Origin of the sequence: Mesorhizobium sp. M0227 (assembly GCF_040321855.1) — a bacterium.
GTDB lineage: Bacteria > Pseudomonadota > Alphaproteobacteria > Rhizobiales > Rhizobiaceae > Mesorhizobium.
On sequence record NZ_JAMYSJ010000007.1, the window covers coordinates 1 to 115,343 of the forward strand.

Below are 115,343 nucleotides of genomic sequence, written 5' to 3' on the forward strand. Positions count from 1 at the left end.
ATCCTTCTGCGAGGCCGTCGAAGCTTTCGACTACCCACAAGACGCCATCGTTCGCAAGGTCCAGAAAGAGGGCCGCGTCGCCTTGTGCGGCTACATCCTGCGCCTCTCCAAGGCATTTGGAGGGAAAGCCGTGGCCTTCACCCCCACCGGCAAGGACGGCGTCTTCCAAGCCTTCTTCAGACATCAGAAAATAGAAACAGTCGACCTCAACCTCTGCAGACGATAAGTGACAAAACTGTTCGCGATGTCCTCGCACACCTGTTCGCGATGTCTCCGGTCCAAACACCCCCTTGCGGGGGAGATGTCCGGCAGGACAGAGGGGGGTGTGACGGAACGGGCCTTCGCTATCTGCGCGCCTAAATCATCTCCAGCCCGCGTTTGCGCGTCGGTGGCGGAAAGCCACGGTCGAGATCGGCGATGTCCTGAGGCGTAAGCTTGATGTCGAGCGCGGCGACATTCTGGCGGACGTGCTCCTGGCTGCTGGCCTTCGGAATGGCGATGACGCCGGCCTGATGCATCACCCAGGCCAAGGCGATCTGGGCGGCCGTGGCGTTGTGGCGGGCGGCGACGGCGTCGAGCCTGGCATTGCGCGCCAGCGCGCCCTGCTCGACCGGCGAATAGGCCATCAAGGGAATGTTGCGCTGCCGGCTCCAACGCGCCAGGTCGAATTCGAGGCCACGCCGGACCAGATTGTAGAGCACCTGGTTGGCCTGGACACTGCCGCCATCGGGCAAGGAGGTCAGCTCTTCCATCTCGTCGGTGTCGAAATTGCTGACGCCCCAGTGGCGGATCTTGCCGGCCTTTTTCAGGGCCTCGAAGGCCGCGACGGTTTCCGTCAATGGCACGCTGCCGGGCCAATGCAGCAGATAGAGATCGATGCGGTCGGTGCGCAGGCGTTTCAGGCTGTTTTCGCAGGCGCGCTGCACGCCCGCGCGCGAAGCATTTGATGGCAGAACTTTCGAAACCAGGAAGGTCTCGTCGCGGCGCCCGGCAATGGCTTCGGCCACCACCTCCTCGGCGCCGCCGCTGGCATACATTTCGGCGGTGTCGATCAGTGTGATGCCGAGGTCGAGGCCGAGCTTGAGGGCGTTGACCTCAGAGGTGCGGCGATTGTTATTCTCGCCCATCTTCCATGTGCCCTGGCCAAGCACCTGAACTGCTTCGCCAGAGGGCAGTTTGGTGGTTCTGATGGTCGATGGCATGGCGGGCTCCAGTTGGGGCTGGATCGCATCATAGGCTGGACGAGAAATCCAGAGGCGTTCTCGCCGCGCTGGCTATGGCTGAAGACTTACTTCACCGGATGGGCGGCGAGCCAGGCCTGCATCTGCTTGATCTCGGCTTCCTGCGCGGCGATGACGCCTTCGGCGAGCTTGCGGATTTCCGGGTCCTTGCCATTGGCAAGTTCGACCTTGGCCATGTCGATCGCACCCTGATGGTGCGGGATCATGCCTCTGACGAAATCGACGTCGGCATTGCCGGTATAGTCGGACGCCATCATGTCGGCATGCATCTTGTCCATCGCCGCCTTGTAGCCTTCGGTCGAAGGGCTGGTCGCATCCGCCGCCATAGCGCCCATGTCGTGTTTCATTTCCTCACTCTGCGCCGGAACGCTTTCGAGGAAGACGGCAACCAGCATTCCGGCCGCCATCAGCAGCAGCACGAGTTTTTTGGCCAAGGTCATTCATGGTCTCCTGTTGAGTGGTTTCGTATTTGGGGGCTTGGATCAGAGTTTCAATGTTCTCAGCCGCAATGCGTTTGCGATCACCGACACCGAAGACAGACTCATCGCCGCGGCCGCCAGCATCGGCGACAGAAGCGTGCCGGTGAGCGGATAGAGCACGCCGGCGGCGACCGGCACGCCCAGCACATTGTAGAGGAAGGCGAAGAACAGATTCTGACGGATGTTGCGGATCGTCGCCTGCGCCAGCGTGCGGGCGCGCACGATACCGTTGAGGTCGCCCTTGACCAGAGTGATACCGGCGCTTTCGACGGCGACATCGGCGCCGGTGCCCATGGCGATGCCGACATCGGCGGCGGCAAGGGCCGGTGCGTCGTTGACGCCGTCCCCGGCCATGGCAACGCCGGCGCCTTTTGCGCGCAGTTCCTCGACAAGGGCTGCCTTCTGTTCCGGCAGCAGGCCGGCGCGGACCTCGTCGATGCCGAGGCTTCTGGCGATCGCGTTGGCCGTGCGTTCATTGTCGCCGGTTGCCATGATGATCCGCAAGCCGCTTTCATGCAGCGCCTTGATCGCCTCGGCCGTCGTTGCCTTGATAGGGTCGGCGACGGCGACGATGCCGGCCAGTTTTTTGTCGACAGCGACGAACATCGCCGTCTTGCCTTCGAGTTGCAACGCCTCGGCCTTGGCCGAGATGGATGCGATGTCGACGCCAAGGTCGGCCATCATCGCGGCATTGCCGAGCGCGACCGTCTTTCCCGAGACCGAACCGGACACGCCCTTGCCGGTGACCGCCTCGAAGGCGCTGGCCTCGGCAACTGTCACGCCGCGCGTAGCGGCGCCGTCGACGATGGCTTCAGCCAGCGGATGCTCCGACCCCTTCTCCAGACCGGCGGCAAGCGCCAGCAATTCCTCCTCGGAAAAACCGTTTGCCGCAACGACATCGGTCAGCTTCGGCCGGCCTTCGGTCAGCGTCCCCGTCTTGTCGACGATCAGCGTGTCGACGGAAGCGAAGCGTTCGAGTGCTGCGGCCTCCTTGATCAGCACACCGGCATGCGCTCCGCGCCCGGTGGCGGTCATGATCGACATCGGCGTGGCAAGGCCGAGCGCACAGGGGCAAGCGATAATCAGCACCGACACCGCCGAGACGATGGCAAAGATCAGGCTGGGCTCGGGTCCAAACACGGCCCAGGCGGTGAAAGCGACAATCGCGACAAGGACGACGGCCGGGACAAAGTAGAAAGAAACGCGATCGGCCAACCCTTGAATCGGGGCGCGCGAGCGCTGCGCCTTGGCGACTAGCTCGACGATGCGCGCCAGCGTCGTCTCGGCGCCAACCTTCTCAGCGCGCATGATCAGCGCACCATTCTTGTTGAGCGTGCCGCCGGTCAGCGCATCGCCCTCGACCTTCTCGACCGGCAACGGCTCGCCCGTGATCATCGATTCGTCGATCGAGGACCGCCCTTCCAGCACCGTGCCATCGACCGGCACGGCGTCACCGGGGCGTATGCGCAGGCGATCGCCGGCCTTGACGGCGTCGAGGGGCACGTCGTTTTCGGAACCATCGGCGGCAATCAGCCGCGCGGTCTTCGGCGCCAGATCGAGCAAGGCGCGGATCGCCGAACCGGTCTTTTCACGGGCGCGCAGCTCCAGCACCTGACCAAGGAAGACCAGCGCAACGATGACGGCGGCAGCCTCGAAATAGACGGGCACCGCACCGCCATGGCCGCGGAACTGATGCGGGAAAATGTCCGGAAACAGCGTGGCGACGACGCTGTAGAGATAGGCAGCGCCAACGCCGAGCGAGATCAGCGTCCACATGTTGGGGCTGCGGTTGACCAGCGAGTCCCAGCCGCGGTGGAAGAAGGGAAAGGCGGCCCAAAGCACCACCGGACTTGCCAGGACCAGTTCGATCCAGACCTTTGTCCGGTCCTCGACCAGGCCTTCAAACATCAAGCCGATCATGGGCGCCATTGCGATGATCAGAAGGGGGACCGAAAGGACAGCGCTCACCCAAAACCGCCTGGTGAAATCGACCAGCTCGGGATTTGGCCCTTCATCGCCCGTCGGCACGCCCATCGGCTCCAGCGCCATGCCACAGATCGGGCAGGATCCTGGCTTGTCGCGGATGATTTCGGGATGCATCGGGCAGGTGTATTGCGTGCCTTTGGGCATCGGCTGCGGTGCCGGCCTGTCGCCGAGATATTTTTGCGGCTCCGCCTCGAATTTCGCCTGGCAGGCGGCCGAGCAGAAGTAAAAGCCCTGGCCTTCGTGGCGGGCAAAGTGCCTGGCTGTCGCGCGATCGACGCTCATACCGCAGACCGGATCGGTGGCCGTCAGGAATTTTTCCGGCTCGGCGACGAATTTCGTGCGGCAGCCCTGGCTGCAGAAATGATAGGGATGGCCATCATGCTCGGTCGTCGGCTTGCCGGCGACCGGATCGACAGTCATGCCGCAGACCGGATCGCGGACGACGCTCTTCGTGGTGGGCACGGCGCCTTTTGTCGAGCAGCAGCTACTATGCGCGTGATGATCGTGATCGGAATGCGTCATTCGAAAATGCCTTGATTTATCGGCGTGTGACGTGGAGATAGGGCTTCCAGTAACTGGAAGGTCAAGGGCTGTTTCGACTTTTCTTCTCCGGTCCACGGCGCGTCCATCCTCCCCCAGAAAAAGTCTCACGCGGCAACACCACGCCTGCTAGAGAGCGAGCGTCCCGGGGGTGAGATTTTCTTTGGCAATGAAGCGTCTGGTCATCAATCTCGATCGGTCTCCCGATCGCCTTGCCCGTGTGACGGCGGAGTTTGCCCGCATCGGCGTCCCGTTCGAACGCGTTCAGGCCATCGACGCACGGGATCGGCCGGACCTGGACCAGCTGCCGCAAAATGTCGGATATCGGAACAGGCTGCCATTGACTGACGGCGAGATCGCCTGCCTGCTCAGTCACCGGGCCTGCTGGGCCGCCATAGCGCAAGGCGACGCTCGCTACGGGGCAATCTTCGAGGACGACATCGTCTTTGCCGCGAAAGCCGGCGCATTGCTTCGCGACAGCAACTGGATTCCAGCCGATGCCGAAGTCGTCAAGCTCGAAAGCTATTTTTGCAAGACCGTGATCCGACGCAAGCGCATTGACATCGGTCACGGCTTTTCCACATCCAAACTCGACGCTGGACATATAGGAACCGCCGGCTACATCATCTCCAGGCAAACCGCGCTCGACCTGATCAAGGCCACCGAGGAGATCGGCATCGCTGTCGACGACCTTGTCTTCAACCCCGAGTTTTCGGTTTTGCGAGGCGAGACAATCTATCAGCTTGTTCCTGCGCTCTGCGCGCAAGATCAGTTCCTTGGCGACAGGGCGCTCCAATTGCCAAGCCTGCTCAGGGAAAAGCGGGATATCCAGTGCGCCGCCGGGACCGGGAAACGCAGAAAGACAGCCATAGCGAAGGTCAAAGCCGAGGCTCGGCGGATAGGCAAGCGCATTGTCGATTTCTGTCGACTGAAGCGGAGAATGGTTATTCCATTTACTTATCCGAGCCAAAGCTCAACCGGGTCTTGAACCGGCTTTCAACGCCCCATACCCAGCGCCACGAAAACGCGCTATAGACGCCGCCGAACGGCAAGGCCGACTGGATATATGGCAAGAATCTCCCTGAAGCTCGACGAATTGATCGACGGCGAAGCCTTGCGCCGCGAGATGACCGCGCTGACCGCGGCCACGGCGGATGATGGCTCAGGGCAGGCCGCGCGCAATGGCGTGCTCCAACTGCTCAAGGGACGACTGGCGGAAGGGCGCGCCATTGCCGAACGAATGCTGATGGACGATGGCGGCGGCAGCGCCTGCGCGGCGCGGCTGTCGCATCTCATGGACGAGATCATCCGGGCGCTTTACGATTTCGCCGTCACCCATGTCTACCGGGTCAAGAACCCGTCCTCGGCGGAGCGCATGGCCGTCGTCGCTGTCGGCGGCTACGGCCGTGGAACGCTGGCGCCCGGATCCGACATCGACCTTCTGTTCCTGCTGCCCTACAAGCAGACGCCGTGGGGCGAACAGACAGTCGAATACATGCTCTACATGCTGTGGGACCTGGGGCTGAAGGTCGGCCACGCCACCCGTAACATCGACGAATGCCTGCGCCTGTCGCGCACCGATGTCACCATTCGCACCTCGATCCTCGAAGCACGTTTCCTGTGGGGCGAGGAAAAGCTCTATGATGAACTGATGCTGCGGTTCGATCATGAGGTGGTGCGCACGACCGGCCCCGAATATGTCCAGGCCAAGCTTGCCGAACGCGATGACCGCCATGCCAAGGCCGGCGAAAGCCGCTATCTGGTCGAGCCCAACGTCAAGGACGGCAAGGGCGGCCTGCGCGACCTGCAGACGCTGTTCTGGATCGGCAAATATTTCTATCGGGTGCGTACCGGCGAGGAACTGGTCGACAAGGGCGTCTTCACCGAGGGCGAATACCGCGAGTTCCAGAAGGCGGAGGATTTCCTGTGGGCGGTACGCTGCCACATGCATTTCCTCACCGGCAAGGCCGAAGAGCGGTTGCATTTCGACATCCAGCGCGAGATCGCCGAACGGCTCGGCTACACCACACACCCCGGCCTGTCGGCGGTCGAGCGCTTCATGAAGCACTACTTCCTCGTTGCCAAGGACGTCGGCGACCTGACCCGCATCTTCTGCGCGGCGCTCGAGGAGGAGCAGGCCAAGCACGTTCCTGGCTTCAACCGCATCTTCCTGACTTTCTCCAGGCGCAAACGCAAGCTGGCCGGCACCTCCGATTTCATTGTCGACAACCACCGCATCAACATCGCCGACGACCAGGTGTTCGAGCGCGATCCGGTCAATCTGCTCAGGCTGTTCTGGTTCGCCGACAAGCACGGTCTGGAATTCCACCCTGACGCGCTCAAGCTGCTGACCCGTTCGCTCGGCCTGGTCAACAAGTCGCTGCGGCGCGACGAGGAGGCCAACCGGCTGTTCCTCGACATATTGACCTCGGATCGCAATGCCGAACTCAATCTGCGTCGCATGAACGAAGCCGGACTGCTCGGCAAGCTGATCCCGGATTTCGGCAAGATCGTCGCCATGATGCAGTTCTCGATGTACCACCACTACACGGTGGACGAGCATCTGATCCGCTGCATCGGCGTGCTGGCCGAGATCGAGCGCGGCGACGGCGAAAAGGTCCACCCCCTCTCGCACACGCTGATGCCGAGCCTGAAGAAGAGCCGCGAAGCGCTCTATGTCGCCGTACTGCTGCACGACATCGCCAAGGGCAGGCCGGAGGACCATTCCGAGGCGGGGGCCAGGATCGCCCGTCGGATCTGCCCGCATATGGGGCTGTCGCCTGCCGATACCGAAACCGTGGCCTGGCTGGTCGAGAACCACCTCGTGATGTCGATGACGGCGCAGACCCGCGACCTCAACGACCGCAAGACCATCGAGGATTTTGCCGCGATCGTGCAGTCGGTCGAGCGGCTGAAGCTGCTTTTGATCCTCACCGTCTGCGACATCAGGGGCGTCGGACCCGGTGTCTGGAACGGCTGGAAGGGCCAGCTGCTGCGCACGCTCTACTACGAGACCGAATTGCTGCTGACCGGCGGGTTTTCGGAAGTGTCGCGCGCGCAGCGCACGGCGGCGGCGCGCGAGCGCCTGGCCGAGGCGCTTGCCGACTGGCCGGACAAGGCCCGCAAGCGCTATGTCGGCCAACACTACGAGAATTACCTTTTGACCGTCGATCTCGCAGACCAGTTGCGCCATGCCGAGTTCATCCGCGAAGCGGACGTGTCAGGCAACAAGCTTGCCACCATGGTCAAGACCCACCAGTTCGAGGCGGTGACCGAAATCACCGTGCTGGCGCAGGACCACCCCCGCCTGCTCTCTGTCATCGCCGGGGCTTGCGCCGGAGCCGGCGGCAACATTGTCGACGCGCAGATCTTCACGACGTCGGATGGCCGCGCGCTCGACACGATCCTGATCAGCAGAGAATTCGATCGCGACGAGGACGAGCGCCGGCGCGCCGAACGTGTCGGCCGGCTGATCGAGGACGTGCTGTCGGGCAAGAGCTGGCTGCCGGAAATGATCGAGAAGCGCACCAAGCCGCGGCGCGGCTCCAAGGTGTTCAAGATCCCACCGCGTGCCGAAATCCGCAACACGCTGTCGAACCGTTTTTCGGTCATCGAGGTCGAGGGCCTCGACCGGCCGGGACTGCTGTCGGAGATCACCGGAACGCTTTCCGACCTGTCGCTCGACATCGCATCGGCCCACATCACCACCTTCGGCGAAAAGGTCATCGACACTTTCTATGTCACCGATCTCACTGGCCAGAAGATAGATAGCCCGGCCCGCATCGCCACCATCCGCAATCGGCTGATGGCAACGCTCGAAGGCATCGTGCCCGAACGCGGCGGCAAGCCCAGGGCGGCGGCCGAGTGACAACGACCATCACTTTGTCCCAATTGCGCAGGCAGTTCCCAAAAGCATGAGCCTCGTCAAGAAATTCGCAACGGTCGCTTCCGGCACGCTGATGAGCCGCGCGCTCGGTTTCGGCCGCGAGATGCTGATGGCTGCTGCACTCGGTACCGGACCGGTTGCCGATGCCTTCAACGCCGCTTTCCAGTTTCCCAACACCTTTCGCCGGCTGTTTGCCGAGGGGGCCTTCAACGCCGCCTTCGTGCCGCTGTTCGCCAAGGAGATCGAGACCCACGGTACCGAAGGCGCCAAGCGCTTTTCCGAGGAAGTGTTCGGCGTGCTGTTCACGGCGCTGCTGGCGCTGACGATCATCATGGAACTGTCGATGCCGCTGATCGTGCGCTATCTGGTGGCGCCGGGTTTTGCCGGCACGCCGGGGAAGTTCGACACCACGGTGACGCTGGCAACGATCATGTTTCCCTATCTGATCTGCATGTCGCTGGGCGCGATGATGGCGGGCATGCTGAATTCGCTGCGCCGCTATTTCGCCGCCGCGGTGGCCCCGGTGTTCCTCAACATCATCCTGATCGGCGTGCTCGCCTATGCCTGGTACAAGGGCTCGGATGCCCTCACCGTCGGCTACGGGCTGTCCTGGGGCGTGCTTGCCGCCGGACTGGTGCAACTGGCGATCGTCTGGGTGGCGGTGCGCCACGCCGGCATCTCGATCGGCTTCCGCCGGCCGAAAATGACGCCCGCGGTCAAGCGGCTGCTGATCCTGGCGCTGCCGGCGGCCATCACCGGCGGCATCACCCAGATCAACCAGCTGATCGGCACGGCGATCGCCTCGGCACAGAACAGCGCGGTGTCCTCGCTCGCCTATGCCGACCGCATCTACCAGTTGCCGCTCGGCGTGGTCGGTGTTGCGGTGGCGATCGTGCTGTTGCCCGAACTGTCGCGGGCGCTGAAGTCGGGCAATCTGATCGAGGCGGCCAATCTGCAGAACCGCTCGGTCGAGTTCACGCTGTTCCTGACCTTGCCGGCAGCCGCGGCACTCTGGGTGATGTCTGAGCCGATCGTGCGGCTGGTCTATGAGCGCGGCGCGTTCGCCGCCAACGGATCGACGCCGACGGTGGCGGCGATCCTGGCGATCTTCGGCCTCGGCCTGCCGGCCTTCGTGCTGATCAAGGCGTTCACCCCAGGCTATTTCGCCCGCGAGGACACGCGCACGCCGATGATCTTTGCCGCCATCTCGGTGGCGGTGAACGTCACCACGGCGCTGACGCTGTTTCCACGGATGGGGGCGCCCGGCATTGCGGTGGCCTCGGCCGTCGCCGGCTGGGTCAACGCGGTGATGCTGCTCGGCGTCTTGATCCGGCGCGGCCATTGGGGCCGCGACGTACCGCTGATGAAGCGCATTCCACGTCTGGTGCTGTCCGCCGTGGTGATGGGCGCTGCGCTCTATTTTGCCGAACACTGGTTCGCCATCAGGCTTGGGCCGGGCTCGCCGCTGGTGGTCAAGGCGGCGACGCTGCTGTCGCTGGTTGCCGGTGGGGCGCTGCTTTATTTCATCACCGCGTTTGCCACCGGCGGCGCCGATTTCGGGATGATCCGGCGCAATGTCGGACGGAAAGGATCGCCGCCGACTAGGGAACAGTCTCCAGATCCGTGAGCCGGAATTTATTGCAATGTCCCACCCCTCATTGCGACGATAGCGGCTGCTTCGACAAACATTAGTCTTCTCCAGACAATTCGTCGTAGACGGAGGGTGGCAAGGTGTTGCGCGCCTGCCCCCTCAGTTCAATTCCGAGTTCGGCCCGAAGCCGTGCCGCGGTCTCCAGCGGCGTCTCGCGGCTGCGCCTGCGCTGCAGTGCCTCTTGCATACCGACCACGCCGGCGGGGCGCTTCTGACCTTCAGATCCGGTGGGCATTCAAGGCGTCTCCTCCAAGGTCGCTATGTAATGCACCCGGCTGCCGCTCGCGTACATGATGAAGTGCTTGTTGCCAAAGCGGTCGTTTTTGACAGTGAGCGACGTAGTGAAGCGCGGAGCGTTTCGTGGCAATGGGGTCGTGGCGACGGGTGGCAGATGGCTCGCGGCTAGCCGCGATAGAAGCACGACTAATTGCCCTTCGGCCAGCGACTTCTCTGGGATGGAATCCTCCCATTGATCGGGCGCCCCGTGGCGTACAATCTTCCAAACTCGCGCCAAGTCTCCGGCCCCTGCTTTCCGCGAAGCATATAGGTGCTTTTGCATATTTCAAATTTCAAACTGAGACACTCCCGGTTTCTTGTCTCTGTTCCTTGTAGTCTGCTCCAAGGCCCAATGGCCTCTTGATCCTCTCACCGCTCTCGTCCATAAGCGCGCCGTCGCAAGACTTTCGCCGCGCGCGGTTTCCAGCCGCGTGATTGGCTCCGAAAAGTCTGCAACTTTTCGGAATCACACTTATACGGCCCTCCACAAGCCATGAGGACAATCATGACCGCCTTCAAGCCACTCGTCTTTTCCGGTGTCCAGCCGACCGGCAATCTGCACCTCGGCAACTATCTCGGCGCCATCAAGAAATTCGTCGCCCTGCAGGACACCTCCGATTGCATCTATTGCGTCGTCGACCTGCATTCGCTGACAGCTCAACTCGTTCATGAAGACCTAGCCGACCAGACGCGGTCGATCACCGCTGCGTTCCTGGCCTCGGGCATCGACCCGAAGAAGCACATCGTCTTCAATCAGTCGCGGGTCATGCAGCATGCGGAGCTCGCCTGGATCTTCAATTGCGTGGCGCGCATCGGCTGGATGAACCGCATGACGCAGTTCAAGGACAAGGCCGGCAAGGACCGCGAGAACGCGTCGCTCGGCCTGCTAGCCTATCCTTCGCTGATGGCTGCCGACATCCTGCTCTACCGTGCCACCCACGTGCCGGTGGGCGAGGACCAAAAGCAGCATCTGGAACTCACACGCGACATCGCGCAGAAATTCAACAACGACTTCTCCGACCGCATCGCGGCCCTTGGCATCGGCGTCGAGATGCAGGTCGGCGAAGAGACCGTGAACGGCTATTTCCCGCTGACCGAGCCGGTCATCGGTGGGCCGGCGGCGCGCATCATGTCGCTGCGCGACGGCTCCAAGAAAATGTCCAAATCGGACCCGTCGGATTTGTCGCGCATCAACCTGACCGACGATGCCGATGACATCTCGAAGAAGATTCGCAAGGCCAAAACCGACCCGGAAGCGTTGCCGAGCGAGCTGGACGGCCTGGCCGGCCGGCCCGAGGCGGAGAACCTGGTCGGCATCTATGCGGGTCTCGCCGAGATGTCGAAGGCGGATGTACTCAAGGAATTCGCCGGCCAGCAGTTTTCCGTGTTCAAGCCGGCCTTGGCCGATCTTGCAGTGGAAAAACTGGCGCCGATCGCCAGCGAGATGCGCCGCATTTCGGATGACCGCGCCTATGTCGACGCGGTGCTCAAGGATGGCGGCGAGCGCGCCGGCGTGCTGGCCGAAGCGACGATGAAGACGGTGCGCGACATTATCGGCCTGCTGCAGGGCTGATCGCGACATCGGGTGCACTGGCACAAGGCCGGCGGCTTGCCGCCGGTCCCCCGCAGTGGCAGATTGCGGCCGCACGACACCGAGTAGATAGACATGGTCTCCAAACGCCTCAGCCGCGAAGCCGGCCATCGCAGGAAATTCCTGACGATCATCGACGACACGCCGGAATGCGAGCGCGCCGTCGCCTATGCCTCGAAACGGGCGCAGAGCACCAGCGGCACGCTGGTGCTGCTCTATGTCATCGTGCCGGACGATTTCCAGCATTGGCTGGGTGTCGAGAAGATCATGCGCGAGGAAGCCAACGCCACGGCGCGCGCCGCACTCGACAGCTATGCCAACAAGGTGCGCCAGAAGCTCGGCATCGAGCCCGAGATGGTGGTGCGCGAAGGCAAGCCGACGGAAGAGATCCACAAATTGATCGAGGAAGACCAGGACATCGCCATCCTGGTGCTGGCCGCCGGTGCGGGCAAGGAAGGCCCGGGGCCGCTGGTCGGCGCCGTGGCCGGCAAGGGTGCCGCCTTCCCGATCCCGGTGACTGTCGTGCCGCAGAACCTGTCGGACGAGGAAATAGACAGCCTGGCCTGAGATTTTGCTCTTCAGGTGATGCCGCTCCGATTTTGGGCGCGAAAAAACATTCCGCCAGCCAGCCGTTCCGGCGATGCGTTTCGCTTGAATGTCCATCCAATTGAGCCTATTTAGAATTGTTCCAAACTAGATGCCCAAACGGGCACGGAGACGGCCATGTTCATCCAGACCGAATCGACGCCAAACCCGGCGACGCTGAAATTCCTGCCCGGCAAGGAAGTGCTTCTGGAAGGCACCGCCGATTTCCGCGATGCCGACAGCGCCGCCGTCGCCTCGCCGCTGGCCGGCCGGCTGTTCGAAATTCCTGGCGTCACCGGCGTTTTCTTCGGCTATGACTTCATCACCGTGACCAAGGATGGCCCCGACTGGCAGCATCTGAAGCCGGCGATCCTCGGCGCCATCATGGAGCATTTCATGTCCGGCGCGCCTGTCATGGCCAAGGCTGGCCCGGCCGCAGAGACCAGCCAGACCGGTGAGTTCTACGACAAGGCCGACGAGGAGCTGGTCATCACCATCAAGGAACTGCTCGATACACGGGTGCGCCCGGCGGTCGCCCAGGATGGAGGCGACATCACCTTCCGCGGCTTCGAGAACGGCACGGTGTTCCTGCACATGAAGGGCGCCTGCGCCGGCTGCCCGTCCTCGACGGCGACGCTGAAGCACGGCATCCAGAACCTTCTGCGCCATTTCGTGCCGGAAGTGCAGCAGGTCGAGCAGGTCTCGTAGAGACCTCCTTCTCGAGGCATTAGAGGCAAACAACAAAAAACCGGGCCGAATTGCCCGGTTTTCTGCTTGGGACGTCCGTTGTTGCCTAGACGGTCCGCGTACGAAAACTGCCTCTAGAGAACGATGACCTTGGCGCCGACCGAGGCGCGGTCATAGAGGTCGATAATGTCCTGATTCATTAGGCGGATGCAGCCAGACGACATAGCCTTGCCGATCGAATTCCATTCCGGGCTGCCATGCAGGCGATAGCCCGAATCGCCGCCCTTGTTGAACAGGTACATGGCGCGCGCGCCGAGCGGGTTCTTCAGGCCCGGCTCCATGCCGCCGGCAAACTTTTCCAATTCCGGCTGGCGCTGGATCATCTGCCTCGGCGGTGTCCAGGTCGGCCATTCGCGCTTGAGCGCAATGTGGGCGGTGCCATGCCACTCGAAGCCCTCGCGGCCGACGCCGATGCCGTAGCGAATGGCCCTGCCGTCGCCCTCGATGAAGTAGAGGAACTTGTTCTGCGTATCGACTATGATCGTGCCCGGCTTTTCCGGGCTGTCGTAGTTCACTTCCTGCCGATGGTACTTCATCGGCACTTTCTCGATCGGGATCCGCGGCAGCTGATAACCGGCGTCGGTGACCGCGCCGTAGTCGTTGGAGAAGATCTGCGAGCCGATGGTGCTGCAACCGGCGATAGCAGTGGAGAGCGCCAGTGCGGCGATGATTGCAAACGACTTCATGCGCATCAGGTGATCCGGTGCCCCGCCCAACTTCGGCGGCACGAGTCGGCCGCTCTCTCATCGTCATTCATGCTGGCATTTGCTTTGCTTGCCAAGCGCGCGATGCCTATATGCCTGCCTTGACGTACCGGTAAGCGTATCACTATGGCATTTTGGCAACAGGACTCACAGGATTGTGAAGCAAATTCAAGGGGCCTGCTCCATGGGCTCCTGGAAATCGAGGAGAACCGTCATGAATGTCGGTGACGCCGCCCACCGCTCCGGCCTGCCGGCCAAGACTATCCGCTACTATGAAGAGATCGGCCTGATCGCCCCGGCGCGGGCCGCCAACGGCTACCGCGATTATTCCGGAGACGACATCCATCGGCTGGCCTTCCTGCGCCGCGCGCGCAATCTGGGCTTTTCCATCGACGATTGCCGCCAGTTGATGGCGCTTTACCAGGATCGCAGCCGCGCCAGCCACAACGTGCGCGAAATCGCCGCCGCCCATGTCACGGCGATCGAGGAGAAAGTGCGCGAGTTGCAGTCGATGCGCTCGACGCTGCAGAAACTGATCCATGCCTGCCACGGCGACGAAAGGCCGGATTGTCCGATCCTTGATGACATGGCGGGAGCGGCGTTGCTCAGCGACAGGGGCACCTCTGCGGCTGCATAATGACCCTACGTCGACGAGGCCCGACGCCTGGTCGACTCCTGCCGGGAGGACGTCCACAAATGGTCTCGATGAGCGTCGAACTGCGCAATATGGGGGGCACGCAGGCGGCCATGGGCTGGGCCGGCGGCCACACGATCATCGTCGACCGGCCCGAAGGCAAGGCCGGCGGCATGGGCCTGGGCTTCAATGGCGGCCAGCTGCTCGCCCTGGCGATCGGCGGCTGCTTCTGCAACGACCTTCGCTACGTTGCCGAGGAAATGGGCATAACGCTCAACAAGATCGCCGTGACCGTGACGCTGAACCTCGAAGGCAAGCCTTTGCTCGCGACTTCGTCAACCATGACGGTTTCCTGCACGACGCTGGACGGCTCCGACCCGGCGGAGATCATCACAAGGGCCGCGGCGATTTCCACGGTCAGCAACTCCCTGCGCCAGGGCGTGCCGGTGAGCATCGAAACGGACGCAACGGCGACCGGCTTGTCGGAGGAATGATCCCCGGGAACAGGCGCATTTGGCCGCGTGGATTGTCAGAGATCGCTAAATAGGCCCACCGCCGGCACAGCAGAGCGATTGATCCAATTTTCTTCGGCATCTGGGCGCGTCAATCTGACGCGCTATGTCTTCCCTTGTTGCAATGATCAACGATGGAGATTGGCATGGATCGGCGATTGTTTCTGACTAGAATGCTTGGGCTGGCAGGGGCTGCGACCGTCGTCGCAATCGCGCGTCCTGCCACCGCCTTGGCCGGCATCCCCAATACGGGGCCGGGCATTCTCGATGAGCTCGACAAACCGTCCGACGACATTCTCGACCCGGATGGTCCCGATGTCCAGGACGGCGTCGAGTTCGTGCGGCACCGCAGGTGGCACCGCCGCCGTCGTCGACGCGGGTGGAGGCGGGTTTGCCGTCGCTATTGGCGCCACGGTTCCTGGCGCCGCAGGTGTTTCCGCAGATCCTTCTGGATCCACTTCTGACGAGACCTGCAACGCGAAGGTCCCGGAGTCCGGCGCCTTCGCTATCGCTGCAGGCTTGAACCCAATCGGTAAAAAAGGCCCGCCGCCCCTCGGCAGCGGGCAGGTCCTGGAGTGCCGGGGGATCAACCCGGCATGGGTCAACGAACGGGTCACCGGTTGGTTGCAGGGATCGGCCCGGTAGCCTTCCTTTGGGTGGACCGCCACCGGGCCTGACCGGAGCGGGGTGTATTGGGGGAGCCCCGGCTGCTTCGAAAATATCACCTTTCACTTATATTCGCTCTAGCTAATTAACAGGAGCGACGCAGCCCGGAGTGTAGCTGGGTGGGCCTCATCGGACAGGCGCGCGCCCTTGCAATCGACGAGACTCTGCGCCGCTCGCGGCGAGGCACGATCACGGGAAAGTGAACGTGACGCCATCGTAGCGTTCTGATCATTAGATGCCTCCCGCCACTGGAGGTTCATCGAATGCCAGCTTATGCCATTCTTGCCCTGGCTATTGTCGGTGAGGTCATCGCGACCAGCGCGATAAGGCCTCGGAAGGCTTCACCAGGCTTGGCCCGTCGATGTTGGTGCTGCTCGGTTACGCCACGGCGTTTTTCTTTCTGTCCCAGGTGCTGGACCGCATACCGGTCGGCGTTGCCTATGCAGTATGGGCGGGCGGCGGCATTGTTCTGGTCGCGCTGGTCGCTTGGATTGTCTACGGGCAACGGCCCGACGTGGCAGGTTTTGTCGGCATGGGCCTGATCTTGGCTGGAGTGCTGGTTTTAAACCTGCTGTCCAAAACGGGCGTTCGTTGAGGTCCGACAACTACACGATCGCCTACATAAAGGCGGTTATATATTTGACAGGCCTAACGCCAAAATGGCCGGCGCAGGTTGCCGGATGAATGATGATCCGCGCCGGCCACTGCGGCTTCTTTGAGGGGTTGCCGCCTGCCGGGAGCTAGAGCGCGCGAATTGGCCGGCAATTGAGGCCCAGCCGCTTGGTTAAAAATGTACAGTGAATCCTTATTGAAGCCACCTCACAGCGTATTAAAATCCCAAGGTCACCGGCTACGGGTTAACGGCGCACCGGTGATTGAGAGTAACGCTAAGCTCCCGCCCTTATGGATGGGAGGTTGGCCATGTCTCAGTTCGATAGCTCGGTATCGGCTTTTGACTGCGATATTTTGCGCAGCGCGTTCATAAAAATCGTCATCCAGAAGAACATTCCAGAGGACAAATGGCGGGCCGAGGCCGAGCTTTTGATCCGGGAGTATACGGATAGCGACGACATTGAGCCCGGTTTAGCGGAATGGATCGCGCGGAAGTAGCCCGCGATGAAAGAGTGGAAGCCCGACGATTACCTGAAAGCGCCCACATAAAACAGGTTCAAACCGTGAACAGAATCTGGCATGGTGCCTGGCATGCCGATCATCTCCCCCATCCCCATCAATCCTCTCATCGACGGCCGCCAGTCCGAACGCGCCATGCTGGTGCGGCGCGGCGTACAGCGGCTGCTCATGGATATGGGCGCACATGTGTTGCCCGAGCTGTCGCTGGCCACGGGCCGCCGCGCCGACCTCGTCGCGCTGACCCGGCAGGGCGATATCTGGATAATCGAGATCAAATCCTCGATCGAGGATTTCAGGGTCGACCGCAAATGGCCCGACTACCGGCTGCATTCCGACCGCTTCTTCTTCGCCACCCATCCCGGCGTGCCCTCGGAAATCTTTCCGCAGGAATGCGGCTTCATCCTTTCCGACGGCTATGGCGCCGAGATCCTGCGCGATGCGCCCGAGCACCGCATGGCAGCGGCAACGCGCAAGGCGCTGATGCTGCGGGTCGCGCGGGCCGGCGCTTCGCGGCTGCTGGCGGCAGAGCTTGCCGGCGTGTCGGTGCCGGCGCTGGAGGGTGAGAGCGAGTAACGGCCCGTCCTTCAGTCTATGACCGGCTCTGCTCTTCATCGTCCTCCACGCCACCCTTGGCGGGCGCCATGAGCAGCACGGCAGCACCCAGAATGGCGGCGATGAAGGAGCCGGCGAGGATGCCGACCTTGACCGCGTCCTGCAGCGCCACGTCGCCGGCGAAGGCGAGCAGGCCGATGAACAGGCTCATGGTGAAGCCGATGCCGCACAGCAGCGATATGCCGATCATGTGCATCCAGCCGGCATTGGCGGGCAGGTCGGCAAGACCGAGCCGGATCGCAAGTGCCGAGGAGCCGAACACGCCGACCAGCTTGCCAACCACCAGGCCGGCGGCGACACCCAGCGTCAACGGCTCGATCAGCGCACTGACGCTGAGGCCGGCCAGCGAAACGCCGGCATTGGCAAAGCCGAAGATCGGGATGACGACGAAGGCCACAATCTTGTGCAGGCCGTGCTCGAGCCGGTGCAGCGGCGAATGGTCGAGATCGTGGCCGATGCCGGCGGAGCGCTCAAGCGGGATGGTCAGCGCCAGCGCCACGCCGGCGAGCGTGGCATGGACGCCGGATTTCAGCACCAGCATCCACAAGATGACGCCGAGCACGAGATAGGGAACCAGCGTCATCACCCGCATGCGGTTGAGCACGACAAGCGCGGCAATGACGGCGAAGGCAGCACCCAGATAAGCCAGCGACAGGCCGCTGGTGTAGAAGATGGCGATGATGATGACGGCACCGAGGTCGTCGATGATCGCCAGTGCTGTGAGGAACACCTTCAGCGAAGCCGGCACGCGGCTGCCGAGCAGCGACAGCACGCCGAGCGCGAAAGCGATGTCGGTGGCGGTCGGGATCGCCCAACCGGACAGGGCGGCCGCATTGTTGCGGTTGACGGCCACATAGACGAGTGCGGGAACCACCATGCCGCCGGCGGCTGCAATGCCGGGCAGCACGCGCCGGGGCCAGGTGGAGAGCTGGCCGTCCAGCATCTCGCGCTTGATCTCCAGTCCGACGAGCAGGAAGAACACCGCCATCAGCCCGTCATTGACCCAATGCGAGACGCTGAGCGGGCCGAGATAGGCGTGGAGCGCGGAGAAATAGGTTTCGGCGAGCGGCGAATTGGCGACGATCAGGGCCAGTGCCGCCGCCACCATCAGGATGATGCCGCCAGCCGCTTCACTATCGAGGAATTCGCGGAAGACGGAAACCGGCCGATGCTTCAAGTCCTGCATGTCGCCTCCGTCATGCCGTCTGTTTTGGCGGGCTTCGATCCCGCAAGATGGCAAACGGCGGCCTTAACGCGGCGCCCGCTTGGCCAGTATGCGCTGCAAGGTGCGTCGGTGCATGTTGAGCCGGCGCGCTGTCTCGGAGACGTTGCGCTCGCACATCTCATAGACGCGCTGGATATGCTCCCATCGAACGCGGTCGGCTGACATCGGGTTTTCCGGCGGCGCCGCGCGCTCGCCGGCGGTGCGGGTGAGTGCCGCGAAGATATCATCGGCGTCGGCGGGCTTGGAGAGATAATCGACCGCACCGAGCTTCACCGCGGTCACCGCGGTGGCGATGTTGCCGTAGCCGGTCAGGATGATGGTGCGGGAATCCTCGCGCTTTTCGCGGATGGCCGCGACCACGTCGAGGCCGTTGCCGTCGCCGAGCCGCATGTCGACCACGGCGTAGGCGGGTGGATTGGCGCGCGCCTTGGCAACCGCCTCCTCGACGCTCTCGGCCGTCTCGACCACGAAGCCTCTAGCTTCCATGGCGCGGGCCAGACGCGTGAGGAACGGCTTGTCGTCATCGACGACAAGCAGCGAGGTGTCCTCGCCTTCAACCATTGCGCCAATATTCTCGTCGCCTGTCATAGTCTCAAAATTCCTGCTGCCTTAATTTTACGCAAATATAGTTCCTGAGCCTCCTTGTCCAATTTTTAGAGGTCCTTCAAGGCTCTCAGGCGGTGTCGAACATGCTGGCCGAAGTGATTTCCGGATTGAGGAACACACCACGCGGCCACGATATCTGGACCATGGCGCCCTCGCCCAGGCCGCTCGAATTGCGGAAATCGAGCACGGCACCAGAGCGTTCGAGCAGGGTCTTGGCGATGAACAGGCCGAGGCCCAGACCGCCGCCGGTTTCATTGCCCTGGCGCGTCGACATATAGGGCTCGCCGATGCGGTCGATGATCTCGGCCGGAAAGCCGGGGCCGTCATCGATGATCGAGAAGGTGACGGTGGCCTCGTCCCAGCTCCAGCGCACGGTGACGCTTTTGCGGGCAAAATCGACGGCGTTCTCGACCAAGTTGCCGAGGCCGTAGATGACGCCCGGATTGCGTCGCCCGACCGGCTCGGGGCCGATGCGTTCGCCGGGCCGAAGCTTGATCGAGATGCCGAAGTCCCGGTGCGGCGCGGTGACCTCCTCGACCAGCGAAGTCAATGGCAACCGCGAAAGATGCGCCTCGCCCTCGGAGGACAGGCTGGTCAGCCGCTTGAGAATCTCGCGGCAACGCTCGCTCTGCGAACGCAACAGCGTCACGTCTTCCCCGTATTTCGGATCCTTGCCGAGCGCCTTTTCCATCTCCTTGGCGACAAGCGCGATGGTGGCGAGCGGCGTGCCGAGCTCGTGCGCGGCCGCGGCGGCCAGCCCGTCGAGTGCCGAAAGGTGCTGCTCGCGCTGCAGCACGAGCTCGGTTGCGGCGAGCGCATTGGCAAGAAGCCGGGCTTCGGCGGCCACCCGGAAGGCGTATATGGCGGTGAAGGCGATCGAGGACAGCACCGCCATCCACATGCCGGCGACATAGAGAAAAGGCATCGCCAGCGGCGCGTCCTCATGCCAGGGCAGCGGCAGATGGACAAAGACCAGAAAGGTCGCCGCCGACATGACCAGCCCACCGAGGATGGCGGTCAGGCGCAGGGGCAGCGATGTCGCCGAAATGACGACAGGCACGGTCATCAGCAGCGAGAACGGGTTGGTGAGGCCGCCGGTCATGTAGAGCAGGCCGGCAAGCTGCAGGCTGTCGAAGATGAGGATGCCGAAGGCCGCAAGCGGCGTGAGCCGGTGCGCCGCCGGAAAGCGAAAGGCGAGAAACAGGTTCATCCAGGCCGAACAGGCGATTAGGGCAAAGCAGAGGCTGACCGGCAGTGGAAACTTCAGCCCATAGGCGACGACGAGCACCGTCAGGCTCTGACCGACAATGGCAAGCCAGCGCAACCGGATCAGCGTGTTGAGGCGCAGTCTCTGGCTCTGCTGGAAATCGGGCGAACGCAAAACGTTGATCATGGCCATGAATTACAGCCGTAGGACCAGGAACGCTAGGTCCCGCGCGGTTTGGCGCGGGCGGTGGCGGCGGCGAGCAGCGGGTTTTCCGGCCAGACATGCTTGGGATAGCGGCCGCGCATGTCGGCGCGCACATCGGCCCAGGAGCCGCGCCAGAAGCCGGGCAGGTCGCGCGTCGTCTGGATTGGCCGGTGCGCCGGCGACAGGAGTTCGAGCGTCAGCGGCACGGCGCCATTGGCGATCGAAGGATGGCGGTCGAGGCCGAACAGCTCCTGCACGCGAACCGCCAGCACCGGCCATTCGCCGTCATAGCGGATCGGCACATGGCTGCCCGACGGGGCATCGAAATGGGTCGGCGCCAGCGTATCGATCCTGCGCTGCAGATCATGCGGCACGAGGCTGGTCAGTCCGGCCGAGACAACGCCCGCATCGATGGCGGCAAACGATGCCGCGCCGGCGAGGTAAGGCAGCAGCCAGTCGTCGAGGCGCTCGATGAGGGCGGCATCCGCCATGTCGGGCCAGGGCGCGCCAAGGCCGCGATGCAGCCAGCCAAGCCGCTGGCGCAGCGTTTGCGCCTCCTTGCTCCAATTCAGCAGCGACAGCCCGTGCTGGCGCACCGCATCGAGGACGGCGCGATCAGCGTCAGCACCGATTGGCGGCGGCAGCATGCGCTCGGCAAGCGTGATGGCGCCAAGGCGCACTGTTTCGCGGACGCGCACGGCGCGCTTGTCGCGGTCGAAGCTCGTTTCACGGCGGACCTCGATCCTGTCCGCCAGCGCAGCGCGGACATCGTCCTCGCCGATCGCCGCCGCCGCCGTGATGCGCGCATTCTGTGCCTTGCCCTGCAAGTCGGCGACGACCAGAAACGGCTCGCCCGCCAGCGGATCGCCGGCGTCGAGCATGGCGCCGGAGCCGTTGGCCAGCACGAAACGGCCACGCTCGCCACGCGCCTTCGCCACCCGATCCGGCCAGGCGTGGACGAGCAGGGGACCGGCTGACTTACCCTCCCCCTTGTGGGGAGGGTCGGCGAGCGCGCCTTGCGCAGCAAGGCGAGGGAGACGGGGTGGGAGTGCAGCGCTCGGCCTACCCCCACCCCGCTCCGCTTCGCGGATCGACCCTCCCCACAAGGGGGAGGGTGAAGAGGTGCCGGCCTGCCGCGCCAGCCGTTCGGCGAGCTGCTTGGCGGCGGTAGCGCGCGGAGATCTTTCCCCACGAAAGCGCATCAGCCGTCGCTCCAGATCGGCGCCGTCGCCACCAAGACCGCGTTCGGTGAGCAGCACCGCAAGCATCGCCGCTTCGAAGGCATGGCCGCTGCCGGCTGCCTCGGCAACCATGTGCGCCAACCGCACCGGCAGAGCGAGCTTGCGCATCGCTGCACCCGCCTCCGTCAGGCGGCCCGTCTCGTCGACGGCATCCAGCGCGCGCAGCAGTGCCCTTGCCTCACTAAGGGCCGGAACAGGCGGCGGATCGAGAAAGGCGAGCCCTGCCGGATCGGCAACGCCAAAGGCAGCGCAATCGAGCAGCAGTCCGGACAGATCGGCCTCGAGGATTTCCGGCGGCGTGAAAGCGGGAAGTGCAGCCGTCTGCTCGGCCCGCCACAGCCGGATGGCGACGCCAGCCTGCGTGCGCCCGGCACGGCCGGCGCGCTGGTCGGCGGAAGCCTTGCTGACACGCACGGTTTCCAGCCGGGTGAGGCCGCTGGCCGGCTCATAGCGCGGCAGGCGCGACAGGCCGGAATCGATGACGACGCGCACACCGTCGATGGTGATCGAGGTTTCGGCGATCGAGGTGGCCAGCACCACCTTGCGGCGGCCTGAAGGCGCCGGCTTGATCGCGGCGTCCTGCGCCTTGCCGTCGAGCATGCCGTAGAGCGGCACGATGTCGGTTTCAGTGCCGACCTTGCCGGCCAGCCGCTCGGCGGTTCGCTCGATCTCGCGTTGGCCGGGCAGGAAGGCAAGCACGCTGCCGATCTCGTCGGCAAGGGCTGTGCGGATCGCCTTGGCCATCGCGTCCTCGATGGCAATGCCGGTAGGGCGCTCGTCGTAGCGGATGTCGACAGGAAAGGCGCGCCCCTCGCTCTCGATCACCGGCGCACCCGACAGCAGTTTCGCGACCCGCGCGCCGTCGAGCGTTGCCGACATCACAGCCAAGCGCAGGTCCGGCCGCAGCGCACCCTGCACGTCGAGCGCCAGTGCGAGCCCAAAATCGCCATCGAGCGAACGCTCGTGGAATTCGTCGAAAATGACAGCCGAAACGCCGGGCAATTCGGGATCGTCGAGGATCATGCGCGCCAGCACGCCTTCGGTGACGACTACGATCCTGGTCTTTGCCGAAATGCGGTTTTCCATGCGCATGGCATAGCCGACGGTGGCGCCAGGTTCCTCACCAAGCAATTCAGCCATCCGGCGGGCGGCGGCGCGGGCGGCGAGGCGGCGCGGTTCAAGCAGGATGATCTTGCCGGCGCCGAGCCAAGGCGCGTCAAGCAGCGCCAGCGGCACCAGCGTCGTCTTGCCGGCGCCCGGCGGCGCCACCAGCACGGCGCTGTTGCCATGGCCGAGCGCTTCCCTCAGCGCCGGCAGCACGGCAGATACAGGAAGCTCCGGCAGGGGTTTTGTGGTCATGGCGCCCGCATATCAGCGGTTGTGGCCACGGCGCAACCAGAGACGGTTCAAAGCCGGGTGCGCGAAAACGGGTTCCAGCGCACGGTGCCCAGCCGCGCTTCCTCCCGCACCATGGTCAACAGGCCGGCGCCGCCAACGACCGCCAGACCAACCAGCGACAGCCCGTCCGGATATTCCTGGAAGAACAACGCGCCGAGGACCACCGCCCAGGCGATCTGCGAATAATGCGTCGGCGCAACGCGGTTGGCGGGCGCGTATTTCATGGCCAGCAGTTGAAGGAATTGTCCACCTGCGGTGAAGGCTCCGGCCATTGCCAGCCACAGCAACTGCTTTCCGCTGGGAACAGTGAAGGCGGTGGCGGCGGCACCGATGCCGTTGAACAGCAGGCCGCAACCGACCAGCACGCCGAGCATGGTGGTGCGCTTTTCCTGCTGCGCCAGCGAGCGCATCAGGATGACGCTGATGGCGGCGAGGAAGGCAACGCCGAAGGCGGCAAGATGGCCGAGATTGAGCTCGCGAAAGCCAGGCCGCACCACCAGCATGACACCGGCAAAACCGGCGACCACCGCCAGCCAGCGCCAGGGGCCGACCTTCTCCTTGAGGATCACCGTGGAGAGGATGGTGACGCAGAGCGGCGCCAGGAAGATCAGCGCATAGGACTCGGCCAGCGGAATGGTGGTGAAGGCGTAGACGCTGAGCACGCCGGAAGCGATACCCGCCCAGGCGCGCGCCTGCACCGCCCATGGCCTTTTGGTGCGCCAGAAATCGCGCCAGCGTTCGCCCGCAGGTCGCGTGAAGAATAGGAAGAAGCCCGCGAACAAGGTTATGAAAAAGCCGATCTCGAAGATCGTGAGCTGACCGCCCAGGCTTTTGACAACGGCATCGCTGCCCGAATAGCTTGCGTAGGCGATCAGGGCGAGCAGGATTCCGTTCGTCACGTTGTTCCAGTTCCGGGGAGAGAGTGATTTGAAAATCCTAGCGCTCGGTGCGCATCCGGACGACATCGAGATCTTCATGTTCGGTACGATGGCCGCCTATGCCGCGCAAGGCGCAGAGCTCACTTTTGCCATGGCCACGGATGGTGCCAGGGGCGGCACGAGTGATCCCGCTGTTCTCGCTCGTGTCCGTCGCGATGAAGCAACGGCCGCGGCTGCGCTGGTAGGCGCAATGCCACGCTTCCTCGACTTCCCGGACGGCGAGTTGGTGGCCGATGCAGCGCTGATCGGAGCTCTGAAAGCACTGATTGGTCAAACCGGCCCGGATCTGGTGATCACGCATGCGCCCAACGACTATCACGCCGACCATCGCGCGCTGTCGGACGGCGTGCGCATCGCGGCGTCTTTCGCCGTCCCGGTGCTGCATGCCGACACGATGGGCGGCACCGGTTTTTCGCCGACGCACTACGTCGACATTTCCGGGTATGCCGACGTCAAAGCTGAGGCGATCCGAATGCATCAGTCGCAGGATCCCGACCGCTTCGTCGACATCGCGCGGACACAGAACGCCTTTCGCGCCGGCCAGTGCAACAGCGCGCAAGGCTCATCGGCCGAAGCGTTCCGTTTCGAACCGTCGTTCCCGTTCGCCGATATCCGCGCGCTGCTGCCGCCGGCGCCGCCAATCCGCAAGGTGATGGTGAGCACCAGAAGGGTGGATTGAAAACCGAGGCTGCCCCACGTCCTGGTCAGAATCGGCCTGAAGAGCTTCGGTAGGCCGACCAGCGACCCGCGCTTTTCCCAAGGTTTTCAGACATCGCCATAAGCATGCTGCGGCGCAGCAACGAATTCGCTTGCCTTGTTTAGTAAAAATTGCATCACTAAACAAATTACTAAACATCCGCAGCGTGACCGCGCCGCCATGTTTGGGCCCCTGAGGAGAGGGGTTGAGGGCTTTTTGAAACCGTCATCCGGGCGCGTTTCGCAAATGGGAGGAAGTCATGAAATCGAGCTTGAAACTGGCGTTGGGACTGACCTCGGCGATCACAGCGTCGACAGCCGTCTCGAATGTCGCGCACGCTGAAGACCTGACGCTGTGCTGGGCCGCTTGGGACCCGGCCAACGCGCTTGTCGAACTGTCCAAGGATTTTACCAAGGAAACCGGCATCGGCATGAAATTCGAGTTCGTGCCGTGGACCAATTATGCAGACCGTTTCCTCAACGAGCTGAATTCGCACGGCAAATTGTGCGACCTGATCATCGGCGACAGCCAGTGGATCGGCGGTTCGGCCGAGAACGGCCACTACGTCAAGCTGAACGACTTCTTCGACAAGGAGAAGATCAGCATGGACGACTTCGTGCCGGCAACCGTCGTCGGCTATTCGGAATGGCCGAAGAACACGCCGAACTACTGGGCGCTGCCAGCCATGGGCGACGTCGTCGGCTGGACCTATCGCAAGGACTGGTTCTCCAAGCCGGAGCTGCAGAAGGAATTCAAGGAGAAGTACGGCTGGGATCTCGGTCCGCCGACCACCTTCGACCAGTTGAAGCAGGTCGCCGAGTTCTTCCAGAAGCGCGAGATTGACGGCAAGACCGTCTACGGCGCCTCGATCTATACCGAGCGCGGCTCGGAAGGCATCACCATGGGCGCCATGGACGTGCTCTACAGCTACGGCTTCCAGTACGAAAACCCGAAGAAGCCCTACGAGATGGAAGGCTTCGTCAACTCCGACAAGTCGGTGAAGGGCCTGGAATTCTACAAGGCGCTTTATGATTGCTGTACCCCTCCGGGCGCGTCGAACAGCTACATGGGCGAAGGCGTCGATGCCTTCAAATCCGGCCAGGTGGCGATGCACATGAACTTCGCCTTCACATGGCCGGGCCTGCAGAAGGACGAGAATGTCGGCGGCGACAAGATCGGCTACTTCGTCAACCCGAAGGGTCCCGACGGTGAGCAGTTCGCCCAGCTCGGCGGCCAGGGCATCTCGGTAGTGTCCTATTCCGACAAGCAGGAGGCGGCGCTGAAATACATCAAGTGGTTCGCCAACAAGGACGTGCAGGCCAAATGGTGGTCCCTCGGCGGCTATTCCTGCCTCAACGCGGTGGTCAAGGATCCGAAGTTCCCGGCCAGCCAGCCCTACGCGCAGACCTTCCTCGACTCGATGGCCATCGTGAAGGACTTCTGGGCCGAGCCGAGCTACGCACCGCTGCTGCAGGCTTCGCAGAAACGCTTCCATGACTATGTCGTGGCCGGCCAGGGCTCGGCCAAGGATGCGCTCGACGGCCTGGTCAAGGACTGGACGCAGGTCTTCCAGGACGACGGCAAGATGTAACCCCGGCTCCTCCCGAGCTAGGGCCCTAGCGTCCCGTGCCGCCCTTGGCACGGGACGCAGTTCAGATAAATTCCATGACAGAGACGACCAAGTGACCGAAGCAGGACTCACCATGCTCAATCGGACTGCGGAGAACGTTGCCCGGGCGACCCCGGAACCGTTGGCCGGCAAGGTCCGGGGCATCAGCGACAAGGGCCTCGCCTGGCTGTTCATCTCGCCGACGATCCTGTTGCTGCTGGCCATCAACATCTTTCCGCTGTTCTGGGCGATCTATCTGTCGTTCACCAACTACCGGGCCAACCGGCCGAACGAGGTGGTGAAGAATCTCGGCTTCGCCAACTACCAGCGCATCCTCGGCGACAAGGATATCTGGATCGCCATGCAGACGACGGCGCATTTCGTGTTCTGGACCATCCTGTTGCAGACGCTGATCGGCTTCACGCTGGCCTGGCTGATCGACAGGAAGTTTCGCGGCCATGCCTTCTGGACGACGCTGATCCTGGTGCCGATGATGCTGTCGCCGGCGGTGGTCGGCAATTTCTGGCGCTTCCTCTACGAGCCACAGATCGGCCTGTTCGCCTACGCCATCTCCTTCGTCACGAGGATCCCGCCAACCGATATCCAGATGCTCTCCAACGTGTCGCTGGCGCCGTGGTCTATCATCATCGTCGACACGTGGATGTGGACGCCCTACGTGATGCTGATCTGCCTCGCCGGCTTACGCTCGATCCCCGAATACATCTACGAGGCGGCCGAGGTCGACCGCGCCTCCAACTGGCGGCAGTTCTGGTCGATCACGCTGCCGATGGCGCTGCCCTTCATCATGCTGGCGGTGCTGTTTCGCGGCATCGAGAACTTCAAGATGTTCGACATGGTCAACCTCTTGACCGGCGGTGGGCCGGGCTCGACCACCGAGGTCGCCTCGATCACGCTGAAGCGGCAGGCTTTTGAGAGCTGGCGCACCGGCTACTCCTCGGCCTTCGCCATCATCCTGTTCGTCGCGGTGTTCGGGCTGGCCAACATCTACGTCAAGGCGCTCAACAAGGTGAAGCAGAGATGAGCCTGACCACTGCCCACTCGGTCGTCGCACCGTCCACGAATTCGAAGCGCATCGCCGGCACGATCATCGTGCTCTACGCGCTGATCTCGATCGTGCCGCTGCTGTGGATCTTCGCCACCAGCTTCAAGACGCCGCCGGATTCGATCGCCTATCCGCCCAAGATCCTGTTCCAGCCCAGCCTCGAAGGCTACTGCAATCTGTTCACGACGCGGACGCGGCAGACGCCGGAATACATCAACTCGCTGGGTCCCGCGACGGGCTTCTGCGACGAGACCACGCGCAAGCGCAACATGGTGATCGCCGGCCCGTCCAACTTCCTGCCGCGCTTCGTCAATTCGCTGATCATCGCCTTCGGTTCGACCTTCTGCGCCGTGTTCCTCGGCACGCTGTCTGCCTATGGCTTCTCGCGCTTCAAGGTGCCGCTCGCCGACGACCTTTTGTTCTTCATCCTGTCGACGCGCTTCATGCCGCCGATCGCTGTCGCCATTCCGATCTACCTGATGTACCGCGAGCTTGGCTTGTCGGACACGGCGCTCGGCATGATCCTGCTCTACACGGCAGTCAATGTGTCGCTGGCTGTATGGCTGCTGAAAGGCTTCATCGATGAGATCCCGCGCGAATATGAGGAGGCGGCGATGATCGACGGCTATACGCGGCTGCAGGCCTTCTGGCGCACAGTGCTGCCGCAGGCGACGACCGGCATTGCCGCGACCGCCATCTTCTGCCTGATCTTCGCCTGGAACGAGTATGCGTTCGCGGCACTCCTGACTTCCGGCACCGCGCAGACTGCGCCGCCCTTCATCCCGACCATCATCGGCGAAGGCGGCCAGGACTGGCCGGCGGTGGCGGCAGGCACGACGATCTTCCTGGTGCCGATCCTGGTCTTCACCATTCTGCTTCGCAAGCAATTGCTGCGCGGCATCACCTTCGGTGCGGTGCGCAAATGAGCATGACCAAGCCACAGAAAAGCAAATCGCGCTGGCCGGTCTGGGCGAGGCGCGGGCTGATGGAAAACATCGCGACGGCACTAATCGCCATCGGCTTCCTGATGCTGTTCCAGCCCTTCGCGCTGTCGCTCTACACCTATTCCTTCATCACCATGCTCGCCGGCACCGTGATGTTCATCATCGTCTCGAAATTCCCGGAATAATCATGGCCGAAATTCGCGTCCAGCACCTGAGAAAGGCCTTCGGCGATTTCGTCGCCGTGCAGGATTCCAACTTCGTCGTCGAGGATGGCGAGTTCTTCGTCATGCTCGGCCCGTCGGGCTGCGGCAAAACGACGACCTTGCGCATGATCGCGGGGCTCGAATTGCCGACCGGCGGCCAGATCCTGCTCGGCGGCGACGACGTCACCATGCTGCGGGCCCGCGAGCGCGACATCGCCTTCGTCTTCCAGCTCTTCGCGCTCTATCCGCACATGAATGTGCGCAAGAACATCGGCTTCCCGCTCCTGGCGCAAGGCATGCCTTCGGCCGAAATCCGCACCCGTGTCGAGGAGACGGCGAAGCTGCTGCGCATCGACCATCTGCTCAACAAATCCGTCTCCGGCCTGGCCGGCGGCGACCGCCAGCGCGTCGCGCTCGGCCGCGCCATCGTGCGGCGGCCAAAATGCTTCCTGATGGATGAGCCGCTCGGCACGCTCGACACCGAATTCCGCGATCTGATGGTCCGCGAGCTGCGCGAGCTGCACAACCGCATCCACGCCACGACGGTCTATGTCACGCACGACCAGATGGAAGCGATGTCGATGGCCGACAAGATCGCGGTGATGAACCATGGTGTCATCGAACAATTCGGAAGCCCACGCGAAATCTACGACCGCCCGGCGACCATGTTCGTCGCCGACTTCATCGGCTCGCCGCCGATGAATTTTCTGGGTTTTGGCGGCGGGCTGGCCAAAGGCGCCAGGGAGATCATCGTGCAAGGTGCGAAGGTCGCGGTGCCGGAGGTGCGAGAGGACATCGCACCCAGCGACATGGCCCTTGGCATCCGCCCGGAGCACATACGCTTCGACGACGCCTCCAAGCTGCGCGGCGCCATCTATGGCACCGAATATCTCGGCACCACGCAGATCGTCGCAGTCGAAACGGCGGACGGTATCATCAAGGCACGCGTGCCGGCCGAAATCCGGCTCTCCACCGGCGACCATGTCGGCCTGACGCTGAGCAGCGCGCGGCTATCGCTGTTCGAGAAGGGATCGGGCCGCGCGGTGAGAACCGCAATCCATGATGTCGCCTCGGAGCGGAGGACCCAGCATGGCTGAGGTGCACATCAAGAACGTGACCAAGAGTTTCGGCGATCATGCCGCCGTCAACGGCCTCGATCTGCATATATCAGATGGCGAGTTCGTCGTGCTGCTCGGGCCGACGGGGGCAGGCAAGACGACGACGCTGCGGCTCATCGCCGGTTTGGAACGGCCGGATTCCGGCATGATCGAGATTGGGGGCCACAATGCCACGACACTGTCGCCGGCCGAGCGCGACACGGCCTTCGTTTTCCAGCAATATTCGCTCTATCCCCACCTCTCGGTGTTCGACAATCTCGCCTTCCCGCTGCGCTCGCCGGCGCGGAAAATGCCGGAAGACCAGATCCGCCGCCGGGTCGAGGAGGTGGCCAGGATGGTGCGCATCCATCACAAGCTCGCCAATCGCTCGACCAAGCTTTCGGGCGGCGAAATGCAGCGCGTTGCCATCGGCCGGGCGCTGGTGCGCAAGCCTTCGATCTACCTGATGGACGAGCCGCTGTCGTCGCTCGATGCCAAGCTGCGCGGCGATCTCAGGCTCGAGCTGAAGCGCATCCAGACCGAACTCGGCGCCACCATGCTTTATGTCACGCATGATCAGATCGAGGCGATGACCATGGCCGACCGTATCGGCATCCTTGCCGATGGCGTGCTGGTGCAGATCGGTTCGCCGCGCACCATCTATTCCGAGCCGGCAAACCTGCATGTCGCGGCAAGGCTCGGCCAGCCGGCGATCAATCTTCTGCCAACCGGACTGCTGCCTGACGGCGGCGCACCGGCCGGGACCAAGACGATCGGCGCGCGCACCGAACATCTTTCGATCGCGAAGGCCGCGAATGGTCACGCCGACGGCGTTGTCGACTGGGTGGAGCATCTCGGTGATCAGAACCATTTGCATGTGACGGTAGGGACCAAGAAACTGGTGACGCTGACCGATCCCGACACGGATCTGGCGCAGGGCGACAGAGTGGTGATCCGCTACCGGGCGCCGCTGTATTTCGACGCCGATGGACAGCGATTGATGTGAGCGGTTTTCGGTGATTCAGCACCGGTTTTGACTTTGCCAGTACGGGACGAATTCGATGAAGCACTTTTTCAATCGCAGGGAAACGATCGTCACCGAGGCGCTCGACGGCCTGTTACGGACCATTGGCTCCGGCGATCTCGCGCGCCTCGACGGCTATCCCGAGATCAAGGTCATCCTGCGCACCGACTGGGACAGGACGAAAGTCAGCGTCGTCTCCGGCGGCGGGGCCGGGCACGAACCGTCCCATGCCGGCTTCGTCGGCAAGGGCATGCTGACGGCGGCGGTTTCGGGCGAGATCTTTGCCTCGCCAAGCGTCGAGGCGGTGCTGGCAGCGATTCGCGCGGTCACCGGTTCGGCCGGCTGCCTGCTGATCGTCAAGAACTACACCGGCGACCGTCTCAATTTCGGCCTCGCGGCAGAGAAGGCGCGCGCCGAGGGTTTTGCCGTCGAGATGGTGATCGTCGCCGACGACATCGCGCTGCCCGACATTGCCCAGCCGCGCGGCGTTGCCGGCACCTTGTTCGTCCACAAGATATCAGGCCACCTGTCGGAGACCGGGCACGATCTTGCCGATATAGCGGCTGTCGCGCGAGCGGCAGCGAAGGACGTTGTTTCGCTCGGCATGTCGCTGTCGTCCTGCTCGATTCCGGGCCAGCCGCACGAAGACAGGTTCGGCGAGAACGATGGCGAGCTCGGCCTCGGCATCCATGGCGAGCCGGGCGTCGAGCGGATTGCGGTGCAGAGCGCCGACAGGCTGGTGGCGATCATGGCGGCGCGCCTAGCGGCACGGCTTGATCCCAAGGCCGGCCACGCCTTGCTGATCAATAATCTCGGTTCGGTGCCGCCGCTCGAAATGTCCGTTATCGCCAACGCAGTGCTTGCCTCGCCGCTGGCCAAAACCATCAAGCTGGCGATCGGCCCGGGCCCGCTGATGACGGCGCTCAACATGAACGGCTTCTCGCTGTCGCTGATCCGGCTCGACCCCGCGCGCGAGACGGCCTTGCAGGCGCCGGTCGGTCCGCACGCCTGGATGCCGGCAAAGCCGGTTGTGCCGCCTGCCGTGGTGCCGATGGCGAAAGCGGCCGGACAGAGCGCGGCACGCAAGCCCAGCCAGGATGCACGGACCCGCTCTCTTCTCGTCACCATCTGCGAACGACTGATCGCGCTGGAAACCACGTTGAACGGGCTCGACGCCAAGGCGGGCGACGGCGACACGGGCTCGACGGTGGCGACCGGCGCGCGCAGCATCCTCAAGCGGCTTGATGCGCTGCCGCTTGCCGAGCCGGCGGCGACCCTTGGAGCGATGGGCGACATTCTGAGCGCCTCGATGGGCGGCTCCAGCGGCGTGCTGCTGTCGATCTTCTTCACGGCGGCGGCGCAGGCTCTGGATAGCGGCGCGAGCTTGGCCAAGGCGCTGCTTGCCGGCCTTGAGCGGATGACCTTTTATGGCGGCGCAAGGATGGGGGATCGTACAATGGTCGATGCCCTGGAGCCTGCCCTCAGAGCGCTCGATGCCAAGAGCCTGGACGAAGCGGCTATCGCGGCTCGCCATGGTGCCGAGGCCACCGCTGCCATGGACAGGGCAAAATCCGGGCGGTCCGCCTATGTCGGCAGCAAGCTGCAAGGCGTGGCCGACCCCGGCGCCTATGCAGTGGCCGAGGTTTTCGCGGCGGCGGCCGCGCTCCATGAAGCGGCTTGATTCATGCTCCAGTTGTCGAATGAGCGTTCTTTCGATACTGCGGGCGGCATGGAAACCGGGAATGCGGGTGACATGGCGGCATTGAACCTTGCCCGGCTGATCGCGGCCGCTGCGGATACCATTGCCGCTCACGCCGAGGAGTTGACGGCGCTCGACCAGGCGATCGGCGACGGCGACCACGGGCTGAACATGAAGCGCGGCTTCGAGGCCGTGCGCGCCGAAGCCGAAGCATTTTCGGCCAAACCGCTGCCCGATGCCCTGAAGGCGATCGGCACCAAGCTGGTGATGACGGTCGGCGGCGCCTCCGGCCCGCTATTCGGCACCCTGTTCCTGGCGCTCGGCAAGGAGATTTCAGCGGCGCCTAATCGCGCCAATCTGACGGCAGCGTTCGGCAAGGCGATCGAAGCGGTGGCCGCGCGGGGCAAATCGCAGATCGGACAAAAAACCCTGCTCGACGTGCTGCAGCCGGTGCATGACGCGCTGCTGCAGGGAAAGACAGCTCTTGAAATCGCCGATATCGCCGACGCGGCGGCCGAGGCGACCGTGCCTATGAAAGCCTTGCGTGGCCGCGCCTCGTTCCTTGGCGACCGCTCGATCGGCCACATGGATGCCGGTGCACGTTCGACCGCGCTTCTGGTGCGCACGATCGTCGAAACGTTGGAAGGTCAGCCATGAGCAATGTCGGCATCGTCATCGTTTCGCATTCGCCGCTGGTTGCCGAGGGCACGGCCGACATGGTGCGCCAGATGGTGGGCGACGAAGTGCCGCTTGCATGGTGCGGCGGAAACGGCCATGGCGGGCTCGGCACCAATGTCGAGGCGATCATGGGCGCCATCGACAAGGCCTGGTCGGAAGCCGGTGTCGCCATTCTGGTCGATCTCGGCGGTGCCGAGACCAACTCGGAAATGGCGGTGGAGATGATCGGCGAGCCACGCTCGCACAAGATCATCGTCTGCAACGCCCCGATCGTCGAAGGCGCGGTGATGGCGGCGACCGAGGCCTCAGGCGGCGCCTCGCTCAGGGAAGTGGTGGCGACGGCGCACGAATTGTCGCCGTCGTGAGTGAACGGGAAGCTTGAAGACATGTCCGCATCCGCCGAAGCGACCGTTGTCGTCACCCACGAGGTGGGCCTGCACGCGCGTCCTTCGGTGAAGTTCACCAAGCTGGCCAAGACTTTCGCCGCCGAGGTGGAAATAGCGCTGGCCGCCAACGGGCCATGGTTCGACGCCAAGAGCATCGTCAAGGTGATGGCGGCCAAGGCGCCGAAAGGCACGCTGCTGCATATCAGGGCCAGCGGCGACGGCGCCGATGATGCCGTCGATGCGCTGGTCGAGCTGGTGCGCCGCGATTTCGACGAAGGCACGGACCATGTCCGAACCGCTTAGGCTGCAAGGCATTTCGGCCTCGGCCGGCTATGCCGAAGGGCCGCTGTTCGATCTCGACCAGACTGTCGGCTCCTATGTCGGCAAAGAAACGGCCGACGACGAGAAGGCGGCGCTCGAAACCGCAATCGCCATCGCGGCGGGCCGCCTCACCGCATTGATAGACGCGGCTGAAGGCGACGCCGCCGACATCCTCGAGTTCCAGATCGCCATGCTGGAAGATGATGCGCTGAGCAGCCCGGCCTTTGCCGCTATCCACGCCGGCCAGCCGGCCGATCAGGCATGGCGGCAGGCGCTCGACGCCGAAATCGCCGGCTACGATGCTTCCGACCAGGATTACTTTCGCGCACGTGCCGCCGACATACGCGACATCAGGGATCAGGTGCTGCGGGCACTGACCGAGGCTGGTGACGTCCAGGTTCCAGCCGGCGCCATTCTCTACGGCGAGGACATCGCGCCGACGCGCTTTCTCGAATCCGACTGGAGCAGCGGCGGCGGCATCGCGCTGAAGGCGGGCAGCACAGCCAGCCACGTCGCCATGCTGGCGCGCTCGCGCGGCGTGCCCATGATAGTCGGGCTTGGTGCTTTGCCGGCTCACTTTGCCGGCATTGCACTGCTCGATGCCGAACATGGCGGCATCGTGCTGTTGCCGTCCAAGGCTGAAATCGACGCCTTCCGCCAATTGTCTTCGTCGTTCACGGTGCGCCGCGACCAAGCCGGGACTTTCCTGGCGCGGCCGGCGGCGACCAGGACCGGCACGCCGGTACGCGTGCAGGTCAACATCGCCGACCCGTCCGAAGTCGACGGCATCGACATCGCCACCTGCGACGGTGTCGGCCTGATGCGCACCGAATTCCTGTTCGGCAAGTCGCTGCCGGATGAGGAGACGCAGTATCGCGCCTATCGCAAGGTGCTGGAATGGGCCTGTGAAAAACCGGTGACGATCCGCACCGTCGATGCCGGCGGCGACAAGCCGGTGCCCGGCTTCACCGTCGAGGAGAGCAATCCGTTCCTCGGCCTGCGCGGAATCAGGCTGTCGCTGGCAAGGCCGGAGGTATTTCGTGTACAGATCCGGGCACTGCTGCGCGCCGCGGTGCACGGCAATCTGAAAGTGATGTTTCCGATGGTCGCCATTTTGGAGGAATACCGACAGGCAGCGGCGATGTTCGCCGAGGAGCAGGCCGCACTTGCCGCGCGCGGCATCGCGCACAAGATGCCGCCGCTTGGCATCATGGTCGAGGTGCCTTCGGTGGCGATCGTGCCGGAAGCCTTTACTGATGCCGCCTTCTTCTCGATCGGCTCCAATGACCTCACCCAGTATGTCATGGCGGCCGCCCGCGACAACGCTGCCGTGGCGCATCTCAATTCGGTCCGTCATCCAGCCGTGCTGCGGCTGATCGCTGCCGTGACCGCGTTTGGCGAACGAGAAAAAATACCGGTCAGCCTGTGCGGCGATGCCGGCGGCGATCCCGCCTCGATACCGTCACTGCTCGAGGCCGGCCTGCGCGATCTTTCCGTCGCTCCGGCGCAACTCGCCATGGCCAAGGCAGCCATCGCGGACGTTTCTGTCTAGGCGCGGCTGGCATGGTCGACATCAAACCCGAACCTGGCTCCGAGGAGGCGATCCGCGCCTACAAGACGATCCTGTCGCACGTCATCGACCAGCGCCCATCCGGCATGCGCCAGCGCCTGGCCGATGCGCTTGGCAAGCACCGCAGCTTCGTCACGCAGATCTCCAGTCCAGCCTATTCGATCCCGATTCCGTCAAAACATTTGCCAGCTATCTTTTCCGTCTGCCATTTCAGCCCGGCCGAGCGCGACCAGTTTCTCGCCGCCTATCACCAGGCGCATCCAGGCAAGATGTCGATCGCATCAGGCATGCGCAAGACCCGGCATGTTTCGCTGATCGTGCCGGATTTCGGAGACGACAAGCAGAATGCCGCGCTCGACAGGGCGGTGAACGATTTTATCCAGAAGATCACCAGCATCACCGGCAAAGGTAGCTGATCGAACTCTTTGTTTACGCAATTCCGGACAGAAAACCGCGACGCACTTTTCCTGGAATTGCTTTGTTTTACGCAATTCCGAACGGAAAACCGCGACACACTTTTCCTGGAATTGCTTTGGAAGGCCTATTTCGGGAGGAGACGATCGTGAAGAAGTTCATGAACTCGGTGGACACGGTGCTGACCGAGAGCCTCGACGGATTCGTGGCCGCCCATGCCGACATCCTGGTGCTTGGCGACGCGCACAGATTCATCCGGCGCAAGACCTTGCGGCCGGGCAAGGTGGCGCTGATCTCGGGCGGCGGCTCCGGCCACGAGCCGCTGCATGGCGGCTTTGTCGGTCACGGCATGCTGGACGCCGCCTGCCCCGGCCAGGTGTTCACCTCGCCGACACCGGACCAGATGCTGGCGGCGGCGCAAGCCGTCGACACCGGCGCCGGCTGCCTGTTCATCGTCAAGAACTATGAGGGCGACGTGATGAACTTCGACATGGCGGCCGAGATGTCGGAAGGCGTCCAGCAGATCGTGACCAATGACGATGTCGCTGTCGAGAATTCTTCTTATACGACCGGCCGGCGTGGCGTCGCCGGCACGCTGGTGGTGGAAAAGATCGTCGGCGCGGCGGCCGAACATGGCTTGGCGCTGGCGCCGTTGAAGGCGCTGGGCGACCGCGTCAACACGGCCACCCGCTCGATGGGCGTGGCGCTGACAAGTTGCACCGTGCCGGCGGCGGGCAAGCCGACTTTCGATATCGGCGATGGCGAGATGGAGTTCGGCGTCGGCATCCATGGCGAGCCCGGCCGCCGGCGCGACACGTTGAAAAGCGCCGATGCGATCGCGCAGGAGATCTGTGCCGCGATCCTGGGCGATCTCGGGGACAGGGCGAAGGGTCCGGCGCTGCTGTTCGTCAACGGCTTCGGCGGCACGCCGCTGATGGAACTCTATCTGATGTACAACAGCGCACGGCTGATCTTCGAGACGCATGGCGTGACGGTGGCCCGTTCGCTGGTCGGCTCCTACGTCACTTCGCTCGACATGGCCGGCTGCTCGATCACGCTGACCATGCTCGACGACGAAACGACCGGATTTTGGGATGCGCCGGTACACACGGCAGCGCTGCGCTGGGGTATGTAAAGCTGGCTTCCACCCTGCTTTTCTGCAACATCTTTCCCTTCAATCGCAACATTGTCCGGGTTGATGCTGCCACCGCTTACCCCTGCCGAAGAAAAGCTGCTGCTGCGCTACGCAGATCCGGAAGCGCCGACTGTCGACGTCGATAATTTGTCGGCAACGACGCTGATGTCGCTGCTCGACAACGCCGAATTCCATGGCGTCCTGCCGATCATGCTGCGCAAGCTCAGCGGCGACGCGCAACTGCCATCGGATCAGGAGCTGGGAGACAAACTGGAGGACCTGCGCCAGAAAGCGACGATCGCCACCGGCCAGTCGATGCTGTTGAAGTATCATGGCGACCGCATCATGAAGGGACTGGCGGCGGACAATGTTCCGGCGCGGATCGTCAAGGGGCCGGTCTTCGCGCGAAAGCTCTACCGCAACGTCGCCGACAGGCCGTTCACCGATATCGACATCCTCGTCGAACCCGCCAATCTGGCCAGGGCAAACCGGGTGATCGCGGCATGCGGCTTCGAGCTTGGCAGCAACGAGGCCGAATCCTACGAATTGCAGGAATTCAAATGGCTCGAAAAGGAGAATTCCAGCCTGCTGGTCGAACTGCATGGCGACCTCGTGCATGACACCGGCATGCGGCGGCGCCTGTCGCTGGGTTTGCCTGAATTGCGCGCCATCGACGGCGAGGCGACCGACACGCCGGCGGCTCTTCTGACGATCGCCATCGTTCACGCCGCCGGCGGCCACAAATTCCACCGGCTGCAGCTTTGCGTCGACGTGCTGCAAGGCGTGCGGGCGCTGCAATCACCCGAAGCGGAAGCACGCCTCTTCGACGCTGCCCGTATCACCGGCATCGAGCTCGAGTTGGCAATCGTGCTCGATGTGACCGGCCAGTTGTTCGACGAGAGCCGCGCGCTCGAACTCGCCGGCCGCATCAAACCCGATCTCTCCATACGGCTGGCCAGGCGGTTGATCACCACGAATACGCTGCTCGGCGTCAATTCCAGGGACAAGCTTGGTTCGCGCCTACGCCGCGACGCCTTCCGCTGGATCCAACGGCTGGCCAGGGCCAGACCGCACGCTGCTTGATCGGCTGTTCAGTCCCGCGTCGTCAGAGCAGCGCTGATCAGCGCCGCAGCGTCAGCCGGGCGCGCGCCCACCTCCAGCCGGAAGGTCGGCACCGCATTGACCAGCCCGCCGATGGTTGCCAGCCGGCGCTTCTGCATGGGCAGCAGCCCGGTCATGCCCGTGCGGACATTGTCCACTGCCAGCGCCACCATTGCGTCGGTCCCGGCCATAGCGACGAGCCGGGTCTGGCTGTCGGCGGAACGCGCCAGGTGCAGGAGGGCCGCCACCGGCCGGGCGGTCGCGTTTTCGACCCGAACGATCCCACTCAGCCTTTCAAGCGGGACGGGCTGTTCGCTGTTGCGATCCCACGTCTGGCCAAGGCATCGCGCCACCTGCGGGATCATTTCGGCAGTCTTCTGGTGGATTTTTACGGCGCGCGGCAAGCCCCAGGCGACGACCTTGCCAGAAGCGACATTCAGGATCATGGCGTCGTCGGAGCAGAGGCCAAAGCCCTGTGTTGCCAGCGCGAGCGACGTCGTGGTCTTGCCGGTGCCGCTCGGAGCATGGATCAGCACCACCGCATCGCTGTCCGGCAACGTCAAGCCGGCAGTGTGCAGCATATGCTGGCCGCCGGCGTCGAGCGCGGCGTCGAGCACCAGCATTGCCGGTGTCCACGCGGCTTTCGCGCCAGGGCGGATCCGGAGTTCGGCCCAGCCCGCCACGCCATTGATGGCAACGGTCTGACGCTCGGGAAAGACCAGATGGATGATACCACCATCCTCGATCATCCGGCAGTGACCATCCTCCGGCACCTCGCCATCGAAGACGAGGGATCCGTTGGGTGCCTCGTCCAAGGTGACTGTCTCGGCGATCTCGAGACGAAAGTCCGGCTCGACGGGTTCCGCGATACGCAGGCTGCCCAGCATCCGGTCGAAATCCTGCCACAGCTCGGGGCGCTCGGCCGATATGCCAAGGATCAGGCCGTTGAGGCCATAGCAGGCTGAAGGTCTGGTCAAGCGGGGCGCGCCTTTACGGCATCGGCATGATGACGATAGATTTCGACCATGCCGGGAAGCTTGTCGCTGACCACCGGCCTGCCATCGAGGCAGACCCAGCAATGCGCTGCCAGGCGCTGCGCTTGCATCGACTGCGGATCGACGCCGAAGCGCAGGTCCGGATCGAAACCGGCTAGGCGCAGGAAACGATGACCTAGCAGACCCTCCCTCAGGCACCTGCGGTCACGCATCAGCCAGGGATGGCGGACGGCGCGGTTGACACTCGCGACGATGTAGGCGGACGGCAGACCGCGATAGGGCGTCGACGAGGCGAGCGGCGCCCATTTGAGCACCTCCTCGAAGCTCCGGTTGGTGACAAGGACCGGCATCAGCCGCGCGCTTGCCCAGAGATGGCAGCGAAACAGAGCGCGCAGGAGCGGGCCGTCAGCCATCAAGCACCTGGCGCGGCGAGGATACCTTCAGAGATCAGATCCGTGGCAAGTGCCGCCATGTCCTGATCGAGCGTCCCCTTGTCAACCTCGAACTCCTCGCAAAGCAGGTCGACGATCTGGTCGAGGTTGCGCGCGCCGTCCACCTTGTCGAGAAAGGCTTCGGTCGTGCCGTTGCATGTATAAAGCTGGCCGCTGCGCGCCAAAAGCACGACTGCGCCATCGCCCACATGCTGCACGGAGGCATCCTCGGCTAGCCGCAGAACGGTTCCAGAGACTATTTCCACCACGCCCCTCCAAGCCATGTTCATCCCGGAAATCAGATAGCGCGGAGGTGGAGCGCTGTCTATCAGCCGATCATGGGAGCCCAGTGGACGGGACCAACGGCTTTGCTGACAGATTCTCCGCCCCAGTCGCGTTAGAACCTGCTCGGTTGCGCCTTCCCGGCCGCATTCGTCCCAGAAATAGTCATCGATGAAACGTGACAAGCAGCGGGCCTGCCGGCAGCGGACGTTGCATTTCTTCCCCTAAGTAAGGTAAAACCTGTCCGGGTATTGGGGAGATAGCGTATGCGTTACAATTGGGAGCGAGCTCCGACGAGCTTCGAACGTCACAGAAAAGCGCTGGCTACAGCCATTTTGATCGCTGGCGGCATTGGCTTCATGCTTGTGGCCCTGCCGATCTAGAAACAACCTTCAGACACAGCGGCTGCCGGCGCCTGGGCGCAACCTCTCAGCGTGGCTGCCCGGTCACCGCGAGGAAGCGACGATCGCGCCCCTCGAAACCCTGGCTGAAACGCTGGACCAGCACGACGATCACCGCCGGCTTGCCGGCCGGGGTGAATTGGTAGGATTCCGACAGGCTGTAGGAGGTCGGGCAGTTTCTTGAGCCCGGCACGGTCCTGTCCTCGTGCAGGATCTTGATCGGCTTGCCATCCTGGCCTTGCAGCGTCAGCCGGAAGCCGAGCGCCTTGCCTGCCTTCTCACCTTGAAGTGGCTTTTCACCTTGAAGTGCCTGGTCGCCTTGCTGCTTCGCATCGAAACTCGCCGAACAATCGGTCGCGCTGGCCGCCAGAATTTCGTCGAGCTGGATGGTCGAAATGCCTGTTTCGCCGTGGAGCGGCGACAGCCATTTCCGCGACGCCTGTTCGAGGCGGGAGATGTCGTTGTAGGCAACCATTTCGCCCGGGAAGGTGAACTTGTCGGAAGCGGCCTGCTCGGCCACAGATGTGATCGCATATTGGGCGAGAACGGGCGCTGCCTGAGCGGCGGCCTGCGCCCTCGCCTGCTCCAGGGTCAGTGTCGCTTCCTCCGTCTCGTCGACGACGAGGATCGGCTTGCCGCCAACCACCTGATCCGTACGGGTATCGATGATATCGATCTGCGACCAGCCGGAGTCCGAGGCGCCGGGGTCGAGCGTTCCGTATTGCTCGAAGGCGAAATAAGCGCCATCCGGCGAAAAGCCGATGATGTGCCGTGCCGCGGCATCGCCGGCTTCAGCGGTTCCGGTGGACATAGCAAGTAGGGCGCCCGTGACCGATGATTGCGCAAAGCGCCCGATGAACCGCACAGCAGCAAACATCACCAACCCCAATCCTGTCTCGCAATTCATAGCTGCTTGCCCCCAAGCGCCAGGTCGATGCCGTCGCCACAATGGCGTGGATTTGCGGCCAAGGTTAGAGCGCGCTATCTGGAAGGAAGAAAACATTTCCCGGGGAGGTACGGATGGCTTCACGCTATCACGAGGTCTATGAAGGCTGGAAGCGCGACCCGGAGCGCTTCTGGGCGGACGCGGCTAGCGGCATCGACTGGTATTCGCCCTGGGACAAGGTGTTCGACGCCGCGGCCGGCGTCTATGGCCGCTGGTTCACCGGCGCCACCTGCAACACCTGCTACAACGCCATCGACCGCCATGTCGCGGGCGGGCGCGCCGATCAGATCGCGCTGATCCATGACAGCGCCATCACAGGAATGGTCAGGAAGTTCACCTATGCCGAGCTGAAGCGCGAGGTAGTTGCACTCACCTCTGTGCTGAAGAATCGCGGCATCGGCAAGGGCGACCGCGTCATCATCTACATGCCGATGGTGGCCGAGGCGGCCATCGCCATGCTCGCCTGCGCCCGCATCGGCGCGGTGCATTCGGTGGTCTTCGGCGGCTTTGCCTCGCATGAGCTTGCCACCCGCATCGACGATGCCAGGCCGAAGCTGATCATTTCGGCATCCTGCGGCCTGGAGCCGGGCCGCGTCGTTGCCTACAAGCCGTTGCTCGACAAGGCGATAGAGATCTCCCGCCATAAGCCGGACGCCTGCCTGATCCTGCAGCGCGACCAGTTGCGCTGCGAGATGAAGGAGCATTTCGACATCGACTATGCCGATGCGGTCGCCCGCGAACGGGCAGCGGGCGCCAATGTCGATTGCGTGCCGGTGCTGGCCACCGATCCGCTCTACATCATCTACACATCGGGCACGACCGGCCAGCCCAAGGGCATCGTGCGCGACAATGGCGGCCACATGGTCGCGCTGAAATGGACGATGGAAAACGAGTTCGGCGTCAAGCCGGGCGAGGTGTTCTGGGCGGCGTCCGATGTCGGCTGGGTGGTCGGCCATTCCTACATCGTCTACGGACCGCTGCTGCATGGCTGCACCAGCATCCTGTTCGAGGGCAAGCCTGTCGGCACGCCCGATGCCGGCACCTACTGGCGGGTGATAGCGGAGCATGGCGTGGTCGCGCTGTTCACCGCGCCGACCGCATTCCGCGCCATCAAGGGGCAGGACCCGAAGGGCGAGTTCATTGCCAAACACGACCTCTCGAAATTCCGCACGCTGTTTCTTGCCGGCGAGCGCGCCGACCCGGAAACCATCAAATGGGCGGAGCAGAAGCTAGGTGTGCCTGTGGTCGACCATTGGTGGCAAACCGAGACCGGCTCGCCGATGACGATCAATCCCGCCGGCCTTGGCCTGTTGCCGGTGAAATACGGCTCGCCCGGCGTGCCGATGCCCGGCTACGACATCCGCGTGCTCGACGATGCTGGCCATCAGGTGCCTCGCGGCACACTGGGCAATGTGGTGGTCAAACTGCCGCTGCCGGCCGGCTGCCTGCCGACGCTGTGGCATGCCGACGCACGGTTCCGCCAAGCCTATCTCGACGAGTTCCCCGGCTTCTACAAGACGGCGGATGCCGGTATGGTCGACGACGACGGCTATCTCTACGTCATGGCCCGCACCGACGACATCATCAATGTCGCCGGCCACCGGCTCTCCACCGGCGCCATGGAAGAGGTGCTTTCGGCCCATCCCGATGTCGCCGAATGCGCGGTCATCGGCATTGCCGACGCCATGAAGGGCCAGGTTCCGCTGGGCTTCGTGGTGTTGAACGCAGGTGTAACCCGCGATGTCGGCTCCATCGAGAACGAGGTGGTCGGCCTGGTGCGCGAACGCATCGGCCCGGTAGCCGCCTTCAAGACGGTGGTGACGATCAAGCGCCTGCCCAAGACGCGTTCGGGCAAGATCCTGCGCGGCACCATGCAGAAGATCGCCGACAAGGAAGAATGGACCATGCCGGCGACGATCGACGATCCGATCATCCTCGAGGAGATCACCAAGGCCCTGAAGGACCGTGGGATCGGCCTTTGAGCGGCTGAAGGCTTTGGCTTGTCGAGGCCGCTTTTCGGATCGACGAGCAATCTTTTATTGTGCAACGCAGCAATGCGCCCTACAGTGCTTGCGGGGGGCCATCGACACAGGTCGCATGGCTCAAAAGAAGATTACATTTGGCGGCGTCGACATCCTGCGCTTTCTCGCCGCCCTCATGGTCATGGTTTACCACTATGGCTTCTGGGTGTGGGCGTATCCGGACGGTGTTTCGGCGCGCGCGACGGGCGGCGTTCCCCCGCAGCCGGCAATAGGCGCCTGGGTCGAATCCGGCTGGGTCGGCGTCCAGATCTTCTTCGTCATCAGCGGTTTCGTCATCGCCTTCAGCGCCGAAAGGTCGACACCCCTACAGTTTTTCGAAGCAAGGGTGAAACGGCTGGCGCCGGCGGTTTGGATCTGCGCACCGGTCACGGCGGTGGTGCTGCTGCTTGTCGGCCTCAGTTGGCCGACCGATGCCGTTATCAGGCTCCTACGCACCGGCCTGTTCGTTCCGTACGCGCCTTGGGTGGACAGCGTCTACTGGACGCTGGGCATCGAGATCGCCTTCTATGCTATCGTCTGGATCTTACTCAGCCTTGGCCGCTTCCATCTGATGGAGATTGTGGCCGTCGCCATCGGCTTGGTCAGCACGCTGTTTTGGTGCCTGTATTACCCGCTCGGCTGGGCCGATCTTGCCGAAACACGCACGCTCGCCCTGCTTCTGGTGCATCACGGCGTTTTCTTCGCCACCGGCGTCATGCTGTGGCTGATGCGCTTCAAGGCGGTGACAGGCGCCCGACTTGCCTTCTGCGCCCTGTTCCTGGCCGGTGGTGTGCTGCAGATCGCCAGTTCGGTCGACGTTCATATCCTGAAGGTCGGGCGGGATATGCCGTTCGCGCCGCCGATCCTCATCTTCCTCATCGGCATCGCGCTGATGGCATGGTCGCTGCGGCTCGACCTTTCCTGGAGCGGCTGGCGCCGGATCGGCCTGATGACCTATCCGCTCTACCTGCTGCACGATGTCGTCGGCGCGGCCCTGCTCGGCATCCTGGTCCGCGCCGGTCTGCCACATCTGTTCTCGATGGCGGTCGTCGGCGCGACGATGATCGCGGCAAGCTGGCTGGTGGCGATCGAGGCCGAACCACGCATCCGGCTGCTGCTCGACCACACCGTTTTCCGTTATCGGCTCAAGGCAGCCTGACGACGATCCGGCATTACCGGCCCAACGGCCGACGTAAAGCATGTCGCGCCTGAGCGGATTCAGGCTTTGTTTCCACACAGGCCGTTCTTCCAAAACCGAGCTCATTTTTGGGCGACATGCATTGGCGGTCCCAACCCGGCGTGGTTGCATTTTCCACGATTGCGGAATTCTCCGTTTCGGGCAAGATATCAGGCGCTTATGCCTTCCGCATGAGAGTTCGCCTCGAGACGCCGCACGTGACCCTGTTCCAGCGAAAACCCCGCATCGCGGCGCGTCCGCGCCTGGATATCGACATGCAGGATGCCGTTGTCTACGCGATCGGCGACGTGCATGGCTGCTACAAGGAACTCCGCGCCCTGGAGCAGAACATCCTGCTCGATTCGCTGCGCTTCCAGAGCCGCAAGATCATCGTCATGCTTGGCGACTACATCGACCGGGGGCTCCAGTCGGCGCGGGTGCTCGATCACCTTCTGGCGCCGGCGCCGAAAGGGTTTCAGCGCATTTGTCTTGCGGGCAACCACGAAGTGGCCATGCTGAACTATCTCGACGGACATTTGTCGCGCGAGCCCTGGCTGGCGACGGGCGGCCTGCAAACCCTGTTTTCCTACGGCATCGATCCGGCGCGCCTCACCAGCCTCTACGGGAGCAGCGCGCAGATCGACAGGCGCATAAGGGAGATCATTCCAGAGGATCACGTCAGCTTCCTACGCGGGCTGCCGATCATGGTCCGTTCGCGGAAGTTCGTGTTTGTCCACGCCGGCATCAGGCCCGGCGTCGACCTTGCGGCGCAAACCGACCACGACCTAATTACCATCCGTTCGGACTTCTTCGAGGCAACACACCTGCTCGACCGCTGGGTGGTGCACGGGCATACGCCGGTGGATGTCCCGAAGCTCGAAGGGCGCCGGCTCGGCATCGACACAGCCGCCTTCCAGAGCGGACGCCTGACCGCCGTCAGGATCGCCGACAAGCAAGGCAGGCTGATCTTCTCCTGACGCATCGATGTTCAGGTGTGCTGACCTGAAGATCGATACACCTCAAAGTGGCCCCACGCGCGCAATGACCGATGTCAGACCGGCGCCTTGCCGCGCACTTCCGACTTTTCCAGATAGTAGCTCGAATATTTATCGAAGAACTTTTCCGAGCCACCGAACGATCCGTATTTGGCCAGTTTCTTCAAATCGACCTTGTTCAGCACCGCGCCGACGATCTTGTTGGCGACATAGGGTTCGGATTCCAGCATCGACCTGACCATCGCGCGAGGCGTGCGCCCCCACTCGGTGACCAGGACAAACCCGTCGACCAAGGGGGCGAAGGCCTTGGCGTCGACCACCGGTCCGAGCGGCGGCAGATCGACGACGATGTATTCGAACGTCTCCTTGGCGTTCTCGATGAAGCGCCGCATGCCGGCCGAGGAGAGAAGTTCGCTGGTATGCGAGAAGTGACCGCGCAGCACCGCCGGGATGATCGCCAGCTTCGTCTGCCTGTCGATCTTGCCGACAGACTGCCAAGTCTGGCCGCTGACAACCGCTTCCATCAAACCCTGCTCGGCTTCCATGCCAAGGCCCCGGCTGAGGCCGGGATTGCGCAAGTCGCCGTCGATCAGCAGCGTCTTGGCGCCATTGGCGGCAAGCAAGCCCGCGAGATTTGCCGCGACCGTCGACTTGCCCTCGCCGGGAAGCACCGAGATAATGCCGATGACGCGGCTGCCTTGCCCTTCCATCACGACGTCGAAGGCGATCTTGGCGCTGCGCAGCGTTTCGGAGAACATCGAGGCTGGAGAATCGATGCTGACCCGCATGCGCGCCCGCCTTTCGGCCGCCGACAGCGATTGAGTGGTCTTAGCGTCCACCTGGGTATCGCCCGGCTTTTCTTCCTTGCCGAGCTTGCCGCCGATCGTCGGCAGATAGCCGAGGAATTTCAGGTTGACGCGGTCGCGCACGTCCTCGCCGGTCCTGAAGAAGCGTTCATTGAACTCGTTCAGCCCACCAAAGCCGGCGCCCATCAGCAGGCCAAGCACCAGCGAAAGTCCGAGCACGACGATGGTGCGCGGGCTTGACGCGGCAAACGGCATCGAGGCGTCCGAGATGATGCGGATTTTGCCGACCGGGAAGGATTGCTGCTGCGCGGCTTCCTCGTAACGACCCAGGAATGTTTGATAGAGCGTGGTGAGCGCCGTCGCCTGCTGATCGAGTTCACGCAGCTTGACTTGCGTCTGGTTGTCGACGGAACTCTTGCCTTGCGCGGCCGCGACGTTGGCCCTGAGCGCGGTCTCGCGTGCCTGCGCCACCTCATATTCGTTGCGATAGCTTTCGGTCAGCTGCTTCAGCTCGCCGAAAATCTGCGTCGATATGTCGGCCTTCTCCTTGGAGAGAGCCACCGCCTGCGGGTGCTCGGGGCCGAAATTCGCCTCGACGTCCTGCAGCCGCTTGGCCACTGTGAGGTAGCGGGTCTTGAGCGCCGATATGACCGAACTGCTTGGCTGGTCGCTCGATATGGCGGCATCTTTGAAGGCGTTTTCGGAGCCGCTGTCGACAATGGCCTTGTACTGCTGGTAGCGGGCGCTGGCGCGTGCGGTGTCGGCCTGCGCCACGATAAGCTGGGCGTTGAGGTCGGAAAGCTGCTTGTCGCTCATCAGCTGGCCATCGCTGTTGGCGGCCAGCCCATGTTCGGCCCTGAATTTCTCAACCGCGAGCGAAGCTGCCTGCGAACTCTGGCGCAGCTCCGTCAACCGGCCCTGCAGCCACACCGCAGCCCGCTCGGTGGCATCGAAGCTCGCATCGAGCTGATCGGCGAGATAGGCATCGGCATAGGCCTTGGTGATGGCGTTTGCCAAGGCCGGATCCGTCGCCTGATAGCCGAGCGCGATGACGTAGCTTCGGCCGACGCGTTCCGCCCGGATCTCGTTCTGCAGCTTGAGGATAGCGTAGTCGCGGCGCGACGTGGCGATCAGCGCATCGCGGGCGGCGGGGTCGAGCTTGCTGAAGTCGGCGCCACCCGGAAGGGAAGGGCTGGGGCGGACATACTGGATCACGCTGCGGATGAGGCCTATGCCTTGGGCAAGCGCCGACTGGGGCGGATTCATGAACGTGTCGTTCTGGTCGAGCTTCAGCTTGTCGACGACCACGGCGGCAAGCCGCGTCGAGGTCAGGATCTCGATCTGGCTCAGGATGGCGGAATCGGTCTGCATGGTTGTCGACGCCGCCGAGATATCGTCGACAATCTTGTTCAAGCCTTCGTCGATCAGCACGCTCGCGACCGACTGATATTTGGGCGGCGTTGTCTGCAAATAGAACAGGCCCAGGAAGAGACCGATGACGGCACACACGGCAACCACCTTGGCCTGCCGTGCGGCCATGCCAAGCAGCCGCTCGATATCGATGAAGTCTTCGCCGTCTCCTGCGTCCGAATTCGGCAATGGCATCCTCTTGTCGAGAGGAAAATTGGCATAATTCATCTTCGGTCCAATTCTAGAGCCGGTCCGTCGCAATGGGCTCTATCTCACTGTTTCAACATGATCTTTTCCGGAAACCGGGACCCACTTTCCGGGATCATGCCTTGGCTTGCAGGCGCCTCGAAGATCGGGAGCATCGCCAGAAGCGAAGCAAGCGTCGTGCCAGACGGCGAGAACCTGCCGGCCCCTCTTCGCCAGCCATCGGACCATGCTCCCGAAAGATGGGCATTATGCGGCTTCTTCCTGGCGTTCATGCGACCGGACGAACTCCTGAAGCATCTCGAAAACCGGACCCTTCATGTCATCGCGCGCCAGCGCGAAGGCGATGTTGGCCTGGATGAACCCTTCCTTGGAACCACAGTCGAACATGCGGCCGAGGAAAGGCTGGGCGAAGAACGGCTGATCCTTCGACAGACGAACCATGGCATCCGTCAACTGGATCTCGTTGCCGGCGCCGCGCTGCTGATTGCCCAGAAGAGCGAAAATCTCGGGCTGCAGGATGTAGCGGCCGTTGATGTAGAAGTTCGACGGCGCATTGGCCGGCGCCGGCTTCTCGACCATGGCCGTCACCTCGAAACCGCCACCGATCTCGGCGCCACGGCCAACGATGCCGTATTTGTTGGTCTCGCTCGGTTCGCAACGCTCGACGGCGATCACGTTGCCGCCCGTGCGCTCATAAAGCTCGACGGTTTCGGCTAGGCATCCGCGCCCGCCGAAGGACACCATGTCCGGCAGCAGCAAGGCAAAGGGCTCGTTGCCGATAACCTCGCGCGCGCACCAGACGGCATGGCCGAGGCCTTGCGGCGATTGCTGGCGGATGAAGCTGGTGGCACCGGCCACAGGCAGCATGCTTTCGAGCGCCTCCAGCTGGGTCTTCTTGCCGGTCTGCTCCAGGGTGCCGATCAATTCCGGATGCAGGTCGAAATAGTCCTCGATCACCGCCTTGTTGCGACCGGTCACGAAGACGATGTGCTCGATGCCCGCTTCGAAGGCCTCGTCCACCGCATATTGCACGACAGGCCTGTCGACCACGGGAAGCATTTCCTTCGGCATCGACTTGGTCGCCGGCAGGAACCGTGTTCCAAGCCCCGCCACCGGTATCACGGCCTTCCTGATTTTCTTCATCGCAAATTCCTTCTGAGGAGATCGACTTCAGTCCATTCACAGGCCACGAAAAATCCCTCCATGTGCCTGCATCTTCACCTCCCCGCCCCAACGGCAAATTGTGCCGCCATTCTTCGCAACCGCACGGCGATCGGCATGCCCATATGCCTGACCGCCGCCGGGTCGCTGAGCGCTGTCCGGATCGCCTTGAGCGGGGACCGCGCCTTGATGTGCTGTACCAGTGACAGAAACGATGCCGCCTTGCGCAGGCTGCGGCCGCGCCGGGCAAACGCGGCTTGCGCAGCCTCATCCATCGCATGGGTTTGAGCGAACTCGGCATCTGCCTGGCTCATCGCTTCGACGTGGTGAAGCTCGAGCACGCGCGAGATGGAGCCGCTGCGGATATGATAGGCATAGCCGATATCAGGCTCGACCACGCATTTGCCACCCCTGGCCAGGGCTTCGGCAAATAGGACGTAGTCTTCGCCGATCCTCAGCTTTTCGTCGTAGCGAAGCCGGTTTTCGTTCAGGAACTCGCGCTGGAAGATCGGCTTGAGATAGCCGAGGTTGAACTTGGATTCGAAGACAACGTTGCCGGCGATGTAGGTGGCCAGCGAAATCTCGCGCAAGCCTTCCAGATACTGCCGCGGAAACATCGCGTCCTCGATGACGCCATCTTCGCGAACGACCTGCAGATTGTCGACGGCGATCTGGGCATCCGCGCTTTCGGCACGAGCGATCATGGCCGCGAGCCGGCCGGGAAAGACCGCGTCGTCGGAATCGAGAACCGCGATCCATCTGCCTTGGGCGGCGTCGAGGCCGGCATTCCTGGCGCCGCCGGGGCCGCGGTTGCTGGCCAGGGCGACGACACGGACGATATCCCCTGGATAGGCCCGCGCCACGTCGAGCGTAGCATCGCGCGACTTGTCGTCGACGACGATGATTTCGACGCTGACACCCTTCTGGGCGATGGCGCTGGCAATCGCCCGATCAAGGGTCGCCTCGGCGTTGTAGGCGGCAATGACGAAGGAAACATCGGGGACAGAGCTGACGTCAGACTGCACGCTTGCCTCCCTCCTGTGGCGACGGCTGGCCATAGAGGCGGATTTCGCGGATGCCGACGAGGCCGCTGACGACACCGACATGCATAATGCCGCGCAGCACGCTGCGGTTCCTGCGGACCGGACTGACGACGACCGGAAGTGCCGAGGCGAAGCAATAGATGGCCTTTGCCGAGGCCAGGCCGACCTGCTTGACCAGGCCGATGCCGCTGGCGCTGCTGCCCAGGAGATGGCCATGCGTCTGGCCGACGCGGAAGCGGCGGCGGCCGAGCCAGTCGAATGCCGCCCTGGAGCGCGGCACCACTTCGTCGACCCAGGCCTCGGGCGAGAACGCGATGCGGCCGCCCGCCTTGTGCATCTGATCGAAGAATTCGGTGTCCTCGCCGCCGGTCTGGCCACGCGCCAGGCTGAAGCGGCGGCCGCGCAGGCTATCCGAGCCCATCCGCAGCAGAACATTGCAGGTGTAGCCGGTGCGGATCTCGCCGCGCACCCAGACGGGCAAGGTCGAATGGAAATCGCCGCGCCGCATCCAGTCCGGCGCATCTGGGCGATAGCGCGCCCTGACCGGGCCGAGCACGACGGCGACACCGCTTTGCTGCGCCATCACGACCAGTTCGGCGAGCCATTGATGCGTGGCCGTCTCGTCGTCATCGATGAAGGCGACGAAATCCGCTGTGCTCGCATCGAGGCAGGCATTGCGGGCGATCGAGATGTTGCGCGCCGGGGCATGCCGATAGTGGATCGGCACCGTCAATTCCCGCGACAGCGCCGCCACCAGATCACGGGCCGTCGGGGTGTCGTCATTGTCGGCGACGATAATGCGGATATCGAATCCCGCCGGCATCTCCATGGCGTCGAGCGAGCGCAGCGTGTCAGCCAGCTCCGGCCGGCGGAACGTGCAGACGCCGATGTCGATGCTGCGGTTCTTTGCCGACACCGCCATCAGGCCACTCCGCGTCGCGAGCCGAGACCGAGAAGCTGCAGCCAGAAGCCAACCGACCAGCCAAGATGCATGACCATGGCCGAGACACCGGCCAGCGCAACGTCAGCCTTGCGCTGGCGGATAGCCGCCACCAGTCCGTAGCCCAGGCACACCGACACCCACAGCAACAAAGGCACTGCCGCAATCCAATGCACGAAGGAGAAGGCCGCAAGAAGAACCACCGGGAAGACCGCCAGCGGCAGCATCTGCCGGATCTTTGGGATGACGCGGTGCTTCAGCACATTCTTGGCACGCCCGCGACCGTAGCCGAGATACTGGAAATAGAGGCCTGAGAGCGAGGCGCGCGGATAGTAGACCATCTGCGTCTTGCCACTCATCCAGATCTTGTAGCCGGCCTTGCGCAGGCGGTAATCGAGCTCGGCGTCCTCGTTGTGGCTGAACGTTTCGTCGTAGCCGCCGACGGCGCCGAACGCCGATATCCGCATCAGTGCATGATGGCCGTGATCGATCCACTGTCCCTGCGAAAGATGCCGATGCTTCGAGCCGCCGGTGCCGAGCTTGGAGTTCTGCGCCGCGGCGGCCGCCTTCTGCACGGCGCCGCTGCCGCTGGTCAGCATCGAAACGACGACCGAATCCGCTGATGTAGCCAGGGCTTCCTCGACCAGTCGGTCGCAATAATCGTCGGGATAACCGCCATGTGCATCGATGCGGATGAGATAGTCGGCACCATCGCCGAAGGTACCGACGGCGAGATTGATCGCCGCGCTTTGGATGCGCCGCTTGTTGTGGAGCAGGATAACCCGCGGGTCCCTGGCAATGACGTCCTCGACGATGGAAAGCGTGCCGTCGGTGCTGCCGCCGTCGGCGACGATGATCCGGGCGCCAAGCCGGGCGGCCGCGGGCCGCAGTTGATCGAGCAGCGCACCGATATGGGCGGCTTCATTCAGGCACGGAATAACGATCAGGTTGGATGAGGGTCTTTCGGTTTGCGTCATCAACCCCTGTCCATCTTGCCTCTGTCCATCTTGCCTCTGTCCATCCTTGGCCATCCTATGCCAATGCCTCGGCGGCAAAGGAGCCGGGCACGGCCGTCAGGCTGCGCAGCCGCTCGACAAGCGCCCGGCAATCGCTGCGATCGTAGCTCCAGGTCCTCGGATTGCGAGCCAGAACGCGCTCCTTCAGCCTGGCGAAGCGATGCTCTTCCATCTTGCCGAGCACGGCTTCGAGCGCTTCGGGCGACGCCTGCGGCAACAGCACGCCGATATCCTGCTGTTTGAGGAACCGCCCGGTCTCGGTGTTGCCCATCGAGATCGGCACCGCTCCGAAACGGCAGCCTTCGTAGAGCCGGTTGGGCAGAAGCCATTCGGAGTTCTGCCCCGCTTCGAAGAAATCGATCGCCCAGGAAAAATGGACATCGTTGTAGATCGCCGCCATGTCTTCCGGATTGCGGTAGGGCCCGAGAAACGACAGCCACGGCTCGGCTTCGACAAAGCCGTGAAAGTCACGGAATTCCGACAAAGCCGGACGTCCGCGCAGCACGATTTCAAAGCGGCCCTCCATGCGGCGGGAGAAATCGGCCAGCAGCTCGAGCGAGCGGCGGCAGCGCAGCGCACCGAACCAGCCGATCCGCCATGGCGGACCGGCCGGGCTCTCTTCAGCCTCCGGAGCGCCGGGCAAGATCGTCGCGGCCTCGAAATATTTGTTTTCGACCAGCTCGATGGGTGCCGCGACCTGGCCGAACGGCTTGAAATAATTGGCGATAAAGGCAGGAGAACTGGTCACCAGCAGCTTCACATCCCTGGCCAGAAAGCGTTCGGTGGCGCGCAGCGCCTTGCCCAGGACATCCTTGCGCAGCACAAGCCGATGAATGTCGAGGCACTCGTATACGATCGGGACCGATGCACCGAAGGCTGACCTGGCGCGGCGGGCAAGCGCCAGCATTTCCAGGTTGCGCGCGATGATGAGATCCGGTTTTGGCATGCCGCCAAGCTTCGAGCCTATCGAAACGGCTGCTTTGGCGACGGCCGCGAGGCGTTGGCCGAATCGCCCGTCACGCGTCGCGCCGAGGTCGATCGGCCGCAGTCCCTCGATATCCGCAATCGGATTCGCGGTGCGACGGAAGCCGGCCAAAGTGACCTGGGCCCCACCTGCCCTGAGCATCGTGATCCGCCGGCGCACCGCCGGGTCGGAAACGTCGTGCACAAGGTACAAGACATGCAGCATAAAAACTCGACCGCTGTTGGCCCACCCGAGGGAATGCTAGTACAGCTCTTGCTGCATCGCAACATTTTTGCTGCACGCATCGACGTTTTCTGTTGCACTGCAAAATTATTGCCGTAGTTTGTAGTCGGCGGCGGTCGTGGATTTCGGGCTCGGAAATCCACGTAAAAAATCAGGAATCCTGAATTTGGAAGCCAATGCATTCGATCCGCCAGAAGGCTCCTTGCGCAAATCGGTTGGGCGCGGCGCGGTTGTCACGGCCATGGCGCAATCGGTGCGGGTCGCGACACAGATCCTGTCCGTCATCGTGCTGTCGCGGTTATTGTCGCCACAGGATTTCGGTGTCGTGGCGATGTGCGCGCCGGTGCTTGCCTTTATCGCCCTGTTCCAGGATTTCGGCCTGACCCAGGCGACGATCCAGAAATCAGGCATCCGGCATGAGGAGGTGAACTACCTCTTCTGGATCAATGTCGCCGTCAGCGCTATCCTGGCTTGCGTGCTTGCGGGTGCGGCGCCGCTGGTTGCTGCCTTCTACGGCGAGCCGCGCGTGACGGGCCTGGTGGCTGCGTTCGGGCTGCAGATCATGGCCTATGGGCTGGGCGCCCAGCATCTGGCGCTCTTAACACGCCGCATGCAGTTCGGCCGGCTGGCCGTCATCGACGTCGCCAGCGCCATTGCCGGGCTTGCGGTGTCGATCGCCTGGACCTTTATCGATCGCTCCTATTGGGCCCTGTTTGCCGGTACGCTGACCGGTGCCGTGTTGCCGACGCTCTGCTATTGGGCGAGCTCGCGCTGGCGTCCGGGCCTGCCGCGCAAGGTCGCCGGCATCGGCGAGCTGATCAATTTCGGCGCCGGCATCACCGGCTTCAACTTCGCCAATTTCTTTGCCCGCAACCTCGACAATGTGCTGATCGGCAAATATTGGGGCGAGGCGCAACTCGGCCTCTATGACCGCGCCTACAAGCTGCTTCTGTTTCCGTTGAGCCAGATCACCAACCCGCTGTCGAAGGTGATGGTTCCGGCGCTTTCCAGGCTTAAGGACGAGCCGGATCGCTACCGCAGCGCCTATCTGCGCGTCATGCCGCTGATCCTTCTGGTGGCGCTTCCCGGCGTCGCCTTCGCCACCGCGATGTCGGATGTGCTGATCCCCTTCGTGCTCGGCGAGCAATGGCGCGCAAGCGCCTCGATTTTCCTGGCGCTCGGCTTTGCCGGGCTGCTGCAGCCGCTCAACAATCCGGCCGGGTGGCTTTTCGTCAGCCAGGGCCGCTCCGGCGATTTCATGCGCTGGGGCATCATAACGGCCGTGACGTCGGTGCTGGCTTTCATGCTCGGCCTGCCCTATGGCGCGCTGGGCGTGGCGATCGCCTATGCGATCAGCGAATATCTGCGGACGCCGTTCCTGTGGCTTTATGTCGGCAGGAGCGGGCCGCTGCAGGCGCACCATGTGCTTCGCGCGGCAACGCCGTTCGTGCTTGGCGCCCATCTGGCGCTGGCCGTGATCTGGTTCATCAAGCCCCTGCTGCCCCAGCAGCATGTCGTCGCCCTGGCCAGCGGCGCCGTGCTCTCCTACCTCATCACCATCGTCATCGCACTGGCATTCGCCTCCGGCCGCGAAGCCTTGCGCGAGGCCCTCAAGATGCTGCCGGCAAGGCTGCCTGCGGCGGCGGCGCGCGAAGCGCAATAATTTGGGCGTCTTCGACTGCTACGGACATCTCCTCCAGGACCAGGTCTGAACCATGCACTACCGATCGATCTCCGATATGAACGACGCCATCGTCAGGGGCCTGCACCGGCTGCCGCGCGATATCGACCTCGTGGTCGGTGTGCCGAGAAGCGGCGTTTTGGCAGCGACGCTGGTCAGCCTTGCCGCGAACATCCCGATGACCGATCTCGACAGCTTCCTGGAAGGGCGGATCTATACGTCTGGCGTCACCAAGCGCCGTGCCGCTCTCGACCGCAAGGTTTCCGAGATGCGCAAGGTGCTGGTGATCGACGACAGCGTCGCCGGCGGCAACGCCATGCGCGACGCACGCGCCCGCATCCAGGCTTCGGGCATCGAGGCGGAGTTCACCTTTGCCGCCGTGTTCGGCCTTGAGCCCCAGCACCAGGAAACCGACCTCGTCTTCGAAGTCGTGCCGCATCCGCGCATGTTCCAGTGGAACTTCATGCATCATAAATTCCTGGCGCAATGCTGCGTCGATATTGACGGCGTGCTGTGCCTCGATCCGACAGAGGCGGAAAACGACGACGGCCCGGCCTATGAGAAATTCCTCAGCGAAGCGCGGCCGCTCCATGTCGCGACCCACAGGATCGGCTGGCTGGTCACCAGCCGGCTGGAGAAATACCGCGCGCTCACCGAGGCATGGCTCGCCAAGCATGAGATCAAATACGACCAGTTGATCATGCTCGATCTGCCGAGCAAGGCGGAACGGCAACGGCTCGGCGCGCATGGCAGTTTCAAGGCCGACTTCTACCGCAAGTCCGATGCCATCCTGTTCATCGAGAGCGAGCACGAACAGGCGCTGAGGATCACCGAACTGTCAGGCAAGCCGGTGCTGTGCGTCGAAACGCATATGGTCAGCTTTCCCAACACGCTGTCGCTGCCGGCACTTGGTCAGGCGGCCAGGAACCTGCCGGCAAGGCTGCGGCAGATCAAGTCGCAAGAGGGCCGCAAGAGCGCTGCCAAGACCATTGCCCGCGCCCTGCTTGGCGCCCGCGGCTACGAGACGCTGAAAAGCCGGGTCAAACGCCCGGCCTGACCTGCTCAGGCGGCGCCGTTAGGGCAATTCCAGGAAAAGTGTGAACGGTTTTCCCGGGAAAAGCGCATAGCGCTTTCCCTTGGGAATTGATCAAAACAAAGAGTTAGAGGAGTTCGCCGTTTCCGTGACACGGCGAACTCCTCTAGGCCGCCTGTCGCGCGCGTTGCTGCATCGCCCTGTCCAGTATCGAGAAGAAGGTGATGAACTGGCGATCGGGATCGAGTTCCGGGCGCCCGGCGAAGCTGCGGGCGAGGCTTGAAAGCCGGTCATATTCCTGGTTGTCGTTCCACAGCCGCCTGACGGCCGCGACCCAATCGGCCAGCGGAGCATCGTAATCCAGCACCACGCCACCGGAGCCGACAGCCTCGGGCAGACCGCCGCGCCGCGAGCCGACAACCGGGATTCCGCTGCAATGGGCCTCCGAAGCGACGCGGCCCCACGCCTCTTCCCACTTGCTGGGAGCAAGCAGGATCTTCGTGCGGCCATAGACCGTCTTCATGTCGCTGGTGCGGCTCTCCAGGACGACATTGCCCAAGGGAGCGATCGTCTGTTCGATCCGCGCCCGGTGATCGTCGTCGAGCTTCCAGCTTTCGACGAACAGGAAGGGGATTTCGCGGCAGGCGCCGGCGATCCGCACCGCGAGTTCAAACCCCTTTTCCTCATAAGGGTTGATCAGCGTGACGAACTGGCCCGTCGTTGGCGTCGAGTAGTGCGCCGGGTTGATGGTGGGCGGGATTACCACCGCCTCGATGCCGAACTCCTGTCTGTAGGTACGTGCGGTGAAGTCCGAATTGGCGATGTAAAGCGCTGAATGCAATTCGCGCAGATCGCCGCCCAATTCATGGAACTCGACATTGCGGAGATAAACGACCAGAGGCACGCCCTCCGCCTGCAGCGCCTTGCCGATCGGAACCGATTTGTGACACTGGACCACGGCGACATCGGGTTTCAGCCTGTCGACGGCATAGCCCGCCGCTTCCCAGGGAAACCAGGCCCGCACCACCGGATAGCCGGGATAGCTGTCGACAACCGCCGGCTGCCGCAACAGCTTCATCTTGGCGCGCGCCTTGAAGCCGAAGACACCGTCACCGAACAGGGCGGCGAGCACAGCGGCTTCATGACCGTGCTCGATCAGCTGTTCGGCCAGATGATGCGTGCTCGACTGAACGCCGCCACTGAACTCGGGCGGGTAGCCGTTGCCGCCTGCAAAGAGAACTTTCATGATCGGGCTCCTTGTCGCATCTCGTATTCCTTGCTCGGAGACAACAGGCAAAGTCCGCCGCCTCTCTTTTCGACGTCAGGCAAGTTTCGGCGGCTCCAGATTGGCGAAGGGATTGGTACAGGATTGCCAGCCGGTAAATCGGATCGGGTCGTTGGGCGAACTGCGCCAGGCGTAGTCCGTCAGCATATGGAATTCGGCGACGACCCAGCGGTCGAAATGCAGCAGATCTTCCCGCTTCCGCTGGGGCAGCAAGCGGCGCGCGGCCCCCAGTTTGAGCTCCTCCACCAAGGTGACGGCGTCACTCAGTTTTTCGCTCGGAAAGTTCCATGGATTCCTGTCGCGGAACGCCAGCACGAACTGCTGCAGATGCTCTATGCGGATGTTCAACTTGCCAAGGTATTTTTCCAGCGTGACGCGCACCAGATCCTCGTCCGAGAACGAGGAAACGGCGGCGTAGGCGACCCCTGTCGAAACCACTCCGCCAGCCATGACGGCCAGGGCCGAGCGTCTGGAAATCTCGATCATGCGATACCTCCTTTCACGCGATCCGGCTCGCCGCCCGCAAGGACAGCGCTGCCGCGGTCAGGCTCGGGTTGGCGCAGGAGCAGCTCGGATAGGTGCTGGTGCCGACGACGACCAGATTTCTGAGCTGGTGGTGGATCATGCCGCTGTCGATGACCGAATCGGCTGGGCCCGTACCCATCCTCAGCGTGCCCTGGACGTGCGATTCGGTCGGCCGGATGCCGCGATCGAAGAGCTTTTCGACCGGCAGCGGCGCCAGAAGGCCAGGCAATTTCTCCAGAGCGCGCGCCATGCCCTTCACCGCATAGTCCGATGGCGCCTTGAAGCTGACGAAGGCATTCTCATCCTCGTCCAGCGTGACGAAGTTCTCGGGATCGAGCAAGTCCTCGGTGACCACGACAAGCGGCAGCGCCTGGCGTAGCCGCCCTTTTTCGGCACGCAGTCCGTGCTGCCAGCGGTTCTCGAAATAGACCAGTGCCGCCGCATGCTCCGATCGGTGAGGACCATCATAGAGGCCGAAATTCAGGCCTGTTGTGATGGTGCTGCCGTCGAAATTGTCGACGCCGTCGAGATAGACCTCGAAATTCCAGCCGTAGGATTCGTGCAGGCCGCTGCCGACAAATTCGCCGCCCAGGCCGGATCGCAGCATGATCGCCGCGCTCTGGATGGCATTGGCGCCGAGAATGAAGAGATCGCCGCTGACCTGGTATTCCTTGCCGTCATGGCTGAACGTGACCGAACGGACAGCGCCGCCGACGTGATCGAGCCGGCGCACTTCCGCACCGAGGCAGACCGAAACGTCGGGATGCTCGAAGACGTGCATCAAGCCGTTGTTGACGGTGAATTTGGCGTCGACCGGACACAGCCAGCAACGCAGATTGGCACAGCACGAGGTGCGTTGCGATGTCGGCAGCCGCGCCCGCGCGGTTGGCATGACGAAGTGCTGGCCGGGCTGCGCCGCCTTCATCATCCTGTCCGGTGTCGACATGCGATGCGGCGGTTGCGGAAACGGCTTCGAGCGGGGCAGCATCGCCGCCATGTCGGGATCGCCGGAGATCGACATGATGTCTTCCGCGTCGCAATAGAACGGCTCGACGTCGTCATAGCTGATCGGCCAGTCATTGCCGATGCCGTAGGTGCTTTTCAGCCGGAAATCATTGGGATGAAATCTTGGCGTCTGCGCGAACCAGCAGTTCGTCCCGCCACCCAGTCCGATCGTGTAGTTCCACGGCTTGTTGGAATTGGTCTTGTAGGTCGTCTCGTCTTCGATGTCGGTGTTGACGTTCTGCTCGAGCTGCCATTCATGGGTGTTGTGGCGTCCCCACTCCAGCACCAGAATGCGCGCCTTTCGGCGCTTGGCGAACTCATGCAGGAAGAAGGCCGAACCGAAGCCGGAGCCGATCGCAACGAGATCGAAATGGTCCTTGGTGATTTGCCCCGGCTTTACGTCCAGCACCATCGGCTACAACTCCACACAGAAATACGCGCTCAGTCCCAGCGCCCGCAGGCCATGTGCGGACCGGTCTTGCATCCGTCTGCCAGGACCTGGTCTCATGCCGCCATTCTGCCGATCGAGTGATATTCGATGCCGTGGCGGGCGATGACCTTGGGGTCATAGAGGTTGCGGCCGTCGAAGATGACCGGCGTAATCAGCGCATCCTTTACCGCATCGAAGGAGGGCGCACGGAAGCTCTTCCATTCCGTGGCGATCAGCAGCGCATCGGCGCCGCGCAGCGCCGCCTCCTTGGTGCCGCACAGAAGCAGGTCGTCGCGCAGCCCGTAGATGGACTGGCATTCCTGCATCGCCTCGGGATCATAGGCCTGCACATTGGCGCCGGCCTTCCAGAGCGCTTCCATCAGGACGCGCGCCGGCGCCTCACGCATGTCGTCGGTGTTGGGCTTGAAGGCCAGGCCCCAGAGCGCAAAGGTCTTGCCTTTGAGGTTGCCCTTGAAATAGCGGTCCACCTTGTCGAAGAGAACCGATTTCTGTGCGTTGTTGCGCTCCTCGACGGCGCGCAGCAGCTTGGCGTCGAACTTGACGCCTTCGGCGGTCTTGATCAGCGCCCGCACGTCCTTGGGGAAGCACGAGCCGCCATAACCCAGACCCGGATAGATGAAATGGTAGCCGATGCGGGGATCGCTGCCGATGCCCTTGCGGACCTCCTCGATGTCGGCGCCGAGCTGTTCGGCCAAATTGGCCATCTCGTTCATGAAGCTGATCTTGGTCGCCAGCATGCAGTTGGCGGCATATTTGGTGAATTCGGCGCTGCGCACGTCCATCACGATCATCTTCTCGTGGTTGCGGTTGAACGGCGCGTAGAGTTCGCGCATCACAGCCTCGGTGTCCTCGCTGTCGGTGCCGACGATGATGCGGTCCGGCTTCATGCAGTCGGCGACCGCGGACCCCTCCTTGAGGAACTCGGGATTCGAAGCGACATCGAAAGCCAGGTCCTCGCGGCCTCTTTTCTTCAACGTGTCGGCGATCCTAGCTTTCACCTTTTCGCAGGTGCCGACCGGCACCGTAGACTTGCCGACGACGATCTTGGGTTTGTCCATTTCGCGGCCGATGGTCTCGGCGACGGCCAGCACATATTTGAGGTCGGCCGAGCCGTCCTCGCCCGGCGGCGTGCCGACCGCGATCATCTGGATCTCGCCATGCCTGACCGCGGCGGCGGCATCGGTGGTGAACTTGATGCGGCCGGCAGCATGGTTTTCCTTAACGAGGTTTTCCAAACCGGGTTCGAAAATGGGAACCAGGCCCTGGTTGAGCCGCTCGACCTTGGCGGCGTCGATGTCGACGCACACGACCTGGTGCCCGACTTCGGCAAGGACCGCAGCCTGCACGAGGCCGACATAGCCAATTCCAAACACCGTCAAATTCATTCGGTTTCATTCCCATGCAAGGCAGCGGACCGTTTTCGGTCCCGCCGGTTCAAATCGACTTTCCCAACTACTTTACACTGCATGCCAGCGATTCCGGAAATTGACAGGGTTCGCCGAGCGCCGTGAAGGCAACCCGCTCGATCTGCAGGGAAAGCTTGCGGCCCGGATCCGCGAACGCTCCCATCCAACCCTTCATCGTATCGCTGCCCCAAAAGCTGAAGAATATCTTCTGTGCATGGCTGGGCAGCTTCGCCGGGTCGGTAATCGTGTTTACCAGCTGGCCGTTGACGTACCATCGCAAGCTGTCCTTCTGCCAGACGAAGGCGTAGTCGTTGAAGGCGTTCTCCGTGCCGCCCGGCACGTCGACGAGCTTCTCGTTCTTGCCCTTGCCCGCGATATAGGCATTGACCTGCACCTTGGAGGTGTCCTTGGTCAGGACCTCGAAGTCGATCTCGTCCCAGGGCTGCTTGTCGCTGGGACCGATATAGGTGAAGAACGCCGCGTTGAGGCCGGAGCCGGTATCGGTCTTCAGCCGTGCCTCATAGGTGCCGTAGCCGAAGCGCTGCTTGGTCTGGATCTCGCCGCAGACGTAGTCGCGATCCTTCAGCGTCTGCTTTTCGAAGCCGAGCGACAGCACATTATTCGACAGTTCGACCATGCCTTTCGACCAGGTGCAATTCTGATGGCTGCCGTTGTTCCAGCCGTCGGAAACATACCAGCGCGCACGATCGAAGCTTTTGAAATCATCGACGAAGGACGGCGATGTCGGAATGTCCTGGGCGTAGGAAGGGGTTGCCAGGAAACCAGCGAGAGCAGCCAGCAGCAAGGCACCGAGCGACCCCAGCCGCCGCCGGGCGGCTTGCCCGGCCCGATATGAGAGAGACGGTGCGTCAATTGCTGTCGTAGGTTTCGGATTCGAATTCATACCAAACTCACCTTTGCGCTGTGTGTCCCCAACCCAAAGTCGACGTTCGAACCGCTCCTGAACGGGCCAACCTTGACCTCCCTTGTGACCCTCTCGATTGCTTCCCGCCCTGCATCAAATCTGTTGCAACAGTTCCGAGCCTTCACGTTCAACCTCTGCCTGCGCCTGCCGGCCAGGCGAATTCCGCCGAGGTGGCCGAATCGGCATTCTCGTCGAAGACCATATCCAGCGAATGACGGAGCTCTTTCATCATGCCGTCCTGGCGCGACAGCGCCGCGATGCGGCGTTCGCAATTCAGGATCGACTGTGTCAGTGCGCTGACTTCCGAAGACCGCTTGTCGGAAGCTGAGCCGTTTTCCATGGCTTCGACCAGGAAGGCGGCGTTGGTCGACGTTGTCCGGTAGCGATTCTCAAGCCCGGTTCTCTCGGCCTCGATCTCGGCCGCAATCTGCTCGAACAGCTTTGCCAGACGATCAAGACGTGAAACATCGGCCTGCCGGTCGCGGGCCGGATCCCTTGATCTGAAACCGAATATCGAGGCCATGGACTCAGTTCCTGTCATCGCCGGCTTGTGGGCCGGGCTTCTGGCCGATCCCCGCAGCCGGGGCTCAAAAACTCGTGTTGCGTTGTCCTGCTCCGGAGAGACATCAGACCAATCCGATCGGGGGCCAGTTCGGCTGGTCGTCCACTATGCTGCACCGCAACATAGACTGCCATCGTCGGAGCCGCGAGGCAACCACCCAATTCGTAAACTCATAAATCCGGCCGAAATGGTTTCCGTGATGACGTGCCGCGAGGACAAATTGCAAGCACCGGGGTCCGCTCTCAGCGTTCCTTGCCCATGCTGGTTCCGGCCATCAGAAAACGCCGCGGCGGGACATGTTTTTGGCTGGACATAAGGCCGACGCGACGAAACAGCGCCTCGAGCTTGTCGGAAGCCACGCCCTGGACGATGGGGACGAGGTTGGACAGGCTGGCGAAAGCGTAAGCCGCAGCCGATGCCAGCCCCCGCTCAGCCTTGACGTCAAGGAAATTGCGCAGCCGATATTTGTCGCGCACGTGCCGTTCATGCCGCCTTAGCACCGCCTTCGAGCCTTCTGGCAGACTGTCTATCGCCAGCAGCGCCAGATCCGCATCGGCCAAACGCTTCAGGTCCTGGGTCTTGTGGCGGCCGCTCAGAGAATCGGCGCGGACGACGGCGCCGTAGCCGCAGGAGCGAATGACCTTGAACCGTGCCCCGCATGCGACCGCGCGGGCGTAGAGTTCATAGTCCTCGCCCAGCCGCAGGCTCTCGTCGTAGCTCAACCCGTGGCGGTCGAGGAAGGCACGGCTGATCACCGGCTTCAAAAAGCCCAGTTCGCCCCTCTGCACGCGGCGCCTGGAGATGTTGCCTTCGACGAAGCGCTCGAAATCGAGGAATTCCGGATCGGCGGCAAATTGCGGCGCGACGATTTTCGTCGCGTCGCCCGTCGCATCATCCCTGATCAGCATGATGTTGTCGGCTGCGAAATCCCAATCGGCGCCGGCAAACAGGTTGCGAAACCGGCCTTCGAGGAAGAAATCGTCGGCATCAAGAATGCTGATGAACGGCGATTTCGAGCCGGCGATGGCTGCGTTGCGGGCAAAGGAGGGGCCGCGATTGACATCGAGGCGCATCACGGAGAGCCGCCCGCTGCCATCATCGGCGGATCGTGCGACATCGGCGGTGTGGTCGGTGGAGGCATCATCGACAACGACGACCTCCGCCACTTCCGGTTCGCGCAACGCGGATGCGATGGCGACGGCGATTGTCGCTGCGGCGTTTTTTGCCGCGATGATCACGCAGACCTCGGATTTCGTCATCGACATGGATTTGCCTCTCGTACAGGTAATATCGATTTGCCCTCGCCCCGTACTCCTTCGATGCCCTACAGAATTGCCATCAGCACCCGATTTGCCTTCATTCAGCGACTCCCCGGCCGCTCGAAGATACGGCGGCTGATATCGGCGGACGCCGCCCAGCCGGCTTCGGCCAGATAGCGGACCGGCGCGCGGCCGCACAGTTCCCACAGCACCGTTCGCCGCTGTGGCCACCGCAGCGACGGCAGCCACGGCGCGATGACCATGCTGAGCAGATCCTCATTGCCGATGCGCGACAGGATCCTGGTCGCGCGCTGCGACAGCAGCGTGCCAGCACCGCCGAGTAGCACATCGGCGGCGCGCAGGCCAAGCAGCAGCGTGTCGTCCAAACCTTGCACGGTTGCGGCATCGAGCAAACGCTGCTGATCCGCCTCGTCGAGTCGGCCGGCGCTGGCGCTGATATCACAGACGTAGCCCGCGCAAGGTTCCCGGTTGAAAAGTGCCTTGGCAACGCTGATGCAGGACAAAAGCAAAGTATCGGCAACCGAGGTGAACGGCACCGTCGCACCGGCGATTTCGACCTGTCGTTTGCGCCGCAGGAACCCGTCCGCGTCGCGCGGGCTTGGCGAGCCGGGCTGCTGGAGGCGGTAGTGGAGATCTACCGTGGACGACCTCGGCCCGTCGTCCCGGGTCATGTGCTGTTCGCCGAGGAAGCGGACCCACCAGACGGAGTTCGACTTGCCTGATACCTCATAACCGATCTTGCGAAGGGCATCACGCGCCCTGACAAATCCGAGCGGCGAAACCAGAATGTCGACATCGCCGGACGGCTTCATGAAGTGGTCGTCGTAGAGAAGCTGCTGCTGGAACGGACCCTTCAGAAAAACAAAATCGATCTCGCTGGCGCGCAGCACATCATGGACCGCCATGGAATCCATGATGCAGGACGCGTTCATCGAAACCGTTCTCCTGCGGTAGGTGTCGAGCCATCGGAAAAGCTCAGGCGGCCTCTCAAGCGCGGGTGCGCGCGAAAGGGCCTTGAGGACAAAGGTGGCGACCTTGTTCAGCCTGGCGATGTCGGCAATTTTGGCACCGTCCAGATCACGCATCGAAATGTCGCCCGCGCCGGCGTGCGGCCCGGCAAAATAGAATCGCAGGCAGGCCTGCACGTAGGCCACCTCGTCGGCACAGCCGGCGGCGCGCAATCGTTCGTATGAGCCGTCAGGCAATGCCATTTAGCGCACAATCTCCAAAGAAAGCGGTTTGCGCGAGACACTTATGCTGCATGTGCGAAGCAAACATCACCAAAAACCTCGGTGCCGTAAAGCCTTTCCTTTTGCAGTGCGAATTTTTGCAACCGAGCGCCTATCGAGATCGCGTCGGAAAGAAGTGAGAACCGCGGCTGAAATGTCCTTGTCAGGTCTTTTGCCGATCCCCGGCCGAATTTTCCAAACAGAAAATTCTTTCCATTAGCGACGCCTAAAAATAGGCACAAAGCAAACGACTTATGCAAGCAAAATCACATGCTTAAAGAATCAGCGCGGGCGCTGCCATCGTGCCCAAGGAATCGGCTAAAAAGTGACAAGTTTTAGGCATGGCCGCTCATGTCCTGACGCCAGCAACGTAATTGATTAACGGAAGGTAAAACAGTCTTGACTCATAAATGCTGCCGTGCAGCTATTGCATTGCAGCATAAAAGTGCTGACGGCACTCGACAGGCCGTTTCCAGTCCTAAATCGGAGAGTAAAATGGAACAGAATGTTGAAAAGCATGAATACGAGACACCAAGCCTGACGGTTCATGGTTCGATTGAGACCATCACCCAGGGTGGCGGCGGCAACACGGCGATCGACGCATCGTTCCCCGCGCACACGCCGATCGGCGACCTGACGTTCTCCTGAGACTTATAGCCGTTTCCAGAGTGACATTTCGGGACTCTGGATTCAAAAGCAGACGTAAGAGGGTCGGGGGGCCAGCCTCCCGACTTCTCCTGCGCCAACCGGAGATGTCGAAGCGTTTTGTCAGTGAGGTGCGGGGATGAACTGGAAGCAATCCGACCATGATCTGGCCGACCACGATAGCGTGAGTGCGACCAAGGATGCCGTGGCTTGCGAGTTCGGCGATGGCTTGGCTCTGCTCAATCTCAAATCCAATGTCTACTACAGCCTGAATGGCGTCGGCGCCTTCATCTGGGATTTGATCCAGGAGCCCCGGTCGCTCGGGGACATCCGCAGCGCCGTTCTTGCGCGCTATAATGTCGACCCGGTGCGCTGCCAGGCCGATGTCGACGCATTGCTGAAGGGCCTGGCCGAAAATGGGCTTGCGAGACGGCATCATGAGGCACTTGTCTAAGCCGACCCAGCACAAGGCGCTGGTTTGGCAGGCCATAGTTTCGCGGGCCCTGGTTTCGCGGGCCCTGGTTTCGCGGGCCCTGGTTTCGCGGGCCCTGGTTTCGCGGGCAACGGCTTTACGGCAGGAACCCGCGAGGGAAACAGGCCTCAAGCAGTCGAAGCGCGGCGGAAGCCGGCACGGGCTGGTCAGGATTTTCTCCCTGAGCGGCTCGGAAATGATCTTCCTTGGCCATTGCCTGCTGGTGGTGGCGACAGTTCGGCTGGGGCTGACCCTGCTGTCCTACAATCGTGTACGCAGCCTGGTGACGCGGCTCGACGCGCGGCAGTGCGCCTCGATGGGCGAACTGCGGCGTGTCGCCTGGGGTGTTGCCGCCGCGGCCCGTTTCGTCCCTTACGCTACGTGCCTGACCCAAGCGCTCTCCGGCCAGTATATTCTCGCCCGCCAAGGCAATGAATCGACGATACGCATCGGCATCGAACGTGGTACGGGCGAGCAGTTGAAAGCACATGCCTGGCTGGTCAGCGACAACCATATCGTGCTTGGCGGATCGATCGACGGCTTCGCCCATCTCGTCGACCACGGCAGCCGATGAGCGGCGTCGCCGGAATCCTGCTGCGCGGAGCACACGCACCAGCGGTCGCGGCGGCAGACATTCAGCAAATGCTGGCGCGCATGCGCCATCGCGGTCCCGACGGCGGTTCATGGTGGCTGGACACCAGCATCGCCCTTGGCCACGCCTGGCTCAACACATCGGATGAGGTCGGTCCAGGCCCTTTGACGATGGCTGGCGGCCGGCTCGCCATCACCGCCGATTGCCGGCTGGACAACCGTGACGAGTTGCTGGCCAGGCTCGGTATCCGCGACCAGTCGGTGGCCGACGCGATCGTGCTGATGCGGGCCTATCTACGCTGGGGCGAAGCTTGTCCGGAGCATCTGCAAGGCGATTTCGCGTTCGCCATCTGGGATGACGAGCGGCAATCGCTGTTTTGCGCGCGCGATCATTTTGGCGTCAAGCCGTTCTACTACCACGCGGCGGACCAGCGTTTTGCCTTTGCGTCCGAGATCGGGCCGATCCTGGAGGTCGAAGGTATCCGCGCACGTGTCAGCGAGCGCCAGATCTCCGGCTTCCTGGCCGGGCTTCCCGACGACCCGCAGTCGACCCCCTACAGCGATATATTCAGCCTGCCGGCCCGCCACAGCGTAACCGTCACCGCGCAACAGGTGGTGCTGCGCCGATACTGGCAGATCGAGCCGTCGGCGCGGCCCTTGCGGTCGGATGCATCGGAGGAATTCGCCCATCTGTTCTCGCAATCGGTGCGCAACCGCATGCGAGGGACCTCGGCAGTCGGCGCAATGCTGAGCGGCGGCCTCGATTCCTCATCTATCGCCTGTGTCGCCGGCCTGCAGAATGCCGCTGCGCGCAGGCCGAAGCTGCCGACCTTCTCGCTGATTTTCGAGAGGGGCTCGCCGATGGACGAGCGGCCCTTCATCGATGCCGTTCTCGACCAGCAGAAGGTCGACGCGACGCTGATCCCGGTCGGCAACTATGCCCCATTCGCCGAATTCGAACGCGTGCTGGAAGAACAGGAAGGAACGTTCCTGGCGCCGGGCCTGACGCTCACCCGCGGTATCTACCGGACTGCCGGCGCCAAGGGCATCAAGGTGCTGCTGGACGGCCATGGCGGCGACGAGGTCGTTTCCCAAGGCCATGGTCACCTGCACGAGCTTGCGAATGGCGGCCGATGGATGGATCTGTGGCGCGAGGTCCGCAGCGCCTCCAATACCTATGGCGACAGCACGCTTGGCCTTTATCTCCAGTTCCTGACCCTCTACGGGCCGGCCTGGCGCATCGCCAAGCTGAGGCATCTGGCCAACCGTGCCCTGAACAGGATCCGCAAGCCCGCGCACGTGCAGCGCGCACGAAGCTGGCGCGACCTGATCAATCCGGACCTTGCCAAGCGCACCGAGCTTGTCGACCGGTTTCACCGGGCCGGCTATATGCCGCCCGGCGTTCAGGCCAGCGACGCCTTGAGCCATCGCTGGATCCTGTCGAACGGCTATGTCCCGCATGCTTTCGAGGTTCTCGACAAGGCCGCCGCCAATTTCGGCGTCGAGCCGCGATACCCATTCTGGGATAAGCCGCTGGTCGAGTTCTGCCTGGCGTTGCCGGGCGAGGAGAAGCTGAGCCACGGCTTTGGTCGCTATGTGCTGCGTCGCGCCATGCAAGGCGTATTGCCGGAGGCGGTGCAGTGGCGGCGCGACAAGATCGACTTCACCGCCAATCTCGTCAACGGCATGCTGCGCAACCATCGCGACCTCCTGGAACAGCTGCTGGTCTCGGATGCGAACCGCATCGCGCCTTATGTCAATCTGCCGCAAGTGAGTGCTGCCTATGCGCGACTGCTGCGCCAGCCCGATCAGGCAGCCCCCCTGGATGTCCAGTATGTCTGGCGCTCGGCCTCGCTGTCGCTCTGGCTGCGGCAACTCCAGCACGGCGGGAGCCCCACGTGATGCCGCGCAACGAGCCGCTCGCTCTATACAATGATGATGCCTGTTCACATGGCCGGGCCATGCGAAAACGCCGCTTCTACCGCGCCTATGGTCTGACCATCGCGTCGGAGGTGATGTTGCCCGAACTGCAGCCGGCGCCGCCGGGGGCGGCGGATCTCGTGATCGCTGTCGGCGCGATCGACCTGCCAAAGCCGGCGCTCGAAGCCGCGGCCGACTTTCGCTTCGAGCCGGACCGGCAATATCTGGCTTGGCATGCCGTGGGCGCGTTCCTGATCACCGATTTCAGCCGTATCGACATAGAACCGGCGCCCGGCGTCGACGATGCGCTGCTCGCGTTTCCGCTGCTCGGTCCGGTCATGGCGCTGCTCTTGCACCGGCGCGGCCTGCTTGTCCTGCATGCCAGTGCCATCGCCGCCGCCGGCACGAGCGCCATCTTCATGGGTGACAAGGGAGCCGGCAAGTCGACGACGGCAAGCGCGATGATCCGGGCCGGGCATCGACTGCTTACCGATGACGTGGTGGCGCTGGACCTTGCCAATCCGAGTGAGCCAATGACCGTTCCGGGCTTTCCGCAGATCAAGCTGGCGGCCGACGCCGCTGCGGCGATCTCGCTCGGGGAAGCGGAAGTGCGGCCGCAAGTGCATCCGGCGATCGACAAAATGCAGCATCGCCTGAACGGTGACTTTTCAGGCGACAAGGTGCCGGCGACCAGGATCTATGTCCTCGAGCGCGGCGAAAGGGCTGACATCACGCCCTTGCCCGCCATTGCCGCCCTGCCGGCCATCATCAAATTCTCCTATGTGACGCGCTTCGGCCGTGCGGCGCTGCCCGACGACTTCGCGGCGGCGCATCTTCAGCAATGTTCATGGATTGCTAACCATATCGGCGTGTACCGGCTGGAAGTCCCGACGGGCCTGGACAGGATCGGCGAAGCCGTGGAGCTGATCGAAAAGGATCTGTCGGCTGGCAGCCGGCGGCCGTGAGCACAACCATGTCGAAGCCAATCCTTCGCCTGTCGCTGTTTCGAGAAATTGCCGCATTCGGCGCCGCCATTGCCCGGATCGGCGGCCGGCGAACATGGACGGCGCTGTTCTTCCTCATCCTCGGCAGCCTGACCGAGGGCATCTCCATCCTGCTGCTCATCCCGCTGCTGCATCTGGTCGGACGCGCCGACCAGGATTTCGCTGTTCGGCTGCCCAACAATGATTTCGTGCGCTGGCTGGTGCCTGACGGCACGCTGCAGCTGACGACCGTGCTTTGCGCGCTGGTCGGGCTTGTTGCAGCGCAGGCGGCGTTCAATCGCTTCAAGTCGGTCTACATGGCCAAATTGCTGTTCGATTTCGTCAACCGCGTTCGCATGAACCTGTTCGAAAGCATCGGCAAGGCGCGCTGGGGCGTTTTTACCCACATGCGCAGTTCCGATCTCGATCATGCCCTGACCGGCGACATCGACCGCGTCCAGGGCGCGGCGTTCTCACTGCTGATGCTGGTGCAGATCGCCGTTCTTCTGGCTGGCTATCTCCTGGTTTCCATGTTCATCTCGCCGGTCATGACGCTGTTTGCCGTCGTCATCGGCATGCTGATGTTCGTGGCGCTGCGGCCCTTCCGGGCACGGGCCACTGCCTTCGGCCGTGTGCTGACCGCCAATCGCCAGGATCAGTACCGGACGGTCTCGGAATTTCTCGGCGGCATCAAGGTGGCCAAGAGCCTGAATGTCGAGGACAGCTATTTCGCGCAGCTGCGGTCGACGCTTGAAAGGATGAAGGCCGACAACATCGACTATGTGCGCAACAGCACCATCGGCACCGCGGTATTCCAGGTGGCGAGCGTGGTGGGCCTGAGCCTGTTCATCTATGTGGCTTTGGTCCGCTTCAACCTGTCGCTGGCCGAGATCGTCGTCCTGCTCCTGGTCTTCATGCGCATCGCGCCGCGCTTCATGGACATGCAGACGCAAGCCCAGCAAGTGCTGATCAACCTGCCCGCCTTTACGGCAATGCGCAGCCTGCAGGCACGTTTCGACGCCGAACGCGAACCAGGCCATACCGAGTTCGCCGACGCCGGGACACTCTCCCTCAATACGGGATTGAATATTCGCGGTGTCTCCTTCGCCTACGGAGATGCTGGCGCCAAGATGGTGGTGAGCGGCATCACCTTCGGCCTGCCGGCCGGCAAGGTCACCGCCCTGATCGGCCCGTCCGGATCGGGCAAGAGCACGATCGCCGATATGCTGCTTGGCCTGCTGGAGCCTACCACCGGCATGATGCTTGTCGACGGCGTCGAGATCGATGCCAGCAATCGCCGTCGCTGGCGCGACCAGGTGGCCTATGTGCCGCAGGACGTGTTCCTCCTGCACGACACGATCGCGGCGAACCTGCGCCTTGCCGCGCCACGGGCCAGCGATGGCGACCTGTGGGCCGCGCTGCATCAGGCGCACGCCGGCGAGTTTGTCGAACGGCTCGACCTCAGGCTCGAGACGGTGGTCGGCGATCGCGGCGTGCGGCTTTCGGGCGGCGAACGCCAGCGCATCGCGCTCGCACGCGCGCTGCTGCGCAAGCCGTCGCTGCTCATCCTGGACGAGGCGACCAGCGCGCTCGACTGGCAGAACCAGTCGCTGATCGTCAGGTCGATCGACGAATTGCGCGGCACGATGACGATCCTGACCATCGCGCACCGGCCGTCGATGATCGCCTTCGCCGACTGGGTGGTGGCGATGGAAAACGGCCGTATCGTCGAGGTCGGCCAATATCAGCGGCTGAAGGAAAAAACCGGCAGCCGGTTGTCGAGGATGCTGTCGGGGGAACAGTCAGAGAGCGAACCCGCCGATGTCGCGTGAGCCGGCGACCAAGACGCGCCGAAACGGATTCACGCGGCGCCTGGTCTCTTGTTTCGAAGCATGCCTCCAAACCGGGGGCAGGTTTGAGCAATCTGCATCAATGCAGGCCGCGCCTGGCACCGCCCAGCTTCTCGCTTTCGGCGACCTCTGGTGCGTTCAGTTTGCGCTCGGCGTCACGGGCTATGTCGGCAGGCGTCGGAGCGCTCCTGGCGATCATGGTGTAGATGAGCACGAAATAGCCGGCCTGAATGATCACGGCGCAGATGATGACGCGCACCAATATCGTGCCTATCGACGCACCGCCCAGCCAGGACCAGCCGACGACGATCGCCAGAGCGAAAATCATCCCGAGGATGAATTTTGGAAGTGCCATGCCCAACAGCCCATAAACCGGCTCGGGTATTTATCACGATTGCCCCACCCGAGCGCCGTCCCTTGTCATGTGGGCTTGTTAAGGTCGCCCACTCTCGACCGGTTGCTTCCGGCCTTTTCCACCTGTCGTCACCGTGACAGGTATAATTTGCAATTCTATTAAGGCGAGCAATAGGCGGCAAGGGCAACTTCGGATATTTTTGATCGAGCTTTTGCGATCGACTCTGCCATGCTGCAATGCACGCGACGGGAGCTAAGCCGATCTGCTCTCCTCGGCATTTTCAGTAAGATAGACAATATTAAGTAGTATTTTATACGGTTTTCACCATGCATTAGGGCAGGATAAAGCACTAGTTTGCAGCTTGCCTTGACAGATAGGTAGGTCTGCCTAAAAACGGCCCCACAAAGGCCCCTATTTTTTCGGCCGTGCCCATTTATTGTCACAAATGTGCTAAATACGCCGAAATTTGTGCATGACAAGCTTATTATTTAGTCAATTCATGACGTGACTATTTCAATGGGGTGGTAAATTGTGTGTTGCGCTGCAACATTTTTTTGGTATCGTGCGCTGAACCATTCGTTCAACGCATGGAGTTTACGGCATGAGGGACGTTGCCAAGTCGGCCACGGCGAGCTTTTCGCAGGCTGACATCGATTTTCCGCCACCGATCGGCGGCTTGCTCAAACGCAGCTTCGATATCGCCGGTTCACTGATTGGATTGATCGCACTCAGCCCGCTGTTTGTCATGATAGCGCTGCTGGTCAAGTTTTCCGACGGCGGCTCGATTTTCTACGGTCACAGGCGAATTGGACGCGGCGGGCGGATTTTTCCTTGCCTGAAGTTCCGCACCATGGTTCCGGACGGCGACAGGGTATTGGCAACCTATCTCGCCACCAACCCGGACGCCAACGCGGAATGGATCGCCACCCGCAAGCTGAAGAACGATCCGCGCGTTACCCGTGTCGGAGCAGTGCTGAGGAAACTCAGCCTAGACGAGCTGCCGCAGATCATCAACATCCTGCAGGGCGACATGAGCCTTGTCGGCCCTCGTCCGGTCGTGCGCGACGAGCTGGAGATCTATGGCACGTCCGCCGTTTATTATCTGAAATCCCGCCCGGGCCTGACTGGCCTGTGGCAAGTCAGCGGCCGCAACGATGTGTCCTATGACAGCCGCGTCGCCTTCGATCGCCACTATGTCGAGAACTGGTCGCTGTTCGAGGACGTTCGCATCATCATCAAGACCGTCCCGGCCGTCTGGATGTCGCGCGGTTCTTACTGACCGGCCGGTGGCCAGTGCCAAACATTGGCATCGGCCATTCGACGCAAGCTCATCGGGCGATGGGGCTATAGCGGATCGGAACGTTGAGTTGAAAACAGATTTGTTCGAAGCCTTTCGCAGCGGCCCGGATTCCGGCCGGCTGCGGCGGGCGCGTTTGCTGGCCACATGCCTTGCCATGGCGCTCGTCGTCCCGCATATCGCCGCCGCCGGCGACTATCGCCTCGGCTCGCAAGACAAGCTCACCATCCGCGTCGCCGAATGGCAGACCGTCGAAGGCACATTTCGTGACTGGTCGGCGGTGAATGGCGAGTACACGGTCGGTCCATCCGGTACGCTGTCGGTGCCGTTCGCCGGCGAGTTGCCGGCATCCGGCAAGACCACGTCCGAAATCGCGGCGGCGATTGGCGAGGCTTTGCAGAAAAAGCTCGCTTTGTCAGACCGACCGGAAGCCTCGGTCGAGATGGCGCAGTTCAGGCCATTCTACATTTCGGGCGAAGTCCAGAACCCAGGTCAATTTCCTTATGTCCCAGACCTGACGGTGTTGAAGGCGATCAGCGTCGCGGGCGGCATCAGGCGCAACGCCGATTACGGCCCCCAGCTCGGCAAGGACCTTGTCACCGCCAAGGGCATGTTCGACATCTCCGACGACCAGCGCATTCGACTGATCGTCAGGCGCGCCCGCATCGATGCGGACATGGCCGGCAAGGCGAGTTTCGACGTGCCTAAGGAAGTCGAGGGCGATCCAAGGCTGCCAGCCATCGTCGCGGACGAGATGACGATCCTGACGGCCGACCAAAAGGCGCTGAAGCTGAAACTCGAGGCGCTCGACGATCTGAAAGGTGTCTTGGAGTCCGAGATCGAATCGCTGCAGAAGAAGATCGTCAATCAGCAGCAGCAGGTCGACCTGGCGCAGCAGCAACTCGCCAGCATCGGTCCGCTGGCGCAAAAGGGCCTGATCGCCAATGCCCGTCTGCTGGATTCGCGCCAGTCCGTGGCCGACCTGCAGGGCAAGATCCTGGACTACGAAACCGCCATCCTCACCGCCAAGCAGGCGATCAGCAAGGCGAAGCAGGATGCTATCGATGCCCAGAACACCTTGAGTTCAAGTCTCGCCACTGACCGGCAGCAGACCGAAGCCGACCTGAACGAGGCCGCGTTGAAGGTGAACATGCAGAAAGGCCTGATAGCCCAGGCCAGCGATCCCGCGATGGCGGCCGCTATAACAAACGATCAGCAACCTACCCTGCTCTATTCACTGGTGCGCAATCTCGATGGCAAGACCACCGAGATAGCCGCCAAGGAAGAAACCCCGGTGCTGCCTGGCGATGTGATCAAGGTCAAGCTGGCGCCGCTGGCCAGCCAGTAGACTTGCTAAGCGCTGAGCGGTTCATCATTTTACAGAAATGCAGAACCGCTTCATACGCTCGTCGCCTTCTGTGAGCGGATGGTCCGCGGATATTCGCATTTGCACGTTCTGAGATTGGTTTTCGCGGCGCCGTAACTGGAAGTGCCGGCCGGACGCCCTGGCGCTTCTGGAGCACGGCTTTTGGACAGTAACAGCTGCGCGCCGGACGTCCTGGTCGCTCGGAGCACGCGAGTCTGACAATCCAGCGTTTCAGTCTATTTCGCGGAGGCATGGATTTCCCGCCTCGCGCCCGGCCTGCTTGAGCCTTCGATCAGGGGAATTTGTATTGACGCGACTTCAGGTCCCGAGACGATAGCTCACGCCTGATCGGCGACCGCCGGACGGCGGGCATGCCGAGGCCAGTCAGCCTCGCCCCCGGCCGCGTCAGCCGGCTCGGGACGCGGCGACCGCCGCCTGCGGGTAACGGGCAGCCGCGCCAGCTTGAAGAAGCTGAAATACATCAGGAAAGAACCCATGATGTAGGGGTTGAGAATCTCGACCTCGACGAAGGAGCGGATCAGCAGCAGCACCATCACGCCGAAAAGGATCACCGAGTCCGCCTGCCATGCCTTGAAGATCACCGCCGAGACGTGGCCGTAGAGCGTGCGCAGCATGATCAGCGACACCAGCGTCGCTCCGACGAAGCCGAGTTCGACGAGGGCCTCGATGTAGGTGTTGTGGAAGTGAAAGCCGGTGCGGGTGGTGATGTAGAATTCGTTCCACAGCCGCTCGGCTTCAGCGAAGCCCTGCACCCAATAGGCGGCATAGCCGACGCCGAGAATCGGCGATTTCTGCACCGTGTTCCAGCCTTGTTCCCAAAGATAGGTTCGCCCGGTGAGCGTCGAATCCTTGCCGAAGAGGCCGAGGACGAAGTCCATCAGCCCGAGATTCAAGGCGACGAAGGCCGTCACGACCAGCAGGCCGGCGCCGATCAGGAAGATGACCCGGCGATAGCGGCGTGACAGAAGTTTGCTCATCGCAAGAAGCGCCACCAGCGCCAGAACCGCGGGTATCGAGGCCATCGAGGTGGCGGAATGCGAGGCGACCAGTACATAGGCCGACAGCAGCACGACGGGCACCGCCAGTATGAAGCTCAGCCGGCCGCGTCTGTAGAACGCAAGGAAGACAACGCAGAAATAGATGCCAAGCGAGCCGACAAAGCCGATCTGATTCTTGGAGGCGAAGGCGCCGACGAAGTTCACGGTGCCGTCGAGGACATCCTCGGAATAATTCCCGACCTTCACAGAATAGAGAAGGACGACGAATATCCCGACCAGCGCCCCTATGGTCAACGTGCGCACGCTGACGGTGCGCGCAGCTATGTAGGCGCAGGCAATATGGGAAAAATACTGGACCGACGTCCTTGCGGTGACGCCGGGAGCCTGCGACCAGAAAACCGAGAAGCAGACATAGGCCGCAAACAGCAGCGGCAGCCAGGCGCTGGACAGATGTCGCAAAAACCGCCGGTAGTCGACCAGGATGAGCGGAAGCCAGACCGCATAGTAGGCCAGGATCAGCACCTGGCCGAAAATGACCGAATAGGAAAACGCCCAGATCGAGACGACTACGGCAAAGGCGCCATAGACCGAATTCTTCTCGGGATCGATCAGCAGGGACTTTGGAATCTTCATCTCAGAGTCTCGCCGACACGACCCAGGGCCGGCAAGCCATGAGCCGGCCGGAATCTTCGCAAATATGGGCGTGCAATAAACGGCGTCTCCATTGTGCAGTGCAATATAACCTATTGCGCCCGGCGCTCAATGGCAAATCCGGTCACCTTGTCTTACAGCGAGGCATCTGCGGAGAGATCAGCTGGTTGCGCGTCCGAGACGCTACCAAAGCGCTCTGCCGGTGATCTGGATGTTCTCCATGGTGATGCCCTTGGCGAGATCCGAGCACAGGAATACCGCCAGAGCCGCAATCTCCTGCGGCTGCAGCATGCGCTGCTGCGGGTTGCCTTTGGCGATCTCGGCCATCGCTTCCTCAGTGGTGCGCCCCTTGCCTTCGCGCTCGACGACCTGCGCCACATTGCGACGCATCAGTTCGGTCTCGACCCAGGTCGGGCTGATCATGACACAGGTGACGCCATGCGCTGCCCCTTCCAGCGCCGCGCAGCGTGTGAGGCCGAGAAGGCCGGCCTTGGACGCGCAGTAGGCTGGGTTGTCCTTCCAGCCGACCGAGGCGGCGGTTGAGCCGATGTTGACGATGCGGCCCCAGCCGCGTTCGATCATGCCCGGCAGTACCGCACGCGTGACGCGGAAGGCGCCCGTCAGGTTGGTATCGACGATCTTGTCCCATAACGCATCGGGATGACCGCAGACCGGCTGCTCCGCGGTCGTCCCAGCGGCATTGACCAGGATGTCGGCGGGGCCGATTGCCGCCTCGGCGTCAGCCGCGAACCGATTGGTGACGTCGCTGTCGCGCACGTCGAGATGAGCGGCGTGAACCCTCGTTCCGTGGGCGGCAAGGGCCGCATGCACGCGCTCGATTTCGTCCGCGCCGGGATAGTAAGCGGCGTCGGACCTGTCGGCGCCGGACGGCGCGATGTAGGAGCCGACGGCGACATTGGCGCCGGCTTCAGCCAAAGCCGTGGCAATGGCAAAGCCCATGCCCGAGAAACCGCCGGTGACGATGGCACTGCGGCCGGAAAGGTTCTTCATGGCGCACGGTCTCCGCTGCGTTCCGGACAGGCAATCAGGCCTGACCGGATTTGGCAATCACACCGGCGCAAGCGGTTTGCCCAGCCATTCGCGATAGAAGCCTTCGAGGTCGGGCTCGAAATCGTGGACTATGGGATAACCAGGTGCCGCCGCTTCCACCTCGTGCAGCGTGCCGCACTCAGGACAGATGAACTCGCGGATTTCCATCCATTCGGGATCGGGGAGATCACTGTTGGGATAGATTTCGCGCAGCGCCTCCTCGGTGTTGCGCACGTTGATCGCAGCCTTGAGCTTCCAGTTCTTGCGATAGTCGCCGAAGGAGTGGCCGCATTCGCAGCGGGTTATGCGCTCATCGCCGCTCTGGCAGATGAACAGATGGTCCGAGACCGGCAGCAGGATCGGGTCCTTCCAGGCAACGCGATCCTGATAGACGGCAACCATCTTGAAGAAACGGTCATCGTCCTTGTAGGCACTCATGATCCGCCTTGTCTGTGGCCAGGGCAGCTTGCCTGCGGCCAGATCGCCCAGGACTTCCTTGCTGTACGAGGTCATGGTTTTGCTCCCGGCATGAAGATCGATCTGGCATCGACGTTCCAGAACTCGCTGAATTCGCTGGTGAAGCGCGGCGACAGCTTGATCGCGCTGGCGTACATTTTCTTCACCTCGGGGGCGAAATCGGCCTTTTTGACGCGGCCGCGCTCCTTGGCGATCCAATCCGCCACCGGTACTGCTTTCGCCAGACGCTGCTTGCGCATGGCGGCGCGGCGCTCGACCGTGGCGTCGATATCGGCGATGGGATAACCGTCCTCATCGTCCTTCAGCACGATGCCGAACACCTGGTCCGCCGCTTGCCGGGTGAGAAAGCCGTTCTCGACATCCCAGGCCGTCTTGATCGGATCGCGCTCCAGAACGTCGCCGTAACCGCCGCCGCCATTGTAAGAATGGCTGAAGATGTCGCCGGACTTGTGCGGCGAGGTGATGTAGGGGCCCTCGACCACGACATGGTCGCCACCGATGTTCCGCTCGTAGTCGGAGACATGCGGATCGATGCCGGGCGCATGCGCCAGCGGTTCGCCTTTTGCGGCGAGTTCGTGAATGTCTGAGTTGCGCACCGCGCGATGCTTCTGGCAGGTCGGCGCCGGATAGCCGCCGCACATGCCGGCGTTGTCGAACACACGCGAGGAGTGCTCGGAGGTGTGGAGCCGCAGATGCGAGGTCTTGTTGATCAGCCAGGTCGAGACGAAGGAACAGCCGCCGCGATATTTGCCGGCACCGCCGGAATTCGGCACGATCGAGCGGCCGATATAGACCATCGGCATCGACTGTTCCCAGACCTCGATGTTGCCCATGTCGGATTCCGGGTTCCAGCCGACATAGGCGGTGTCGAGACCATCCTTGATGGCGAGCGCGCCGGAGCCGGCGGCGGCGCATTCAAAATGGGCCATGCCGAACGGCGTGCCGTACTGGCTCTCGCCACCCATTTCGATCATAGGACTGTTGACCTGGCCGACAAAGGCCTCCTCGACGAAGCCGCGGGCGATGAAGCCGCGCGACAGCAGGCGCTGGAAGACGCCATAGGCTGGCAGCAGCAGCGCCCACGAGGTGGCGGTCGCCACCATCTCGTTGTCGGGGTTGGTCCAGGTGCCGTGCGGCAGTTTCAGTTCGGTTGCCATCCAGGCGCCGTCATTGACCAGCCCTTCGAAATTCATGTGCTGGGTCAGCGTCACGAACATGCCGCCATCCATGCCGGCCGGCGTGCAGTTCATCGAATGGTAGCCCCAGGGCTGCGTGCCCTCGAAGTCCATGGTGATCTTGCCGTCGGTGGTGATCTCCATCTCGATCGGGATATTATAGAGCCAGTCGGGATCGCCGAGCAGCTGGAAGCCGGGCTTTCCCGCCGTGACATGGCCGTAAAAAGTGTGGCCGCGATAGATGCCGGGCACGGTAAGCTGGCGGGTGCGGGCGAGCTGGGCGCGGCGGCCTTCCTCGATGAACTCCTTCGAGACCTTCATCCAGTAGTCTAGGCCGATCTCCGAGATCAGCTGCTTGACGCTTTCGCGCATGTCGATGCAGGAGGCGACCTTGGCCTTTTCGTCCAGCACCCAGTAGATCGGCATGCGCAGATTACGTTCGCAGCGGATGACGTAGTCGCGGCGGATCTCGTCATTCTCGCCGATCTTCTCGGCGCAGACGAACAGACCCTCGGTGAAGCGCTCCTGCGCCAGACACACGTCGCCGCCCGGCGTGATGCCGCCGGCTTCCAGCTCGTGGCAGACAGCGCCGGCCCAGCCGACCAGCGTGCCTTCATGGAAGATCGGCACGACGTCCATGACGTCGGGCACCTGCACGGTGCCTATGAAGGCATCGTTGTTGGCGAAGATGTCGCCTTCGCGGATGCGAGGGTTGTCCTCGTAGCCGTTTTTGATCATCCATTTGATGAAGCGGCTCATCGTATGGACATGCACCATGATGCCGTTGGAGAGCGCAATGGCGTCGCCCTCGGGCGTGTAGATGGCGACCACCATTTCGCCGACCTCTCGCACGCCGGGGGAAGCCGAGATGCGGCGGGCCATTTCGCGTGCCGAGACGCAATAGGCGCGCAGCTTGGTGTGCAGCGTCTCGAATTTCAGCGGATCCTGGTTGCGCAGCGTGAGTTCCGTGATGCCGTCATAGCAGCCGGTTTCCTCCATCAGCCGCTCGGAATCGAGCAGTCTTTCGCGAAGGCGCAGGGCCGAGGCAGGTTTGTCCAACATGGCGGTCGCCCTCTCAAGCGTGGGTATAGTGCAGCAGCGTCCATTCATCGACGTGGATGCGGTCCTGCGGATGAACGACGAGCGTGGTGGCGGGATGTTCGATGATGGCCGGGCCGATGACTTCGTGGCCTGGCTGCAAAAGGTCCATCTCGTAGAGATTGGCCTTGTGCCAGCGCCCGCCAATATAGGCCTCGCGCACACCCTTGTGGGCGGCTGCCGGATCCGACTTGCCGAGCGGTCGCTTGAACAGCACCGGCTTGACCTTGTCGGCGGTGGCGATCAGCCCGAGTTCGGTGATGGTGAAGCCGGCCTCGCCATAGCGCGACACGCGATGGTTGACCTTGGCATAGACCGCCTCGAACTCGTCGATAACCCTACGCATGTCGTCGGCCGAATCGACCTTGGCAAGCGGCGCCATGACCTCGACGTCCTCGAGCTGGCCGGTGTAGCGCATCATCAGGAACGGCACGGTCCTGATCTTCTCCCTGGCATGGCCGTCGGCGATCATCTCGTCGACCGCGGCCCTGGTCAGGTCGTCCCAGACAGTGGTGACCTTGGCGCCGAAGGCGGCCAGCGTAGCCTCGTCGGCACGTGACGGGATGTCGTGCTGGGTGGAGACGGAATGACGCCGCATGAAATCGGCCGTGGTGCAGCCGAAGGCGGAGAAGGCGGCCGCAAACTGGAAGGTGATGATGTCCTTGAAGCCGATGCCCCTGGAGCAGCCGGCCAGATGCAACGGGCCGGAGCCGCCATAGGACAGCAGTGTGAATTCCGAGGGGTGGATGCCTTGCCCGGAAATGACCCGGCGCAGCGCGTTGTTGGCATCGGACTCCAGCATGTCGATCATGCCTTCGGCGGCTTCCTCCAGCCCGACGCCAAGGATGTCGGAGCATTTCTCCTGGAAGGCGCGGCGGGCCTTTTCGACCTGCAGCACGACCTTCCCGCCCAGGAAATAGTGTGGGTTGAGGCGGCCGAGAATGGCGTCGCAGTCGGCGATGGTCGGCTCGGTGCCGCCCCTGGCGAAGCAGATCGGACCCGGATCGGCGCCCGCACTTTCAGGCCCGAGCGAAACTTTCTTGGTCAGCGGGTCGACCTTGAGGATCATGCCGGCGCCGGCGCCGATCGTGTCGAGATGCAACGTCGGCACGTTGAGCTTGAAACGGTCCATCAGCGGCTCGTTCTCGATCCGGGTCTGGCCGCGCGTGATGACGCCCATGTCGAAAGAGGTGCCGCCCATATCCGAGCAGATCAGTGAGTCGTTGCCGATCAGCTTGCCGACATAGGCAGCGCCCAGAATGCCGCCGATCGGGCCGGAGATCATGGTTTCATGCAGGCGCGGATGGTTGATCGAGGTCAGGCCGCCGAAGGAGAGCAGCGTCTGCACGCCATACTTGAAGCCGTATTTCTTCGAGACGTCCTCGATACCCCTAAGTTGCTTGCGGCCACGCGAAGTCGCGTAGGCCTCGATCAGCACCGAGTTCAGCCGTGACTGCTCACGGATGACCGGACGAACCTCGTGGCTGGTGTAGACGATGATGTCAGCGCCGGCCTCCTCCACCTCTTCGCGGCAAATCTCGGCGATGCGCTTCTCGTGCACGGGATTGACGTGCGAGAAGATGGTCATGATGCAGATCGCTTCGACCTTGTCGGCGATCAGTTTTTTGGCGGCGATGGAGACCTCGTGTTCGTAGAGCGGCAGCACGATGTCGCCGAACTGGTCGATGCGCTCGGTGACGCCATGCGTGCGGCGGCGCGGCACCAGCGGATCGGGATGATGATGGGTGACCGCATGCAGCCGGTCGGCATAGGAATAGTCGGCCCAGGCCTGCAGTCCGCGGCCCATCAGGATCATGTCCTCGAGGCCCTTGGTGGTGATCAGGCCGAGCCGGCGGCCGGTGCGCGACAACAGCGTGTTGAGCATGCCGGTGCCGGAATAGAGCACGACATTGACGCCGGAAAACAGTGATTCCAGCGAGATGCCCCAGGCATCCGCCGCGTCCTCAGCAGACGCGAGGAAGCCCTCGGCTTCGTTCTTCGGCGTGGTCGCCGACTTGCCGATCTTGAAGTGGCCGTCCTGATCGACAAGGATCGTGTCGGTCATGGTGCCGCCGGCGTCGATGCCGATGACAATTGGATTGCCGACGATGGGGGCGGTGAGATTGGGTTGGGTCACGGTCGCCTCGGGATCTGGTCTAGGTTGACGCCAGGCTAGATTCGACAGGCGGCTTCGCGCCATATGCCTAAAGACACAATGACGGCTGGGCTGACATCGCCGAGAAAAGGGCATGCGCATGGACAATATCTGGGCGCCGCTCGCCAAAGCGATCGCCGCCACCGGCACCGACAGGCATGTCGACTGCCTGATCGACCTGATCGGCGCCGACATCGAGCACGACCTCGTCACGGTGACGCGCTATTCGGCGACGCAGACGCCGGAATTCGTCAAGCACCGGCGCTTCTCGGATGAAATGGTCCGGCGCTATCTCGACAACTACTACGTCTTCGACCCGTTCTATGCCTCGTGGCGGCGCGAGCGAAGGCTGGGCATCATGCCGCTGAAGCGGCTCGCCGACGACGAGGCCAAGCGCGGCCAGTACATTGCCGGCTTCCTGGCACAGTCGGAGATCTGCGACGAGGTCGGCATCATGCTGGCCGATGGCGGTGACTGGTGCCTCGGCATCTTCCTCGATCGCTCGACCGCTTCTTTCAAGGACAGCGAGATCGCCCTGCTGGACGAGCGGCTGCCGGTGTTCGAGGCGCTGCATGCGCTCGACATCAAGGCGCGCGGAACCGAATTCTCCCGCACATCGGCACCGACCAGCCCCGGCGCCTCGCCCCGGCAGGAGCCGACCATTCCGGCCAGCCTGTGGCCGGAGCTGTCGCTGCGCGAGCGGGAGCTGGTCCAGTTGATCCTCGCCGGCCACCCGACGGCGAACATCGCCGAGCGCCTCGGCATCACCGTCGGCACGGTCAAGAACCACCGCCGGCGTATCTACGAGAAGCGCGACATCACCACCGAGCGGGAATTGTTTTTGCAGTTCTTCCAGCATCTGGTCGACTGACAGCCGGGGTTCGGACAGCTAGGCGGTTTACGCTTTTTCCCGTTGCAGGTTAGAGCTCATCCTCCCAATTGGCGCCGCCATAGAACACACGGAAAATCACCACTTGGTCGGATTCCACTGTAAAGGTCACCGTTACACGGCGCTCAAAACCGACAACCCGAAGCCCCGGCCGCAGATCGTCACGGCGTGTTCCGCGCTCCGAGGCGTAGTCGAGACCCTGGCAGTAGGCTTCGATACGCTCGATATAGCGTATGGCCGTGACGTTGCCGGCGGCGATCTCGATGGTGTCGTATATCCATCTTAAGTCCGCTAGGGCTTCCGGCAACAGAACAATATGCCGGCGCTTCACACATCCCTCTTAAAGCGGGCGGCGTGGTGAGCGCGGATGTCGTCAAAAGCCTGGTTGGCTGGGATAACTCGGGAAGGGTCTGCCTTCCATCTGTCATAGGTCGGCACGACTTCCTCGCGCAGCCAACGCTCTACGGCCGCGTCGCGCTCTTGCAGGGCACGAAGCCCGGCGCGGATCACTTCACTGCTGGTCGCATAGGTTCCTGATTCAACGAGACGGTCGATGAAAGCAGCCTGCTCTGTTGGCAGGCTGAAGGTGCGCTTTTCGGTGGCAGCCATGATTTCTCCTATAATGTCGGTGTGATTATATCATACCAATATCGAATAGCGTTAGAAAATCTGTCGGGCGAAGAACCGACATGGGGCCTGCTAGCAGTCTCAAAATTCCTCTTGCGGAACCGCGCCGTCCCGGCTTAGTCTCTGCCTCTTCACAAAAATGAAATTTAATTCCATTTGTGTGCAAACCTTCTAGCCAGCATCGTGCCCCAGGAAAAATGAACGGCCTAATCGACTGAGACAATATTTGATATATCATCTACCAGAACGGAAATAGACATGGTCCAGCAGACATCGATCCAGCCATCGGCGCCCTGGTTGCGGCTAGAGGTTGACGATTCGGACTGGAACGACGCCGAGGTTTCGGGCCTGGTGCGCTGGTACCACCAGATGCTGCTCATCCGCCGTTTCGAGGAAAAAGTGCTCGATCTCGCCAATGCGGGGCTGGTGCATGGTCCGGCGCATGCCAGCATCGGCCAGGAGGCGACGGCGGTCGGCGCCATGTCCGTGCTCGGCACCGGTGACCGCATCAACGGCACCCACCGCGCCCATCACCAGGTGCTGGCCAAGCTTGTCAACGCGCAGACGCCCGGCGGATTCGACCCGCTGCATGACGCTTTCAACCCGGACATGCAGGGCTCGGTGCGCGGCCTGATGGCCGAGATCATGGGCCTCAAGTCAGGCTATTGCGGCGGCCGTGGCGGCTCGATGCATATGCGCGACGATAGCTCAGGGATTCCTGGCACCAGCGCCATCATCGGTGGCAACCTGCCGCATGCGGCAGGCTACGCGCTGGCCGACAAGCTGCTCGGAACCGGCAACATCTCGGTCGCCTTCTTCGGCGACGGTACGATGATGGCAGGGCCGGCCTACGAGGCAATGAACATTGCCGCGCTCTACCGGCTGCCGGTGATCTTTTTCGCCGAAAACAATCTCTATGCCGTCTCGACGCACATCAATGAGCAGACGCGCGAGACGCGGCTGGCCTCGCGCGGACCTATGCTCGGCTTTCGCGGCATCGAATGCGACGGCATGGATGTGGTGGCGGTCCATCACGCCATGCGCGAGGCGCGCCGGACGATCGAGGAAGACGGCGGCCCGGTGCTGGTCGAGGCGCTCTGCTACCGCTTCCTGCATCAGAGCGGCGCCCGCCCGGGCAGCGAATTCGGCTACCGCACGCGGGCCGAAGAGGACGCCTGGAAAGCGCGCGACCCGCTTGCCACCATGGCGGCTCGCCTGAAGACGATGGGCATCCTGAACGATTCGGACCTCGGCACACTCGACCAGCGCGTCATGGAGGTGGTCAACACCGCTGCCGATTCGCTGACCGAAATGAGCGGCAACGCGCTGCGCATTCCTGATCATCTGTGGCCGGACCCAAGCGACGTCGACAACCAGATCCGCGGCGATCTTTCCGAACTGAAGAGCGAGCGCTTCCTCGAGATCGAGGACGTGCCGCCGGCCGAGACCAAGCCGGTCAAATTCATGGTTGCCGCGTCCGAGGTCATCGCTCGCGCCATGGAGCAGGATCCGCGCATCATCATCATGGGCGAGGACGTGCACCGGCTGCGCGGCGGCGTTTCGGGCGCCACAAAAGGTGCGCTGGAACGCTGGCCGGAGCGCGTGCTGGCGATGCCGATCGCCGAGAACGGTTTTGTCGGGGTGGCGCTGGGTGCGGCGCTTTGCGGCTTGCGGCCGATCGTCGAGATCATGTTCGGCGACTTCTGCCTGGTTGCCGCCGACCAGCTGTTCAACGCGGTCAGCAAGGTGCGTCACATGTTCGGCGGCGGTTTTCCGGTGCCCATCGTGGTCAGGGTGCGCGTCTCGCCGCACACCGGCTACGGCTCGCAGCATTCGGGTGATCCGTCCGGCCTGTTCGCCCTGTTTCCCGGCTGGCGCATCGTCGCGCCGACGACGCCCTTCGACTATATCGGCCTGATGAATTCAGCGTTGAAATGCGACGATCCGGTCGTCGTCATCGAGCATGTCGAACTGTTCCCGAGCGAAGGCCCTGTGCCTGCGGACGACCGCGACTATTGCGTGCGGCTCGGCAAGGCGAAGATAGTCAGGCCGGGCAGCGCCTGCACACTGCTCACCAGCGCCAGCATGGTTGCCGTCGCCAGACAGGTGGTCGAGGAGACCGGCGCCGATGCCGAGATCATCGACCTGCGCAGCCTCGACCCGACCGGGCTCGACTGGCCGCTGGTGGAAGCCTCGATCCGCAAGACCAACCGAGTGGCCGTCATCGAGCAGGTGCAGCGTGGGCTATCGCTTGGCGGACGACTGACACAGGAGATTCAGGATCGCGTGTTCGATTATCTCGATCACGAGATCCTGCATGTGACGGGAAGCCTTTCTGCTCCCGTCGTATCGGCCCCGCTCAACCGCGCCGCACTGGGCGGCGCTGAAAAGCTCAAGGCCGCGCTTCAATCCCTCACTGGCGTGGGCGGATAGAGCGAACGCATTGCCACAAAGATCCGACAAGAAAATGGGAGAACTGACATGACCATCCTACCGAGAAGCAAGACCAGAGCGACGATGCTGGCAGCCGTGCTGCTGGCCACCAGCGCCTTCTGGGCACCGGCCACGTTCGCGCAGGACAGCAAGCCGCTGGTCATCGCACGCAACATCGACCTCAACTCGCTCGACCCGCACCGCGCCTTCTGCGACACCTGCCAGATCTACAATTCCAGCGTCTATGAATCCCTGCTGACGCTCGACAAGGACAACAAGCTGATCCCACTGCTCGCCTCGAAGTGGGAAGGCAATGCCGACCAGAGCAGCTTCACCTTCACACTCGACCCGGCCGCCAAATTCTCGGACGGTTCGCCGGTTGAAGCCAAGGACGTCAAATGGTCCTGGGAGCGGCTGAAGAACCTCAAGGGCAGCGCCTCGTTCCTGATGGACAATGTCGCCTCGATCGAGACCCCGGACGCGCATACGGTGGTCGTCAAGATGGTCGCGCCGAGCTCCGAATTCCTCAACATCGCGGCGGCGCCCTACGCAGCGGTCGTCAACAGCAAGGTTGCTTCCGAAGCCGGCGCCAAGGCCGATGCGGAAGCCTCGACGACAGACAATGCCGAGGCCTGGTTCCTGGCGCATTCGGCCGGCAGCGCGCCGTTCGTGCTGAAATCCTATGAGCCCAATTCGGAGCTGCGGCTGGCACGCAACGACAAATACTGGCGCACGGCGCCGGCGCTGAGCGAAGTCGTCATCCGCCAGACCAAGGATGCGGTGGCGCAGGCGCAGATGCTGCAGAGCGGCACCGCCGACATCGCCATGCAGATCGACCCGGATACGGCCAAGACGATGACGGGCAGCGACGTGAAGATCGAGACCGTGCCGTCCTACAACTTCATCTATGTAGCGCTGTCGCCGGGCGCCAAGGCCAACAAGGTTCCGCTGACGCCCGAAGTGCGCGAGGCGATCTCGCTCGGCCTCGACCGTCCGAGCATCCTCGACTTCACCATCGGCTCCGAGGGCCAGTTGATCAGTGCGCCGATCCCGCTCGGCTTCCCCGGCGGTTCGGGCTTCGAGGCGCAGCCCTATGACGTCGCCAAGGCAAAGGAACTTCTGGCCAAGGCCGGACACGCCGACGGCTTCGAGATGGAAGCGGCGTTTCCCGGCATGAACGTCTACGGCGTCGACCTGTCGCTTCTGATGCAGAAGGTTCAGCAGGATCTGGCCAAGATCAACATCAAGCTCGATCTGCAGCCGATCCCCTTCGCCAACTGGCGCGAACGCGTCAATGGCGACGGCATCCCGATGACCGCGGTGTTCTACGCGCCGGACTATTACGGCACCTCGCAATACATCGATTATTTCGCCATGACCAAGGGCAGCCCGTGGGCACGCCGCGCCGGCGCGGAGCGCGACCCGTCGGTGCTCAACCCAAAGGAAGCGGATATCTACAAGGCAGCCCTCGCGGCGAGCGGCGACGAGGCTGCCAAGCTGTGGCACCAGGCCGGCGAGGAGATGATCAAGGACAGGATCATCCTGCCGCTGATCAGCCCGAACCTGATCCTGGCCTACAAGTCGGACGTCAAGGGCGTGCGCTACAGCGCCTGCTGCAACCTGCCGCTGGCGGAACTCAGCCACTGAGCGAAAGATGCGGGAGGCGGCCTGACGCCTCCCGTTTTCTCATCCTGGACGATCAGCAAATCCTGTTCTTCCAGCGCCAAACTCAATATATGATATATCAATGTACGGAGACCTCGCTATGCCTTCCCTGATCAACTCCAAGGACCAGTTGCTGCGCGAGCGTGCGGCCTCGGTCATTCCGGGCGGCATGTGGGGACACATGGCGACGCGCTATCTCGGCTCCGCCTATCCGCAGTTCTTCGAGCGCGCCGACGGCTGCCGGGTCTGGGACGTCGATGGGCGCGAATACATCGACCTGATGTGCAGTTGGGGGCCCAACATCCTCGGCCACCATCACCAGGCCGTCGAACAGGCAGCCGAGAAGCAACGTCGCCTGGGCGATGCGATGAACGGCCCGGGTGAAGTTCTGGTCGAGCTGGCGGAGTTGCTGGTCAAGACCGTCGCGCATGCCGACTGGGCAATGCTGCAGAAGAACGGCACCGACGCCACCACGGCCTGCGTGACAATCGCGCGTGCCGGCACCGGCCGGCGCAAGGTGCTGGTCGCGCGCGGCTCCTATCACGGCGCCGTGCCGTGGTGCACGCCTTCGCTCGCCGGCGTCACCGCCGAGGACCGCGCCCATCTCATCCATTTCGACTACAATGACGTTGCCGGCCTTGAGGCAGCCGTCGAGCAGGCCGGCAGCGATCTTGCCGCCGTCATCGTCACAGCTTTCCGCCACGACATCGCCCGAGATCAGGAATTGCCGACAGCCGCCTTCGCCAGACGGGCGCGCGAACTGATTACCGCCGCCGACGCGGCACTGATCGTCGACGATGTCAGGGCCGGCTTCCGCATCGACCTCGCCGGCAGCTGGGAGCCGCTCGGCGTACGGCCGGACCTTTCCGCCTTCTCGAAGGCTATCGCCAATGGTTATCCGCTGGCCGCCATCACCGGCACCGACCGGTTTCGCGAGGCCGCGACCAAGATCTATGTGACGGGTTCGTTCTGGTACGGCGCCGTCGCCATGGCCGCCGCGATCGCCACCATCAGCACGCTGCGCGATACCGACGCCATTGCCCGCATGACCGAAGCCGGCGACAGGCTGCGCTCAGGCCTCGACGCGGCAGCGAAGAAGCATGGCCTGTCGTTGCGCCAGACCGGTCCGGTGTCGATGCCGATGGTGCTGTTCGACGACGATGCCGAGTTCAAGCTGGCCAATGCCTTCTGCTCGGCCGCCTTGCGCGAAGGCGCCTATTTCCATCCACGGCACAACATGTTCCTGAGCGCCGCGCACACCGCAAAAGACATAGATCTCGCCCTGCAGGCTGCCGATGCGGGCATGGCTGCCGCGGCGCAGGTGGCGTGACCGGCGCCGATGCGGTTCGGAGAAAAAGTTCGTTCAACCGGCGGCCGACACCAGTCGGCCGTTCTGCGCCGCGCGGCGCAGTTCCTCGGGCGTGACCGCACCGTCGTTCAGCCGCTCGAGCACCTTGACCAACAGGCGGCCGCCTTCGATCATGTCCTGCTGAATGCCCTTGCGCACGCCGTTCTCGTCACGGGCGCGCAGCGCGTCGAGAATATCGAGATGCCGGTGGCGGCCGTCATAGGTCGGCCTCGCGTGCGGGTATTGATAGTTCACCAGCGGTCCGTTGCGCAGCCAGATGCCCTCGATGATGGCCAGCAACTCCGGCATTTGCGCCGCCTGGTAGATCGAGTGATGGAATTCCCAATTGTCGCGGACGGCTTCGAACCAGCGGCCATTGTCCTCGTTGGCAATCAGCTTGTCATGCACCGCGGCCAGACGGTCGATCTCGCGCGGCTCGATGCGCGTCGTTGCCGCGGCACCCGCCATGCCTTCGAGATGCAGCCGGATGCTCCGCAGTTCCAGATACTGGGCCAGCGACAACTGGGCGACGGTGATCGAACGGCCCGCCTCCATCTCCAGGCCTTTTTCGCGCACCAGCTGCATCAGCGCCTCGCGCACTGGTGTCTCAGACACCTGAAGGCTGGCGGCGAGGTCGCGGATCTTGAAGCGATGGCCCGGCCAGAAACGGCCTTCCATCATGGCGCGGCGAAGCTCCTCGTAGACACGCGTCGTCAGATTGTCGCGCGCGATCGGCGCGATAGAAGCAGTCACATCCGCTCTCCGTTCTTGCAGTCGCGCAGGCGGCGCCTGCGTCGCGTGGGCTGTGTATATGATACCACGAATGGCCTGACCACCGACATGAGACAAGCCGCCCCGAAACCGGCAGACATGAGACGGGTAGCATGACCAGGTCGATGCCTTCCCTGCTGTTCGGCGCCATTGCCGACGATCTGACCGGCGGCACCGAGCTGGCGTCGATGCTGGTCGCGCGCGGCATTCCAACAGGATGCACGGTCGGACTGAGTGCGCCGATCCCATCAGGCAATCTTGCCCACGTGATCCTGCTGAAGACCCGCGTCATCGCGGCCAGCGATGCGGTGCGCCAGGTGCTGGAGGCCGCGGACCGGCTGGTTGCAGCGGGCGCGCGGCAGATCTTCTTCAAATACTGCGCTACCTTCGATTCCACGCCCGCCGGCAATATCGGCCCTTGCGCCGAGGCGCTGCTCGAGCGGCTTGGCGGCGGCGTCACGCTGTTCACCCCGGCGCTCTGCGAAACCGGCCGCACCGTTTATCAAGGGCATATGTTCGGTGGCGTCCAGTTGCTGGCAGAGTCGCCCAAGCGATTCGATCCGCTGACGCCGATGACCGATTCCAATCTGGTTCGCGTGCTGCAGACGCAGAGCAAGGGCAAGGCAGGGCTGGTGCCCTATCTCATTGTCGATGCCGGCGCCGTGGCGATCCGCAACGCCATACGAGAGCACAGTGCGCGCGGCGAGACGCTGCTGGTCACCGACACGGTCCGCGAGCGCGACCTGGCGGCGATCGCGGAAGCCGCCTTCGACCTGCCGCTGATGACCGGCAATTCCTCGGTCGCGGCGCATCTGCCGCCGGCCTGGCTGGCGCATGGGCTGGTGAATTCAGGCGACCTCGTTGCCGCCAGCCTGCCGGCCGTAAACGGCCCAGCGGCGGTGCTGGCCGGCAGCGTCGCCGATCGCACCATCGAACAGCTCGAGCGTTTTGCGCAGAACAATCCAATGCTGACGATCGATCTTGCCAGCGCCTTCGCCGGCGCCGATGTCATGGCCGAAGCGCGTGCCTTCGCCCAGCGGCATTTGCCCGGCACGATGATCGCCATTGCCACGACAGCGCCGCAAGCGACGGTCGAAGCGCTGCAGCAGGCGCACGGCCGCGATGTGGTGGCAGCAAGGGCGGAAGAGATCCTGGCCGGGATTGCACAGATTCTGGTGCGTGAACTCGGCGTCCGCCGGCTCGTCGTCGCCGGCGGCGAGACAGCCGGTTCGGTGGTCAAGGCGCTCGGCATCGACCGGATCGCCATGGGCGCCTATGAGGGCCCGGGACTGTCGCGCGCCATCGCCCACCTCCCCGACCTGCCATCCGATCCGCTGGCGCTGATGCTGAAATCGGGAAAGCTCGGCGGCCCGGATATTTTCGCCGACGTCCTGCAAGACATGACACGGGCGACCACCGTCGCGCCGGCGATCGATATATGGCCACCGGCAAAACCTGTCATGCGGCCAACCACAGGAAAGGCATCGTGATGGATACCGAGACTGCACGCGCCAGCCTGATCACCGCGACGCAGACGCTGGACGCTAGTGGGATGAATGTCGGCACCACCGGAAACATCAGCGTGCGCACGACAGCCGGCATGCTGATCACGCCGACGGGAATAGCCACGAGCGCCTTGCGGCCGGAGCAGATGGTGGCGATGCAGCTCGATGGAGCCTGGGACGGTGCGTTCAGGCCATCGAGCGAATGGGAAATGCACGCCGAGATCTACAAGGCCTTTCCCGAGGCCGGCGCCGTCGTCCATGCCCATCCCGACCATTGCGTGGCGCTATCGTGCCTGCGCGAGGGACTGCCGCTGTTCCATTACATGGTCGCGGGTTTCGGTGGCGATGATGTGCGCTGTTCGGACTATGCGCTGTTCGCGTCAAGCGACCTGGCCAAGGTTGCCGTCGTCGCGCTCAAGGACAGGTCGGCCTGCCTGCTCGCCAATCATGGCATGATCGCTTTCGGCGGCGATCTCGACATGGCGCTCATCCGCACCATCAAGCTCGAAACCTTGGCGCGGCAATATCTGCTGGCGCGCAGCGCCGGCACGCCGGTGCTCATCGAGGGCAGCGAACTCGCCGCCATTCGCGGGCGCTACAAGAGCTACGGCCAGCAGAAATAACCGGCCGAGCAATTCCAGGAAAAGTGTGAAGCGGTTTTCCCGGGAAAACCGCATAGCGCTTTCCCTTGGGAATAGCGCCAAAACAAGGAACGGCTCTTCGCGCTCTTGAAGTAGAGAACCACTCAGTCGATCCCACAAATGCGACGAGGGCTGTCACGCTCCGTGAAAGATCAGGCGGGGATCGGTTCGGCGGCAGGCGCATAGACGCTGACAGCCCCAGTGCCGACCAACTGGTAGATGGTCTCGGCGCTGTAGCCGAGCACGTCGGCCAGCACGGCAGCTGTGTCCTGGCCCAGCATCGGTGGCGCGGTGAAGTCGGCGGTCAACTGCGCGGCAAGTCCCTGCGCCGGGCGCACCATGGCGACGGAACCGAGATGCGGATGCGGCAAGGTCTGAACGAGGCCACGTTCGCGCACATTGGGACTATCGAAGACTTCCGGTATCGATTTTACCGTGCCGGCCGGCACGCTGGCGGCGGCACAGGCCGACATCCAGTGATCACGCGGCTTGGTCTTGAAGACGGCGGTGAGGTGCGGGATCAGCGCCTCGCGGTTGGTGGCGCGCGCCCCTGCCTTGATGAAGCGCGCATCCCCAGCCAGATGTGGCAGATCAACGACCTTCTCGCACAGCGCCGCGAACTGGCGGTCATTGCCGACCGCCAGCGCAAAGCTGCCATCGGAGGCTTGGAATATCTGATAGGGAACGACCGTCGGATGGGCATTGCCGTATCGGGCGACCTCTCGGCCGGTGTTGAGATAACCGCTGCCGACATTGATCAGCAGGCTGAGCGCGCAGTCGATCAGCGACAGGTCGAGGAACTGCCCCTTGCCGGTCGTCGTTCGCTCGAAAAGCGCTGCCAGGATCGACTGCGTGGCGACCATGCCGCAGACGATGTCGGTGATGGCGACGCCGACACGCATCGGCTCGCCATTGCTCTCGCCAGTGATGGCCATCAGGCCGCTTTCGGCCTGCATGACGAAATCATAGCCGGGCCGTCCGGCATCGGGGCCGGTCTGGCCGTAACCGGAGATCGAGCAATAGATCAGCCGTGGGTTTGAGGTACTGAGCTCCTTGAAACCAACGCCAAGGCGATCGGCGGTGCCGGAGCGGAAATTCTCGACGACGATGTCGGCCTTCGCCGCCAGCTCGCGCACGATGGCCAGCCCCTGCGGGCTCTTCATGTCGAGCGCGATGCTCTGCTTGCCGCGATTGGCGCAGAGATAGTAGGTCGAGACACCCTTGTAGCTCGGCACCGACCACGCCCTGGTGTCATCGCCGCCGTCGATGTTCTCGATCTTCCAGACTTCGGCGCCGAGATCGGCCAAGCTCATCGTCGCCCACGGACCGGCCAGCACGCGCGAAAGATCGAGAACCTTGATGCCTTCGAGCGGCAGGCGCCCACGGCCCGCCGTGCTGGCATCGTCAGTTTGGGCTTCAGTCACGATAATATCCTTCGTGGGTACAGCAATCGTGAGGACCGGTCAGACAGCCTTTAAAGTGTTGACCGGCTCCGGGAAATGACAGGCGACCCGATGCGAACCGCCAGGCGGATCGAGCGGCGGTTCGACGGCAGCGCAGATCGCCTGCGCCTTGAAGCAGCGCGTGCGGAAGCGGCAGCCTGACGGCGGGTTGAGCGGGCTCGGCACGTCACCGGTCAGCACGATGCGCTCGCGCCTGCGCTCCTTCTCGGGATTGGCGAGCGGCACCGCCGACAGCAGCGCCTGCGTGTAGGGATGCAGCGCACTGGAATAGAGCTCGGCCGCGGGCGCGATCTCGACGATCTTGCCGAGATACATCACCGCGACCTGGTGCGAGATGTGGCGCACGACGGACAGATCATGGGCGATGAACAGATAGGAGGTGCCGAAGGATTGCTGAATATCCCTAAGCAAATTGAGCACGCCAGCCTGCACCGAAACGTCGAGCGCCGAAACCGGTTCGTCGAGGATCACCACTTGCGGGTTGAGGGCCAGCGCGCGGGCGATGACCACACGCTGGCGCTGGCCGCCGGACAGCTCGTGCGGATAGCGCTTGCCGTGATCGGGATTGAGCCGGACGAGTTCGAGCAGTTCGGCGACGCGCGCGCGGCGGTCGGCCGCCGACATGTCGCTCATGCGCAGCGGCTCGGCGATGTTGTCGGCGATGCGCATGCGCGGATGCAGCGACCCGTACGGATCCTGGAAGACCAGCTGGATGTAGCGCCGCATCAGGCGCATGTCTTCGTGATTGAGCGCGAGCAGGTTCTGGCCCCGGAACCAGCTTTCGCCGCTGGTCGGCTCGATCAGCCGCATCAGGCAGCGCCCGAGGGTCGACTTGCCGCAACCGGATTCACCGACGAGGCCCAGCGTTTCGCCGGGGGCTACGTCGAACGAGACATCAGCGACCGCACGGACATGGGCAACGGCACGGTCGAAGACGAGGCCGCCGCGAACCGGAAAGTCCTTGACGAGATGGCGTACCGAAAGCGCTGCCGCCGGCTTGGTTTCGACTTGAATTTGCTCCGCTGCGCTCATGGGCTCACGCTTCCATTGTCCAGGCTGGCCGCCACCAGCGCAGCGCTGTGGAAGGGCGGCAAGGTCGTCGCGAAATGGCAGGCCGAGAACCGGCCGCCAATATCGTGCAAAGGCGGATCCTCGGTCCGGCAGCGTGCCTCGGCATAGATGCAGCGCGGATGGAAGGCGCAGCCGCCCGGCAAGCGGCCAAGTGCGGGCGGCGAACCGTCGATCGAGAACAGCCGCTCGCGGCTTTCCTCGAGGTTGGGGATCGAGGCAATGAGGCCGCGCGTGTAGGGATGGCGCGGGTCGGCGAACAGCTCGGACACGCCAGCCTGTTCGACGACGCGGCCGGAATAGACGACCGCGACGCGGTCGGCATGACCGGCGACGACGCCGAGATCATGGGTAATCAGCACCAGGCCAAGGCCGAGCCGCTCCTGCAGCGAACGCAGCACCGACAGGATCTGCGCCTGCACCGTGACATCGAGCGCCGTGGTCGGTTCGTCGGCGATTAGCAAATCGGGATCGTTGGCGACGGCCATGGCTATGACCGCGCGCTGGCGCATGCCGCCGGAGAATTCATGCGGATACTGGTTCACCCGGCGCTCCGGCTGCGGGATCGCCACCAGATTGAGCAATTCCACCGCGCGCGCCATGGCCTGTTTGCGGGTGACGCGCTGATGCAGCCTGACCGCCTCGGCGATCTGGGCGCCGACAGTCATCACCGGGTTTAGCGAGGACAGCGGGTCCTGAAAAATCATGGCTATCCGCGCGCCCCTGATCTTGCGCATTTCGCGTGACGATTTGCCGACCAGTTCGTCGCCGTTGAAGCGGACCGAACCGGTGACCACCGCATTCTTCGACGTCAGGCCGAGCGCGGCGAGCATGCCAACGGACTTGCCCGAGCCGGACTCCCCGACAATGCCGACCACTTCGCCCTTGGCGACGTCGAGGTCGATGCCGCGCACCGCTTCGAACTGATCGCCTGCCCGTCGGAAGCCTACCCGCAGGCCGCGTATGGACAGCAGCGGCTCACCTCTGCCCGCCTTGTCGACTGCGCCCGGTGGCGCTGAAGATATCTGTGCGCTCATCGCTTAATCCGACCTTGGATCGAGAATGTCGCGCAAGCCGTCGCCGATGAAGTTGAAGCCGAGCACGATGGTGAGGATGGCGACGCCGGGACCGAAGGCGATCCACCATTGGTAGAAATGGACGGCGCCATCGGAGATCATCGACCCCCATTCAGGCGTCGGCGGCGTGGCGCCGAGCCCGATGAAGCTGAGCGACGCGGCAAGCAGCACGACCTGGCCGAGATCCATGGTCGCGCTGATCAGCACCGGGGTCCAGCAAAGCGGCAATATGTGCGTGAACAGCACGCGTCGAGGCCTGGCGCCGGCAGCGATCGCCGCCTCGACATGCTCGCGCTCCTTCACCTCCAGCACCTGCGCCCGCATCAGCCGGGCGTAGACCGGCCACCAGACCAGCACCATGGCGATGGCGGCATTGCCGAGGCCGGGGCCGAGCGACGCCGCGACGGCCATGGCCAGCAGCATCGGCGGAAAGGACAGAGTGACGTCGACAAGCCGCATAATCGCCGCGCCGGTCAGGCCGCCGACGAAGCCGGAAATGGCGCCGAGCAGCGAGCCGATGATCACAGCGGAGACGACGACCAGTACCGCGATAGGCAGCGAATGCGCGGCCCCGTGCAGAGTGCGGGCCAGCACATCGCGCCCGAGTGCGTCGGTGCCCAGCCAGTGCGCCCAGCTCGGCGGCTGCAGCCGGCGCGCCACCATTTCGAGCGGATCGAACTGCACGACCAGATTGGCGAACACGGTCATGAACAGCCAAAACAGGATGACGATCGTGCCGATGACCAAAGGCGCGGTCAGCCATTCGGGAACCGTCGAGGAGCGGGACTTGGTGACGACGACTGCCATCAGCTTAATCTCACCCGCGGATTGGCCACGACATAGAGTATGTCGGTGATGAGGTTGGTGACCAGGAAGGCGAGGCCGCCAACGATGGTAACGCCGATGATTGCCGGGAAGTCGAGCGCGCGCGCCGCCTCGACGGCATAGGAACCCATGCCCGGCCAGGAGAAGATGGTCTCGGTCAGCACCGCGCCGGTGATCAGATAGGCGAAGGAGTAGCCGATGACGGTCAAGGTCGGCACCATGGTGTTGCGCAGCGCGTGGACAATGACGACGCGGAATTCGCTCGCCCCCTTGGCGCGCGCGGTGAGCACGAACTCGCGGCTCATCACATCCAGCATGTTGGCGCGCACCAGCCGCGATATGGTGCCCGAAACCGTCCAGCCGAGCACGAAGGCCGGCAGAAGCAGGTGCCAGAGCGCGTCCTTGAGGACGGTCCAGTCGCCAGCCAGAAGCGAATCGATGGTCAGGAAGCCCGTGATGCCGGGCGGCAATGCCAGGCGGGCATCGACCCTGCCCGGCCCCGGCAGCCAGTTCAGCATGACGGAGAAGATGAACAACAGGCCGAGCCCCGACCAGAACACCGGCAGCGAAGAGCCGAACAAGGCGAACAGCCGCGCGCCATGGTCAATCAGGCTGTTGCGGAAATAGGCGGCTAGCACACCAAGCACAATGCCGAGCGTGGTGCCGAAGATCATCGCAGCGCAAACCAGTTCGAGCGTTGCCGGCAAGCGGTAGAGAATGTCGGTGCCGACATTGCGCTTGGTGATGAACGAGGTGCCAAGATCGCCGCTCAGCAGATTACTGAGATATATCATATAGCGTTCCGGCAAAGGACGATCGAGACCCCAGCGCGCCTTGGCGGCGGCCACCACTTCGGGGTTGCTCATCTGCTGTTCGGCGACAATCGCGGTCAGCGGATCGCCCTTGGTCACCGTGGTGATCAGGAAGGCAATGGTGACGATGCCGAGCACCAGAAACGGCATGGCGATAAGCCGGCGCAAAATATAGCGAGACACGTGGCTACCTTCACAAGGAGGGGCTTCGTAAGATGGCACAAGGCGCTTGGAGATGCCATCGAGGGAAGCATATTGACAGTGGGTGAAAGCGCCTGTCAATATAAATGGAATTTAATTTCACTTTTGAGACAGCGCCGGCGACACCGGCCCGACAGGCGGACGACGACGCCAGAAAGACCTCAGCGTGCGCAAGCGAGTCACCAGGGACGAGACGGAGCTTGAAGTCGAAGGCGCGCAGCTTTCGTCGTCGCTGGTGCGCGGGCTCGGCATCCTGCGCGCTTTCCGCCCGGGCGATGCCTCACTCGGCAATCAGGACATCATTGCCCGCACCGGCCTGCCCAAGGCCACGGTTTCCCGCATCACCTATACGCTAAGCGCGCTCGGCTATCTCCTCTACGACAAGGACCTTGGCCGCTACAGCCTGGGACCAGCCACCGTGGCGCTGGGTTATTCGGCACTGAGTTCCAGTGCGGTTGTCCACGTCGCCCGGCCGCTGATGCAGCCGCTGGCCGATTTGACGGGGGCGGCGGTGGCGCTCGGCACCCGCGACAGCCTCAACATGGTCTATCTCGCCAACTGCCGGTCGGAGAGCCTTGTCACGCTGCGCCTCAACCCGGGCTCCTATCTGCCGATCTGGAAGACATCGATGGGGCTGGCCTATGCGGCGGCACTTTCATCCGAGGAGCGTGCCAGCCTTGTGGGGGCTTTGCAGGAGGCCGAGCCGGACAGGGCGGCGATGATCGCGGCGGCGATCGACGATGCGATCGCCCAGTATGCCGACAAGGGCTATGTGACGTCGTTCGGCGCCTGGCACAGCTACATCCATGCAGTCGGCGTGCCGTTCCGTCCGAGTGACGGCTCGCCGCTGGTTGCCATCACCTGCGGCGGCATCGGCGAGATCATCACGGAAGAGCGCGCGCATGCCGAGATCGGACCGGCGCTGGTGGCGATGGTGAAGGCGCTGGGCAGAGAGCTCGAGGGACATGCCGGGTAACGGGATTGGCCCAGACGATCGGCCTCGCATGCCGGCTTGAACTTGCCTGATGGTGACCGCACAGTCGCCGTCGATGGTATGGCGGTCGCGCGTGGTTGGCGTCCATCGGGTTCAGGTGACGGGGGGAGAATCAGATGCCGATGAATTTTGCAGGACGGTTCAGCGGTCGAGCGGCGGTGATCACCGGCGGCGCATCGGGCATCGGTCTGGCAGTGGCTCAGAGGATTGTCGAAGAGGGCGGACGGGTTTCAGTCTGGGATCGCGATCCGGCTCAGATCGAACAGGCCAAGGCTACCCTTCCCGGCCTCCACGGTGTTGCCATCGACGTCGCCAATGCGGCCGGTGTGGAACGCGCCAAGCAGTCGGCGATCGAAGCGCTTGGTGGTGTCGACATCCTGGTCACCAGTGCGGCGATCACCGGACCCAACATGACGACCTGGAATTACTCGGTCGAAGATTGGCAGAAGGTCATCGACATCAACATCAATGGCGTCTTCTATTGCAACAAGGCGCTTGTCCCGCACATGCTCGAGCGCAACTATGGCCGCATCGTCAACATCGCTTCGATCGCCGGCAAGGAAGGCAATCCCAACGCTTCGGCCTACAGCACCTCGAAGGCCGCGGTGATCGGCCTGACCAAGTCGCTCGGTAAGGAGTTGGCCAAGACCAAGGTGACGGTCAATTGCGTCACACCGGCGGCCGTGCGCACCGCGATCTTCAGGCAGATGAGCCAGGAGCACATCGACTTCATGCTGTCCAAGATACCGATGGCGCGCTTCGGCGAGGTCGACGAGGTGGCGGCGCTGATCTGCTGGATCGCCTCGGAAGAGTGTTCGTTCACGACCGCCGCCGTGTTCGACGTTTCCGGCGGCCGCGCCACCTACTGAGGCAGGACGCATCTCAATTCCGCGTGACGACGCAACGAACTGGAGCGTAGGGGCGTATAGTCCAGACGTCGAATCGACGTTGACGCAACAAAGCTATGCGGGAAAGCTATGACGCGGCATGACAGTTCAGCATGCGTGATGACCTGCCGGCGCGGGGCAACTGGTTGGCGGTTGACGGACGCTGCAGCCATCCGGCGGGAGCTTGCTTCCTTTGCTTAGGGCCGAGCCTGGCGCGCTGTCCGACGACGAGCTTCTGGACCGCTATCAGCGCGCCGCCTTCGACTATTTCCTCGAGAACGTGAACCCCGAAAACGGATTGGTCGCCGACACCTCGCGGCCGAATTCGCCGGCCAGCATCGCTGTCGTCGGCTTCGCGCTGTCCAGCTATCCGGTCGGCGTCGAGCGCGGCTGGATGGCGCGCGATGCCGCCGCGAAGCTGACGCTGGCCGCGTTGCGTTTCTTCTCGGCCGGCTCGCAAGGCAATGGCGAGGAGGTCACCGGCCACAAGGGTTTCTACTACCATTTCCTCGACATGCGGACCGGCCTGCGCGTCTGGCGCTGCGAACTGTCGATGGTGGATACGGCATTGCTGATATCGGGCATGCTGGTGGCGGGCGCCTATTTCTCCGGTGATGATGACGAGGAAGCCGAAATCCGCCAACTGGCCGAGGCGCTCTACCGGCGCGTCGACTGGCGGTGGGCACAAGGCTCAAGCCCGACCTTGCGACAAGGCTGGAAGCCGAGGAGCGGCTTTCTCCACTATGGCTGGGAGGGCTACAACGAAGCCACGATCCTCTACGTCCTGTCGATGGCCTCGCCCGACAGCCCGACTTCGGACAACAGCTACGAGGGCTGGACGGCGACCTATCAGTGGGAGAACATTTACGGCTACGACGTGCTGTATGGCGGTCCGCTGTTCATGCACCAGTTCTCGCATGCCTGGATCGATTTCGCCGGCATCCGCGACGCCTTCATGCGCGAGAAGAACTCGGACTATTTCGAAAACAGCCGCCGCTCGACCTATCTGCATCGCGACTATGCACGCCACAACCCTTACGGCTATGGCGGCTACGACGAGAACCTTTGGGGTCTTTCGGCGGGCGACGGGCCAGGCGGTTTTCGCACCAGCGTGGAGCGACAGCGCCGGCGGTTTTCCGGCTATGCCGCGCGCGGCGCGCCGTTCGGTCCCGATGACGGGACGATCGCGCCTTGGTCCTATCCGGCATCACTGCCTTTCGCCCCGGAGATCTGCCTGGCGGCGTTGCGCCATCTCGGTGAGCGCTACCCCGAGGTGATCGACAATTTCCGACTGCCGAGCGGTTTCAATCCGACATTGGCGAACCGACGTAAATTCGGGAGGCACGGCTGGGTGTCGGAAGGCCACTATGGGCTGGATCAAGGCATCGTGGTGATGATGATCGAGAACCATCGGTCAGGGTTGATCTGGAGACTGATGCGGTCAAATCAACACATCCGCAACGGCTTGCGCAAGGCCGGATTCAATGGCGGCTGGCTGTCTCAGCCGGCAAGCCCGGCGTCGGGTGGCGGCGATGTCGCGTGACCGGACCAGGGCTGCCGCCTTTCCTGTCGATCACAACGACATTGAGCTGATCAAGGGCGCCCATCCGCCGCACCGGAAGAACCCGCAGCCGGACGGTCCCTACAACCTCGTCGTCATCGGTGCCGGACCGGCTGGACTGACCGCCGCCTACGAAGCGGCCGGCCTCGGCGCAAAGGTCGCGCTCATCGAGCGCAACCTGATCGGCGGAACTTGCGTCAATGTCGGCTGCATCCCGTCGAAGTCGATCATCCGCACCGCAAGGCTTTATGCCGACATGCGCGACGCCGAGAATTTCGGCGGCGACATGCCGGACCGTCTTCACGTCAACTTTCAGCGCGCCATGACGCGGATGCGGCAGATCCGGCAGCGGATCAGCCGCGCCGATGCCGCCGATAGCCTGATTGCCGAAGGCATCGACCTTTATTTCGGTGAAGCGCGGTTTTCCGGAAGGGACGCTGTCACGGTCGCCGGACAAACCTTGCGTTTCAGAAAGGCGCTGATCGCGACAGGCGCGCGCCCGAGGCTGCCGACGATCTCGGGGCTTGCCGACGCCGGCTATCTCAGCAACGAGACCATGTTCGATCTCACGGAGTGCCCGAAGCGGCTTCTGGTCATCGGCGGCGGACCACTCGGTTGCGAAGCGGCGCAGGCCTTCTGCCTGCTGGGCGCGAAGGTCATCCAGGCGCAGCGCGAACCGATGTTCCTGCCCGGTGAGGAACGCGATGCCGCCCAAATTCTTTCGGACGCGCTGGCGCGCGAAGGTGTCGAAGTTCGCCTCAACACCGAGGTGGTGGCGGTGCGGACGGAAGGCGGCAAGAAGCTCGCCGACCTGGTGTGCGACGACGTCACGACGACGATTTCCGTCGACGAGATCATCACCGGCATCGGCCGATCGCCCAATGTCGACGGCCTCGACCTAGAAAACGCCGGGGTGGCATATGATGCCGACGGTATCAAGGTAGACGACTGTCTCCGCACCACAAATCCGCGCATCTATGCGGCGGGCGATGTCTGCCTCGCCTACAAATTCACCCACACCGCCGAGGCGACAGCCCGCATGGTCGTGCGCAATGCCCTGTTTCTCGGACGCAGGAAACTGAGCGAACTGGTCATTCCGTGGTGCACCTATACCGATCCGGAGATCGCCCATGTCGGCCTCTATCCGGCGGAGGCGCGCCAGAGCGGCATTCCGGTCAAGACCTATACGGTGCTGATGCACGATGTCGCCCGTGCGGTGATGGACGGCGAGGAGGAGGGTTTTGTCAAAATCCACGTCAGGGAGGGGTCCGACCGCATCCTGGGCGCCACGGTCGTCGCCAGCCATGCCGGCGAGATGATCAATGCGGTGTCGCTGGCGATCAAATCGGACATGGGACTGCGGGCGCTGGCCGACGTCATCCATCCATTCCCGACGCAGGCGCAAGGCATCAAGATGGCCGGTGACGCCTATCGGCGGACAAGGCTCACCTCATCATGGAAGCATCTGGCGGGCCGCTGGTTGGCGTGGTCCAGGCGATGGTGACATTCGGCAGGGCGCGCAACTGGTGCATCTGACATTCAGCGACGATGCGGCGCTTGACGAAAGCGGCGTTCGGCTGAACAAGTCGAAGCCGATTGTTGTGGTTTTGGGGCCGTCGCGCATGTCGTCTGGAATGAAGCCTCCGGCGCAAAGCCCAGAGCGTCCGCTTTGAAACCCGCGGACGCACAACCGCTCGACGCTGCCTCCGCGGCGAAAGCCGGGCGACGTGTGCTGGTTGTGTCCCACGATCCGGCCTTTCCGCCGATCTCCGGCGCGGATTTGCGGAACTACCGCAATGCTGAGTCTGCTGCGCAATTCGGCCCGGTCTGCCTGGTGTCTGTGCTGCCGCAGGCGACGGAAACAACCGATCCGTCGATCCGCACCGAAGCCTTGTCGATCAAGGGAGAGGCCCGCTCCGCTTCGATCGGGTGGTGGCGCATAAGGGCGGAGCGTCGCATCTCGCGCGTCGCCTTGACGCGGCTGGAGGCACTGGTTCGGGACTTCCGCCCCGATACGGTGCTGATCGAGGGCATCGGCCTGTTCAAGCTGCTGCGGCCTTTGCGGGCATTGACGAAACATCTCATCCTCGACATGCACAACGTCGAGTCCGACTTGGCGGGGCAGTTGCGGCACGTCGATGTGAAGCGGCCTGCGGTGGCGACGATCAGCGCGGGCCTTGGCATCCGGCGTCTCGAGAGAAAAGCGATTGCCCTTGTCGACCGGGTCTGGGTCTGCTCGAGCCAGGATCGAGAGCGGTTGATGGCGCTTTCCCGGCATAAGTTGCCGATCGACGTCGTTCCAAACGGAATTCCGCACGCCGGGCACAGCCCCGAAACGCTGCCCGCCGAGCCCGGATCCGGCGAAAGCTTTCCGGTGATCCTGTTCGTCGGCCATCTCGGCTATCCGCCAAACGTCGACGCCGTCCAGAGATTAGCCGGCTCCATACTTACGCGCATCCGACTGGCCTTGCCGACCGCGACATTGATTCTCGCTGGGCGCAACCCGGCAACGGCCGTGCAAGCGCTGGCAGGATTGCGGGGCGTGGAGCTTGTCGAAGACCCCGAAGACATGGCGCCGCTTCTTTCGAGAGCGCATCTCACCATCATCCCGCTTGCGGCAGGCGGCGGCACCCGCATCAAGATTTTGGAGGCGATGGCGTGGGGCGTGCCGGTGATCGCCACGCCTCTGGCGGCCGAGGGCCTGGATCTGGTCGACGGGGAGGAGCTGCTGCTGTCGGATACCGATGAAGGGCTTGCCGGAATGGCTGTCGGACTCTGCCTGGATGCCGACCGCAGGGCACGGCAGCGCATCCGCGCGCATCAAGCGGTTTGGGCAAGGTTCGGCCCAGAAGCCATCCGCAATGCTGTCCGCGGCGGGCTGGGGCTGGACGAGGCTGGCACATGATCCGTCCCTCCACCAGATATGGAGGAGCCACATCGTTCCACATCGCTTGCAGGAGCCCCGCTTCGCACCACGTCCAGCCGGAATTTCGTGGTCTGCCCTATCAGGATGCGTGCTGAAGCTCTTGCCGAATGGGGCCGAGATAGGTTTGCGGATGCAAGCGTCCCCAAACATGGCCCCGGTCGGTCAGATGCGCGACCTGCTCTATCCAGCGTCTCGGCGCATCGGGGTCCCTCACCTCATGCCAGTCGTCGACGATAATGACAGGCAGGCCCTGGTAGAGCGGGTCGAGCGGCGAGGTCCTGGTGACGACGATGCAGCCGAGATAAAACAGCTCCCATGTCCTATGGCAGTCCAGGCCATTGCCTTCGGTGGACAGCACGAGCGGATATTGCGAGTATAGTTGCCAGATCGAGCGCTGGGAGACCCGTTTCGTCAGGAAATCGACATGCGGACATCCGCCCAGGGCATCAAGCAGTTCCCGGCGCTGCCTCGAGCCATTGCTGATGCTGAAATCAGAGAACAGCCTGGGCGGGCGGCGGTCCACATGATCCTGCCGGGCGCGTATGATTTCCAGTTGCTTCACAAGCCCTGCCGGCGTGGCAAGGGACCGAGGCGTGTGAAGATCGAGCCCGATCGGGAAAGGCTTCACTCTGGGGTGAGTGCCGTCACAATTCTGGCTGTACCAAGAGACCAGGAAAGGGTTGGCGAGAAGTTGGTCGACGGTGTCCTTCGCCAGATCCGACGGCACCGAAGCATCTCCGTCGGTCGTCAGCAGCGTGAACGGTGCCGTGATCGTCGGCAGCACGATCCTCACGAACGTGTCGAGGTCGCAGGTTTGCGCATCCCTGGACAAGGTGCTCAGGCGCAGCCAGACGATGCCATGCGCGCCGCTGTAATGTTGGCGGAAAAATGCCTCGCTCTGCGTCGATGCAGTTGGCGCGTTGCGATACCAGCGCGGCCCGGCGAAATCGCAGAAATGCCCGATGCCCTGCGACCACAGCACGGGCGGAACGTCAAGAAACCTTAGCGCCCTGGAATAGACGACTCTTTTGACAGCCCTTCGAAACCTGCCCATCGGCAACTCCTAGCGCGGATGGCAATAGCGTTGCAACGTACTGCCTGGCATATTCGCCTTGAGCCGAACCCGGGCTAAAAATTTCGAGCCGTCTGGCGGCGTCGCAACTGGCTGACGATCTCGCCGGCTGCAGTGCCGCGACCAACTCCCGGCACGGACGGAGGCACGCGGCGGTCTACAGACTTGATCGCGGCAAAGGTCGAAGTGCTTGCGGTTCAGCGCAAGACCGCACATCTCAATCGTGCAATTCCCGCGATATCGGCGGACCGAGGGAGAAATCGGAGAACGTTACCTCAAAGCCCTCGCGTTGCGGCGAACAGCACATCATGCCGATATCGACCGTCTTCGAGGTCGGGAAATAGGCAAGCCGCACAGGCTTCCAGTGGCCGTCGGAAGCATCGAGGTACTGGACGCGGATCGCCTCGGCGTGACGGGTCAACCGGATCCTGACGCCGTTCGGATCGGCATGAATGGCGACCAGCGACCAGTCTGACGTGTCGTTGGTGACGACAACGGAGAAATAGGCAAGGCCGTCGGTGTACTCGATACCGGCCTTGATCCAGTGCGTTTCGCTGAGCCGGACCATCAGCCCGGCCTGATCATAGAGGACTTCGTAGTCGCCTTTGACCGTGACTTCGGCGCTGAAATCGCCTTCGACCGGCCGGTGCAGGAAGTGGCCGTTGTCGCGCCAGAAACCGTAGAAGGTCTCGCGCCAGAAATCGGTCTCCTTACCGGTGCGCACACGAACGCTGTCGCCGTCGATAGAATGGTGCGGCGGCGGGTTAAGCCAGATCAGATCTTGCACTGTCATCCTTTCGCGCCGTCCAATCCAGATGTGCATGGCGGTGTTGCCGGCATGATCGGCAGTGACCGATCAGTCAGGCTGATCGGTCGACGGCCGATCAGCCTGCGAACGTATAGGCCGTCTTCACCGTGGTGTAGAACTCCGCCGCATAGTGGCCCTGCTCGCGCGGCCCATAGCTCGAACCCTTGCGGCCGCCGAAGGGAACATGGAAATCGACACCCGCCGTCGGCAGGTTGACCATCACCATTCCGGCCTCCGAATTGCGCTTGAAGTGCGTGGCATGCTTGAGGCTCGAGGTGCAGATGCCGGAGGTCAAGCCGAAGGGCGTGTCGTTGGCGACGGAAAGCGCCTCGTCATAGTCCTTGACGCGAATGACGCTGGCGACAGGTCCGAAAATCTCCTCGCGCGAACTGCGCATGGCATTGGTGGCCTCGGTCAGCAATGCCGGCTGCAGATAGAAGCCTGGCGTCTTGCGGTCGAGCCGCTCGCCGCCGAAGGCGAGCGTGGCACCTTCCCTGACGCCGATGGCGATATAGTCCTCGTCCTGCTTCAGCTGCGTCGCGTCGACGACAGGACCGATCTGGGTCTGCGCGTCGAGCGCATCGCCGATGACCAGTTTGCTCATGCGATCCTTGAGGGCATCGACGAAACGGTCATGGATGGCCTCGGTCACGATCAGCCTGGACGACGCGGTGCAGCGCTGGCCGGTCGAGAAGAAGGCGCCATTGAGCGCGCAATCGACGGCGATCGCAAGATCGGCATCGTCGAGCACGACCAGTGGGTTCTTGCCGCCCATTTCAAGCTGGAACTTGCGCATGTGTTCGATGCTTGCCGCGGCAACGCGCTTGCCGGTACCGACCGAGCCGGTGAAGCTGATGGCGTTGACGTCGGGACTGTCGAGCATCGCCTGACCGACCACCGAACCCTTGCCCATGACGAGATTGAGCACGCCCTTCGGCAGGCCGGCGCGATGCAGGATGTCGACAATGGTCCAGGCGCTCTCGGGAACCAGCTCCGCCGGCTTGAAGACGACGGTGTTGCCGTGGGTTAATGCCGGGGCGATCTTCCAGGCCGGAATGGCGATCGGAAAATTCCATGGCGTGATGATGCCGACCACGCCGACCGCCTCGCGCGTCATCTCGACGCCGACGCCCGGTCGCACGCTCGGCACGACCTCTCCGGTCAAACGCAACGTTTCGCCGGCAAAGAAATCGAAAATCTGGGCGGCGCGAATGGTCTCGCCGATGCCTTCGGCCAGCGTCTTGCCTTCCTCACGCGCCAGGTTGCGGCCAATCTCGTCCTTGCGCGCCAAAATCTCGTCGGAGGCCTTTTTCAGCACCGCGTGACGCGCCAGCGGACCGGAGCGGGACCAAGCCGGGAACGCTGCCTTGGCCGCGGCGATCGCCTGCTTGGCCTGTTCGACACCCGCCGAGGCATAATCGCCGACGATGTCACCGGTATCCGAGGGGTTGATGTTGCGCGAACCGGCGTCGCCGACCCACTCGCCATCGATGAGGTTCTTTCGAAACAGCGTCATATCGTATGTTCCTGCTTGTTGGCCGCGCGGGCATCTGTCTGAACTGGTATTTGCCAGACAATTGCCTCGCGGGAAAGCAAACAGTGAACCAGCAGCCGCGACAAAAATCCCCGCTTGCGCCGCGCGGATGGCGGGCGACGACAATGCCCCATCGAGCCTCGATGCAGCCAACAGCCACGATGCATCGTTCGGCTTGGGGCCGATTTGGTCTGTACACAGATGTCCATAGCCTTGATTTGCCTGAGGCAGCGTGTCATGCGTCGTGTCGATGGCAGCTCTCGAAACGACGATTCAGCGCGCCGGCGCCACCGGCAATATCAAGGCCACTCGCGAAGACTGGCTGAAGCTTGCGCTTGAAACGTTGATCTCTGACGGGGTCGAACGCGTCCGCGTGCTGACGCTTGGACAGAAGCTCGATGTGTCGCGTTCCAGCTTCTACTGGTATTTCAAGAGCCGACAGGATCTGCTCGATCAATTGCTGGATTACTGGCGGCAGACCAACACCAGGTTCATCGTCGAACGGGCCAGGCGGCCTTCCGCGACCGTCATCCGCGGGGTGATGAGCATTTTCGAATGCTGGGTGGACGAAAAACTGTTCGATCCGCAGCTGGATTTCGCGATCAGGGCCTGGGCCCGCCGCTCGCCCGCCATCAGGCGCGCGCTCGACGAGGCCGACGAGGAGCGCGTCAACGCCATCCGCGACATGTTCATGCGCCACGGCTATGAGGAAGAAGACGCGTTCGTGCGAGCCCGTGTGCTGTATTTCATGCAGATCGGCTATTACTCGCTTGAGCTCAACGAGCCGATGAGCAGCCGCCTGCCTCACGTCGCCGGTTATCTGCGCAGCTTCACCGGCCAGGAGCCTCCGGCGGAGGATGTCGAAGACTTCTCGCGCTATGTCGAGAAAACGCTTTCGCGCAACCGATAGTACGGCCCGTTCGGCCCCCGCGGCTGGCGACTTCGCGGGCGCGCATCGGCCCAAATAGCAAGCACGTTTGCTGCCGATAGCAGCGGAGGCGCCCCTCTGCCGCATCGGCGCAAAGCGACATCATGGACCGTTCATTCCGTCCTCCGCCAAGCTCTGGACACATATGTACAATACCGATAGGGTACGCCACACTGACTGGGTGGAGTGCGACAGGATGAAATCCCAATACAGGGCGATCGTCATCGGCGGCGGCGTGGTTGGAGCCTCGGTGCTCTATCACCTGGCGAAGTTCGGCTGGAGCGACGTCGCGCTTATCGAACGCGAGGTACTGACAGCGGGATCGAGCTGGCATGCGGCCGGCGGATTCCATGCGCTGAACGCCGATCCCAACATCGCCGCCCTGCAGGCCTATACGATCGACCTGCTCTCCGAGGTCGAGAAGGAATCGGGCCAGAGCATCGGCATGCACATGACCGGCGGCATCTCGGTCGCCTCGGCGCCCGAGCGCTGGGAATGGCTCAAGGCCTCCTACCGCATCTTCCAGACCATGGGCATCGACGATGTCCACCTGGTCGGTGTCGATGAGATCAAGCAGCGCTGCCCGATCCTCAACACCGACGGCATGCTGGGAGGCCTCTTTGCCGCGCGCGAGGGCCATATCGATCCCTCAGGCGTCGTGCACGCCTATGCCAAGGCAGCCAGGCTGCGCGGCGCCGACATCATCGAGCACAACCGGGTGCTGGAACTGAACCGCCGCGCCGATGGCGGTTGGGACGTGGTCACCGAGAAGGGCACGGTGATTGCCGAGCACGTCGTCAATGCCGGCGGACTGTGGGCCAAGCAGGTCGGCAGGATGGCCGGCATCGACCTGCCGGTATCGCCGATGGAACACCATTATCTCGTCACCGAGGCATTGCCCGAAATCCAGGCGCTGGACATGGAATTGCCGCTGATCGTCGATCTCGAAGGCTTCACCTACATGCGCCAGGAGCAGAAAGGCCTTCTGCTTGGGATCTATGAGGTCAACCACAAACACTGGAACATGGACGGGGCGCCCTGGGACTACGGCATCGAACTGATCCAGGAAAATACCGACCGCATCGCCGACGAGCTGGCGCTCGGCTTCAGCCGTTATCCCTGCCTGGAGACAGCCGGCATCAAGCGCTGGGTAAACGGCGCCTTCACCTTCTCACCGGACGGCAATCCGCTGGTCGGCCCGGTGCGCGGCGTGCCCAATTACTGGGTGGCGTGCGGCGTCATGGCCGGTTTCCTGCAAGGCGGCGGCGTCGGCAAGTCGCTGGCCGAATGGATGATCCATGGCGAGCCGGAAGCCGACGTCTACGGCATGGACATCGCCCGCTATGGCGACTTCGCCTCCAACCGCGAATACATCAGGCAGACCACCGGGCAGTTCTATTCGCGCCGCTTCGTCATGAGCTATCCCAACGAACAGCTGCCGGCGGGACGGCCCTTGAAGACAGCCGGCGCGCATGACGCGATGGATGCCGCCGGCGCGCGCTGGGGCAATTCATGGGGCATGGAAGTGCCGCTCTATTTCGCGCCGCAAGGCTTCGTCGAGACACCGACGCTGAAGCGCTCCAACCCCTTCGACATTGTCGCACAGGAATGCCGCAAAGTGCGCGAAGGTGTCGGCCTGCTCGATATATCAGCTTTCTCGCGCTACGAGATCACCGGTCCGCGGGCCGAGGCTTGGCTGGACCGGCTGCTTGCCTGTGCGCTGCCCAGGCCGGGACGCGCCAAGCTCGCGCCGATGCTGGGCGAAAACGGCAAACTCAAGGGCGACCTCACCGTCTTCAACTGGGGCGATGGCTCCTGGTGGATCATGGGATCCTACTATCTGCGCCAGTGGCATATGCGCTGGTTCGAGCAGCATATGAGCGAAGGCGTCACCGTCCGCGACATTTCGGACGCCATTGTTGGTTTCTCGCTCGCCGGACCCAATGCGCGAATGCTGCTCGAGCGGCTGACACACCAGGATGTCTCGCACGAGGCTTTCGGCTTCCTCGCCTGCAAGACATTGGATGTCGGCCTGGTGCGGGCCAAGGTCGGTCGGCTGTCGGTCATCGGCGAGCTCGGCTACGAGATCCATTGCCAGGCCAATGAGCACGCGGGCCTGCGCCGTGCGCTGCTTGCCGCAGGCAGCGATCTGGGCGTCACCGAATACGGCTTCGGCGCGGTCAATTCGCTGCGCCTCGAAAAGAGCTTTGGCATCTGGTCGCGCGAGTTCACGCAGGACTATACGCCTGATGAGACCGGGATGGACCGCTGGATCGCCTTCGACAAGGGCGATTTCATCGGGCGGGAGGCGGCCCTGAAAGAGCAGAAGGCTTCATCGAGGCGCACGCTGGTGACGCTCGAAATCGACGCGGCGGATGCCGATGCCAGTGGCTACGAGCCGGTCTGGAACAGAGGCAGGCTTGCCGGCTTCGTCACCTCCGGCGGCTATGGCCATACGGTCGGCAAGAGCCTCGCCATGGCGCTGGTCGAGCGCGAGGCGGCCGAGATCGATACGCAGTTGACAACCCACATCGTCGGCGTCGAAAGAGGTGCGCGCGTCATCGCTTCGTCGCCATACGATCCACTGGGCAAGGCGATGCGGGCATGACCGATCGAACCGGCGGCATCCGTGCAAAAGACCATGCAATGATCCACGTTCCCTTCAGAAAATCAGATCTGTCCGGCACGCCATGACCAGACGCTATTCCGCATTGTCGCTGTTCAAGGAGGGCCTGGCCGGCCAGACCGGCTGGAAGCCGGCCTGGCGCTCGCCCGAGCCGAAGCCAGCCTACGACGCGATCGTCATCGGCGGCGGCGGCCATGGGCTGGCGACGGCCTATTACCTGGCAAAGAACCACAACATCACCAGGGTCGCTGTGCTGGAAAAGGGCTGGATCGGCGGCGGCAACACCGGCCGCAACACCACCGTGGTGCGCTCCAACTACTATTACCCGGAAAGCGTTGAGCTCTACGGGCTGGCGCACCGCCTTTACGAAGGGCTGGGCAAGGACCTGAACTACAATGTCATGCTGTCGCAGCGCGGCATGGTCAATCTGTGCCACTCGACCGCGGAGATGGAGATCGGGGCGCGCACCGTCAACGCTATGCAGATCAACGGTATCGATGCCGAATTGTTTTCTCCCGAGGATGTGCGCCGGGTGGCGCCGATCTACAATTTTTCGCCGGACGCGCGCTTTCCGGTGTTCGGCGGCATCTGGCAAGGCAAGGCCGGCACGGCGCGCCATGACGCCGTCGCCTGGGGCTACGCGCGGGCGGCGAGCCGGCTCGGCGTCGATATCATCCAGAACTGCGAGATCACTGATTTCATCATCGAAGGCGGCCGCTGTCGCGGCGTCCAGACTTCGCGTGGCGCGATCCGTGCCGACCGCATCGGCATGGCGGTAGCCGGGCATTCTTCGGTGCTGGCGGCAAAGGCCGGCTTCCGGCTGCCGATCAAATCCTATGCGCTGCAAGCCTGCGTGTCCGAGCCGGTCAAGCCGATCCTCGACACGGTGGTGCTGTCGCCCGGCTGCGGCGTCTATGTCAGCCAGTCGGACAAGGGCGAGATCGTCATCGGCGGCGGCCTTGACCGCATCCCTTCCTATGCGCAGCGCGGCAATCTGCCGACGCTGGAGGAGGTGATTGCCGGTCTTTTGGAAATGTTCCCGATCTTCGGCCAGCTCAAGCTGATGCGGCAATGGGCCGGGATCGTCGATGTCGTGCCGGACTCCTCGCCGATCATAGGCGAATCACCGCTGCCCGGCCTGTTCCTCAATTGCGGCTGGGGCACGGGCGGCTTCAAGGCTATCCCCGCCGGCGGCACGCTGCTGGCGCAGTTGCTGGCGACCGGCAAGCACAACGACATCAGCCGCCCCTTCGACCTCGATCGCTTCGCCAGCGGGCGGCTGATCGACGAAGCGGCCGGCTCCGGCATCGCGCATTAGAGGCAATCATGCAGTTGTTCCCTTGCCCATTTTGCGGCCCGCGTGACGAGACCGAATTCCACTATGGCGGCGATGCCGGCAACATCAGGCCTGACGGTGCCGACGTGCCGATCGATCGCTGGGCTGAGTACCTCTATCTGCGCGGCAATCCGAAAGGCACGGCGCGCGAGATCTGGGTTCACATGATTTGCGGCGAGTTCTTCGTCATGGGGCGGGACACCATCACCCACAAGGTGCTGTCTTCGGCCGCTCTCGACGGGGAGCATGCCGCGTGACCGCCTCGCGTCTTGCCGCCGGCGGCAGCGCCATCGACCGCTCGCGCCCGATCCGCTTCAGCTTCGACGGCGCCACCGTGCATGGCTTTGCCGGCGACACCATCGCCTCGGCGCTGCTGGCCGGCGACGTCGCGGTCGTCGGCCGCAGCTTCAAATATCACCGGCCGCGCGGCATCTGGGGTGCCGGCGTCGAGGAGCCGAACGCGCTGGTCGATCTCGGCGGCAGCGTGCCAGCGAAGCCCAACACGCGCGCCACGACCGAGCCGGCGCGCGACGGGCTGGTGGCGAAAAGCGTCAACGCCACGCCCAGCGCGCTGGCCGACCGCAACGCCTTTCTCGACCGTTTCGCGCGCTTCATACCGGCGGCGTTCTACTACAAGACTTTCATGTGGCCGGACTGGCACAGGTTCGAGCCGCGCATCCGCGCCATGGCGGGATTGGGCACAGTCGACGCCGACTGGATCTCGCCGGGCACGGCGGACCAGATCAACCATCATTGCGATGTGCTGGTTGTAGGCGCGGGACCCGCAGGGCTGGCGGCGGCAAGGCTGGCGTCTGGTGCTGGCCTGACCGTCACACTGGTCGACGACCAGCATAGCCCCGGCGGATCGCTCGGCCATCGTGCCGCGGAGATCGACGGCAAGCCGGCGGCCGTATGGGTCAAGGAGACGATTGCCGAGCTTGCCGCTGGCGGTCACCTCATCCTGCCTTCGACCATCGCCTTCGGCATTTACGACCACAATCTGGTCGGGCTGAACCAGCGTCATCTCGACGGCCGGCCGGATACGCTGTGGCGGGTCAGGCCGCGCCAGATCGTGCTGGCGGCCGGCGCCATCGAGCGGCCGCTGCCCTTCGCCAACAACGACCTGCCGGGCATCCTATCGGCGGATGCGGCGCTCGCCTATCTCCGGCGCCACGCTGTGCTGGTCGGCCGCCGCATCGTCGTCGCCACCAGCAATGACAGCGCCTATGAGGTGGCGGGGGCGCTTGCCGAGGCCGGCGCCGAAGTCAGGCTTGTCGACATCCGGCGCGACGGCACGCCTGCCGCGCCGGCCAATGTCCGGCTGGCCAAAGGGCGTTCTCTCATATCCGCCAGCGGCAGGCTGCGCGTCGACGGCGTAACGCTCGACGACGGCACGAGGTTCGATGCCGATTGCGTCCTGATCTCGGGCGGCTGGACGCCGACCATCCATCTCTTCGGCCAAGCCAAGGGCAAGCTCGCCTGGAGCGAGGCGCGCGCGGCCTTTCTGCCGGGCGATCCGGTTGATAACATCGCGGTGGCAGGTGCGGCTGCCGGCGCGGTTTCCTTGTCGGAGGTGTTTGCTGGTGCCAGCACCGCCGTTGCATCGCTCGGCCAGACGAAGGCTCCCCTACCGCGGAGCACCGGACCGGAGGCGACGGACGGCATAGTCGCCGCATGGCCGATGCCGGGCTCGAAGGGACGCATCTGGATCGACTATCAAAACGACGTGACCGTGAAGGACGTCGAGTTGGCAGCGCGCGAAAACTTCGTCTCGGTCGAACATCTGAAGCGCTACACCACGCTCGGCATGGCGACCGACCAGGGCAAGACCTCCAACCTGCCCGGCCTGGCGCTGATGGCCGGTATCACCGGGCGTACGGTGCCGGAGGTCGGCACCACCACCTATCGTCCGCCATTCACCCCGGTGCCGCTGGCAAGCTTTGCCGGCACGCGCGTCGGCGAATTGATGGCACCGGTGCGCCGGCTGCCGCTCGAAAATGTCCACCGCGCCAATGGCGCCGTCTTTCAGGAATATGGCGGCTGGCTGCGCCCGGCCCACTATGGTGGCTACGCAGATGCGGAGCGTTCGATCGCGGACGAGGCACGGCGCGCCCGTCAATCCGTGGCGCTGTTCGATGGTTCGACGCTCGGCAAGATCGAGGTGATCGGGCCGCAGGCGGCGGCATTCGTGGATTTTCTGTACTACAACACCATGTCGACGCTGAAGCCCGGCCGCTGCCGCTACGGCTTCATGCTGTCGGAGAACGGCGTGGTCTTCGACGACGGCGTTCTGGTGCGGCTGGACGAGCATCGCTTCGTCGTCTCGGGCTCGTCCTCGCATGTCGCTGCCGTGCACGCCCGGCTGGAGGAATGGCGTCAGGACCGTTTTGGGCGTAGCGCGGTCTATATTCACAACGCCACATCGGACATGGCAACGTTGACAGTTTCAGGACCGAACGCCCGAAAACTGCTCGGAGCGCTGGATCTCGGTCTTTCGCTCGGCGATGCCGACCTGCCGCATATGGCAATCGGTCATGGCACCTATGCCGGCGACGAAGTCCGCATCGCCCGAGTCAGCTTCACCGGGGATCGGAGCTACGAGATCTCGATCCGGGCGGATCGCGCCGAGCCGCTATGGGCGCATCTGCGCCAAGCCGGCCAGGCGCTCGAGGCCGTCGTCATCGGACTCGAGGCGCTGATGATCCTGCGGGCAGAGAAAGGCTTTATCGTCATTGGCAAGGACACTGACGGCACCACGTTGCCGCATGATCTCGGCGTCGACGGTCCGCGCGCCAAGCGCCAGACCGAGTTCGTCGGCCGCCGCTCGCTGTTCACAGAGGAGGCTTCGCGCGGAAACCGCATGCAGCTTGTCGGGCTAGCGGTGCCGCAAGGCGAAGCGCCGCTGCCTACCGGAGCGCACGGCATCAAACGGATCGACGGCAGATTGCGCAGCCAGGGCTTTGTCACCTCGAGCTACCACAGCCCAACGCTCGGCCGCCCGGTTGCGCTTGGGCTGATCGAGCGCGGCGCGACGCGGCACGGCGAGACGATCGACATCCAGCACCTCGGCAAGATCAGCAAGGCGACGATTACCGCCCCTTGCGCCTTCGACCCGGCAGGAGACCGGCTGCATGCGTGATCTCGCGGAAAAATGGTCCGTTGCACCGGACTGGCAGGGCGCGGTTATCGCCACGCCGGGCCTTGCGATACGAGCAGCCCTCGGCCTCAACCAGTTGCTGGTCAGCGGCAACCTCGACGCGTGGGCACGGGCTTCCGGTGTCGACGGAACTGGCGTAGGCGCTTTTGGCCCCGCACAAGGCGACCGCTATGCGGCGCGGCTGGCGCGCGACCGGTTGCTCGTCGTGTCGAACAGCCCCTTCGTCATCGCCACGGGCTGGCATGCAGACGGGTTCGCGGTGACGGCGATCAGCGCCGGCTTACAGGTGTTCGAAATCGAAGGAACGGCCCTCGACGCCTTTATCGCACGGGGGACGACGCTCGATCCTAGCCAGCCAAGTGCCAGTGCAGCGCTTTCCTTCGCCGGCATCAGCGCCGTCGTCTATTGCCATGACGGCAAGCTGCGCATCCATGTCGATCGCGGTCTTGCCGCCTATCTCTGGGCATGGATGGAAATTGCCGTCGGCAACATCGCCGCCGGATCAGCCGATTAGCCGGCGGCAGTGCGATCCGGTCAGAGCGTGAACGACCAGAACAGGCAGGCCAGCGTCGCGGCGGCAAAGACCACGAAGAACAGGCTGCGCAGCAGCACGTTGCGGCGCAGCTCGTTCATGACGAAGTGACAACCGACGATCGCCGCCGCAA

The 115,343-nt window shown here is 63.2% G+C and carries 101 protein-coding genes and 2 pseudogenes (1 of these 103 running past the window's edge); 57 read left to right on the top strand and 46 right to left on the bottom strand.

What is annotated here, in order from left to right; all coding sequences use genetic code 11:
• Positions 1 to 226 (top strand): annotated as a pseudogene (locus NKJ00_RS11680) (IS481 family transposase); the annotation flags it as partial.
• A gap of 130 nt (positions 227 to 356) precedes the next feature.
• On the opposite strand, the gene NKJ00_RS11685 reads toward NKJ00_RS11680, so the two are convergent.
• From NKJ00_RS11685 to NKJ00_RS11695, 3 genes are all read right to left on the bottom strand, one after another.
• Positions 357 to 1,202 carry an aldo/keto reductase gene (locus tag NKJ00_RS11685; RefSeq protein WP_128302888.1) on the bottom strand — a complete coding sequence of 282 codons (846 nt, stop codon included), beginning with the start codon at positions 1,200 to 1,202 and terminating at the stop codon, positions 357 to 359.
• Positions 1,203 to 1,288: 86 nt separating this feature from the next.
• The gene (copM, locus tag NKJ00_RS11690) at positions 1,289 to 1,681 is read right to left on the bottom strand and encodes a CopM family metallochaperone (protein WP_128302887.1); all 393 of its coding nucleotides are present in this window, start codon (positions 1,679 to 1,681) and stop codon (positions 1,289 to 1,291) included.
• 42 nt (positions 1,682 to 1,723) lie between these two features.
• The gene (locus NKJ00_RS11695) at positions 1,724 to 4,228 is read right to left on the bottom strand and encodes a heavy metal translocating P-type ATPase (RefSeq protein WP_128302886.1); all 2,505 of its coding nucleotides are present in this window, start codon (positions 4,226 to 4,228) and stop codon (positions 1,724 to 1,726) included.
• Between the two features lie 187 nt (positions 4,229 to 4,415).
• Between NKJ00_RS11695 and NKJ00_RS11700 the strand changes: the two genes are divergently transcribed.
• From NKJ00_RS11700 to murJ, 3 genes are all read left to right on the top strand, one after another.
• Positions 4,416 to 5,234, top strand: a complete 819-nt coding sequence (locus NKJ00_RS11700; protein ID WP_128302885.1) for a glycosyltransferase family 25 protein — start codon at positions 4,416 to 4,418, stop codon at positions 5,232 to 5,234.
• A gap of 78 nt (positions 5,235 to 5,312) precedes the next feature.
• Complete coding sequence (locus NKJ00_RS11705; RefSeq protein ID WP_023811636.1) at positions 5,313 to 8,114, top strand: [protein-PII] uridylyltransferase; 2,802 nt, start codon at positions 5,313 to 5,315, stop codon at positions 8,112 to 8,114.
• A 46-nt stretch (positions 8,115 to 8,160) separates the two neighbouring features.
• Complete coding sequence (gene murJ / locus NKJ00_RS11710) at positions 8,161 to 9,759, top strand: murein biosynthesis integral membrane protein MurJ (protein WP_023811635.1); 1,599 nt, start codon at positions 8,161 to 8,163, stop codon at positions 9,757 to 9,759.
• 61 nt (positions 9,760 to 9,820) lie between these two features.
• Here the strand turns inward: murJ and NKJ00_RS11715 are convergent, their stop codons facing one another.
• Positions 9,821 to 10,018: a hypothetical protein gene (locus tag NKJ00_RS11715; protein WP_050592693.1), complete on the bottom strand. Its 198-nt coding sequence runs from the start codon at positions 10,016 to 10,018 to the stop codon at positions 9,821 to 9,823.
• Positions 10,019 to 10,564: 546 nt separating this feature from the next.
• On the opposite strand from NKJ00_RS11715, the gene trpS reads away from it, so the two are divergent.
• The 3 genes from trpS (at position 10,565) to NKJ00_RS11730 (ending at position 12,943) form a co-directional block, all read left to right on the top strand.
• The gene (gene trpS, locus NKJ00_RS11720; RefSeq protein WP_023811632.1) at positions 10,565 to 11,632 is read left to right on the top strand and encodes a tryptophan--tRNA ligase; all 1,068 of its coding nucleotides are present in this window, start codon (positions 10,565 to 10,567) and stop codon (positions 11,630 to 11,632) included.
• A gap of 93 nt (positions 11,633 to 11,725) precedes the next feature.
• Entirely contained in the window at positions 11,726 to 12,217 is a 492-nt protein-coding gene (locus tag NKJ00_RS11725) for a universal stress protein (RefSeq protein WP_013528063.1), read from the top strand.
• A gap of 156 nt (positions 12,218 to 12,373) precedes the next feature.
• Positions 12,374 to 12,943, top strand: coding sequence for a NifU family protein (locus tag NKJ00_RS11730; RefSeq protein ID WP_023811631.1), 570 nt, complete (start codon positions 12,374 to 12,376; stop codon positions 12,941 to 12,943).
• A 113-nt stretch (positions 12,944 to 13,056) separates the two neighbouring features.
• Here the strand turns inward: NKJ00_RS11730 and NKJ00_RS11735 are convergent, their stop codons facing one another.
• Positions 13,057 to 13,674, bottom strand: a complete 618-nt coding sequence (locus NKJ00_RS11735; protein ID WP_013528066.1) for a L,D-transpeptidase — start codon at positions 13,672 to 13,674, stop codon at positions 13,057 to 13,059.
• Between the two features lie 226 nt (positions 13,675 to 13,900).
• Here NKJ00_RS11735 and cueR point away from each other — a divergent pair, with 226 nt between their 5' ends.
• From cueR to NKJ00_RS11760, 5 genes and pseudogenes are all read left to right on the top strand, one after another.
• Positions 13,901 to 14,323 (top strand): Cu(I)-responsive transcriptional regulator, encoded by a 423-nt coding sequence (cueR, locus tag NKJ00_RS11740; protein WP_023811630.1) that lies wholly within the window; start codon positions 13,901 to 13,903, stop codon positions 14,321 to 14,323.
• Positions 14,324 to 14,382: 59 nt separating this feature from the next.
• On the top strand, positions 14,383 to 14,814 hold the full coding sequence (locus tag NKJ00_RS11745) for an OsmC family protein (protein WP_352613503.1): 432 nt from the start codon (positions 14,383 to 14,385) through the stop codon (positions 14,812 to 14,814).
• Positions 14,815 to 15,761: 947 nt separating this feature from the next.
• Positions 15,762 to 16,093 (top strand): annotated as a pseudogene (locus NKJ00_RS11750) (SMR family transporter).
• A gap of 326 nt (positions 16,094 to 16,419) precedes the next feature.
• Complete coding sequence (locus NKJ00_RS11755; RefSeq protein WP_127289952.1) at positions 16,420 to 16,608, top strand: hypothetical protein; 189 nt, start codon at positions 16,420 to 16,422, stop codon at positions 16,606 to 16,608.
• Between the two features lie 93 nt (positions 16,609 to 16,701).
• Positions 16,702 to 17,202, top strand: coding sequence for an MmcB family DNA repair protein (locus NKJ00_RS11760; RefSeq protein ID WP_023811626.1), 501 nt, complete (start codon positions 16,702 to 16,704; stop codon positions 17,200 to 17,202).
• 16 nt (positions 17,203 to 17,218) lie between these two features.
• Here NKJ00_RS11760 and nhaA read toward each other — a convergent pair whose 3' ends face one another.
• The 5 genes from nhaA to NKJ00_RS11785 form a co-directional block, all read right to left on the bottom strand.
• The gene (gene nhaA, locus NKJ00_RS11765) at positions 17,219 to 18,427 is read right to left on the bottom strand and encodes a Na+/H+ antiporter NhaA (protein WP_352629827.1); all 1,209 of its coding nucleotides are present in this window, start codon (positions 18,425 to 18,427) and stop codon (positions 17,219 to 17,221) included.
• 63 nt (positions 18,428 to 18,490) lie between these two features.
• Positions 18,491 to 19,054: an ActR/PrrA/RegA family redox response regulator transcription factor gene (locus tag NKJ00_RS11770; RefSeq protein WP_013528072.1), complete on the bottom strand. Its 564-nt coding sequence runs from the start codon at positions 19,052 to 19,054 to the stop codon at positions 18,491 to 18,493.
• 85 nt (positions 19,055 to 19,139) lie between these two features.
• On the bottom strand, positions 19,140 to 20,471 hold the full coding sequence (locus NKJ00_RS11775) for an ActS/PrrB/RegB family redox-sensitive histidine kinase (protein WP_128302879.1): 1,332 nt from the start codon (positions 20,469 to 20,471) through the stop codon (positions 19,140 to 19,142).
• Between the two features lie 26 nt (positions 20,472 to 20,497).
• Positions 20,498 to 23,083, bottom strand: coding sequence for an ATP-dependent helicase HrpB (gene hrpB / locus NKJ00_RS11780; RefSeq protein WP_128302878.1), 2,586 nt, complete (start codon positions 23,081 to 23,083; stop codon positions 20,498 to 20,500).
• A gap of 47 nt (positions 23,084 to 23,130) precedes the next feature.
• The gene (locus NKJ00_RS11785; protein ID WP_023811623.1) at positions 23,131 to 24,021 is read right to left on the bottom strand and encodes a DMT family transporter; all 891 of its coding nucleotides are present in this window, start codon (positions 24,019 to 24,021) and stop codon (positions 23,131 to 23,133) included.
• A 28-nt stretch (positions 24,022 to 24,049) separates the two neighbouring features.
• On the opposite strand from NKJ00_RS11785, the gene NKJ00_RS11790 reads away from it, so the two are divergent.
• From NKJ00_RS11790 to NKJ00_RS11860, 15 genes are all read left to right on the top strand, one after another.
• Complete coding sequence (locus NKJ00_RS11790; RefSeq protein ID WP_023811622.1) at positions 24,050 to 24,739, top strand: PIG-L deacetylase family protein; 690 nt, start codon at positions 24,050 to 24,052, stop codon at positions 24,737 to 24,739.
• A gap of 277 nt (positions 24,740 to 25,016) precedes the next feature.
• Positions 25,017 to 26,348, top strand: coding sequence for an ABC transporter substrate-binding protein (locus NKJ00_RS11795; protein ID WP_023811621.1), 1,332 nt, complete (start codon positions 25,017 to 25,019; stop codon positions 26,346 to 26,348).
• 112 nt (positions 26,349 to 26,460) lie between these two features.
• Positions 26,461 to 27,408 carry a carbohydrate ABC transporter permease gene (locus tag NKJ00_RS11800; RefSeq protein WP_023811620.1) on the top strand — a complete coding sequence of 316 codons (948 nt, stop codon included), beginning with the start codon at positions 26,461 to 26,463 and terminating at the stop codon, positions 27,406 to 27,408.
• Entirely contained in the window at positions 27,405 to 28,355 is a 951-nt protein-coding gene (locus tag NKJ00_RS11805) for a carbohydrate ABC transporter permease (protein ID WP_023811619.1), read from the top strand. The genes NKJ00_RS11800 and NKJ00_RS11805 overlap by 4 nt, the downstream gene beginning before the upstream one ends.
• On the top strand, positions 28,352 to 28,558 hold the full coding sequence (locus tag NKJ00_RS11810; RefSeq protein ID WP_031213400.1) for a hypothetical protein: 207 nt from the start codon (positions 28,352 to 28,354) through the stop codon (positions 28,556 to 28,558). Before NKJ00_RS11805 ends, NKJ00_RS11810 begins: the two co-directional genes overlap by 4 nt.
• A 2-nt stretch (positions 28,559 to 28,560) precedes the next feature.
• Positions 28,561 to 29,673, top strand: a complete 1,113-nt coding sequence (locus NKJ00_RS11815) for an ABC transporter ATP-binding protein (protein WP_352612513.1) — start codon at positions 28,561 to 28,563, stop codon at positions 29,671 to 29,673.
• Positions 29,666 to 30,679, top strand: a complete 1,014-nt coding sequence (locus NKJ00_RS11820; RefSeq protein WP_352612511.1) for an ABC transporter ATP-binding protein — start codon at positions 29,666 to 29,668, stop codon at positions 30,677 to 30,679. Before NKJ00_RS11815 ends, NKJ00_RS11820 begins: the two co-directional genes overlap by 8 nt.
• A 55-nt stretch (positions 30,680 to 30,734) precedes the next feature.
• On the top strand, positions 30,735 to 32,378 hold the full coding sequence (locus tag NKJ00_RS11825; protein WP_352612509.1) for a dihydroxyacetone kinase subunit DhaK: 1,644 nt from the start codon (positions 30,735 to 30,737) through the stop codon (positions 32,376 to 32,378).
• Between the two features lie 72 nt (positions 32,379 to 32,450).
• A complete protein-coding gene (dhaL, locus tag NKJ00_RS11830; protein WP_023811614.1) occupies positions 32,451 to 33,053 on the top strand; it encodes a dihydroxyacetone kinase subunit DhaL in 603 nt (200 codons plus the stop codon).
• Entirely contained in the window at positions 33,050 to 33,439 is a 390-nt protein-coding gene (dhaM, locus tag NKJ00_RS11835; RefSeq protein WP_013528085.1) for a dihydroxyacetone kinase phosphoryl donor subunit DhaM, read from the top strand. The genes dhaL and dhaM overlap by 4 nt, the downstream gene beginning before the upstream one ends.
• 21 nt (positions 33,440 to 33,460) lie before the next feature.
• Complete coding sequence (locus NKJ00_RS11840; RefSeq protein WP_023811613.1) at positions 33,461 to 33,763, top strand: HPr family phosphocarrier protein; 303 nt, start codon at positions 33,461 to 33,463, stop codon at positions 33,761 to 33,763.
• Complete coding sequence (gene ptsP / locus NKJ00_RS11845; protein WP_352612507.1) at positions 33,747 to 35,333, top strand: phosphoenolpyruvate--protein phosphotransferase; 1,587 nt, start codon at positions 33,747 to 33,749, stop codon at positions 35,331 to 35,333. The genes NKJ00_RS11840 and ptsP overlap by 17 nt, the downstream gene beginning before the upstream one ends.
• Positions 35,334 to 35,344: 11 nt before the next feature.
• On the top strand, positions 35,345 to 35,767 hold the full coding sequence (locus tag NKJ00_RS11850; RefSeq protein ID WP_352612506.1) for a hypothetical protein: 423 nt from the start codon (positions 35,345 to 35,347) through the stop codon (positions 35,765 to 35,767).
• A gap of 146 nt (positions 35,768 to 35,913) precedes the next feature.
• Positions 35,914 to 36,900, top strand: a complete 987-nt coding sequence (dhaK, locus tag NKJ00_RS11855; protein WP_352612504.1) for a dihydroxyacetone kinase subunit DhaK — start codon at positions 35,914 to 35,916, stop codon at positions 36,898 to 36,900.
• Between the two features lie 63 nt (positions 36,901 to 36,963).
• Entirely contained in the window at positions 36,964 to 37,983 is a 1,020-nt protein-coding gene (locus NKJ00_RS11860; protein WP_352612502.1) for a nucleotidyltransferase family protein, read from the top strand.
• Positions 37,984 to 37,991: 8 nt separating this feature from the next.
• Here the strand turns inward: NKJ00_RS11860 and NKJ00_RS11865 are convergent, their stop codons facing one another.
• The 4 genes from NKJ00_RS11865 to NKJ00_RS11880 all read right to left on the bottom strand — a co-directional run bounded on the left by NKJ00_RS11865 (position 37,992) and on the right by NKJ00_RS11880 (position 40,921).
• Positions 37,992 to 38,978 (bottom strand): phosphoenolpyruvate carboxykinase (ATP), encoded by a 987-nt coding sequence (locus NKJ00_RS11865; protein WP_352612500.1) that lies wholly within the window; start codon positions 38,976 to 38,978, stop codon positions 37,992 to 37,994.
• Positions 38,975 to 39,409, bottom strand: a complete 435-nt coding sequence (locus NKJ00_RS11870) for a lasso peptide biosynthesis B2 protein (protein ID WP_023811607.1) — start codon at positions 39,407 to 39,409, stop codon at positions 38,975 to 38,977. The genes NKJ00_RS11865 and NKJ00_RS11870 overlap by 4 nt, the downstream gene beginning before the upstream one ends.
• A complete protein-coding gene (locus tag NKJ00_RS11875; RefSeq protein ID WP_352612498.1) occupies positions 39,409 to 39,894 on the bottom strand; it encodes a PqqD family protein in 486 nt (161 codons plus the stop codon). Before NKJ00_RS11875 ends, NKJ00_RS11870 begins: the two co-directional genes overlap by 1 nt.
• A 244-nt stretch (positions 39,895 to 40,138) precedes the next feature.
• The gene (locus tag NKJ00_RS11880; RefSeq protein WP_352612497.1) at positions 40,139 to 40,921 is read right to left on the bottom strand and encodes a DUF2259 domain-containing protein; all 783 of its coding nucleotides are present in this window, start codon (positions 40,919 to 40,921) and stop codon (positions 40,139 to 40,141) included.
• 209 nt (positions 40,922 to 41,130) lie between these two features.
• On the opposite strand from NKJ00_RS11880, the gene NKJ00_RS11885 reads away from it, so the two are divergent.
• The 3 genes from NKJ00_RS11885 to NKJ00_RS11895 all read left to right on the top strand — a co-directional run bounded on the left by NKJ00_RS11885 (position 41,131) and on the right by NKJ00_RS11895 (position 45,231).
• A complete protein-coding gene (locus NKJ00_RS11885) occupies positions 41,131 to 43,038 on the top strand; it encodes a propionyl-CoA synthetase (RefSeq protein WP_023811605.1) in 1,908 nt (635 codons plus the stop codon).
• A gap of 115 nt (positions 43,039 to 43,153) precedes the next feature.
• Positions 43,154 to 44,236: an acyltransferase family protein gene (locus NKJ00_RS11890; RefSeq protein ID WP_023811604.1), complete on the top strand. Its 1,083-nt coding sequence runs from the start codon at positions 43,154 to 43,156 to the stop codon at positions 44,234 to 44,236.
• A gap of 236 nt (positions 44,237 to 44,472) precedes the next feature.
• Positions 44,473 to 45,231, top strand: coding sequence for a metallophosphoesterase family protein (locus tag NKJ00_RS11895; protein ID WP_023811603.1), 759 nt, complete (start codon positions 44,473 to 44,475; stop codon positions 45,229 to 45,231).
• A gap of 74 nt (positions 45,232 to 45,305) precedes the next feature.
• Here NKJ00_RS11895 and NKJ00_RS11900 read toward each other — a convergent pair whose 3' ends face one another.
• The 6 genes from NKJ00_RS11900 to NKJ00_RS11925 all read right to left on the bottom strand — a co-directional run bounded on the left by NKJ00_RS11900 (position 45,306) and on the right by NKJ00_RS11925 (position 53,021).
• Positions 45,306 to 47,693: a polysaccharide biosynthesis tyrosine autokinase gene (locus tag NKJ00_RS11900; RefSeq protein ID WP_023811602.1), complete on the bottom strand. Its 2,388-nt coding sequence runs from the start codon at positions 47,691 to 47,693 to the stop codon at positions 45,306 to 45,308.
• A 225-nt stretch (positions 47,694 to 47,918) separates the two neighbouring features.
• The gene (locus NKJ00_RS11905) at positions 47,919 to 48,815 is read right to left on the bottom strand and encodes a UTP--glucose-1-phosphate uridylyltransferase (RefSeq protein WP_013528099.1); all 897 of its coding nucleotides are present in this window, start codon (positions 48,813 to 48,815) and stop codon (positions 47,919 to 47,921) included.
• Positions 48,816 to 48,889: 74 nt separating this feature from the next.
• The gene (locus tag NKJ00_RS11910) at positions 48,890 to 49,858 is read right to left on the bottom strand and encodes a glycosyltransferase family 2 protein (protein WP_352439751.1); all 969 of its coding nucleotides are present in this window, start codon (positions 49,856 to 49,858) and stop codon (positions 48,890 to 48,892) included.
• Complete coding sequence (locus NKJ00_RS11915) at positions 49,848 to 50,798, bottom strand: glycosyltransferase family 2 protein (RefSeq protein ID WP_023811600.1); 951 nt, start codon at positions 50,796 to 50,798, stop codon at positions 49,848 to 49,850. Before NKJ00_RS11915 ends, NKJ00_RS11910 begins: the two co-directional genes overlap by 11 nt.
• Complete coding sequence (locus NKJ00_RS11920; protein WP_352439752.1) at positions 50,798 to 51,793, bottom strand: glycosyltransferase family 2 protein; 996 nt, start codon at positions 51,791 to 51,793, stop codon at positions 50,798 to 50,800. The genes NKJ00_RS11915 and NKJ00_RS11920 overlap by 1 nt, the downstream gene beginning before the upstream one ends.
• Positions 51,794 to 51,848: 55 nt before the next feature.
• The gene (locus NKJ00_RS11925) at positions 51,849 to 53,021 is read right to left on the bottom strand and encodes a glycosyltransferase (RefSeq protein WP_352629831.1); all 1,173 of its coding nucleotides are present in this window, start codon (positions 53,019 to 53,021) and stop codon (positions 51,849 to 51,851) included.
• Between the two features lie 184 nt (positions 53,022 to 53,205).
• Between NKJ00_RS11925 and NKJ00_RS11930 the strand changes: the two genes are divergently transcribed.
• The gene (locus NKJ00_RS11930) at positions 53,206 to 54,702 is read left to right on the top strand and encodes a lipopolysaccharide biosynthesis protein (RefSeq protein WP_023811597.1); all 1,497 of its coding nucleotides are present in this window, start codon (positions 53,206 to 53,208) and stop codon (positions 54,700 to 54,702) included.
• A 52-nt stretch (positions 54,703 to 54,754) separates the two neighbouring features.
• Complete coding sequence (locus tag NKJ00_RS11935; RefSeq protein WP_352439754.1) at positions 54,755 to 55,777, top strand: phosphoribosyltransferase; 1,023 nt, start codon at positions 54,755 to 54,757, stop codon at positions 55,775 to 55,777.
• A gap of 142 nt (positions 55,778 to 55,919) precedes the next feature.
• On the opposite strand, the gene NKJ00_RS11940 is transcribed toward NKJ00_RS11935, so the two are convergent.
• The 8 genes from NKJ00_RS11940 to NKJ00_RS11975 all read right to left on the bottom strand — a co-directional run bounded on the left by NKJ00_RS11940 (position 55,920) and on the right by NKJ00_RS11975 (position 64,403).
• On the bottom strand, positions 55,920 to 56,999 hold the full coding sequence (locus NKJ00_RS11940; protein ID WP_023811595.1) for a glycosyltransferase: 1,080 nt from the start codon (positions 56,997 to 56,999) through the stop codon (positions 55,920 to 55,922).
• Between the two features lie 75 nt (positions 57,000 to 57,074).
• Complete coding sequence (locus tag NKJ00_RS11945) at positions 57,075 to 57,524, bottom strand: hypothetical protein (protein WP_023811594.1); 450 nt, start codon at positions 57,522 to 57,524, stop codon at positions 57,075 to 57,077.
• A 13-nt stretch (positions 57,525 to 57,537) separates the two neighbouring features.
• Entirely contained in the window at positions 57,538 to 58,980 is a 1,443-nt protein-coding gene (locus NKJ00_RS11950; protein ID WP_352439755.1) for a GMC oxidoreductase, read from the bottom strand.
• 92 nt (positions 58,981 to 59,072) lie between these two features.
• Positions 59,073 to 60,404, bottom strand: a complete 1,332-nt coding sequence (locus tag NKJ00_RS11955) for a UDP-glucose dehydrogenase family protein (protein WP_352439756.1) — start codon at positions 60,402 to 60,404, stop codon at positions 59,073 to 59,075.
• A gap of 67 nt (positions 60,405 to 60,471) precedes the next feature.
• Entirely contained in the window at positions 60,472 to 61,329 is an 858-nt protein-coding gene (gene exoK / locus NKJ00_RS11960) for an endo-1,3-1,4-beta-glycanase ExoK (RefSeq protein ID WP_352439757.1), read from the bottom strand.
• 148 nt (positions 61,330 to 61,477) lie between these two features.
• Complete coding sequence (locus NKJ00_RS11965; RefSeq protein ID WP_023811590.1) at positions 61,478 to 61,873, bottom strand: single stranded DNA-binding domain-containing protein; 396 nt, start codon at positions 61,871 to 61,873, stop codon at positions 61,478 to 61,480.
• 281 nt (positions 61,874 to 62,154) lie between these two features.
• Positions 62,155 to 63,177 (bottom strand): glycosyltransferase family 2 protein, encoded by a 1,023-nt coding sequence (locus NKJ00_RS11970; protein WP_023811589.1) that lies wholly within the window; start codon positions 63,175 to 63,177, stop codon positions 62,155 to 62,157.
• Positions 63,178 to 63,272: 95 nt separating this feature from the next.
• Positions 63,273 to 64,403 carry a nucleotidyltransferase family protein gene (locus NKJ00_RS11975; RefSeq protein WP_352612492.1) on the bottom strand — a complete coding sequence of 377 codons (1,131 nt, stop codon included), beginning with the start codon at positions 64,401 to 64,403 and terminating at the stop codon, positions 63,273 to 63,275.
• A 513-nt stretch (positions 64,404 to 64,916) separates the two neighbouring features.
• Between NKJ00_RS11975 and NKJ00_RS11980 the strand changes: the two genes are divergently transcribed.
• From NKJ00_RS11980 to NKJ00_RS12005, 6 genes are all read left to right on the top strand, one after another.
• On the top strand, positions 64,917 to 65,069 hold the full coding sequence (locus NKJ00_RS11980; RefSeq protein WP_013891488.1) for a lasso peptide: 153 nt from the start codon (positions 64,917 to 64,919) through the stop codon (positions 65,067 to 65,069).
• A gap of 136 nt (positions 65,070 to 65,205) precedes the next feature.
• On the top strand, positions 65,206 to 65,520 hold the full coding sequence (locus NKJ00_RS11985) for a PqqD family protein (protein ID WP_023811587.1): 315 nt from the start codon (positions 65,206 to 65,208) through the stop codon (positions 65,518 to 65,520).
• Complete coding sequence (locus NKJ00_RS11990) at positions 65,504 to 66,112, top strand: lasso peptide biosynthesis B2 protein (protein WP_352629834.1); 609 nt, start codon at positions 65,504 to 65,506, stop codon at positions 66,110 to 66,112. Before NKJ00_RS11985 ends, NKJ00_RS11990 begins: the two co-directional genes overlap by 17 nt.
• Positions 66,109 to 68,031 carry a lasso peptide isopeptide bond-forming cyclase gene (locus NKJ00_RS11995; protein ID WP_352612488.1) on the top strand — a complete coding sequence of 641 codons (1,923 nt, stop codon included), beginning with the start codon at positions 66,109 to 66,111 and terminating at the stop codon, positions 68,029 to 68,031. The genes NKJ00_RS11990 and NKJ00_RS11995 overlap by 4 nt, the downstream gene beginning before the upstream one ends.
• Positions 68,028 to 69,014 (top strand): phosphoenolpyruvate carboxykinase (ATP), encoded by a 987-nt coding sequence (locus tag NKJ00_RS12000; protein WP_023811584.1) that lies wholly within the window; start codon positions 68,028 to 68,030, stop codon positions 69,012 to 69,014. Before NKJ00_RS11995 ends, NKJ00_RS12000 begins: the two co-directional genes overlap by 4 nt.
• Positions 69,015 to 69,022: 8 nt before the next feature.
• Positions 69,023 to 70,864 (top strand): ABC transporter ATP-binding protein, encoded by a 1,842-nt coding sequence (locus NKJ00_RS12005; protein ID WP_352612486.1) that lies wholly within the window; start codon positions 69,023 to 69,025, stop codon positions 70,862 to 70,864.
• A 97-nt stretch (positions 70,865 to 70,961) separates the two neighbouring features.
• On the opposite strand, the gene NKJ00_RS12010 is transcribed toward NKJ00_RS12005, so the two are convergent.
• Positions 70,962 to 71,237, bottom strand: coding sequence for an exopolysaccharide production repressor protein (locus NKJ00_RS12010; protein WP_023811582.1), 276 nt, complete (start codon positions 71,235 to 71,237; stop codon positions 70,962 to 70,964).
• 601 nt (positions 71,238 to 71,838) lie between these two features.
• Between NKJ00_RS12010 and NKJ00_RS12015 the strand changes: the two genes are divergently transcribed.
• Both NKJ00_RS12015 and NKJ00_RS12020 read left to right on the top strand, forming a co-directional pair.
• Entirely contained in the window at positions 71,839 to 72,516 is a 678-nt protein-coding gene (locus NKJ00_RS12015) for a sugar transferase (RefSeq protein ID WP_023811581.1), read from the top strand.
• A 100-nt stretch (positions 72,517 to 72,616) separates the two neighbouring features.
• Positions 72,617 to 73,882: a polysaccharide biosynthesis/export family protein gene (locus NKJ00_RS12020; protein ID WP_164892842.1), complete on the top strand. Its 1,266-nt coding sequence runs from the start codon at positions 72,617 to 72,619 to the stop codon at positions 73,880 to 73,882.
• Between the two features lie 356 nt (positions 73,883 to 74,238).
• Here NKJ00_RS12020 and NKJ00_RS12025 read toward each other — a convergent pair whose 3' ends face one another.
• From NKJ00_RS12025 to NKJ00_RS12045, 5 genes are all read right to left on the bottom strand, one after another.
• Entirely contained in the window at positions 74,239 to 75,552 is a 1,314-nt protein-coding gene (locus NKJ00_RS12025; protein ID WP_023811579.1) for an O-antigen ligase family protein, read from the bottom strand.
• A gap of 201 nt (positions 75,553 to 75,753) precedes the next feature.
• Positions 75,754 to 76,581 carry an SDR family NAD(P)-dependent oxidoreductase gene (locus tag NKJ00_RS12030; protein ID WP_352629836.1) on the bottom strand — a complete coding sequence of 276 codons (828 nt, stop codon included), beginning with the start codon at positions 76,579 to 76,581 and terminating at the stop codon, positions 75,754 to 75,756.
• A gap of 57 nt (positions 76,582 to 76,638) precedes the next feature.
• Positions 76,639 to 77,133, bottom strand: a complete 495-nt coding sequence (locus tag NKJ00_RS12035) for an acetone carboxylase subunit gamma (protein WP_352551160.1) — start codon at positions 77,131 to 77,133, stop codon at positions 76,639 to 76,641.
• Positions 77,130 to 79,334 (bottom strand): hydantoinase B/oxoprolinase family protein, encoded by a 2,205-nt coding sequence (locus NKJ00_RS12040; RefSeq protein ID WP_352612481.1) that lies wholly within the window; start codon positions 79,332 to 79,334, stop codon positions 77,130 to 77,132. Before NKJ00_RS12040 ends, NKJ00_RS12035 begins: the two co-directional genes overlap by 4 nt.
• A 13-nt stretch (positions 79,335 to 79,347) precedes the next feature.
• On the bottom strand, positions 79,348 to 81,507 hold the full coding sequence (locus NKJ00_RS12045; protein ID WP_352612479.1) for a hydantoinase/oxoprolinase family protein: 2,160 nt from the start codon (positions 81,505 to 81,507) through the stop codon (positions 79,348 to 79,350).
• Positions 81,508 to 81,619: 112 nt separating this feature from the next.
• On the opposite strand from NKJ00_RS12045, the gene NKJ00_RS12050 reads away from it, so the two are divergent.
• Entirely contained in the window at positions 81,620 to 82,396 is a 777-nt protein-coding gene (locus NKJ00_RS12050; RefSeq protein WP_352612477.1) for a helix-turn-helix transcriptional regulator, read from the top strand.
• A 49-nt stretch (positions 82,397 to 82,445) separates the two neighbouring features.
• Here the strand turns inward: NKJ00_RS12050 and NKJ00_RS12055 are convergent, their stop codons facing one another.
• Positions 82,446 to 82,721 (bottom strand): type II toxin-antitoxin system RelE/ParE family toxin, encoded by a 276-nt coding sequence (locus NKJ00_RS12055; RefSeq protein ID WP_348625591.1) that lies wholly within the window; start codon positions 82,719 to 82,721, stop codon positions 82,446 to 82,448.
• A gap of 20 nt (positions 82,722 to 82,741) precedes the next feature.
• On the bottom strand, positions 82,742 to 83,023 hold the full coding sequence (locus NKJ00_RS12060) for a type II toxin-antitoxin system ParD family antitoxin (protein ID WP_023811572.1): 282 nt from the start codon (positions 83,021 to 83,023) through the stop codon (positions 82,742 to 82,744).
• Positions 83,024 to 83,299: 276 nt separating this feature from the next.
• Between NKJ00_RS12060 and NKJ00_RS12065 the strand changes: the two genes are divergently transcribed.
• The 3 genes from NKJ00_RS12065 (at position 83,300) to NKJ00_RS12075 (ending at position 88,469) form a co-directional block, all read left to right on the top strand.
• The gene (locus tag NKJ00_RS12065) at positions 83,300 to 85,474 is read left to right on the top strand and encodes an alpha-ketoacid dehydrogenase subunit alpha/beta (protein WP_352612475.1); all 2,175 of its coding nucleotides are present in this window, start codon (positions 83,300 to 83,302) and stop codon (positions 85,472 to 85,474) included.
• 84 nt (positions 85,475 to 85,558) lie between these two features.
• Positions 85,559 to 87,121, top strand: a complete 1,563-nt coding sequence (locus NKJ00_RS12070) for an ABC transporter substrate-binding protein (protein ID WP_164892841.1) — start codon at positions 85,559 to 85,561, stop codon at positions 87,119 to 87,121.
• 118 nt (positions 87,122 to 87,239) lie between these two features.
• Positions 87,240 to 88,469 carry an aminotransferase class III-fold pyridoxal phosphate-dependent enzyme gene (locus NKJ00_RS12075; protein WP_352612473.1) on the top strand — a complete coding sequence of 410 codons (1,230 nt, stop codon included), beginning with the start codon at positions 87,240 to 87,242 and terminating at the stop codon, positions 88,467 to 88,469.
• Positions 88,470 to 88,502: 33 nt separating this feature from the next.
• On the opposite strand, the gene NKJ00_RS12080 is transcribed toward NKJ00_RS12075, so the two are convergent.
• A complete protein-coding gene (locus NKJ00_RS12080) occupies positions 88,503 to 89,240 on the bottom strand; it encodes a GntR family transcriptional regulator (RefSeq protein ID WP_127289852.1) in 738 nt (245 codons plus the stop codon).
• Between the two features lie 131 nt (positions 89,241 to 89,371).
• Between NKJ00_RS12080 and otnK the strand changes: the two genes are divergently transcribed.
• Together otnK and NKJ00_RS12090 are read left to right on the top strand one after the other, a co-directional pair.
• The gene (otnK, locus tag NKJ00_RS12085) at positions 89,372 to 90,748 is read left to right on the top strand and encodes a 3-oxo-tetronate kinase (RefSeq protein ID WP_352612472.1); all 1,377 of its coding nucleotides are present in this window, start codon (positions 89,372 to 89,374) and stop codon (positions 90,746 to 90,748) included.
• The gene (locus NKJ00_RS12090; RefSeq protein ID WP_352551171.1) at positions 90,748 to 91,386 is read left to right on the top strand and encodes a class II aldolase/adducin family protein; all 639 of its coding nucleotides are present in this window, start codon (positions 90,748 to 90,750) and stop codon (positions 91,384 to 91,386) included. Before otnK ends, NKJ00_RS12090 begins: the two co-directional genes overlap by 1 nt.
• 170 nt (positions 91,387 to 91,556) lie before the next feature.
• Here the strand turns inward: NKJ00_RS12090 and NKJ00_RS12095 are convergent, their stop codons facing one another.
• From NKJ00_RS12095 to NKJ00_RS12115, 5 genes are read right to left on the bottom strand one after another with little or no spacing between them, the layout of a single operon-like run.
• The gene (locus NKJ00_RS12095) at positions 91,557 to 92,828 is read right to left on the bottom strand and encodes a CaiB/BaiF CoA transferase family protein (protein WP_352612470.1); all 1,272 of its coding nucleotides are present in this window, start codon (positions 92,826 to 92,828) and stop codon (positions 91,557 to 91,559) included.
• A 39-nt stretch (positions 92,829 to 92,867) separates the two neighbouring features.
• Positions 92,868 to 93,899, bottom strand: coding sequence for an ABC transporter ATP-binding protein (locus NKJ00_RS12100; protein ID WP_352612468.1), 1,032 nt, complete (start codon positions 93,897 to 93,899; stop codon positions 92,868 to 92,870).
• Entirely contained in the window at positions 93,896 to 94,972 is a 1,077-nt protein-coding gene (locus NKJ00_RS12105; protein ID WP_352551177.1) for an ABC transporter ATP-binding protein, read from the bottom strand. Before NKJ00_RS12105 ends, NKJ00_RS12100 begins: the two co-directional genes overlap by 4 nt.
• A 3-nt stretch (positions 94,973 to 94,975) precedes the next feature.
• Positions 94,976 to 95,818, bottom strand: a complete 843-nt coding sequence (locus tag NKJ00_RS12110) for an ABC transporter permease (protein ID WP_502895274.1) — start codon at positions 95,816 to 95,818, stop codon at positions 94,976 to 94,978.
• Positions 95,818 to 96,831 carry an ABC transporter permease gene (locus tag NKJ00_RS12115; protein WP_128302838.1) on the bottom strand — a complete coding sequence of 338 codons (1,014 nt, stop codon included), beginning with the start codon at positions 96,829 to 96,831 and terminating at the stop codon, positions 95,818 to 95,820. The genes NKJ00_RS12110 and NKJ00_RS12115 overlap by 1 nt, the downstream gene beginning before the upstream one ends.
• A 184-nt stretch (positions 96,832 to 97,015) precedes the next feature.
• Between NKJ00_RS12115 and NKJ00_RS12120 the strand changes: the two genes are divergently transcribed.
• The 5 genes from NKJ00_RS12120 (at position 97,016) to NKJ00_RS12140 (ending at position 103,196) form a co-directional block, all read left to right on the top strand.
• On the top strand, positions 97,016 to 97,825 hold the full coding sequence (locus NKJ00_RS12120; protein ID WP_352612466.1) for an IclR family transcriptional regulator: 810 nt from the start codon (positions 97,016 to 97,018) through the stop codon (positions 97,823 to 97,825).
• Positions 97,826 to 97,959: 134 nt separating this feature from the next.
• Positions 97,960 to 98,712, top strand: a complete 753-nt coding sequence (locus tag NKJ00_RS12125) for an SDR family NAD(P)-dependent oxidoreductase (RefSeq protein ID WP_352612464.1) — start codon at positions 97,960 to 97,962, stop codon at positions 98,710 to 98,712.
• 211 nt (positions 98,713 to 98,923) lie between these two features.
• On the top strand, positions 98,924 to 100,273 hold the full coding sequence (locus tag NKJ00_RS12130) for a glucoamylase family protein (RefSeq protein ID WP_352629934.1): 1,350 nt from the start codon (positions 98,924 to 98,926) through the stop codon (positions 100,271 to 100,273).
• A complete protein-coding gene (locus NKJ00_RS12135; RefSeq protein ID WP_352439773.1) occupies positions 100,263 to 101,795 on the top strand; it encodes a mercuric reductase in 1,533 nt (510 codons plus the stop codon). The genes NKJ00_RS12130 and NKJ00_RS12135 overlap by 11 nt, the downstream gene beginning before the upstream one ends.
• A gap of 336 nt (positions 101,796 to 102,131) precedes the next feature.
• The gene (locus tag NKJ00_RS12140; protein WP_352629936.1) at positions 102,132 to 103,196 is read left to right on the top strand and encodes a glycosyltransferase family 4 protein; all 1,065 of its coding nucleotides are present in this window, start codon (positions 102,132 to 102,134) and stop codon (positions 103,194 to 103,196) included.
• Positions 103,197 to 103,296: 100 nt separating this feature from the next.
• Here NKJ00_RS12140 and NKJ00_RS12145 read toward each other — a convergent pair whose 3' ends face one another.
• The 3 genes from NKJ00_RS12145 to NKJ00_RS12155 form a co-directional block, all read right to left on the bottom strand.
• Entirely contained in the window at positions 103,297 to 104,271 is a 975-nt protein-coding gene (locus NKJ00_RS12145) for a hypothetical protein (protein ID WP_352439775.1), read from the bottom strand.
• 235 nt (positions 104,272 to 104,506) lie between these two features.
• Positions 104,507 to 105,082 carry a DUF1349 domain-containing protein gene (locus NKJ00_RS12150; protein WP_023811553.1) on the bottom strand — a complete coding sequence of 192 codons (576 nt, stop codon included), beginning with the start codon at positions 105,080 to 105,082 and terminating at the stop codon, positions 104,507 to 104,509.
• Positions 105,083 to 105,173: 91 nt separating this feature from the next.
• Positions 105,174 to 106,613, bottom strand: a complete 1,440-nt coding sequence (locus tag NKJ00_RS12155) for an aldehyde dehydrogenase family protein (RefSeq protein WP_023811552.1) — start codon at positions 106,611 to 106,613, stop codon at positions 105,174 to 105,176.
• Between the two features lie 268 nt (positions 106,614 to 106,881).
• Here NKJ00_RS12155 and NKJ00_RS12160 point away from each other — a divergent pair, with 268 nt between their 5' ends.
• The 6 genes from NKJ00_RS12160 to NKJ00_RS12185 all read left to right on the top strand — a co-directional run bounded on the left by NKJ00_RS12160 (position 106,882) and on the right by NKJ00_RS12185 (position 115,192).
• On the top strand, positions 106,882 to 107,541 hold the full coding sequence (locus NKJ00_RS12160) for a TetR/AcrR family transcriptional regulator (RefSeq protein ID WP_164779967.1): 660 nt from the start codon (positions 106,882 to 106,884) through the stop codon (positions 107,539 to 107,541).
• Positions 107,542 to 107,755: 214 nt separating this feature from the next.
• Positions 107,756 to 110,167, top strand: coding sequence for a GcvT family protein (locus tag NKJ00_RS12165; protein ID WP_352629839.1), 2,412 nt, complete (start codon positions 107,756 to 107,758; stop codon positions 110,165 to 110,167).
• An 82-nt stretch (positions 110,168 to 110,249) separates the two neighbouring features.
• Positions 110,250 to 111,503, top strand: a complete 1,254-nt coding sequence (locus tag NKJ00_RS12170; RefSeq protein ID WP_352629840.1) for a sarcosine oxidase subunit beta — start codon at positions 110,250 to 110,252, stop codon at positions 111,501 to 111,503.
• 8 nt (positions 111,504 to 111,511) lie between these two features.
• Positions 111,512 to 111,778, top strand: coding sequence for a sarcosine oxidase subunit delta (locus NKJ00_RS12175; RefSeq protein ID WP_023811548.1), 267 nt, complete (start codon positions 111,512 to 111,514; stop codon positions 111,776 to 111,778).
• Positions 111,775 to 114,660 (top strand): sarcosine oxidase subunit alpha family protein, encoded by a 2,886-nt coding sequence (locus NKJ00_RS12180; RefSeq protein ID WP_352439778.1) that lies wholly within the window; start codon positions 111,775 to 111,777, stop codon positions 114,658 to 114,660. Before NKJ00_RS12175 ends, NKJ00_RS12180 begins: the two co-directional genes overlap by 4 nt.
• A complete protein-coding gene (locus NKJ00_RS12185) occupies positions 114,653 to 115,192 on the top strand; it encodes a hypothetical protein (protein ID WP_352612460.1) in 540 nt (179 codons plus the stop codon). The genes NKJ00_RS12180 and NKJ00_RS12185 overlap by 8 nt, the downstream gene beginning before the upstream one ends.
• 20 nt (positions 115,193 to 115,212) lie before the next feature.
• Here NKJ00_RS12185 and NKJ00_RS12190 read toward each other — a convergent pair whose 3' ends face one another.
• Positions 115,213 to 115,343, bottom strand: partial view of a hypothetical protein gene (locus NKJ00_RS12190; RefSeq protein ID WP_352611571.1) — the 3' portion only. Its footprint extends 355 nt past the window's final position; the window shows 131 of its 486 coding nt (coding positions 356-486); its start codon lies beyond the right edge, outside the window — the gene reads right to left on this strand; it ends in the stop codon at positions 115,213 to 115,215.

Bases quoted from the DNA above. Each gene is read 5' to 3' on its own strand.
- NKJ00_RS11990 (WP_352629834.1), top strand. From the start codon at position 65,504: ATGAGGCACTTGTCTAAGCCGACCCAGCACAAGGCGCTGGTTTGGCAG.
- NKJ00_RS12030 (WP_352629836.1), bottom strand. From the start codon at position 76,581: ATGAAGAACCTTTCCGGCCGCAGTGCCATCGTCACCGGCGGTTTCTCG.
- NKJ00_RS11965 (WP_023811590.1), bottom strand. From the start codon at position 61,873: ATGGCCTCGATATTCGGTTTCAGATCAAGGGATCCGGCCCGCGACCGG.
- NKJ00_RS11795 (WP_023811621.1), top strand. From the start codon at position 25,017: ATGAAATCGAGCTTGAAACTGGCGTTGGGACTGACCTCGGCGATCACA.
- NKJ00_RS11975 (WP_352612492.1), bottom strand. From the start codon at position 64,403: ATGGCATTGCCTGACGGCTCATACGAACGATTGCGCGCCGCCGGCTGT.
- NKJ00_RS11810 (WP_031213400.1), top strand. From the start codon at position 28,352: ATGAGCATGACCAAGCCACAGAAAAGCAAATCGCGCTGGCCGGTCTGG.
- NKJ00_RS11685 (WP_128302888.1), bottom strand. From the start codon at position 1,202: ATGCCATCGACCATCAGAACCACCAAACTGCCCTCTGGCGAAGCAGTT.
- NKJ00_RS11890 (WP_023811604.1), top strand. From the start codon at position 43,154: ATGGCTCAAAAGAAGATTACATTTGGCGGCGTCGACATCCTGCGCTTT.
- NKJ00_RS11885 (WP_023811605.1), top strand. From the start codon at position 41,131: ATGGCTTCACGCTATCACGAGGTCTATGAAGGCTGGAAGCGCGACCCG.
- NKJ00_RS12040 (WP_352612481.1), bottom strand. From the start codon at position 79,334: ATGTTGGACAAACCTGCCTCGGCCCTGCGCCTTCGCGAAAGACTGCTC.
- dhaM (WP_013528085.1), top strand. From the start codon at position 33,050: ATGAGCAATGTCGGCATCGTCATCGTTTCGCATTCGCCGCTGGTTGCC.
- NKJ00_RS11955 (WP_352439756.1), bottom strand. From the start codon at position 60,404: ATGAATTTGACGGTGTTTGGAATTGGCTATGTCGGCCTCGTGCAGGCT.
- NKJ00_RS12145 (WP_352439775.1), bottom strand. From the start codon at position 104,271: ATGGGCAGGTTTCGAAGGGCTGTCAAAAGAGTCGTCTATTCCAGGGCG.
- NKJ00_RS11700 (WP_128302885.1), top strand. From the start codon at position 4,416: ATGAAGCGTCTGGTCATCAATCTCGATCGGTCTCCCGATCGCCTTGCC.
- trpS (WP_023811632.1), top strand. From the start codon at position 10,565: ATGACCGCCTTCAAGCCACTCGTCTTTTCCGGTGTCCAGCCGACCGGC.
- NKJ00_RS12005 (WP_352612486.1), top strand. From the start codon at position 69,023: ATGTCGAAGCCAATCCTTCGCCTGTCGCTGTTTCGAGAAATTGCCGCA.
- NKJ00_RS12125 (WP_352612464.1), top strand. From the start codon at position 97,960: ATGCCGATGAATTTTGCAGGACGGTTCAGCGGTCGAGCGGCGGTGATC.
- NKJ00_RS11800 (WP_023811620.1), top strand. From the start codon at position 26,461: ATGCTCAATCGGACTGCGGAGAACGTTGCCCGGGCGACCCCGGAACCG.
- NKJ00_RS11820 (WP_352612511.1), top strand. From the start codon at position 29,666: ATGGCTGAGGTGCACATCAAGAACGTGACCAAGAGTTTCGGCGATCAT.
- NKJ00_RS11840 (WP_023811613.1), top strand. From the start codon at position 33,461: ATGTCCGCATCCGCCGAAGCGACCGTTGTCGTCACCCACGAGGTGGGC.
- NKJ00_RS12110 (WP_502895274.1), bottom strand. From the start codon at position 95,818: ATGGCAGTCGTCGTCACCAAGTCCCGCTCCTCGACGGTTCCCGAATGG.
- NKJ00_RS11775 (WP_128302879.1), bottom strand. From the start codon at position 20,471: ATGGCCATGATCAACGTTTTGCGTTCGCCCGATTTCCAGCAGAGCCAG.
- NKJ00_RS11980 (WP_013891488.1), top strand. From the start codon at position 64,917: ATGGAACAGAATGTTGAAAAGCATGAATACGAGACACCAAGCCTGACG.
- NKJ00_RS11805 (WP_023811619.1), top strand. From the start codon at position 27,405: ATGAGCCTGACCACTGCCCACTCGGTCGTCGCACCGTCCACGAATTCG.
- NKJ00_RS12090 (WP_352551171.1), top strand. From the start codon at position 90,748: ATGGATACCGAGACTGCACGCGCCAGCCTGATCACCGCGACGCAGACG.
- NKJ00_RS11970 (WP_023811589.1), bottom strand. From the start codon at position 63,177: ATGTCGATGACGAAATCCGAGGTCTGCGTGATCATCGCGGCAAAAAAC.
- copM (WP_128302887.1), bottom strand. From the start codon at position 1,681: ATGACCTTGGCCAAAAAACTCGTGCTGCTGCTGATGGCGGCCGGAATG.
- NKJ00_RS11945 (WP_023811594.1), bottom strand. From the start codon at position 57,524: ATGATCGAGATTTCCAGACGCTCGGCCCTGGCCGTCATGGCTGGCGGA.
- exoK (WP_352439757.1), bottom strand. From the start codon at position 61,329: ATGAATTCGAATCCGAAACCTACGACAGCAATTGACGCACCGTCTCTC.
- NKJ00_RS12185 (WP_352612460.1), top strand. From the start codon at position 114,653: ATGCGTGATCTCGCGGAAAAATGGTCCGTTGCACCGGACTGGCAGGGC.
- NKJ00_RS12025 (WP_023811579.1), bottom strand. From the start codon at position 75,552: ATGAAGATTCCAAAGTCCCTGCTGATCGATCCCGAGAAGAATTCGGTC.
- ptsP (WP_352612507.1), top strand. From the start codon at position 33,747: ATGTCCGAACCGCTTAGGCTGCAAGGCATTTCGGCCTCGGCCGGCTAT.
- NKJ00_RS11920 (WP_352439752.1), bottom strand. From the start codon at position 51,793: ATGACGCAAACCGAAAGACCCTCATCCAACCTGATCGTTATTCCGTGC.
- NKJ00_RS12100 (WP_352612468.1), bottom strand. From the start codon at position 93,899: ATGAGCGCAGCGGAGCAAATTCAAGTCGAAACCAAGCCGGCGGCAGCG.
- NKJ00_RS12060 (WP_023811572.1), bottom strand. From the start codon at position 83,023: ATGGCTGCCACCGAAAAGCGCACCTTCAGCCTGCCAACAGAGCAGGCT.
- NKJ00_RS11850 (WP_352612506.1), top strand. From the start codon at position 35,345: ATGGTCGACATCAAACCCGAACCTGGCTCCGAGGAGGCGATCCGCGCC.
- NKJ00_RS11705 (WP_023811636.1), top strand. From the start codon at position 5,313: ATGGCAAGAATCTCCCTGAAGCTCGACGAATTGATCGACGGCGAAGCC.
- NKJ00_RS11725 (WP_013528063.1), top strand. From the start codon at position 11,726: ATGGTCTCCAAACGCCTCAGCCGCGAAGCCGGCCATCGCAGGAAATTC.
- NKJ00_RS11760 (WP_023811626.1), top strand. From the start codon at position 16,702: ATGCCGATCATCTCCCCCATCCCCATCAATCCTCTCATCGACGGCCGC.
- NKJ00_RS12135 (WP_352439773.1), top strand. From the start codon at position 100,263: ATGTCGCGTGACCGGACCAGGGCTGCCGCCTTTCCTGTCGATCACAAC.
- hrpB (WP_128302878.1), bottom strand. From the start codon at position 23,083: ATGACCACAAAACCCCTGCCGGAGCTTCCTGTATCTGCCGTGCTGCCG.
- NKJ00_RS11860 (WP_352612502.1), top strand. From the start codon at position 36,964: ATGCTGCCACCGCTTACCCCTGCCGAAGAAAAGCTGCTGCTGCGCTAC.
- NKJ00_RS11735 (WP_013528066.1), bottom strand. From the start codon at position 13,674: ATGCGCATGAAGTCGTTTGCAATCATCGCCGCACTGGCGCTCTCCACT.
- NKJ00_RS12075 (WP_352612473.1), top strand. From the start codon at position 87,240: ATGCCTTCCCTGATCAACTCCAAGGACCAGTTGCTGCGCGAGCGTGCG.
- NKJ00_RS12105 (WP_352551177.1), bottom strand. From the start codon at position 94,972: ATGAGCGCACAGATATCTTCAGCGCCACCGGGCGCAGTCGACAAGGCG.
- NKJ00_RS11870 (WP_023811607.1), bottom strand. From the start codon at position 39,409: ATGGCTGACGGCCCGCTCCTGCGCGCTCTGTTTCGCTGCCATCTCTGG.
- NKJ00_RS12010 (WP_023811582.1), bottom strand. From the start codon at position 71,237: ATGGCACTTCCAAAATTCATCCTCGGGATGATTTTCGCTCTGGCGATC.
- NKJ00_RS11825 (WP_352612509.1), top strand. From the start codon at position 30,735: ATGAAGCACTTTTTCAATCGCAGGGAAACGATCGTCACCGAGGCGCTC.
- NKJ00_RS12015 (WP_023811581.1), top strand. From the start codon at position 71,839: ATGAGGGACGTTGCCAAGTCGGCCACGGCGAGCTTTTCGCAGGCTGAC.
- otnK (WP_352612472.1), top strand. From the start codon at position 89,372: ATGACCAGGTCGATGCCTTCCCTGCTGTTCGGCGCCATTGCCGACGAT.
- NKJ00_RS12070 (WP_164892841.1), top strand. From the start codon at position 85,559: ATGCTGGCAGCCGTGCTGCTGGCCACCAGCGCCTTCTGGGCACCGGCC.
- NKJ00_RS11745 (WP_352613503.1), top strand. From the start codon at position 14,383: ATGGTCTCGATGAGCGTCGAACTGCGCAATATGGGGGGCACGCAGGCG.
- NKJ00_RS12170 (WP_352629840.1), top strand. From the start codon at position 110,250: ATGACCAGACGCTATTCCGCATTGTCGCTGTTCAAGGAGGGCCTGGCC.
- dhaL (WP_023811614.1), top strand. From the start codon at position 32,451: ATGGCGGCATTGAACCTTGCCCGGCTGATCGCGGCCGCTGCGGATACC.
- NKJ00_RS11995 (WP_352612488.1), top strand. From the start codon at position 66,109: ATGAGCGGCGTCGCCGGAATCCTGCTGCGCGGAGCACACGCACCAGCG.
- NKJ00_RS11905 (WP_013528099.1), bottom strand. From the start codon at position 48,815: ATGAAGAAAATCAGGAAGGCCGTGATACCGGTGGCGGGGCTTGGAACA.
- NKJ00_RS11900 (WP_023811602.1), bottom strand. From the start codon at position 47,693: ATGAATTATGCCAATTTTCCTCTCGACAAGAGGATGCCATTGCCGAAT.
- NKJ00_RS12155 (WP_023811552.1), bottom strand. From the start codon at position 106,613: ATGACGCTGTTTCGAAAGAACCTCATCGATGGCGAGTGGGTCGGCGAC.
- NKJ00_RS11815 (WP_352612513.1), top strand. From the start codon at position 28,561: ATGGCCGAAATTCGCGTCCAGCACCTGAGAAAGGCCTTCGGCGATTTC.
- NKJ00_RS11985 (WP_023811587.1), top strand. From the start codon at position 65,206: ATGAACTGGAAGCAATCCGACCATGATCTGGCCGACCACGATAGCGTG.
- NKJ00_RS11730 (WP_023811631.1), top strand. From the start codon at position 12,374: ATGTTCATCCAGACCGAATCGACGCCAAACCCGGCGACGCTGAAATTC.
- NKJ00_RS11915 (WP_023811600.1), bottom strand. From the start codon at position 50,798: ATGGCGGTGTCGGCAAAGAACCGCAGCATCGACATCGGCGTCTGCACG.
- NKJ00_RS11935 (WP_352439754.1), top strand. From the start codon at position 54,755: ATGCACTACCGATCGATCTCCGATATGAACGACGCCATCGTCAGGGGC.
- cueR (WP_023811630.1), top strand. From the start codon at position 13,901: ATGAATGTCGGTGACGCCGCCCACCGCTCCGGCCTGCCGGCCAAGACT.
- nhaA (WP_352629827.1), bottom strand. From the start codon at position 18,427: ATGCAGGACTTGAAGCATCGGCCGGTTTCCGTCTTCCGCGAATTCCTC.
- NKJ00_RS12065 (WP_352612475.1), top strand. From the start codon at position 83,300: ATGGTCCAGCAGACATCGATCCAGCCATCGGCGCCCTGGTTGCGGCTA.
- murJ (WP_023811635.1), top strand. From the start codon at position 8,161: ATGAGCCTCGTCAAGAAATTCGCAACGGTCGCTTCCGGCACGCTGATG.
- NKJ00_RS11880 (WP_352612497.1), bottom strand. From the start codon at position 40,921: ATGTCCACCGGAACCGCTGAAGCCGGCGATGCCGCGGCACGGCACATC.
- NKJ00_RS12050 (WP_352612477.1), top strand. From the start codon at position 81,620: ATGCGCATGGACAATATCTGGGCGCCGCTCGCCAAAGCGATCGCCGCC.
- NKJ00_RS11695 (WP_128302886.1), bottom strand. From the start codon at position 4,228: ATGACGCATTCCGATCACGATCATCACGCGCATAGTAGCTGCTGCTCG.
- NKJ00_RS12165 (WP_352629839.1), top strand. From the start codon at position 107,756: ATGAAATCCCAATACAGGGCGATCGTCATCGGCGGCGGCGTGGTTGGA.
- NKJ00_RS12035 (WP_352551160.1), bottom strand. From the start codon at position 77,133: ATGACCTCGTACAGCAAGGAAGTCCTGGGCGATCTGGCCGCAGGCAAG.
- NKJ00_RS12150 (WP_023811553.1), bottom strand. From the start codon at position 105,082: ATGACAGTGCAAGATCTGATCTGGCTTAACCCGCCGCCGCACCATTCT.
- NKJ00_RS12175 (WP_023811548.1), top strand. From the start codon at position 111,512: ATGCAGTTGTTCCCTTGCCCATTTTGCGGCCCGCGTGACGAGACCGAA.
- NKJ00_RS11770 (WP_013528072.1), bottom strand. From the start codon at position 19,054: ATGACAGGCGACGAGAATATTGGCGCAATGGTTGAAGGCGAGGACACC.
- NKJ00_RS11715 (WP_050592693.1), bottom strand. From the start codon at position 10,018: ATGCCCACCGGATCTGAAGGTCAGAAGCGCCCCGCCGGCGTGGTCGGT.
- NKJ00_RS11940 (WP_023811595.1), bottom strand. From the start codon at position 56,999: ATGAAAGTTCTCTTTGCAGGCGGCAACGGCTACCCGCCCGAGTTCAGT.
- NKJ00_RS11755 (WP_127289952.1), top strand. From the start codon at position 16,420: ATGTCTCAGTTCGATAGCTCGGTATCGGCTTTTGACTGCGATATTTTG.
- NKJ00_RS12160 (WP_164779967.1), top strand. From the start codon at position 106,882: ATGGCAGCTCTCGAAACGACGATTCAGCGCGCCGGCGCCACCGGCAAT.
- NKJ00_RS11950 (WP_352439755.1), bottom strand. From the start codon at position 58,980: ATGGTGCTGGACGTAAAGCCGGGGCAAATCACCAAGGACCATTTCGAT.
- NKJ00_RS11925 (WP_352629831.1), bottom strand. From the start codon at position 53,021: ATGCTGCATGTCTTGTACCTTGTGCACGACGTTTCCGACCCGGCGGTG.